Consider the following 111,504-nt stretch of genomic DNA (forward strand, 5'->3'; position numbering starts at 1 on the left):
CGCTGCGGCAGGCGCCCGACTCTCTCACGTCGACGGGGACACCCCCTGCCGACGCCGACGTCGCCATCGAACTCTCCGGCGCTCAGGCGGGAGTCCGCACGTGCCTGGACGCGCTCGGCATCGGCGGCACCGCGGTCCTCGTCGGCAGCGTCTCGCCCGGCCCGCACGTCACCGTCGATCCCGAACACCTCGTCCGCGGATGGCGCACGATCACCGGGGTCCACAACTACGAACCCCGGCACCTCACCGCCGCCGTCGACTTCCTCGCCACCGCCGGCTCAGCGCTGCCCTGGGACGACATCCTCGGCGGCCCCATCGGGCTGACCGATCTGCCGGCGGAGTTCGCCCACCCCACCCCGGGCCTGCGCACCGTCGTCGATCTCCGCCGCTGACGGCACCCTTCGGCCTGTGCCGGCAGACCCTCAGCTGCGGGCCGCCTCGAGATCCTCCCGCAGCGCCCGGCCGGCGGCCCCGATGTCACTCGCCGAGGTGATGAACCGGAATCCCTGCTCCTCCCGCAGCTTGGCCTCCGCCCCGGTCGAGCAGTGGATGCCCGGGACGATGCCGGCGGAGTCCGCGGCGGTGCGGATGCGCACGAGCGCCTCGGCGTGGGCGTCGTTGGGCCGGCCCGGGACCGTGCCGACGGCGAACGCGAGGTCCGCCGGGCCGACGTAGACCCCGTCGACGCCGGGCACCGCGCAGATGTCCTCGACGGCGGCGAGCGCTCGGCGGTCTCGATCATGACGAAGAGGAGCGGACGGGCGGTGCGGGAGTCCCGCACCTGGCCGGTGAGGATCTCCGCGGTCGGACCCCACGATCGGCGCCCGCCGCGGCTCGGGTAGTCGAGCGCGGCGACGGCCGCCTCGGCATCGGCGACCGAATCGATGAGGGGAACGATGATCGCCTCGATGCCGGCGTCGGCGAGCAGCCCGATCTCCGTGAACCGGTTCGCCGCGACTCGGGCCGTGACGAGCGCGGATCCGTGCGCGCGGACGGCATCGGACAGGCGCACGACGTCACCGGCCCGGGCGAGACCGTGCTGGAGGTCGAGGCACACGTAGTCGAACCCGGCCGCCGCCCCGATCGTCGCGAGCTCCGGGGCCGCCGACATCATCCACAGGCCGTTGTAGATCGCCCCGTCGCCGAGGCGGGCGCGATGGGTCTCGAGTGCAGCAGTCATGGGATCATCGAACCACACCCCGGCGCCGAGGCGGTGGCGACGACCGCGATCCGGGCGGGCCTATGATGAGAAGCGCCGACCATCGGCGACCGACCCGAAGGAGCACGCATGGCGCACCGCACGGATGACGAGATCATCGCCGCCCAACCCGATTCCGTCGCCCGCACCCTCACCGTCGACGTCGCCGACGGCCTCCGGCACACCGCGCAGTCGCTCACCCAGACCTTCCCCGCCTCGCTGGAGAACCTCTGGGAGGCATGCACCGATCCCGAGCGCCTCGGCAAGTGGTTCGCGCCCGTGGCCGGTCACTTCCGGCTCGGCGGCCGCTACGTCGTCGAGGACAACGCCGAGGGCACGATCACGGCCTGCGAACCCCGCGAGTCCTTCACCCTGACGTGGGAGAGCGCCGGTGATGAGAGCGAGGTCGCCGTGCGCATGGCCAAGGACGGCCACCACGCCCGGCTCACCCTCGAACACCGGTTCACCGCCGAGGCCGACGCCGACTTCTGGACGCAGTTCGGCCCCGGTGCCGGCGGGGTCGGCTGGGACCTCTCGTTCCTTGGTCTCGCCCTCTACCTCGAGTCCCGCAGCGATGAGCCCCGCGACGCGGCGACGTTCGACGCCGAACCCGCCCACGACTTCATCCGCATCGTCAGCGATCGCTGGGCCGAGGCGTCCCGGCTGGCCGGCACCCCTGAGGACGAGGCACGGGCCGCCGCGGAGCGCACGACGGCGTTCTACCTCGGCGAGGACGCCAGCTGACCCGTTAGTGGCTTCACTGACAGAGTCAGCGGGGCCCGCCGCGGGCCGCCCCGACCGAGAGGCGGGCGATGTCGCGGAGGACGTTGAGCTCCTCGCTGCCGTCGAGCAGCGACTTCAGCTCGGTCGCGGCACTCGTGAGCAGGCCGCGGTAGGCCCCGGCGACGTTGTCGGGTTCGCGGGAGAGCGGATAGGACACGCAGAGCGCGAAGACCGTGGGTCCGACCGTGAAGGCGACACTCGCCGAGGCGGTCCCCTTGACCCGGGCCTGCTTCGTCGCGTAGAACTCCTGCGGGCTGCCCGGCCCGCACAGGGCGAGCGCCGCGGACCCGCCGTCGACGAGCGGGAGGATCGTGCCGACGCTGTGCGTGACCCGCAGCTCGTGGTCGGCTTCGACATTGCGCACGCACACCCGGTCCTCGCCGACGCGGACCCACAGCTGCACGGACTCGCTCGCCCGCGTCCGCAGGTGCTCGAGCACGGAGTTCGTCGTCGCGATGCTCCGTCGCCCGGGGAACGGTCCCAGCCGCAGCAGACCCGAGGGGTCGCGGACGATGAACCGGTGGGTGCGCAGATCGGCGAGCAGCCGGTAGGTCGTCGACTTCGAGTACCCGAGTCGCCGGCACACCTCGGCGGCGGTCAGCGGCGAGTCCTGGAGGGCGGTGAGGATCGCCGCACTGCGGGCGATCACCCCGACCTCCTGAGCCTCACCGACCGGCGGGGCCTCCGCCGACCTGCGGTTGCCGCCGTCGGGCGGGTCCGGGTCCGGCCCGGCGCGCACCTCGGCGATGGGGTTCGCCTCTGCCGTGTCGATGGACCGTGCCATGGGAGCCTGCCTCTCGTGTCTGACGGTGTGCGGTCGGGTCAGCCGACGCTGACGTCGGCGAGGAGCTTCCGCCGGCGCACCCACCAGCGGAAGAGGAACGGACCGATGATGCCGGCGAGCATGAGGATGATGATCGCCAGGGACACGGCCGGGTGAACAGGGGCGCGATCGAACCGCCGGAGATCTGGAGCATCCGGCGGAAGTTGTCCTCGAGGAGCGGGACGAGCACGAGCGCGAGGATCGACGGCGCGAGCGGGATGCCGCCCTTCTCCATGAGGTAGCCGATGACCCCGAAGATGCCGAGCAGCAGAAGGCCGAAGAGGCTGAACTCGATCGCGTAGGCGCCGATGACGACGAGGACGAGGATCGCGGAGAAGAGGATCTCCTTGGGCATCTTGAGCAGTTTGACGAAGACGCCGACGAGCGGGAGGTTGAGGATGATGAGCGCGACGTTGCCGATGTACATGCTCGCGATGATCGTCCAGATCAGCGCCGAATCGTCGCGGAAGATCAGCGGTCCCGGCTGGAGCCCGTACATCGTGAAGACGAAGAGGAGCAGCGCCGTCGTCGCCGATCCCGGGATGCCGAGGCTGAAGAGCGGGATCATCGCCCCGCCGACGCCGGCGTTGTTCGCCGCCTCGGGGCCGGCCACGCCTTCGATCGCCCCGTGCCCGAACTCGTGCTTCCGCCGCGAGATCCGCTTCTCCATGATGTAGGACATGAAGGATGCGAGCGACGGCCCGACCCCGGGCAGGACGCCGATGATGAAGCCGAGGACCGACCCGCGCGCCCACGGTCCCGCCGAGCGCTGCCAGTCCTCCTTGGTCATCCACTTGTCGCTGCCGAAGCTCTGGATCTCCTCCTTCGCACCGCGCCCGAGGGCGAGGTTGCGGATCGCCTCGGGGATCGCGAAGAGCGCCATCGCGAAGATCGTGAAGTCGACGCCGTCGGAGAGGAGCCCGACACCGAAGGTCTGGCGCGGCAGTCCCGTCTGGAAGTCGAGGCCGATGAGACCGACGGCAAGACCGATGAAGATCGAGATGAGCGCCTTGGCCCGGGACCCCGCCGACATCGTCGAGGCGAGGAGCAGGGCGGTGGCCATGAGGAGGAAGTACTCGGTGGCGCCGAAGTAGTTCGCGAGCTGGACGAGCAGCGGGGAGAGGAACGTCAGCCCGACGATGGCGAGCGTGCCGGCGAGGAACGACCCGATCGCCGCGGTCGCGAGCGCGGCTTTGGCCCGACCGCGGCGGGCCATCTCGTAGCCTTCGATCGCCGTCACCGCACTGGCGACCTCACCCGGGGTCTTGATGAGGGTCGCGGTGATCGACCCGCCGTACATCGACCCGTAGTAGATGCCGCAGAGGAGGATGAGCCCGTGCACCGGCTCCATGCCGAAGGAGACGGGGATGAGGATCGCGATCGCCGAGATCGGTCCGATGCCGGGCAGAACGCCGACGACGGTGCCGAGGAGGACGCCGAGGAGGGCGAAGGCGAGGCTGGCCGGCTGCACCGCTGCGGCGAAACCGCCGGCGAGGTCGCTGAGAGTGTCCATGTCCGTGCCTCCCTCTACCCTAGGATTCCCACGGGCAGGTAGACCTGCAGCCCGTAGACGAAGGCGACGTAGATGATGACGGAGAACAGCACCGAGTAGAGGAGGTTGCGGATCCACTTCTCCGGGGCGTAGAGGCTCGTCACCGCCATGAGGAACGCCGCCGTCGAGAGGAGGAAGCCGACGGGAATGACGATCGCGAGGTAGACGAAGAAGAGCGCGAACTGGAGCACTACCCTGCGGGCCGGCGGGTCCTCGGGCGCGGGGAGGACGACACCCGAGGCGGGTTCGGGCGCCGTGTCGCCGGGTGCCGTGTCTGCCGGCGTCGCGTCTGCGGCTGTCGTGTCGCCGGGGGCTGCGTCTGCCGTGACCCCGTCTCGAGGCACAGCGTCAGCAGCCGCCGCGTCTGCGGCCGCCGTCCTCCCCTGCCACAGGGCCTGACCGGCGAGGAAGAGACCGAGGATGATCAGCCCTGCCCCGACGATCGCCGGGAACGTCCGCGGCGTGACGATGTCGGTCGTCTCCTGGATGGAGAACGTCGCGATGTAGTAGATGACGCCGATGACGGCGACGACGACCCCGGTGACGAGGTCGCGTCTCGTCGCGGTCATTTCTCCGAACCGATGCCGGTGGCTTTGACACCCTCGTCGACGGTGGTCGCGGCCTCCTTGACGTAGGCCTGCGCGTCCTCGCCGGTCTTGAACTCCGGTGCCCACTGGTTCTTCTTGACCGTGTCCTCCCAGGTCGGCGATGTGCTCATCTCCTCGAGCGTCGTCGCCCAGTAGTCGACGGCGGTCTGCGGCATGTCCGCGGGACCGTAGACCCCGCGCCAGTTGCCGAGGGTGACGTCGTACCCGGAGTCCATCGCCGTCGGCACCGTGTCGAAGGGAGCCGCCAGCGGCTGCTGCGCGAATGTGACGAGGGGGACGATGTCGCCGGCTTCGAGCACGGACCGGAACTCGCTGAGCCCGGCGATCGCGACCTTCGCATCGCCGTTGAGCATCGCCGTCGTCTGCTCGCCGCCGCCGTCGTAGTTGACGAAGTTGACGTCGGCGGGCTCGACCCCGGCGGCCTGGGCGAAGAGCGCGAACGGCAGCGTGTCGTCACCGGCTGCGGCGACGGTGACTTTCTGCGGGTCGTCCTTGAGTGCGGCGACGAGGTCCTCGAGGTTCTTGATGTCGCCGTCCTTCGGGCCGACGACCATGAAGTCCTCGACGTAGAGGGTGGCGATGAGGGTGGCATCCTCGGGGCCGTACTCGCACAGTCCCCGCGCCTTCATCGTCTGGCTCGCCAGCGACGTGATGGCGATCTGGTCGTCCTTGCCCTTGTCCTGCTGCATCATCGTCGTCAGCCACGAACAGCCCGTGCCGCCCGGCCGGTTCTGCACCGGCAGCGGCGAGGTGACGAGTTCGTCGCGCTGCAGCGCCTCGACGACGGCGCGCGCGGTCGTGTCCCATCCCGATCCGGGTTCGGCCGGAGCCGTCACCGTCACCGGGCCGCTCGGGTAGTCCCCGCTCTCACCGGGCGGCTGCGCTTTGCCCTGGCACCCCGAGAGGACGAGCGCCGTCGTCGCCACCGCGGCACCGATCCCAAGCCAGCGTCTCCTCCCCCGTCTCGGCGCCGAGGCGGTCGCCGCGCCGCCCGTCGTCCCTGTCCGACGTGTGATCTCCATTGATCGCATTGCCACTCCTTCACCGGCTGCAGTCGCCTGCAGTGTCCTTCCTGCTTCTGTCCGAGTCCGAGCCTGCTTCTGTCCGAGTCCATGACCGCATCACTCATGGCGACTGCACCCTCTCCTCGGTGCGGTCGGGTGCGTGTTCCTCGCGGTCGGGTACGTCGTCATCGCGGTCGTGTGCCGTCTCCGGCTCGCCGTCGCGGTAGATTCCGTTGTGCTCTCCCGGCGCGGGCACGTCGCTGCGCTTCGGCAGATGCGCACCGTCGAAGGTCAGCGGCAGCAGCGGCACGTCGACGCGCTCACCGGTCGGCAGCGCTGTCGCCGCGAGCGCCCCGGAGGCGACGAGGTGGGGGTCGGCGGTGAGATCGGCGGGCGTGTTGACGGGAGCGACCGGGAGGCCGCGCTGCGTGCACTTCTCGACGATCTCGTCGAGGCTGAGGTGGGACAGCGCGGCCTGGAGGACGCGGTGGATCCGGTCGCGGTTGTCAACCCGCCCCTGATTGTCGGCCAGGGCGCGGTCATCGGCGAGTTCGGTGAGTCCGAATTCGTCGCAGAGGTCGCGCCACTGTCCGTCGCTGACGGCGGCGACGAACACCTGGCTGTCGTCCCGGTCGCGGAAGATGTCATAGACCGCCCAGGTCGCCCGGCGGGTGGGCATCGGCCGCAGTGGTTCGTCGCTCAGCTGCGCCTGGGCCATGTGCGTGCCGACGAGGAACGCGTTGTTCTCGAAGAGCGCGGAGTTGACGACCTGCCCGTGGCCGGTCCGCTCCCGGACTCGCAGCGCCGAGAGGATCCCGATGACCCCGAACATGCCGCCCATGATGTCGTTGACGCTCGCTCCCGCGCGCAGGGGCTGGCCGGGCGGCCCGGTCATGTAGGCGAGCCCGCCGAGCATCTGGACGACCTCGTCGAGGGCGGTCCGCTCACCGTACGGACCGGTGAGGAAGCCTTTGAGCGAGCAGTAGATGAGGCGCGGATTGCGCGCGGAGAGCTCCTCGTAGCCGAAGCCCAGGGATTCCATCCGTCCGACGCGGAAGTTCTCGAGGACGACGTCGGCGGAGTCGATGAGGGTGAGGGCGATGTCGCGGTCGACGCCTCGGCGATGTCGAGTTGGACGCTGCGCTTGTTGCGGTTGAACGCGGGGAAAAGCCCCGAGCCCGAACCGGGCAGGTAGCGGGTCTTGTCGCCGCCTCCGCGGGGTTCGATCTTGATGACCTCGGCGCCGAGGTCGGCGAGGATCATCCCGCAGCTCGGCCCCATGACCATGTGGGAGAACTCGATGACGCGGATGCCCTCGAGCGGCAGCGGTTCGGTGCTCGTGGTCGTGTCCTCTGCGCTCATGGCCCGGCCCCGATCAGCTCGTCAGGCTCGCGGGAACCGCGGGGATCTGGGACAGGCTCGAGGTGAGGTCGTGGCCGACGGCCGCGGTCAGCGGCGCGCGGACCTGGGCGAGCGCGTCGACGTCGATGCCGGTGGCGACCCCTTCGCGGTGGAGCAGGTGGACGAGGTCGTCGGTGCCGATGTTGCCGGCGGCACCGGGGGCGAACGGGCATCCGCCGAGGCCGCCCATCGCGGCGTCGAAGTTCTCGATGCCGAGGTCGAGGGCGGTGATGACGTTGGCCATACCGAAGTTGTACGTGTCGTGGAGGTGGAGGCTGACCGGCTTGCCGGGGAAGGCCCCCATGACCGCCGAGGTGTTCGCGGCCACGAGCGAGGGGTTGGCGTTGCCGATGGTGTCGGCGACCCCGATGCTGTGCGCGCCGGCGTCGACGAAGGGACGGAGGACCTCTACGAGGCGGCCTGAGTCGGTGATGCCGTCGAAGGGGCAGATGAAGCTCACGGCCGTGGTGATGTCCCAGCGGAGTCCGTGCTCGGTGGCGTAGTCGGCGGCGGCGAGCAGGCGTTCGGTGGCCTGCGCGATCGGGGCGTCGGAGTTCGCCTGCGAATGGCCCTCCGAGGCGGAGACGACGAGTTTGATGTTCTTCGCCCCGGCGTCGACGGCCCGCTGGGCTCCCTTGAGGTTGAAGACGAGGGTGAATAGCTCGACGCCCTGGTCCTCATAGGGTTGGAGGCGGCGCAGCACGTCGTCGGTGTCGGCCATCTGCGGGACCTTCTTCGGGTTGACGAAGGAGCCGACTTCGAGCTGGGTGAGGCCTGCGGCGATGAGCCGTTCGGCGAGTTCGACCTTGACGTCGGTGGGCACGATGGTCGACTCGATCTGGAGGCCGTCGCGCAGCGTCGTATCGAGGATGTGGACCGCGGTCGGCCGAACCATGAGACTCCTTCGGGGTGGCTCCCGGTCAGCGGGACGGCCGGCCGGAATGCCTGGTACTGCACGCCTCGTCGCGTGCTGGTGTCAGGATTACCATAGCCCTGCGCACACGGGGAAGACGCAGCGGTCGGTATGTGAGAGCTAACGGGAAACTCATCGTCGCAGTTCCCGTTCTTCGGGAAAAGGCTGCGACGCTCGGCGTCTGGGCCGGTCGGCCTCGCTCAGCGTCTCGGGCGGTAGTCGAGGACGACAGCGCCGGATCCGAGCTCGGACCGTCCGATGAGGTCGAGGTCGAGTCGCGGCTCGAGGCCCGCGAAGAGGTAGGGTCCGTGGCCGGCGACGCGGGGGTGGATGACGAACTGGTACTCATCGATGAGTCCCAGCTGCGCCAGCGCTGCCGGCAGAGTCACGCCGCCGACGGCGATGCCGTCGGTCGAGTCGGCCTTGAGGCGTTCGATCTCCGTCCTCAGGTCACCGGTGATGAGCCGCGAGTTCCAGCCGACCTCGGTGCGGGTGCGGGAGACGACGAACTTCTGCGCGGCGTTGATCGCCTGGACGAAGGGGTCGTCGGCGATCTCGGGTGCGGGGTTCTGCCAGGCCGCTTCCATCATCTCGTAGGTGGTCCGGCCGAAGAGGAGACCGTCGGCGCGGAGGAGGTTCTCGGCGTGATGGCGGTGGAGCTCCTCGTCGACGACACCCTCGCGGTGGTCGACGCAGCCGTCGATGGTGACGTTGATGGCGTAGCGCAGCGCGGCCATGGGCTCAGTCCGCGTCCGTCTGTTCGGTGGTGCCGCCGCCGTCGTCGTCCGGGCGGTTCAGTCCGAGCCAGGCGAGGACTTCATCGGTGTGTTCGCCGAGGTCGGGGCCGAGGTGATCGATCGGCAGCGAGGCGGTGCCGATGACCGGGGTGATCCCGGGGAAGGCGACGTCGGTCAGCGTCTCCTCGCCGGTGGAGACGTCGAGGTGCTGGATCATTCCGCGGGCGCGCAGCTGGTCGTCGGCGACGAGGTCCTCGGCCGTGTAGATCGGCCCCGCGGGCACCCCGGCGGCGTCGAGGACGGCGACGACGTCGTCGACCTCGCGGGTCGCGCACCAGGCGCCGATCGCCTCGTCGAGTTCGTCGCGTCTGGCCCACCGTCCGGCGTTGGTCTGCAGGTCGGGGTCAGCACCGAGGTCGGGGCGGTCGATCGCGGCCATGAGGCGGGTGAAGATGCCGTCGCCGTTGCCGGCGATGACGACGGACTTCCCACCGGCGCAGAGGTAGCCGTTCGACGGTGCGATGCCCTCCATGCGACCGCCGGTGCGGGTCCTCACCTCGCCGAAGGCGGAGTAGTCGGGCACGAGGGACTCCATGACGGAGAACATCGCCTCGTTGAGCGCGACGTCGACCGTGCGGTCGGCCAGCGGGCCCTCTCCTTCGAAGCCGGTCTCGGATCCGACGACCGCCTCGGCGGCTCCGTGGATCCTCTGCTGCTGACGGTCGAAGAGCATCATCACGGCGCCGAAGGCCGCCTGCATGCCCGCGATCGAATCGCCGATCGAGACGCCCACGCGCACGGGCGGGCGATCGGGGTCGCCGACGAGTTCGCGGAAGCCGGAGTATCCCTCGGCGACGGCGGCGAAGCCGGGTCGGGCCGACAGCGGGCCGGTCTGACCGAATGCGGAGATGCGCACGAGGATGAGTTCGGGGTTGACCTCTTCGAGGACGTCGGGGCCGATCCCCCACTTCTCCAGGGTGCCGGGTCGGAAGTTCTCGAGGACGATGTCGCTGCGGCGCACGAGTTCGAGCACGGCCTCCCGCCCTGCCTCGGTGCGGAGATCGAGGGTGACGGACTTCTTGTTGCGGTTGATCGTGCGGTAGAGCATCGACGTCGTGCCGGCCGCCAGCCGCCAGTTGCGCAGTTCGTCACCGGTGCCGGGACGTTCGACCTTGATGACCTCGGCGCCGAAGTCGGCGAGCATGCGCCCGGCGGTCGGCGCGGCGATGTAGTTGCCGAGTTCGAGGACTCGCACACCGTCGAGCGGGAGGCGTCTGGTAGTCATGGGTGGCTCCTGTTCTCGGGCGGCCGCGACAGGCGCCGCCGGGCGAACGATGGTCGCTTGACCTCCCATGGTGCCAGGTCATGGTCGCGGGCGCGGAGTCCTGCGTGTCCGCAAACTCAGAGTTCGATGAGTATTGCACAAACCTCCTTGCCGAATTGGAGGAGACGGCCAAGACTGACGAACATGTCGCACAGTGCGACGGTTCGACACCAGAGAAGGAGTGGGACATGACATCGGAGAACTTCGGCAACGGCGGCTTCAACTCCGAGCAGGGACAGGATCCGCAGGAGTCACAGCAGGGCCATCCGGGTCCGGGCAGCCAGTCCGAGTTCGGCGAGCAGGACACCGGCGGGCAGCCGCAGGGCGACCGCGGCGGCGTCGGCGGCCTCGACGGACAGCAGGCGGGCCGACCCGAGGGCGACGGCCTCGGCGACGGGCAGGACCGTCGACGCCTCGAGGAGAGCGAGGACGAGGGATTCGGCGGGACGCAGCAGCCCGAGACCGACTGACGTCGCGCTTACGTGATCCGGGGCTGTGCCGACGATCGGCACGGCCCCGGATCACTGAGTGTGGAGATAGCCCGGTGATCTCGGAGGGCACCTTGATGCATGGCTTCGTGCTGATCGACGGCCTGGCATGGCTCATTCTTGGCGCCATCGTATTCTTCATCTATCGCAAGAAGGGTGCCGGGATCTCAGCACCCTTCCCAACATCGCTTTCACAAGGAGGCTGAGTGACCATGCCCGACTCACCAACCCATCTCCTGGACAGATCCTTCGGAAAACCGGCATTCGACGCCCAGGCCGAGCCTGCTCTGACCATCCGTCCGGGCACCTCGGAGACGATCGGATTCGAAACCGACGACGCGGCCTATGCGCAGATCCATGAGCGCGGCAGCCTGGAGGCGGTCACGGCACCGATCAACCCGGTGACCGGGCCGGTCTTCGTCGAGGATGCCGAACCCGGCGATACGCTCGCCGTGACCATCCACCGGATCGACCTCGGTGACTACGGGTGGTCGGTCTACCTGCCGGGGACGGGCGCCCTTGCGAACAGGATGGGAGGCGAGACCAGAGCGTACCGGATACCGATCAACGGCGCCGAGGTGGTGCTCACGGATTCGCTCACGGCGCCCGTCGAGCCGATGATCGGGTGCATTGGAACCGCACCGGCGGTCGGGACAGGCTCGACGATCATGCCCAGCTACGGATTCGGCGGGAACATGGACCTCACGGATGCCAAGCCGGGCTCGACGGTCTACCTGCCGGTCGAAGTTCCCGGCGCCCTGCTGAGCATCGGCGACATTCATGCGCTCATGGCCCGGGGAGAATCCTCATTCGTGGCGATCGAGGCGCAGGGCACGGCCATCGTCTCCATCGATCTCCTGCGCGCCAGAGACCACCAAGGGTCGACGATGACGAATCTGCGCGCGCCACGGATCGAGACCACCGATGAGTGGATCTTCGTGGGACTCGGCGACCCGGTGCAGGAATCGATCGCCCGCGGCTACGAGGACATGTTCGACTTCCTCGTCGGAGACCATGGCTGGTCGTCAGCCGATGCCTACGTGGTCATGAGCGCGTTGGCCGATTCCGAACTCGGCGGTCCGACCGGATCCACCGCGCCCGACCCTCTGCACCCGATGACTCCGAAAGGAGCCGTCACCGTGCATCGACTCCCCAGATCGGTGCTCGGCTGATTCCCTTGTCCCCTCACGCCGAACCGGAGCACCAATTCGCAGGTCACCCGGACGCGAGCCGGTCCCCCCGAAGTCTCGCATCTGCCCGCCCCGATCGCGTAGCGTGTGGGCATGGCCCGACCTCCTGGACCCCACGGCCCCGCGGACTTCGACCTCATCCGCATCGTTGCCGAGGCAACCGCCGATCCGACCGATCCGGTCCCGCTCCTGCAACTGGCGAGCACGTTGGTCGCAGCGATCGTCGGCAGCGATGGTGAGGACACCGGGACCGACCTCGACTTCCGAGAGGCCAACCGGATCAACAGGGCAATTCCCGATGTCGGCGACCTGAGCAGGCTCCAGGACATCGCCTTGTCGATGCTCGACCCTGCCGGTCAGGAAACCGAGTCGCTGGTGCGCATATGGGCGGAGATGATCGACGACGAACTGTTCCGCCGACGCATCAGACGGCAGCTGCCACCGGCCGATCGCCGGGAGCCCGAATGGGTCCGACGCATCGACGAGGTCACCCCGCGCAGGGCTGCGGCGATCGTCTCGCCCGTGCTCATCGAAGAGACGATCGTCGTCGAGATCAGCACGGCGGCCCGGTCGTGCACGCTCGCCATCGGCATCGAACGCAGCGGGGCCCCGTTCATCGAGGACGCCTACCTCACGCCCGAGTCCTTTGACACCGTGATGTCGGGAATCGCCGTCAACCCAGAGATCGACGTCGACCGGGTCGAGCTCAGCCCTGCCGATGCGCGGGCTCGAATCATCGAGGCCCTCGACATGAGCGACACCATCATTCCAGCACCGGCAACCGAAACCTGGCCTGGCACCCGCGCGATGTTGACCTGGATGCTCAGACTCATGCCCACCGGCGGAATCGGGTACGACCTCAAAGAGTGGACGCCCGAGGAGATCAAGGAGATCGCCGACGACTTCGCCGCCTCGCCGTGGGCCGCAGACCTCACTGGGGACGAGCTCAGGCACGCCGACTTGCTCCTAGAATTCCAGGCGAACTACGGCAACAACGATCCTCTGCGCTGGTCGGGCAGCTTCACCGACCGCATCCTCCATGATCTCTATCCCCGCAAGGTCGTCGCCGACGACGCATATATGCTGTCGATGCCGACGACCTTGACAGCGCTCGTCCAGTACGCCAACGAACGCTCCGGCGTCGATCCCGGCTTCACGCAGAATGCCTTGAACGCTATCGAGGCAGGACGTGCCGACTACGTCAGCCTCGTCACCGGACGGGCGGAGCCTGACACGATCGGCTTCCCCTTCGCCGAGCTGCCGGACGGTGTCGATCTGCCGCCGGAACTCATCGACGCACTGCAGGCGCGCTTCGTCGCCGACGAGCAGTTCGCGACACGGCAACTCGCCCTTCTCGAAGAGACCGTCGGGGGCAGAGCCAACCTCGATTCGCTCACCATCGACCCGCTGCCGACCGAGGATTTCGATGCCACGGGCATCCCGGACGATGTCGTCGATCGGCTCCGCCCTCTTCTGCCTCAGGTGACGACAACGGCACAGGAGTTCTTCGGCGACCCGGAGTTCGCCACCGTCGCCTTCCGCATCCTCGCCGAGGTGGCCCGCCGTGAACCGACCGTCTTCCGGCGCCGGTTCTCCGATCCGGCGCTGCTCGCGGCACTGTTCTGGATCGCAGGGGAAATCAATGAGACATTTTTCGCATCGACCGCGGGTCGCACCCCGTTGCGCATCAAGGACCTGCAGAGCCACCTCGGTGCGAAGTCGGCGCCGAGCCAGCGGGCTGACACCCTTCTTGCGGCACTCGGACACCCAAGAGGCCCCGGTTCCCGAGTGCACATCCCCGATCCCCGCCTGCTGACATCGACATTCCGCGCCGAGCTCCTCGAACGCCGCGCCTGGTACCAATCCGAATACTGACGCCGCGGACCGGACTACCCCTCCCCGCCGAGGTCCGTGCGGTCGCGCGCCTGGGACATGTAGCCGGCCTTGGCACGGCGGGGAACGACGACGACGGGGACCGGGGAGTTCTGCAGGATCCGCATCGCGTGGCTGCCGAGTGACACCCGCTTGAGGGTGCCGAGCCCCGAGGACCCGAGCATCATCACCTCGGGATGCTCCCAGCCGATGCTCTCGAGCGCGGCCGCCCAGTTCGGGCCGGTGCCGATCGCGACCTCCGTCTCCCCCGGGTTGATGTGGAGCTGGTCGATCGAGCAGAGGATCTCATCGGTGTCGCGGCGGACGACCTTCGTCCACTCGTCGACGATCCCCGCCTCGGCGTTGAGCCCGATGCTCGCCGCCGACAGCACGCGCGAACGCGGAGCGAACGACGCGATGCGGAAGGGCACCCCGGTTTCCTGGGACACGAACGCGGCACCGAGGATGAGCTCCGCCGAGGTGGTCGACCCACTGTAGGCCGCCGTGATCCGCTTGAGCTTGGCCCCCGCCTCGGCGCGGAATCCCATGGGGGCGAGGACGACGGGCAGCTCCGCACTGTGGAGGAGGCCGTTGGTCACCGAGCCGAGCGTGATCCGCCCGTCCCTGCCGTCGGCGGCCGAGCCGACGACGAGCCGGTACGCTCCCACGCGACGGCAGACCTCGAGCAGACCGCGCCGGGAGGAGCGGGCGGCGTGGACGACATAGTCGGTACTGATGTCGTCGGGAACGAGCGGGCGCACCTCCTCAAGAGACGCCTCGGCGACGGTGCGGATGTAGGACTGGAACTCCTGATCGATCTTGTCCCGGTTCGGCGGCCATGCCGTCGAACTCACCGACACCAGCGTCAGCGACCTGCTGTACGAACGGGCGAGGACGACTCCGAGTTCGACCGCCGAGGTATTGTCCTGACCTGGGGCGACACCGACGACGATGCTCATCGCTGACCTCCTGCGGCATCGCGGTCGGCCGCGGCCATCTGCTTGCCGAGGACCGAGCTCTTGCGGCCGAAGACGAGGTAGAGGCCGATGATGACGGCGGTCCACACGACGAACACGACGATCGTGATCGGGCGCAGGCTGCTGATGATCCACAGGCAGCCGAGGATCGAGAGGATCGGCAGGACCGGGTAGAAGGGCACCTTGAAGCCGCGTTCGAGGTTCGGTTCGCGCACGCGGAGGATGATGACGGCGAGCGCGACGACGACGAAGGCGACGAGGGTGCCGATGCTCGTCATCTCGGCGAGGAAGTTGATCGGGATGAAGCCGGCGAGGATGGCGATGACGACGGAGACGACGATCGTGCCCTTGACCGGGGTGAGCGTGCGGGGGTTGACGTCCTGGAAGAGCTTGGGCATCATCCCGTCGCGCGACATCGTGAAGAGGATGCGGCTCTGACCGTAGATCGAGACGAGGGTGACGCTGAAGATCGAGATGACAGCACCCGCGGCGACGACGGTGCCCGGCCACGTCGAGCCGACGATGTTCTCGAGGATCGCCGAGAGCCCCGCGTCCTGCCCCTCGAACTCCTCCCACGGCTGTGCGCCGAGGGCGGCGACGGCGACGAGGACGTAGACGGTGGTGATGATGAGCAGCGCGGAGATCAGCGCCTTGGGCATCGTCTTCTTCGGGTTCTTCGTCTCATCGCCGGCCGTGGCGACGGCGTCCATGCCGACGTAGCTGAAGAAGATGATGCCGGCACCGGAGACGACTCCGGAGAGGCCGAAGGGGGCGAAGTTCGCGAAGTTGTCGGAGTTCCAGCCGGTGAGGCCGACGACGATGAAGAAGACGAGAACGGCGACCTTGATGCACACCATGATCGTGTTGACGACGACCGATTCGCCGGTGCCGCGGACGAGGAGGAAGCAGCACATCGCGAGCAGGAGGATCGCGGGAAGGTTGACGATGCCGCCTTCCTCGGGGGCGTAGGCGAGCGCATCGGGGATCTGGAAGCCGAAGAGGTTGAAGAGCAGCTGATTGACGTACTGCGACCAGCCGACGGCGACGGCGGCACCGGCGACGCCGTATTCGAGGAGGAGACACGCAGCCACGCCCATCGCGGGGAGCTCACCGAGGGTGGCGTAGGCGTAGGAGTACGACGATCCGGAGACGGGCACGCTGCCGGCGAGTTCGGCGTAGCAGATCACCGCGAGACCGGCGACGACGCCGGCGATGACGAACGACCAGATGACGGCGGGACCGGCGACGGGCACCGATTCGGAGAGGATGAAGAAGATGCCCGTGCCGATCGTCGATCCGACGCCGATCATCGTCAGGGAGAAGAGTCCGATCGTGCGCTTGAGGTCGCTGCCGGCCTCCTCACTGTCGCGCGGCACCGGTTTCACTCGGAAGAGCTGTTGTCGCAGAGAGCTCATGACTGTCCTTCCCGACGTCGTCGTCGTTGTTGCAGGGCGCGACGCCGAACCGCCGATCGGTCACAGCAGGCCGCGCAAGTCACTTCTGTTCTGCAGACCTTAGCCGACCGCGGCCCGCTCGGCGGGCGCTGGAGGCGAATTGATGCGATGTCCCCGCGGGTCGGCTCAGTTGAGCGCCGGTTCACGATCCGTCAGCGGACGCCACCGCAGGTGCGGATCGTCGACCAGCGCGTCGTCCCGCAGCCGACTGCGCCGCCGCATGATGGCCGAGCTCAGCCCGATGTCTTCCGGTAGTGCCGCAGGGCTTTGTCGCGCCCCCCGCACGTGCGCATCGAACACCACCGTCGACTTCGGTTCCGCGAGGTGTCGACGAAGAGCCACTGGCAGTTCGGACACGATTTGACTCGGTCGAGCCGAGGACCGTTGAGCTCCTCGATGGCGGATTCAGCGAAAAGCGCGGTGAGAGATTCTGCATCCCAGACATCAGGCCAGGCTCGAGCGATTCCGGTGGATGTCGGCGCATAGCCGTACCGCGATAGCCCCGCCGCGTGAGCCTCGGTCACCGCGTTGAGTTCAGCCACAGGGATATCGACGTCGCTCACGACCGCCGTGAAGACGGCATGGATCTTCTCGCGCAACGACCGCAGGCTGGCCAGCTCGTCTCGGGTCAATCGCTGCACCGGCCCCAGTCCGAGCGTCTGCGCCCATGCCTCGGCGGTATCCACGTCGCACAGCCAGTCCCGGTCTCCACCGTCCTGGCGGTTCGGCACCGAGTTCACCAGCTCGAAGCAGTGGGCGTTTCCGACATGCTCGAAGTCCATGCGCCAACTTTACCACTCACAGACTCTTGACTGGTTAGGACGTTCGGAGAAGACTTGACCTTCAAACGAGATTTAGGTGGTTAGAATGCGCGCATCATTTCGATGGCTCTGGGCAGGCTCGGGTGCCGCCAACCTCGGTGACGGAATCACCGTTACCGCACTGCCGCTCATCGCCGTGGCCGCAGGTGCCCCGCCGGGGCAGGTCGCACTGGTCACCGTGTCAGCGACGATCGCCTGGCCCCTCTTCGGACTCCACGCTGGATGGCTGGTCGACAGAGCCTCTCCGGCAACGCTGCTCGTCACCGTCAACGTCGCACGAGTCCTTGCATTGGCCGCTCTTGCCGTCTCGCTCACCACCGACTTCGCGACCTTCGCCTTCACAGTCGGAGCCGCGTTCGTCTACGGCGTCGCAGAGACACTCGTCGACACAGCCCTGATCTCCACCGTCCCCCGAACAGTCGATAAGGGGCAGCTCACCGCGGCCAACAGCAGGCTCGAGGCGACGATCAATGTCGCCAACCAGCTCGCAGGACCCCCGCTCGCCGGGCTCCTCATCGGACTGTCGGGCCTTGCGGCCACCGCAGTCGGGTCGGGTCTCTACGCGCTGGCGGCGATAGCCGCGGTGGGATTGGCGATCACGCTCAGCAGCGACAATCGCCTGGCATCGAATCATCCCTCCCGACTTCCGGCCGCCTCCACCGCCGATGACGCAGGAAAGGATCACGGACAGCAATCAGCCGGCAGCACCACACCTCCGCGCGGAGTCCTCGGCGGAATGCGCTTCCTCTGGAACCATCGGCTTCAGCGCGAACTCACCGTGCTGACGGCCGCCATGAGTGTGGTGTGGGGCGCCTGGACATCGGTCTTCGTTCTCTTCGCCGTGTCACCCGGCCCCCTCGGCCTCTCGCCGGCAGCGTACGGCCTGCTCCTCGCGAGCATGGCCGGTGGCGGCATCGTCGCTTCGATGCTGACCTCGCGGCTTGAACGACTGCTGCCTCCTGCCGCCCTCCTCTTCGTTGACACCGTGGGCACTGCGGGCCTCGTCCTCCCGGCTGCGCTCGGCGCCCCCGTTCCGGTCATCGCCGCCGGAATCATCATCGCGGGCGCCGGGTCGACAGTCTGGCGGATCATCGTCTCCGTCGTTCGCCAGCGGACGACACCGCTGAACCTGCTCGGTCGCGTCTACTCGGCGTCGCGGGTCATCAGCTGGGGCGCTCTGCCGCTGGGAGCCGGATTGGCCGCGATCGGCGTCACGTCCCTGGGCGTGCAGCCAGTGCTCTGGATCGCCAGCGGTTTCGCCATAGTCGTGTCGCTGTGGTTCGCCGCGCGCCTGCCGAAGACAGCGACCCGGATCAACATCGCTGCCTCCGAACCTCAGCGCACGAAGGCTAACCCTTTATTCAACCAAATGGTTGACAACAGGCCGGCGCAGTCCTACCGTTGCAATCAACCGAATGGTTGAGAAACTGTTCACCGTCGACTGCAGCCGGAGGAGGTGCGGTGACCGACCAGCTGTCGAAGGTGTTCGCGGCACTGTCGGACCCCACTCGCAGGGACATCGTCGCCCGGCTCAGCGTGGCCGATGCCACGGTGAGCGAACTCGCCGAACCCTACGACGTGAGCGTCCAGGCGGTGTCGAAGCATCTCAAGGTGCTCGAGGACTCGGGACTCGTCACGCGCTCCCGCGATGCCCAGCGTCGACCGGTCCACCTCGAGGACAACGTCTTCGATCTCATGACGAAATGGATCGAGCGATACCAGCGCCAAGCCGAGGAGCGCTACCAGCGCCTCGACGCGGTGCTCGACGCGATGACCGCGGACGAGGACGGGGAGGACGCGAACCCGGGGACCGCCTCGGCGAGCTGATCTCCAGTACGACCACACCACAGGAAACGACCGACCGACACTGATGCAAAGGAGCATGACATGACCACCGACACCGATTTCAGCACGACGAGGATCGAGGCGCCCGAGGGCGTCCAGACCGTCTCGATCACCCGCGATTTCCAGGCACCGCCGGAGAAGGTGTTCCGGGCGCACGTCGACCCGGAGCTGTTCATGCAGTGGAACGGCCCCGCCGAGACCACGAACACGATCCGCGCATGGGATCCGACGACCGGCGGGAACTGGAGCTACGTCTCCACCGACGACAACGGCGAGTACGGATTCTTCGGATCGTTCCACGATGTGCGCGAGAACGAGCGCATCGTCCAGACCTTCACGTACGAGGGCTTCCCCGACGCCGTGAGCCTCGAGATCCTCACGCTCACCGACCTCGGCGACGGACGCACCCGGCTGAGCTCGACGGCGATCTTCGACTCCGTCGAGTCCCGCGACGGCATGGTCGCCTCCGGTATGGAGACCGGAATCGTCGAGGGTTATGACAAGCTCGACGCCCTGCTCGCCGAGGCGGGGTGAGCAGAGGAGGCATGCCCGGGACCGCTCCCGGGAGAGTCAGCTGCCGGCGGCAGGGCTCTCCCGGGAGCGGTCGGCGGCCTCGGCCACCATCGCGAAGTACGCATCACGGCTCCGGCAGACGTGGATGGACATGAGGTCAGCGGCGGTTGCCTCCTGACCGGCGTCGACGGCGGCGAGGATCCCCCGATGCTCCGACCACGCCTGCGACCCGCGGGTGGTGACGTTGAGCGAATACAGCCATTCGATCTTGCCCGAGATCTGTCGCAGCAGGCTGGTCAGTGACAGGCTTCCACTGAGTTCGGCGATGGCGAAATGGAAGCGCATGTTGAGTTCGGCGAGCGCGTCGAAACGCTGCTGCGCGATCACGGCATCACCGTCGTCGAGGATCACCGTGATCTCCTTGCGCACCCGAAGCCACTGCGCATCGGTCGCCCCGCCGCTGCTCTGCGCTGCCGCCCGCTTCGCCGCCTTCCGTGCTGTCGCGGATTCGAGGACGTTGCGGATCTCGAAGAGGTCCTCGGCGTCGTCGACCGGTGAAGGGGCGACCACGCTGCCGACGTACGGCCGGGATTCGACGAGCCCTTCGGATTCGAGCGCCCGCAGCGCCTCGCGGATGGGGATGCGAGACACCGCGTAGTGGGTGGCGAGCGCCGCCTCCCGCAGCTTCGTGCCGGGTGGGAGCACACCGGCGATGATGTCGTGACGCAGCAGCGCACCGACGGCGGCGGCACTCGAGCCGCTCATCATCGCCCCGCCGCGTAGCCTTGGGCACCGCGCGGATTCGCCGCCGCCGCGAGCGTGCCCGTCGTCGGTTCGCGGGTCACACATGACAGCCGGCCGAGCTCCCAGTCGCCGGCCCGTGTCACCGCGTGTCCGCGCTCGATGAGTCCTGCGATGACGTCCTCGCCGAGGCGGTCCTCGACGACGGCGCCCGCCGGCACCCAGGTGCGGGGCCAGAACGAGCCGGCCAGCGCCGTCGTGTGCAGAGCCGGAGCGTCGATCGCCTCTTGGGGCGCGTATCCGCCGACGAGCATGCGGAGGATCATCAGCAGCTGCCACTGCTCCTGCTGGTCGCCGCCCGGGGAGCCGAGCGCGATGATCGGCTGCCCGTTCTGCGAGATGAGCGTCGGCGTCAGGGTCGTCCGCGGGCGCTTGCCCGGCGTCAGCGCCGACGGCGAGTCCGCGTCGAGCCACGTCATCTGCAGGCGCGTGCCGAGGCAGAAGCCGAGTTCGGGCACGACCGGCGACGACTGCAGCCACCCTCCCGACGGCGTGGCGGAGATGATGTTGCCCCAGCGGTCGACGACGTCGATGTGGCAGGTGTCGCCGTTGTTGACTCCGTTCTTCTGGACGGTCGGCTCACCGATTCCCGCTCTGCTGAGCTCCTCCCGGTCCGCGCCTTCGGGGACGAGCGGCGGGGTGAACGTCGGAGCCTCGCCGGCCCGGTTCGGCCCTGGTCGGAACTCCGCCGAGGCGGTGTCGGCGATGAGGTCGCGGCGGCTCGCGGCATACTCGTCACTGAGCAGCCAGTCGAGGTCGACAGCGGCGTCTCCGTAGTAGGCGTCGCGGTCGGCCATTGCGAGTTCGAGGGCTTCGAGGATCGTGTGGGCGCCGATCTCCGTCGATGGGTCGAGGCGGTCGTCGTCGAATCCGTCGAGGATCGTCAGCGCCTGGAGCAGTGCCGGTCCCTGTCCCCACGGTCCGATCTTCGCGATCTCATATCCCCGGAAGTCGATCGTCACCGGCGTCTCGTATCCTGCGTCGAAACCGGCCATGTCAGCGACTGTGAGGACTCCGGCGTGGTCACCGCCGGTCGAATGGCGGTGCGGGGTCCGCACGAACTCGGCGATCGCCTCGGCGACGAATCCGGTCTTCCACTCCGTCCGGGCGGCACGGACCCGCGCGGCCCGGGCCTCCGCGCCTTCACCGGGGGCAGCACTGTCACCGGCGGCGATCAGCCGTCGGAGCACCTCGGCGTAGGCCGGGTTGACGATGATCTCTCCGGGTTCGGGAATCCGGCCCTCGGGCATCCACAGCTGCGCCGAGGTCGGCCAATGGTCGGTGAAGAGCTCCTGCACCCGTTCGATGGTTCCGGCGACCCGCGCGAGGACGGGGTGCCCGTTCTCGGCGTAGTCGATCGCGTAGGCGAGCACCTCGGCGAGCTCCCAGGTGCCGTGGTCCTCGAGGAGGGCGAGCCATGCGTCGACGGAGCCGGGCACGGCAGCGGCGAGGGCACCCGCTCCGGGGACCATGTCGAGCCCCTCACCGCGGTAGTGCTCGATGGTCGCAGCCACCGGAGCCGGGCCCTGGCCCATGAGGATCTGTGGGGAGGACGGGTCATCGGCCGTGGCGAACACCCCCGTCATGTCACCGCCGGGTCCGTTGAGGTGGGGTTCGACGACGTGGAGGACGAAGGCTCCGGCCACCGCAGCGTCGAAGGCGTTGCCGCCGCGTTCGAGGACGGCCTGCGCCGAGGCGGTCGCGAGCCAATGCGTCGATGCCGACATTCCGAAGTGGCCTTCGAGCGTCGGGCGGGTCGTGAACGCGGCGGGCGCGGTAAAGGTCATATCGGTGTTCCTCCGTGGAACCGGTGGCGCGTCGGGAATTCGGCCTTGAGGCCATCGTAGGCAATCGGGAGATCGTTTCCGGCCTTCCGTTTGCATACAATCTATCGACGGTTATGCTTTTTGTATACAAACCCAATGGGTCTCCCGCACCGTGGGAGACCCGTTTCGGGCCGGTTCCCAGCCGGCCCGCGTCTGTGCCCGGCACTGCGCAACTCGCAGGCACCGCGCCAGTCGAAAGAGCCGCGTGCTCGGCCGGCCATGACCTGGCCGAACAAGTGCCGGCTCAGCAATGAGACGACAACACGTACGACTCACCCTCACCCCCACGCGCGTGCGAGAGCACGCGCGTGGACCCCTCCCGGCAGGCGGACCCGCCCCTGCGCGTGGACCCCTCCCGACGAAAGGGGCGCAATGAATCGCCGCCTCGACCTCGCGATGCTCCTCGTCCTCACCTTCTCGACAGGGATGGTCGACGCGATCGGCTATCTCGGATTCGACAAGATCTTCACCGCGAACATGACCGGCAACGTCGTCATCCTCGGCATGGCGCTCACCGGCGCCGACGACCTGCCCGTCCTCCGCCCGGCGCTCGCGCTCGCCTTCTTCATGGTCGGCGCGGCACTCGGCGGACGGATCCTCGGCCGTCGCGGCGAGGCCTGGCACCACCGGACGACGCTGATCTTCACGCTCGTCGCGCACGGCTGCGCGGCGCTGTCCGTCTACGTCGCCGTTGTTCCCGATCCGGCTCTCGGGGCCGCCGGCACGATCTTCACCTCGGCGCTCTCCACGCTCATGGGCGCGCAGGCCGCCGCGGCACGGCGGATGAAGATCGCCGACGTCACGACCGTCGTCGTCACCTCGACGATCGTCGGTCTCGCCGCAGACTCTCGGCTCGCCGGCGGCGACAGCACGAACTGGATCCGCCGTGGCCTCGCCGTCGCGCTCATCCTCATCGGCGCCCTCGCCGGGGCCGCCTCCCTGCTCATCAACCAGTGGATCGGCATCGCCCTCGTCGCCGTCATCATCGCCGTCGCCGCGGTCATCGGCCACCGTGCGATGCATCGCCGCACCCTCGCCGAGGCGGTCGCCGCCTGATCCGCGCAGGCCGGGTTCGTCGGTCGCAATAGTGAAAGGCGGGCCGGGCCGCAGCCGTCACCGTGTCAGTCGCGTGAGCCGTCTCCCGTTCACTCCGCCGGGATCTCCGGCAGCAGCCGGGGGCCCGAGCCGCTCGTCCCGAGTTCGTCATCGGGGTTGAGCACGCGACAGCTCTTCAGCGACACGCATCCGCACCCGATGCACTCGACGAGTTCGCTCTCCATCCGCTCGATCTCCCTGCGCCTGGCCTCGAGCCTGCCGCGCCAGCGCTCGCTGATCCGTCGCCAGTCCGCCTTGCCGGGCATCCGGTCCGACGGCAGGTCGGAGAACACCTCGGCGACCTCGACGAGAGGGATGCCCATCCGCTTGGCCACTTGGATCACCGAGACCCTGCGGATGACGTGCCTCGCATAGCGCCGCTGACCGCCGGACGTCCGCGTCGCGGAGATGAGCCCCTGACGCTCGTAGAAGTGGAGTGCCGAGACGGCAACGCCCGCGCGCCTCGCGACCTCACCGACCGAGAGCAGATCGGTGGGCGAGGGCTTCACGTCGTGAGAATTCTTCACATCCATCATTGACCTCAACTTTGGTTGAGGTTTTAGCGTAGCCGATATGAGAGACGACGACAGGCCCTCAACCGCCTCCGACCCGACGATGACTCCCGATCCGGCGACTAGCGTGCCGAGCGAGACCGGCAGCTGGCGCGAACTCTTCGGCCCTGACCATCTCACCGCCTCCCTCGTACTCGCCGGCGGTGTCGCCGTCTACGCGATGAACACCTTCGTCACCGCCGCCCTCCTGCCCTCCGCGATCGCCGACATCGGCGGCGAACGCTACTTCGCCTGGGTGACGACGGCCTTCCTCGTCGCGTCCGTGCTCACCTCGATGCTCGTCGCCCGCACACTGGGAGCCTGGGGTGCCGCCCGCGCGTACCTCTTCGCGTTCATGCTCTTCTCCGTCGGTTCGCTCGGCGCGGCCCTCGCACCGACGATGGAGCTGCTCGTCGGGGCCCGCATCATCCAGGGCGCCGGCGGCGGTCTGCTCGCCGGTCTCGGCTACGCGGTCATCCGTGACGCCCTCCCCCGCAGGCTGTGGACCCGCGCGACCGGGCTCGTCTCGGCGATGTGGGGCTTCGGCACCCTCGTCGGCCCGGCCGTCGGCGGACTGTTCGCCCAGTTCGACTTCTGGCGAGGAGCGTTCTGGCTGCTGACGATCATGTCGCTCGTCCTCGGAGTCATGGCCCTGCGCAGCCTGCCCGGCCGCTCCGCAGATCACCCCGACTTCGGACCGCTGCCGTACGCCTCCCTCACCGTGCTCGTCCTCGCGGCCTCGGCTTTCAGCGCGGCGGCGGTCGTCCCCGTCGGCCTGCCGACCTCTGTCGCCCTCGTCCTCGGCGTCGGCCTCGTCGTCGGCTTCGTCCTCATCGACCGCCGCTCGCCGTCGTCGGTGCTCCCCCACCTCGCCTACCGCCGCGGGAACCCGCTCAAGTGGATCTATCTCGTCCTCGGCATCCTCTCCTCCGCGGCGATGATCGAGATCTTCCTGCCGAAGTTCGGCCAAGAGCTCATCGGGATGTCCCCGTTCGTCGCCGCCGTCTTCGGCGTGGCCATCTCCGTGGGCTGGAGCTTCGTCCAGATCGTCAGCGCGAGCGTCGACAGCCCCCGCCTCGCCCGCCGTTTCATGGTGCTCGGGCCGATCCTCGTGACCGCCGGTCTCACCGTCTTCGCGGTCACGCAGCACGTCACCGGCACCTGGATCGCGTGGGTCTGGGCGGCGGGTCTCGTCGTCGCCGGAGCCGGCATCGGCCTCGCCTTCCCCCACCTCAACGTCGCCGCGATGAGCAGCAGCGACGACCCCGTCGAGGGCTCGAAGGCGGCCGCGGGCCTCGGCACCGCGGAGCTCATCGCCAACGCGATCGCTTCGGCCCTCGTCGGCGTGCTGGTCGCTGTCGGCGGTCCCGGTGCGGGCGGGTCGACGACGATGGGCGCCGGTCTTGCCGCCCTCGGTGCCGTCGGCGCCGTCATCGCCGTGCTCACCTTCCGCACCCGCTCGTCGAGGTGACGGCCCGTCCCGCTCCACCACCTCGGCGCCGTCGTTCAGCACTTCGCGCGCAGAACACCGCCGCGCGGAGCCCCCGCACCCTGGTTCCACACTTCGCGTGAAAAACGGCCCTCCGAGGACGCGATTTTCACGCGAAGTGTGGAACGAGCGCTCACAGGCGGAGCGCGCCGGTTCGCGCACTACCCGCGCAGGCGCGTCATCTCCGGGTCGTAGAGGGGTTCGGCGGTGACGGTGGCCGGCACCCGGCGCCCGAAGTACTCGATCTCGACGGGATCACCGACGGACAGGGTGTTCGGCAGCCACGCGTAGGCGATCGCCTTCCCGATCGTGTACCCGTACGCCGCCGAGGTGACGTACCCGTCGGCCGCACTTGAGCCCGAGGCCGCACCCGACCCCGACGCAGCACCGCCACCCGCCGCACCACCGTCGCCGTCCGACCGCCCGACGTAGACGGGTTCCTTGCCGAGCACGATGTCGCTCGGCTCGTCGAGGGTGAGGCAGGTGAGCTTCTTCTCCGCCGCCGCGGCACGGGCCGCGAGCGCCGACTTCCCGACGAAGTCATCGGTCTTCGACGCTTTGACGGCGAAGCCGAGACCGGCCTGCTCGGGTTCGTGCTCGCTCGTCATGTCCGTGCCGAAGGAGCGGAAGCCCTTCTCCAGCCGCAGCGAGTTGAACGCCTCCCGACCGGCGGCGATGATCCCGAACTCCTGTCCGGCCTCCCACAGCACATCCCAGAGCCGGTGCCCGAGATCCGCCGAGGTGTAGAGCTCCCAGCCGAGCTCCCCGACATACGACAGCCGCATCGCCGTGACCGGGATCCCCGCGATCGTGATGGGCTTCGTCCGGAAGTACTTGAGCCCCTCATCGGAGAGGTCGTCGTCGCTGACCGCGGCGATGACGTCGCGGGCGAGCGGTCCCCACAGGCCGATGCAGCACGTGCCCGGCGTCGTCTCCCGCACCGTCACCCACTGGCTCGGGTCCTCCTCGGTCTGCCGCCGCGCGGCCCGGGAGATGTAGGCGAGATCGATGTTGCTGTTGGCCCCCACCTGGTAGGTCTCCTCGTCGAGGATCGCCACCGTGATGTCCGAGGTGATGCCGCCGGCCTCGTCGAGGAGCAGCGTGTAGCTCACCGCCCCGGGCTTGCGCAGCATCGACGAGGTCGTCAGCCCGTGGAGCAGCCGGCCGGCTCCGGGACCCTTGACCTCGAAGCGCTTGAGCTGGGTCATGTCGAACATCGCGACGTTCGTCCGCGTCTTCCACGCCTCGACGGCGGCGATCGGCGAATGGAACTGGTCGGCCCACGCCTCGCGCTCCGGGGCCCGCCACTCCTCGGGCAGTTCGTCGAGCAGCGCGGCGTTCGCCTCGTACCAGTGCGGGCGCTCCCACGCCGCGGCCTCGAGGAACACCGCCCCGAGCTTCTTCTGCTGCTCGTTGAACGGGCTGAGCCGCACGTCGCGCGGTGAGACCCGGGGCTGGAGCGGGTGGAGGACGTCGTAGATCTCGCGGAAGTTCTGCTGCGAGGTCTCGCTGACGTACTCCGGTGTCGTCTGGACGTCCTCGAAGCGGTTGAGGTCGAGTCCGCTGAGGTCCGTCGACGAGTACCCGCGGGCGATGAGCTCGGCGACGGCCTTCGCGACGCCGCACCCGTGGGTGACCCACACCGCCTCGGCGACGAAGAATCCGTTGACGTTCCGGGACTCCCCGACCAGCGACCCGCCGTCGGGGGTGAAGGAGAAGATGCCGTTGAACCCGCGCTGGATGTCGGTCTGCGCCAGCTCCGGGAGGATCTGCCGGCTGAGCTCCCACTCGCGCTCGAAGTCCTCGGGGGTGAAGGTCAGGGACGACGGCATCCGCTCGGACGTGATCTCGTCCGGGTCGTACGCCGGCAGCTCGTCGAGGTCGACGGGCATCGGACGGTGCGCGTACGAGCCGATGCCGATCCGCTCGCCCCACTCCCGGTAGTAGAGGTCCTCGTCCTGGTAGCGCAGGATCGGTGCCTGCGCACCGTTGGGCAGCTCGTTCTTCCCGACGAGGCTCGGGACCTCAGTCGACCATGCGAACTGGTGGGCCAGCGGCAGCAGCGGGATGGGAGTGTCGGCCATCGCCCCGATCTTCGGTCCCCAGAAGCCTGCACACGAGACGACGATGTCGGCGGGGATCCGCTCGTCGCCGGCGATGACCGCCGCGACCTTGCCCCCGGCATGCTCGATGTCGGTGACGACCGTGCGGTCGCGGAACTCGACCCCGGCGGCCTGGGCGCGCTCGATGACGAGCTGTGTGCCCCGCGCCGCCAGCGCCAGTCCGTCGCCGGGGGTGAAGAGACCGCCCAATACCATGTCCCGGTTGAGCATCGGGAAGAGCCGCAGCGCCTCGTCGGCGTCGACCACCTCGGCGTCGACGCCCCACGCGCGGTTCCAGCCGGCCCGGCGGTCGAGATCGGCGAGCCGTTCGGGGGTCGTCGCGATCTCCAGGCCGCCGACGGGCAGGAATGATCCCCGTCCGTCGGGCCCGGTCAGCGACGTCAGCTTCGCGATCGTGTACTGCGCGAACTCCGTCATCGACTTCGACGGATTCGACGAGAACACGAGTCCCGGGGCGTGCGAGGTCGATCCGCCGGGGATGGACAGCGGCCCCTGTTCGATGACGAGCGTGTTCGTCCAGCCCAACTGCGCGAGCTCATCGGCGAGGTTCGCCCCGACGATGCCCGCTCCGATGATGACGACCCGCGGTGAGGAATTCGACACTGGGTTCTCCTTGCTGTGGTGACGCTGCGATGGACAGGTGTGGTGATGTGTTCGCCGAGGTGGTCGCCCCGTCCCGTCCCCGCGCCGAGGCGGGTGCCGGGACCGTGGACACGGTGGCCTAGGCGTCGATGACGAGATCGGTCGTCGCCGTCGAGCAGCAGGGAAGGAACTTCCCCGCGTCGATCTCGCGGGCGCGGATGCCGCCCTGGTGGTTCATGTCGACCTCCCCGTCGAGCTTGACGACCTTGCACGAACCGCACATGCCCTCCTGGCAGTTCGCTCCGATCCGCACCCCGGCCCGCCGTGCGGCCTGAAGGATATTGGCCTCCGGGGCGATGCGGACGTTCACCCCGGTGCGGAGGAAGGCCATGGTGAGTTCGCCTTCTCCCACGGTAGCGAAGCTCGCAGGGTCCGCGGGTCTCGTTTCGCCATCATCTGCACCGTCGGGGGTGGTCTCGACGTCAGCGGGCACGGCCTCAAGCGGGACGCCGCCGGCCTCGACTGCGCCCTCGGTGTCGCACTCGGGTTCGTAGAGGTCGAACGCCGCCGGCTGCTGCTCCCAGTACTCCTCGGTCGCGAGGCGATCTCCCCGGCGATCTCTCCGGCCAGCGCCACCTCCTCGGCGTATTCGAGGCGGGTCGCCCGGTCACCGGAGAAGAACTCCATGAAGATCGAGGTGTCGTCGACGCCGACCCGGCTCAGGCACTCCGTGGCCGTGTTGAGGTAGCCCTCCGGTCCGCACGCGAAGACCTGGCGGCCGTTGGCGTCGGGGACGACCTCGTCGAGGAGCTCGGCCGAGAGCCGACCGGTCCGTCCCGTCCACGCCTCCGCCGCCGCCGACTGCGCCCGATCGCCGAGACAGTAGACGACCTGGATCCGGAAGTCGGCCTTCTCGAGGAAGTCGAGCTCATCGGTGAAGGCGAAGCGGTCGGGCTCCGACCCGTGGTAGAGGAGGATGACGTCGGCCTGCCCGGGCAGCGAGTGGATCGTGCGGATCATCGACATCAGCGGCGTGATGCCGGCCCCGGCCGCGAGCAGCAGGTAGCGGGCCCGCCGGTCCCAGTCGGCGAGGTGGAAGGCGCCGACGGGACCGAGCATCTCGAGCACCGTGCCCGGCCTGATCGACTCGTGCGCCCACGGTGAGACGAGTCCGTTGTCGTCGCGTTTGATCGTTACGGAGAACGTCCACGGTTCGGTGGGCGCCGAGGACAGGGAGTAGCTGCGGGACTCCGGCTCCGCCTCGGCGCCGTAGATGGGGAAGTCGATGTTGACGTACTGTCCCGACCGGAACGCCAGCGGTGCGCCGTCGGTGCGGCGGAAGACGAACGTCATCATGTCCCCGGCCTCGGGGATCGTCTCGACGCATTCGGCGGTGAACTCCTGCGGATGCCACGGTCCGAGCGCGGTGGCGGCACCGGCCGGGCCCGCGGTCGAGCCGAGGACCCGGTTCCACGGCATCTCGAGGCCGCGGATCCGCTGCGCGAGCGGGATGGTCGGGTCGGCGAGCGACCTCATTCCACGTGCTCCCGCATCCGGCCGACGTACCAGTTGATGAAGGCTTCGACCTGGTACTCGCTCTTCATATAGGGGCCCTGTTCGTACATCGGGCTGGCCGCGCCCTGCTGGCAGAGCTCGACGAACGCCTTGTCCTGGAGGTTCGTCTGCTTCCACGTGTGGGTGAGCGTCTCGAGGTCGTAGTCGACGCCCTCGACCGCGTCATCGGCGACGAGCCACGTCGTGCGCACGAGCGTCTGGTGGGCGTTGATGGGGAACGCGGCGAAGGTGATGACATGGTCGCCGAGGAGGTGGAACCAGCTGTTGGGCTGCAGGTGCATCGAGCACCGTCCGAGCCGGAAGTCCGGCAGATCGCCGAGGAGCTTCTTGACGAGCCGACGCCCGTCGGCGGAGAACGACTCGCCCTCCCCGTCGAGGGACTCCCGGGAGATCCGGATTCCGGCGACCCGGGTGTCGAGCTCCTCGATGACCTCGTACGGCAGGCCGTAGCGCCGGCAGCGGTACTCGAGCGAGGCCTGGGCCTGCTGGTTGCGCTCCCACACCTCGTTCAGGTGCGGGGGCACGGTCTCGTCGCTCAGCCCCCACGTCGGGAAGAGCGAGCAGGCGAGCTCGGGGTGGCCGTCGCAGTGGTAGCACTCGCGGTTGTTCTCCATGACGAGCTTCCAGTTGCCCTCCTCGACGATGTTCTGCTGGTAGGCGACCTTCGTCTTCGCGAGCTCGTGCGGACCGACGTAGGGCGCGAAGAGGTCGGCCACCTCGGCGAAGTCCTCCGGCGGCTCCTCGGCCAGGCAGAGGAAGACGAGGCCGGCGACGACCTTCGCGTGGGCGCGCTTGAGCGCGTAGCAGGCCTTGTCGAAGGACATCTCACCCGGCGCCGAGGCGTGGATGAGCTCGCCGTCGGGCGAGTACGTCCACGAGTGGTAGCCGCACACGAGGTTGCCCGTCGTGCCCGAGGATTCAGTGAGCACGCGGGCGCGCGGTGGCGGCAGACGTTGTGGAGGGCGTTGACGCCGCCGTCGTCGGTGCGCAGGACGATGAGCGAGTACGGCCCGAGGTCGACGGTGATGTAGTCACCGGGCTCGGGGATCTCGGCGACGCTGCACGCGAAGACCCAGTGCCGGCCGAAGATGCCCTGCATGTCGAGGTTGAAGAGGTGGTCGTCGGTGTAGAACGGGGCTTCGAGTGAGAAGCCCTGGCGCCTGGTGTCGAGGAGGAGGCGGATCTCGTCGAGCCTCTCCTCGCTGATCCCCGCGGGGAATCCCTTCTTCGTCGGTGCCAGGTTGGTAGCGGTCAATTCCGATCTCCCTTGATGAGCTCATGAAGGCGAGCGGCCCCTCGGGCGTGGCCGACCCATCGCCCAGGCCCGCCGCCTCGCTGATGTCACGATAGACCGGGCGAACACTGCGGGAAAAGCGCGAGATTCTGGAGATCAACGTGCGGAATCGGTGCATAATGTCAGCATGCTTGATCCGCGTCTCATCACGCTGCGGACGTTCGCCGAAGCGGGCACGATCGCGGCCACCGCAGAGCTCACCGGATACTCCCCTTCGGCGGTGTCCGCGCAGCTGCGCGACCTCCAGAATGCGCTGGGAATGACGCTTCTCACCAAGGACGGGCGCGGCCTGCGCCTGACGGCGACGGGCCGTTATCTCGTCCGCCGGTCCGACCGGCTGATCTCCGTGTGGGAGGAGATCCGCGCCTCCTCGTTCACCGCCGGCGACCAGGCGCCTTCCCATTTCGGGATCGGCGGGTTCTCGACCGCCTCGGCGAATCTCCTCGCCCCGCTCGCCGCCAACCTGCGCACCACCCATCCGGAGGTCAGGGTCCACGTCATCGAGGCGAGTCCGAGCCGCTGCTTCGACCTCCTCGTCGCCGAGCGCATCGACCTCGCCGTCGTCGTCTCCCCGCGCGGGGACACCCGGGCGGAGAACGACGCGCGGTTCGAGAAGGTCGACCTCCTCGACGATCCGCTCGATGTCATGGTGCCCTCCGACCACCCGGTCGCCGGACTCGACGCGGTCGATCTGTCGGATCTCGCCGGCGAGGACTGGATCACCGCGGTGCCCGGCTCGCCCTACCATGCGCTCTTCATCGCCGCGTTCACCGCGGCCGGGCTGACGCCGACGATCGCACACGAGTCCGTCGAATGGGAGACCTCGGCCGCGCTCGTCGGCGCCGGCATCGGGGTCAGCCTCGTCCCCCGGCTCGCGAACCTCTCCGGCGAGGACAACGTCAGACGCGTGCGGCTGACCGGCACGGCCCGGCTCTCGCGGAGGATCATCGCCGCCGTGCGCACCGGCAGCCGCGGCTCACCGCTCATCCGCGAATCCCTCCGCCACCTGCGCGCAACGTCCCAGCGGATCCTCGCCACCCGCCTCGGCGAGTCCGACTGAGCGGGCGGGAGTGCGGGGAGGCTGCGTGGGACGGTTGGCTGCGCGGAGGCCGGTCCAGCCCGCAACGATTGCGCGGGGTGTGGGCAGTTGCGTGCGGAGCGAGTCCGCCTGCGACGATTGAGTGCGGCGCCGCTCTCCGCCCGCGATACCGACGCGGTGAACCGACAATTACGCCGCCATCCTTCGCCCACTCACGCACCGACGCACTCAACCGACAAATACGCCGTTAGCGCAGGGCGTATCTGTCGGTTGAGTGCGTCGAAGGAATCCCCGGCCGCTGACGCACCAGCGGGGCCCACGCGCCGAGGCGGCCGACCGTCGCCGCGACCGCCAAGTGAGGTTGCCGGGCAGGGTGCGCCGCGCCGCGCGCCGCGGCGACTCGGCGAGGTCCTGGGAGGAGTCGCACAGTCCGAACTGGGGTATTGACACGGACGGAGACGCCCGGCAAGACTGACAGCACGTCTGATACAAGACTGATATTTCAGGAGGCCGATCGGTTCTCCCGCCGATCACGTCCTCACCATCAGCTCCGAACGGAGGCTCAAGGATGAGCAACAGGGCAATCAGCTACGCAGGTCCCGGCAAGGTCGAGGTCATCGACACCGAGTACCCGGAATTCGTCCTCAAGGACGGCCCCGGCGTCAATCCCGCCAACGTCGGCCGCAAGGTCGATCACGGTGTCATCCTCAAGACCGTCGCCACGAACATCTGCGGCTCCGACCAGCACATGGTCCGGGGCCGCACGACTGCTCCCGAGGGTCTCGTCCTCGGTCACGAGATCACCGGTGAGGTCGTCGAGGTCGGTCGGGACGTCGAGTTCGTCAAGGTCGGCGACCTCGTCTCGGTGCCGTTCAACATCTCGTGCGGCCGCTGTCGCAACTGCAAGGAGGGCAAGACGGGAATCTGTCTCAACGTCAATCCCGACCGTCCCGGTTCGGCGTACGGCTACGTCGACATGGGCGGCTGGGTCGGCGGACAGGCCGAATACGTCCTCGTCCCCTACGCGGACTGGAACGTCCTGAAGTTCCCGGACAAAGAGCAGGCGATGGAGAAGATCCTCGACCTCACGATGCTCTCGGACATCTTCCCCACCGGATTCCACGGCGCCGTCGGGGCGGGAGTGCAAGTGGGCTCGACCGTCTACGTCGCGGGCGCCGGTCCCGTCGGTCTCGCGGCGGCCACCTCGGCGCTGCTCCTCGGTGCCGCCGTCGCCATCGTCGGCGACCTCAACGAGGACCGTCTGGCGCAGGCGCGGAGCTTCGGCTGCGAGACGGTCGACGTCTCGAAGGGCGACCCGAAGGACCAGATCGAGCAGATCCTCGGCACCCCTGAGGTCGACTGCGGCATCGACGCCGTCGGCTTCGAGGCCCGCGGACACGGCAAGGACGCCGGGCACGAAGCACCCGCGACCGTGCTCAACTCGCTCATGGACATCACGCGGGCCGGCGGCAGCCTCGGCATCCCCGGGCTCTACGTCACCGGTGATCCGGGTGCCGTCGACGAAGCGGCCAAGGAGGGCTCGCTGTCGATGCGCTTCGGCCTCGGGTTCGCGAAGTCGCACGTCTTCGTCACCGGCCAGTGCCCGGTGATGAAGTACAACCGGGGCCTCATGCAGGCGATCCTCCACGACAAGGTCTCGATCGCGAAGAACGTCAACGCCACGGCGATCTCGCTCGAGGACGCCCCGCAGGGCTACGCCGATTTCGACTCGGGCGTCGCGAAGAAGTTCGTCCTCGACCCCCACGGCCTCATCAGCGCGTGACGGGCTGAAGCCGCGGTTGCGCGGCCCGCGACACGGTTGCGCGGCTCGCGCGGCGAGCGCACGGAGAAGCCCGGTGGGCGACGGAGAATCACTCCCTTCGCCCACCGGGCTTCACGCGACGACACCGGGCTTCACACTTTTCACCCCGCCTCGATCACCTGAAGTTCGGCACGACCTCGTCGATGAAGAGCTGCAGCGACGCCTTCTTCTCCTCGTGGCTGAGCGCATTGTCCGACCAGAAGCTGTACTCGTCGTAGCCGAGGTCCGCGTAGTGCCTGATCCGCTCGGTCACCTCGGCGGGGGTGCCGATCATCGCCGACCGGTGGAGGGACTCGAGTTCGAACTCGGGACGGTCGGCGAAGCGCTCCTCCGGGGTCGGGTCGAGGAAGCCGTCGACGGGGTCCTTCTTCCCGAACGCCCACGCCGAGAACGTCCGGTAGTACTTGTTGATGCCGGCGGCCCCGACCTTCCAGCCCTCGGGGTCCTCGGGCGAGTGGAGGTAGGTGTGACGCAGCACCATGATCTCCGGACGCTTCTCGACCTCGGGGTGGGCGGCGAGCGCCGTCTCGAACTTACTCATGAGGTCCTCGACCTCGCGGTCGTCCTTCATCAGCGGCGTGACCTGGACGTTGCAGCCGTTGGCGACGGCGAAGTCGTGGGTCTCGGGGCTGCGGGCGGCGAGCCAGATCGGCGGAGTCGGCTGCTGCACCGGCTTGGGCACCGCCGTCGAGACGGGGAACTGCCAGTGCTCGCCGTCGTGGGCGTAGTCGCCCTGGAGGAGGGCGCGCATCGCGGGCACGAGTTCGCGCAGGTACTCACCGCCGTCGGCCGCGGGCATGCCGCCGGCCATCCGATCGAACTCGAACTGGTAGGCGCCGCGGGCGATGCCGACCTCGGCGCGCCCACCGCTGATGACGTCGAGGAGCGCGACCTCGCCGGCGGCGCGCAGCGGGTGCCAGAACGGGGCGATGATCGTGCCCGACCCCAGCCGGATCGTCGAGGTCTGCGCGGCGAGCGCGGCGAGCTGCGGCATCGGGCTCGGCGAGGAGACGTACTCCATCGAGTGGTGTTCGCCGATCCACACCGTGCCGAAGCCTCCGGCCTCGGCGATCTTGACGAGTTCGACGAGGTTGGCCCAGTGCTGTTCGGGGCTGATCGCGTCGTCCCAGCGTTCCATGTGGAGGAAGAGCGAGAAGCGCATCGTTGGTCCTTTCCGTCCGCAGGCGGCGCCTGGCGGATCTCTGCTCGTGAGGTGAGCGGGGTGGTGTCGTTGTGGTCGGTTCGCCGAGGCGGCCGCCGGAGGCCTGCCGCGCGGCGGTCAGCGGGTCAGGCGGTCAGGCGGGTCAGGCGGAGGCTTCGCGTTCGGCGATCGTCGTGTTCGACCGCGACCAGAGCTCCTTGTCGACTTCGCGCACGATCACCGTGATGTTCTCGTCCGCAGCACCTGTGGTGCGTGCGGCGACGTCGTGGACGCCGGCGATGAGGGCGCGCAGCTGCTCGGGCGTGCGGCCCCGGCCGATCGAGATGTCGATGAGCGGCATGTCCTCACCTCCCCAGCACGAAGGGATCGGCGACCGGGCCTTCGTCCGTGTTGATCCAGATGCTCTTGAGCCGCGTGTACTCGTGCATCGACTCGATGCCGTGCTCGATGCCCACCCCGGAGTTCTTGAACCCCTGCCGCGGCGACATCGGCGACATCGCGCGGTACATGTTGATCCAGATCGTGCCGGCCTCGAGCTGCTGGGACATCCGCATGCTGCGGGCGAGGTTCTGGGTCCACACCCCGGCGGCGAGCCCGTAGTCGGTGTCGTTGGCGAGTGCGAGGACCTCCTCCTCGGTGTCGAAGGGCATGACCGCGGCGACGGGTCCGAAGATCTCCTCCTGGACGACGCGCATGTCGTTCGTCGTGTCCGTGAGCACGGTGGGCTGGAAGAAGTAGCCGGGGAGGTCGACGTCGGGACGGTCCCCGCCGTAGGCGATCCGTCCGCCCTCGGAGACGCCGAGGTCGACGTACTCCTTGACCTTGCCGAGCTGCGCTTCGAAGGCGAGCGGTCCGAGCTCGGTCTCCGGGGCCATCGGGTCGCCGATGACGATCGACGCGGCCCGGGCGGTGACCTTCTCGAGCAGCTCGTCGTAGATCCCACGCTGCGCGAACACCCGGGACCCGGCGATGCACGTCTGCCCGGCGGCCGCGAAGATGCCGGCGATGACGCCCATCGCGGCGTTCGAGACGTCGGCGTCGTCGAAGACGATGTTCGGGCTCTTCCCGCCCAGTTCGAGGGTCGAGCCGATGAACCGTCCCGCCGTCGCCGAGGCGATGGCCGACCCCGTGCGCGTCGATCCGGTGAAGGAGATCTTCGCGAGCTTCGGGTTGTCGACGAGCGCCTGCCCCGCCTCGGCGCCGAGGCCGGTGACGACGTTGACGACGCCGGCGGGGAACCCGGCTTCATCGGCGAGTTCGGCCAGGCGCAGGATCGTGCGCGAGGTGTACTCGCTCGGTTTGATCACCGCGGTGTTCCCGGCCGCCAGTGCCGGTGCGAGCTTCGACAGCGTCAGCGTCATCGGCGAGTTCCACGGGGTGATGAGCCCGACGACGCCGAGCGCCTCCCGCTGCGTGAAGTTGATGACCTCGGGCGAGTTCGTCGGGATCTGCGACCCCTGCACCTTGTCGGCGAGCCCGCCGAAGTAGTAGAGGTACTCGGGCAGCCCGGCGAGCTGGCCGACCATCTCCCGCAGGAGCTTGCCGTTGTCCTGGCTCTCGAGCCGCGCGAGCTCGTCCGCGTTCTCCGTGATGAGGTCGCCGAACCGCCGCAGCAGGTGCCCCCGCTGGGTCGGTGTCGTCCGGCGCCAGATCCGTGAGGAGAAGGCCTGCGAGGCGGCGTCGACGGCCCGGTCGACGTCGGCCGCCGTGCCGCGGGCGAATTCGTAGAGGGTCTCGAGCGTCGCCGGGTTCGTGCTCGTGAGGTAGCCGCCGTCGGCCGGGGCGCTGTGCTCCCCGCCGATGAAGTGGTCGAGTCGCAGCGTCATCGCTGACTCCTTTCGCTGTGGTCATGGGAAACGGCACTGCCGTCGTCGAGGACAGCACTGCGATCCGTGGGAACAGCACTGTCGTCGATGAGCGCGCTCACCCGGCGGGCGAGCGTCTCGGGATGGGTGACGGGAAGCATGTGGCGGGCCTCGGGAACGATGACCACCTCGGTGCCGGTGATGAGCGCGCCGAGGCGACGGCTCATGTCCGGGGTCGACCCGGGATCCTGCTCCCCGGTGATCGCCAGGGTCGGGGCGGTGATCGCCGGCAGCCGCGGGGCGATCGCGCGGTCGCCGGTGGCGAAGACCGCATAGGCGTGCCGGTAGGAGTCGGGGTCGTTGGCGAGCAGGACCGCTCGCGTCTCCGCCCGCCAGTCCGCGGTCTCCGGGCTCTCCCCGGCGGGGAACCAGCGGTCGAGCGCCCGTTCCATGCTGCCCGCGAAGTCCTCGTACGCGGTCTCAAGGCGGGCCCGGACCGCCGCGGCCTCCTCGGCGGTGCGCGCGGCCACGGAGCTCACGCACGTCAGGGTGCGCACGCGCCCGGGCAGCGTCGCCGCCAGCTGCTGCGCGATGAGCGAGCCGAGGGAGAACCCGACGAGGTGGACGGGACCGGCGGGCATGCGCGCAGCGATGTCGGCGGCCATGTCCTCCAGGGTCGTCGGCGCGGTCAGCGGCGGCTGCTCCCCGTGCCCGGGCAGGTCGAGGGCGACCGTCGGGCGGTCGAGGCGGTCCTCGACGCGCGCCCACACGGTCCGGTCGAGACCGACCCCGTGGAGGAGCACGACGGGGGTGCCCGCATCCTCAGCCGTCATCGCGCCGACTACTTGTCCGCCGAGAGCGGGGCGAGCCGCTCCTGCGGCCGTCCGCCCGTGGCACCGGCGAGCGCGACGAGGATCTCGTCGGCGTGCGGGGCATCGGAGACGCGCCATTCGAAGGTCTGGTGGTGCGAGCGGATCGTCGCATCCGTGAAGTGCTTGAGCGGGATGTCGAACGTCGCTCCCGCGTCCGCGCGCTTCTCGACGGCGGGCAGCAGGGTGCTCGCCGAGGCTGCCGTGCGGAAGTGGTCACCGAACTTCAGCGTGTGGATGAGGGCGGAGCCGTGCTCGATCTCTCCGCCGAGTCCGACGATCGCCGCCTTCCCGTACGCTTCGAGCTGCCCGCCGAGGGCCTCCATGACGCGGGGGGCGAGCAGGGCACCGAGGTCGCTGGCCGTGGCGTCGATGCCGGGCCCGAGGTCGTCGACGAAGCCCTGTCCCGCCCACGGGTTCTCGATGACCGCGGCGACGGCGGCGACGCGGGTGATCGGGTTGACGTCGCGTCCGCCCTCGGTGAGCACGTCTTCGACGATGGTGGTGATCTTGCGAACCTTCATGAGATGAGTCCTTTCAGGATGTCGGTGGTCACGGCGCCGTCGGTGCGACGGTCGCCGATGCGGGCGAAGGCCGGGGCCCGTTCGAGGCCGCGGCGATCACGCAGATCTCGTCGGCGTGAGGGGCGTCGGAGGGCGACCTCGATCGACTGGTAGTGGTCGCGCGAGGTCGCGTGGGTCTTGTGCCACAGCGGCACGCGGATCGTCGTCCCGGCCGGTCCGCGGCCGTCGGCGAAGCAGAGCACCGAGGTGCCGGCGAGGAGTTCGCGCATGATGTTGCCGAAGTACGGGGTGTGGATGAGGGCGCCGGCGTGTTCGAGCTCCCCGCCCGTGCCGACGACCGCACCCTTCCCGAAGGCCTCGACCGCCTCGGCGGATCCGATGGCCGCCAGCAGACGGTCGGTGAGCACCTTCGCGAGCACGGGTGCGAGCTCCTGCGTCGCGGCGGCGAGGTCGGCCGCAGGCCCCTCCCCGATCCACGGGTTGGGGACGACGGCGACAGCGGCCGCCTGGACGAGCGGGCGATCGAGGTCGGTGCCGGCCTCGGAGAGGATCTCCTCGCGGTGGACGGTGAGAGAGCGCACGCCGAGGCGGCGGGCGAGGTCGTCGAACGACGCGGGCAGATTCTCGGTCGGGGCTGCCGCGCTCACTGCGCCTCCTCGGTGCCGGCTCCGGCGGTCTGCCGGTCCTGTTCGGTCAGGGAGAGCAGGGCCGCACGGGAGGAGGCGCTGACGTGTTCGCGCATCGCGATCTCCGCGCCGATCGCGTCCTTGTTCTCGATCGCGTCGATGACGGCATGGTGTTCGCCGACCGATTCGCTCAGTCGGCCCGGCCGCTGCACGGCCTTGAGGACGATGCGGTGGTAGGCGAGCTGGTGCATGAGGCGCTCGTACGTCTCGGTGAGCTTGCGGTTGTCGGCCCCGCGGACGAGCGCCCAGTGGAATTCGTGGACGAGCCGGGCGTAGGTCTCGGCGTCCTCGGCCAGCGCCGCGGCGTCGGAGGCGTCGGAGTTGTCCTTGAGCATCGCGAGCTCGGGGATCGCCCCGCGCTTGGCGAAGAGGTTCGCGGCGAGGCCCTCGAGGGACTCCTTGAGCTGGAAGAGCTCGACGATCTCCCGGCGCTTGGGCTGGCGGAGGAAGGTTCCGACCCGGGGCCGGATCTCGACGAGACCCTCGCGCTCGAGCTGTTTGAAGGCCTCGCGGACCGGGGTGCGGCTGACGCCGAAGGACTCGGCGAGCGTCGATTCGGGGATCATGTCACCCGGTTCGTACCCGTCGCTGAGGATGAGCGTGCGGACCCGGTCGAGGAACGATTCGGTCTGTGCGTCGCTGGAGATCTGTTGCATACAAGAAATCTACTTGCATACATGCGAGCATGTCAACAGCATGATTGAAACCTTGATTTCACTGAGTTTTCTGAATCTGTTGACGGATGCATGTCGACCATTCTATGGTCTCTGGTATGCAAGAAACACAGAATGCCGCCCTCAGTGGTGTGAAGAAGACCATCAGCGACGCGTGGCACGCCGTCTGGGACACCGATGACCTCGACGCCTTCGACGCCCTCGTCACCGACGACTACGTCCGCGTCTCGACGAACTCCGGACAGGAGAAGGACGCCGCAGCGATCAAGGAGGAGATCGCGGAGATCCGCGCCGCGTTCCCCGATCTCACGACGACGATCGACCACATCCTCATCGAGGACGATGAGGGGGCGATCTACTGGCACTCCGTCGGCACGTTCACCGAGCCGATGGGCGACATCCCGCCGACCGGGCAGCAGGTGACGACCCACGGCTCGAACCTCATCACCCTCGACGGCGACCGGATCGCACGGGAGACGGTGACGTGGGACGCCCACGAGCTGCTGGCCGACCTCGGGCTGAAGTCACTGTCCTCGGCGTTCGAGGTCGCCCCCGACGACGTCGTCACCGCCGACCTCACGGGCAATCCGACGAAGGATTCGCTCAAGGCCTTCAACCGGCAGTTCATCACCGGCGTCACCGTGGTCACGACGACCGATGAGGAGGGCAGGCCCCGCGGTCTCGCCGTCAACTCCTACAACTCCGTCTCCCTCGACCCGCCGCTCGTCCTCGTCTGCGTGCAGAAGACCTCGTCGACGTATCCGGCGCTGTTCCGCTCGACGCACATGGGCATCAACATCATGAGCCGCAACCAGCGGGACACGATCGGCGTCTTCGCCTCGAAGGCCCCCGACAAGTTCGCCACCCTCGACTGGCATCCCGCCGCCGGCGGCTCGCCGCTCATCGACGGCTCGGCCGCCTCGATCGAGGTCGAGATCAAGGAGCGCTTCCAGGCGCTCACCCACACCGTCTTCATCGGCCGGGTCAAGAGCGCCGAGACCTCGGAGGACTCCCCGATGATCTACAAGGCGGGCAAGTTCTTCGACAGCAAGGACCTGAAGTCCCTCGACTGAGAGTCATGCCACCGGCCGTCCCCACCGGCCGAGCCCTCCATGCCGCATCCGGAGTCCCCGCCGGCACCCCCTCACCCACTCCCCTGAGCACCGCAGCTCCACCAGCACCACCCGCAGACCGATCACCGAAGTCCCGAAGAACTGACTCACAAGGAAGTGGAGTTCGCCATGGAACACGTCCCCGGCCCCGCCGATGACCCCTCATCAGGCCCCCCGCACCGCCACGCCCAGCTGCCCGGCGGCGGCATGGAATACGATGCCGGGATCTCCCCGGCGATGGCCGAGGCCAACGCCCTGCGCCACCGGCCGGGGTCGGTGTTCTGGATCTCGATCGCCGGCGTCGCCGCCTTCACCCTGTGGGGCGTGATCTCACCCGAGGGCATGTCGACGACGATGACGACGGCGATGAACGCGGTCGCCGCGAACGTCGGCTGGTCCTACCTCGTCGTCACCCTCGGCTGCATCGGCCTCCTCGTCTACCTCGGCTTCGGCCGCTTCGGTCGGGTCCGCCTCGGCGCCGAGGACGACCGTCCCGAGTTCAGCACGTGGGCGTGGCTGGCGATGATCCTCTCGGCGGTCATGGGCATCGGGCTCATCAGCTACGGCGTCGCCGAGGCGGGCACCACGCAGGCGGCGGTCGTCGCCCTCCAGTACTCGTACTTCGACTGGGGTCCGCACGCGTGGGCGGTGTTCGGGGTCTTCGGGCTCGCGATCGCCTATTCGACGCACAAGCGCGGGAACACCGGGCTCATCTCCCCGATGCTCAAGCCGCTCTTCGGCAGCGCGATGGACCGGTGGCCGGGCAAGGTCGTCGACATCATGGCCGTCATCGCCACGCTCTTCGGGACGACGACGTCGCTCGGCCTCGGCGCCTCCCAGATCTCCGAGGGCCTCAACCGGGTCTTCGGGATCCCCAACGAGCTCTTCGTCCAGATCATCATCATCCTCGGCATCACCGTCGTCTTCACGCTGTCGGCGCTGTCCGGGGTCAACAAGGGGATCAAGTTCCTCAGCCAGACGACGGCGGTGCTCTCGATCTTCCTCGGCCTCTTCGTCCTCATCGTCGGCCCGACCGGGTTCATCGGCAACCTCTTCTTCCGTTCGACCGGCCAGTACCTCGGCGAGTTCTTCACGGCGAGCCTCCTCACGCCGCTCGCCTCCGGGGATGTCGAGTGGTACCAGTTCTGGACGTACTTCATGATGGCGTGGTGGCTGAGCTGGGGCGCCTTCGTCGGGGTGTTCCTCGCGAAGATCTCGAAGGGCCGCACGGTCCGCGAGTTCGTCCTCGGCGTCATGGGAGTGCCGAGCCTCGTCTTCTTCGCATGGTTCACCGTCTTCGGCGGCACCGCGATCAAGCTCGACATGGACGGCAGCGGGGAGATCGGCCAGGCCGCGGCCGCCAACGTCAACTCCGCGTTCTTCGAGACCCTCGGGCAGCTGCCGTGGACCGGGCTGACCTCGGTCATCGCGATCATCCTCGTCGTCCTCTACTTCGTCTCCGGGGCGGACGCGAACACCTTCGTGCTCAGCATGCTCACCTCGCGCGGCACGCTCGAACCGAGCCGCTGGGTGCTCACCGTCTGGGGCGCGCTCACGGGCACGACGGCGATGGTCCTCTTCTTCGCCGGCGGTCTTGCCGCCCTCCAGCAGGCGGCGATGCTCTCGGCCCTGCCCTTCGCCGTCATCGTCGCGCTGCTCGGCATCTGCATCGTCAAGACCCTGCACGAGGACCACACGTTCGACGCCTACCGCACGGTGCGGCGCCGGGATCTCGAGCCGCCGCTGGCCGTCGCCGACGAGACCTGAGTTCCCCCGCTCCCCAGCTCTCCATCCACCGAGATCGCCACTTCGCTCCGAGACCGCCGGTTATAACCGTCCGTCTCGCCGTTAAGTGGCGATCTCGTCGCTCAGTCGCCCGCCTCGTCGCGCAGCCGCGCGAAGGCGAGGTGGGCGAGTGCGGCGGCCTGATCGCCGAGCAGTCCGTCGTCGAACTGGACCCTCGGCGAATGGTTCGTCTCCGCGTCGGGGTCGATCCCGTCCGGGGTCGCCCCGAGGAAGACGAAGGCACCGGGCACCCGCTCGAGCACGTAGGAGAAGTCCTCGGATCCCATCCGCGGGTGGTCGAGGACCGTGACGCTCTCCTGCCCGAACAGCTCCCGCAGGCGTCCGAGGACGACGCCGGTCTCACCCGGGTCGTTGACGGTGACGGGGAACCCGACTGCGAAGTCCACCGAGGCGGTGCACCGGTGCGCTCGGGCGATGCCCTCGGCCACCTCGGTGATCCGCTCCTCGAGCAGGGCGAGCGATGCGGCGGAGAGGAAGCGGATCGAGGCTCCCAGCGACGCGGTGTCGGGGATGACGTTGTTCGCCGCCGAGCCCTGCAGCTGGGTGACGGAGACGACGACGGGGTCGAAGATGTCGAAGGAACGCGTCGTCATCGTGTTGAGCGCCAGCGCGATCTCGGCGACCGCGGACACCGGGTCACGGGTCGCCTGCGGCTGGGAGCTGTGGCCCCCGGCGCCGTGGACGGTGATCTCGAGGTCGGCGAAACCGGCCATGAGCGGACCGCCGCGGGTGGCGAAGCGGCCGCGGACGTCGGCTTCGACGTGGATGCCGTACGCGGCGACGACGGGCACCCCGGCCGCCTCGAGGACGCCCTCGGCGATCATCGGCTCCGCCCCGCCCTCGCTCTCCTCGGCCGGTTGGAACATGAAGATCACGGAGCCGGGCAGCTCGTCGCGGTGGGCGGCGAGCAGCCGGGCCGCCCCGACGAGTCCGGCCGTGTGCATATCGTGGCCGCACGCGTGCATCGACCCGTTCGTCGAGGCGAAGTCGAGCCCGGTCTCCTCGGTCACCGGGAGGGCGTCCATGTCCCCGCGCAGCAGGACCGCCGGTCCCGGGCGCCGGCCGCGGAGGACGGCGACCACCGAGGTGAGCGACTCCCCCGTCGTGATCTCGAGTCCCAGCCCCGCAAGCGCCCGGAGCACCTCGGCCTGCGTGAAGGGCAGCTGCGTGCCGAGCTCGGGGTGGGCGTGGAGCGTGCGACGCAGGGTGACGAGATCGGGAAGGAGGGCGGTCGCCTCGGCGCGGAAGTCGGGGGTCGTCATGGACCCGATCCTAGTCGGGCCGAACGACACCGTCGCCCGGGTCTTTACGCCCGCTCACCGGGTGCGTAGCGTGATGGGCACACGCCCCGCCGGGCCACTGACGAAGGAGTCCACCGTGCGCATCATCATCACGCAGAACGTCACCCTCGACGGACGGGTCGAGATGCTCGACGACTGGTTCGACCCGCAGGCCCAGGACGACGAGCTCGTCGCCGAGCTGATGGCGCAGTCCGCGCGTGAGCAGATCCTCCTGCTCGGCCGGCAGACGTTCGAGGACTTCCGCGGCTACTGGCCGCAGCAGACCGACGACACGACCGGCATCGCCGCCCACCTCGACAAGGTCCGCAAGGTCGTCGTCTCCTCGACGCTCACCGAACCTGGGTGGACGAACTCAGAGGTCATCACCGAACCGCTCCTCGAGGTGGCGGCCCTGCGCAGCGAACCGGGCCTCGACGTCATCATCACCGGCAGCATCACGCTCGCCCACGAGCTCATCACCGCCGGCCTCGTCGACGAGTACCGGATGTTCGTCCACCCCGTGTGGCAGGGGCGCGGACGCGGCTTCTTCCCCGACGGCCACCCGCAGCCGCAGCTCTCCCTGCTCGACTCCCGGCCCTTCCACCGCAGCGGAGTCGTCTACTCCGCCTACGCCCCGACCGGAGAGGTCCCGACGAGCCTGTGATCCGGCCTCGTTCGTCGCTCCGTCCGTTCCGTGCCCAGGCGGACACGTCCCGCGCCGAGGCGGTCAGGCCGTCCCGAACATCACCTTCCGGCCGTCCGGGTCCGCAACGGTGACGACGACGTCGTCGACCGCGACCGGGATGATCCCGGCCGCGTCGAGGCGGTCGAGGAACGCCGTGCGGTCCGCGATGCGGAAGTAGAGGTGGGTGAGGTTGGAGGCCGGGTGCGGCGGCGAGGTGTAGTCGGCGAACGCCTCGGCGTCGTGGAGGGCGATCTGGATCCCGTCGACGTCGATGCGCTGGTAGCTGTACTCCTCATCACCGGCCGCGGTGAGAGCGAGTCCCGCGATGTCCCGGTAGAACGCCGCCGTGGTCTCCACATCCGCGCAGGTGAGGAACACTCCGCGGAACTGGGTTTCCGTGGGTTCGGTCATGCCTGCAGTCTAGCCGCGCACTCACCGCGCGCCCAGGCTGTGACCGCGTGCGCACAGGCCGCAGTGATCCCGGCCTGTTAGCGTGGTGGGCTGAATCGATTCGCAGGAGTGATTGTGGTCAAGTCCAAGTGGTGGGTGGGACTCGCCGTATCCGTCTCCGTCGTCGCGCTCGCCGGCTGCGGGACCAGCGGTGACGACCCGTCGGCCGCCCCGACGAGCCCGGCCGCCGAGCAGAGCGACGCCGGGGCGCCGAACACCGACGACATCCCCGACGTCGTCGCCGAGGTCAACGGCGAGCAGATCACGAAGGACGAGTTCGTCCCCCTCTACGAAACCCAGTACGGGCAGATGATGATGGCCGCCCAGCAGGGCGGACAGCCCGTCGACGAGGCCGCACTCAAGCAGCAGACCGCCGACAACCTCGTGAGCACCGAACTGCTGAAGCAGGAAGCCGACAGGCGCGGCATCGAGGTCACCGACGACGATGTCGCCACCGCCCTCGACGAGACCGCCCAGGCCTCGCAGATGAGCACCGAGAAGTTCCTCTCGGCGATGAACGACCAGGGCATGGACGAAGCGCGGGTGAATGAGGAGATGAAGACCCAGCTGAAGATCGAGGGCCTCATCGCCGACGAGTTCGGAGAGTTCGAGGTCACCGACGAGGAGGTCGGGGCGGCCTACCAGCAGGCGAAGGACCAGCAGGAGCAGATGGCCGCGCAGACCGGTCAGGAGGCGCAGGTGCCCTCGATCGACGAGATGCGCCCGCAGCTCGAGGAGCAGGTCAGGAGCGACAAGGCCAACGAGGCGACCCAGCAGTACGCCGGGGAGCTGCAGGATCAGGGCGACGTGACGATCAACCTCTGAGCCCGACCGGGACACCCCGCCCTGTCGCCCGCACGGAAACGTCTCTTGTCACCGTCGACTGAGGCGCTGCGGAATCGCGCGCACAAGGCCACCTGAGGACAACCTCGGCGGGGATCCCCGACATCCCGCGGATCCCCGCCATCATGGAGGTTTCAACTACCTGCCCGTAGGTCACGGATTCCAACGATTCTGGGGAATGTCTTTCAGGATCTCGCAAAATCAGTGAGAGGCCTCTAGTCTGTATGGGACGAACGCGGTTCTCGGGAACCGCTGGCAGCAATCCGCGTCCCCGGTCGGCCGACGTCGGCGACCGGGGACGCGGCGCAGACGAAAAGGGTCCTCATGGCTTCCGTACTCTCCCGCTCGGCGATCATCGCGCCGATGGACTTCAACCGCTGGCTGATGCCGCCGGCAGCACTGGCGATCCACCTGTGCATCGGCCAGGTCTACGCATTCAGCGTCTTCAAGATCCCGTTCATGTCGCGCTTCGACGCCGGTGAGATCTCGATCGGCTGGATCTTCTCGATCGCGATCCTCATGCTCGGCATCTCCTCGGCGATCTTCGGCACCTGGGTCGAGAAGGCCGGGCCCCGCGCCTCGATGGTCGCGGCCGGCTCCTGCTGGGTCGGCGGCTTCCTCATCGCCACCCTCGGCATCATGACCGGCCAGCTGTGGCTCGTCTACTTCGGCTACGGCTTCGTCGGCGGCATCGGACTGGGCATCGGCTACATCTCGCCGGTCTCGACGCTGATGAAGTGGTTCCCGGACCGCCCGGGCCTCGCCACGGGCCTGGCGATCATGGGCTTCGGCGGCGGTGCGCTCATCGCCAGCCCGATGTCGAACGCGCTCATGGCCTTCTACGGCGGCGGCTCCGAGCCGCAGAACCTCGTCGCCGGCCTCGCACCGACGTTCCTCACCCTCGCCGTCGTCTACGCCGTCGTCATCGCCGCCGGCGCCTACGTCATCCGCGTGCCGCACCCGGACTGGAAGCCCGAGGGATTCGACCCCTCGACGATCAAGGCGAAGCCCCTGCAGACGACGGGCAACGTCTCGGCGAAGAACGCGATCCGCACCCCGCAGTTCTGGCTGCTGTGGATCGTCCTCTTCCTCAACGTCACCGCCGGCATCGGCATCCTCGAGAACGCCGCCCCGATGATCCAGGCCTACTTCGGCATCACCGCGGCTGCGGCCGCCGGCTTCGTCGGCCTGCTCTCGATCGGCAACATGGCCGGTCGCTTCGTGTGGTCGACGACCTCGGACTACCTGGGCCGGAAGAACAACTACATGATCTACCTCGGCGGCGGTGCGCTCCTCTACCTCGTCGTCGCACTCTTCGGCGGCGGGTCGATCGTCCTCTTCGTCGTCGCCACCCTGCTCATCATCTCCTTCTACGGCGGCGGCTTCGCGACGATCCCCGCCTACCTCCGCGACCTCTTCGGCGTCTACCAGGTCGGTGCGATCCACGGTCGCCTGCTCACCGCCTGGTCGGCCGCCGGTGTGGCCGGACCGCTCATCGTCAACTCGGTCGTCGAGGCCGGTGACAAGGCCGGCAGGACCGGACCCGAGCTCTACACGCCGGGCATGTTCATCATGGTCGGGGCCCTGGCGATCGGCTTCGTCGCGAACCTCCTCGTCCGCCCGGTCAACGACAAGTACCTCGAACCGGAGTCGAGCGGCGCGAACCCGTCGACGGCAACCGCCCCGAAGAACGACTGACCGACTCAAGGAAGGAGACAGACTCATGAGCGCATCAGAATCGTGGTCATCGGTTCCCGCTGAGGGCTCCCCGCAGTCGCCCACCGGCGGCGCGTACAAGGTCATCGGCACCGGCCTCACCGTCGTCGTCGTCGGCGGCCTCGCCTGGGGGCTGACCCTCACCGTCATCAGGGCGGTCGCGATCTTCACCGGCTGACGCCGGGCCCGCACCGAACCGCACAGCACCGAACCACACAGCCCCACCTCACAGGCGGCCCCGCCCCGGCATCCGGCATCCGCGGCGGGGCCGCTGTCGCATTCCGTGAGCCCATCGAGTGGACCCCCTTGCGAGCCATTAACTTAAGTGCTTAACTTAGTGCCATGGACCTCGCCTTCGAACTCCACGATCTCGTCCGCACCCTCGACCGGTCGGCCGAGCGGATCCTCGCGCCCGAGGGCCTCACCTACAACCAGTACGTCGCCCTCGTCATCCTCGGTCAGCATCCCGGCATCACCGGACGGACCCTGGCGACGGCGCTCGGCGTCACCGAGGCGGCCGGATCGGGCATCGTCAAGGCCCTCCTTCGCGCCGGCTTCGTCGACAACCAGGCAGCCAAGGGCTCGGGCAATCGACGCGAACTCCACCTCACCGAGGCGGGAGCGGCCAAGGCCGACCATTGCGGTCGCCTGCTCGGGACCTCCCTCGACGACAACGCCCGCGCGATCGGCCTCGATCCGCAGGACCTCGCGCGCACGATCCGCGACCTCCATGACGAGGTCCGCACCATCCGCCACCCCGACGGCTGACCGGCCGCGCCTCCCGCCGGCTGACCAGCTGCGCCTCCCGCACCCCGCCCCCACACCGATCCTCAGGAGCACCCATGGCACTGACCCTTGCCCTTCTCGCGCTCGTCTTCGGCCTCGCCCGCCTCGGCGTCTTCATCGCCCTGCACCTCGTGCCGAGCGACTACACGATCGTCGGCCATGCCGTCAGCGACTACGCGGTCGGTCCGACCAGGCGGCTGAGCAGCGTGATGACGTGGCTGACCGCGATCTTCTGGGCACTGCTCGCCGCCGCGGTGGCCACCGGCGTCCCCGACTGGCCGGACGCCACGGGCATCGTCGTCGCCCTCATCGTCCTCGCCGTGATCTTCGCCGTCCTCCCGTTCGCCCCGACGACCCTCGAGGGTGAGGCGCCGACGCTCATCGGCCGCCTCCACTACGTACTGGCGATCGCATGGTTCGCCATCAGCTACGCGTGCATGGGCAACTTCTCGCGCTTCTTCACCGCCGCCGGACCCGCGTGGCTCGGCACCGCACTCACCGTCATCGGCTGGATCGCGGCGCTCTCCCTGGCTATCAGCGTCCTCGTCCTCATCGTCACGGTCCTGCGGCCGAAGGTCTTCGGCATCTCCGAGCGGATCTTCATCCTCTCCGTCAGCGTCTTCTACTCCCTCGTCGCCGTCGGCCTCGCACTCCTGGCCGTGTGAGCCGAGGCGGGACCGCCCGGGACCGAGGCGTACACTCGACCCGTGCCGCTGACGAATCCCGGACCCGCCAGGCGCGGTCGCCCGCGCCTTCCCTGGGGCTCGATCCTGCGCAATCTCGCTCTCGCGCTCGTCATCCTCGCCGGGCTGTGGCTCGTCCTCAACGTCCACCTTCCCGGACCCGGTGACCTCCGGGAGGACATCGCCGAGGCGGGGGTCTGGGGCGCCGGCTTCTTCGTCCTGCTCTACACCGTCGTCGCGGCGACCCCGATCCCGGTGACGATCGTCGCCGTCGCCGGCGGCCTCGCGTTCGGCCTGCCGCTGGGCACGCTGCTGTCGATGATCGGCGTCGTCCTCGGCGGGTGGGCCGGATACTGGATCGCCCGGGTGCTCGGGCGGCAGACGGCTGCCAAGATGCTCGGCTCCCACGCCGAGGCGGTCGAATCCCAGCTCCACGGCGGTGGCCTCTACGCCGTCGCCACACTCCGGCTCATGCCGGGCTTCCCGTACTGGCCGGTCAACTACGGCAGCGGGGCGTTCGGGATCGACAATCGCACGTTCGTCATCGCCACCGTCATCTCATCCCTGCCCGGCCAGCTCTCCCTCGTCGCGATCGGGGCGTTCATCGGCGACCCGACGATCCCCAACGGCATCGCCGTGGGCGTGGCGTGGCTCCTCGTCGGGGGCCTGACGATCGTGTCCTTCCGGCGCTGGCGCGGCACCCGGCACCCCGACCCCGCGCCACCGCCCGAGGGACCGGACCCGGGCAGCGCCTCGCCGCAGTGACGGCTCAGCCGAAGTTCGGGGTGCGACGCTCCTGGAAGGCGCGGAATCCCTCGACGTAGTCCGGTGTCTGCCGGGCCGCTTCCTGCAGCTTCGCCTCGGCCTCGAGCACCTCGGCGATGCGCGGGCGGTCGTCGACGAGCTTCTGCACGAAGCTCTTCTCCATCGCATACGCCTCGGCGGGTCCGGCGACGATGCGCTGAAGCTTCTCAGCGACGAAGTCACTGAGCTCGGCCGCGGGCACCGCACGGGAGACGATCCCCGTGGCGGCCGCCTCGGCGCCGGTCATGAAGTCACCGGTGACGATGAGATCCATGGTCCGGTGGTAGCCGACGCGGTCGAGGAACACGTGGTGGGCGCCGGAGTCGAGCATCGCGCCGATCGCGGCGAACGGCGAGCCGAACTTCGCATCATCGGCAGCGTAGATGATGTCGGCGGCCGCGGCGATGCCGAAGCCGAGCCCGAGCGCGGCCCCCTGGACCTGCGCCACGACGGGGATCGGCAGGCGGCGGATCGCGCGGAACACCGGGGTGAACGACTCCTCGAGGAACGCATACGCATCGTCGGTGGCGACGTCGACGGCGGAGATGTCGCGTCCGGAGGAGAAGACCTTCCCCTCCCCGCGCAGCAGCAGGGCGCGCATGCCCGGCGTCGCCTCGGCGACCTTGCCGACGGCTGCGGCCAGCTCACCGAGGTTGTCGGCGCTCAGCGCATTGCGGGAGTCGGGTCCGTCGAGGACGATCTCGGCGAGCGGTCCGCGGACATTGAGTCTGATCTCGGTCATCGGCTGTTCCTCCAGGTCACCATTCGTAGAAGCCCTTGCCGGTCTTGCGTCCGAGCTCCCCGGCCGCGACCTTGTCGCGCAGCAGCTGGGGCGGGGCGAAGCGGGGTCCGAGTTCGCGTTCGAGGTGCTCGGCGATGCCGAGGCGCACGTCGAGGCCGACGATGTCCGTCGTCTTCAGCGGGCCCGCCGGATGCCGGTAGCCCAGCGTCATCGCGGTGTCGATGTCGGCGGCGCTCGCGACACCCTCCTCGACCATGCGGATCGCCTCGAGGGCGAGTGCCACGCCGAGGCGGGAGGAGGCGAACCCGGGCGAGTCGGTCACCGTGATCGGGGTCTTCCCGAGGGCCGCGACCCAGTTCTCGCGCGCGCGACGAGTTCGGGTGAGGTCTGGGAGCCGACGACGATCTCGACGAGGTCGGACACGGGCACGGGATTGAAGAAGTGGAGGCCGATGAGCGCCTGCGGGCGCGGCAGGGCGGAGGCGAGCTCGTCGATCGACAGAGCGCTCGTGTTCGTGCCGATGCTCGCCGCCGGGGCGTACCTCGCGATCGCGGCGAGGATCGTGCGCTTGAGCTCGGCGTCCTCGGGCACGGCCTCGACGACGAGGAGCGCCTCGTCGAGGAGGGTCGGGTCGCGGACGACGTCGACCCGGCCGGGCACGGCGATGCCCTTGGCCTCGGACTTCGCGATCGAGGCGTCGACGCGCTCACGGGCCGCGGCCGCGGTGTCCTCGGTGCTCTCGATGACGATGACGCGGGCCCCGGCGGTGGCGAAGGCGTGAGCGATGCCCGCCCCCATCCGTCCTCCGCCGTAGACGCCGACAGTGTCGGGCACCTGGGCGCGGTCATTCGCCGAGGCGGTCGCCGGCACGGTCCCAGCGACTGCGGTTCCGGGTCCGGCGGGGGTCGTCGTCTCGTCGCTCACTCGTCTGCAGCCTCTCTCTTCGCCTGCTTCTTCGCGTCGCGGCGGGCGAGGAACGCATCCATCCGCGCGTACTTCTCGTCGGTTTCGAACAGCACCGCCTGGGCGATGTTGTCGATGAGGGGGTGGGCCTCACGGGGGGCGTGGAACGCCGACTTCGTCAGCCGCACGGCCAGGGGCGCGAAGCTCGCGATCCGCTCGGCGAGCGCCTCCCCGGCGACCTCGAGCTCATCGGGGTCGACGACGTCGTTGAGGAGACCGATGGCCCTGGCCTCATCGGCGTTGAGGGTGCGTCCGGCGAGGAGGATCTCCTTGGCCCGCGGCTCCCCGACGAGCTCCCGCAGGCGCCAGGCGGCACCGGCGGCGGCGAGGATGCCGAGGCCGGGTTCGGGGTTGCCGATCTTCGTGCTCGGGGTGCCGATGCGGAAGTCGGCGGCGAACGCGAGTTCGGCCCCGCCGCCGAGGGCGTAGCCGTCGACGAGCGCGATGACGGGCATCGGCAGGTCGAGGATGCGGCTGAAGATCTTCGAGTTGATCCCGGCCAGGGCGTCGTCGCGGCGGCGTTCGCGCAGCTGTCCGATGTCGGCCCCGGCGGCGAACGTCCCGCCGGTGCCGGTGAGGATCGCGACCTGCGGGTGTGCTTCGAGCTCGGCGCACACCTCGTGGAGGGCCTCGACCATCGTCAGGTCGATGGCGTTCTTCACCTCGGGGCGGTTGAGCCGGACGATCATCCGGTTCTCCCCGCGCTCGATGAGCAGCGGAGAGTCCCCGCCCGCGGCGGACTCTGCGCCCGTGTGCGCCGCGGACCCTTCGCCAGGGTGCGCCGTGGACCCTGCGCCCGCGCCGGTCGTCTCGCTCATGCGCGTTCCAGGAGGACGGCCGAGCCCTGCCCGACGCCCACGCACATCGTCGCGAGTCCGCGCTTCTCCTCGCCCTGCTCGAGGCGGTTGAGGAGGGTGAGGGTGATGCGGGTGCCCGAGGCGCCGAGCGGGTGGCCGAGCGCGATCGCCCCGCCGAACTCGTTGACGATCTCCGGGTTGAGGTGGAGGTCGCGGATGCAGGCGAGCGACTGGGAGGCGAAGGCCTCGTTGAGCTCGACGGCGTCGAGGTCGTCGACGCTCCAGCCGACGCGCGCAAGCGCCTTCTCCGAGGCGGGCACGGGACCGATGCCCATGATCTCCGGCGGCACTCCGGCGCTGGCGCCGGCGACGACGCGGGCGCGCGGGTCGAGGCCGTGCTTCTCCGCGTAGCGGTCGGAGACGAGGATCGTCACGGCCGCACCGTCGTTGAGCGACGACGAGTTGCCGGCGGTGATGACGCTGTCGGGGCCGTGCAGGGTGCGCAGCTTCGCGAGCTTCTCCGGGGTCGTGTCGGCGCGCGGGCCCTCATCGGCGGTGACGTCGCCTACGGGCATGATCTCCGGGTCGAACTTCCCCGCAGCCTGTGCCGCGAGCGCCTTCTGGTGGGAGGCGTAGGCGAAGGCGTCGAGCTCTTCGCGGGTGAGGTTCCAGCGCTGTGCGACGCGTTCGGCCGTCTCCGGCATCGACAGCGTCGTGTCCGCGTCGAACTGCGGGTTGGGGAAGCGCCAGCCGATCGACGTGTCGAAGGTCTTGCCGGGCTTCGCCCAGGCCCGCGAGGGCTTCTCGGTCACCCACGGGGCGCGGGTCATCGATTCGACACCGCCGGCCACGACGACGTCGGCATCGCCGGCGGCGATCATCGCCCGCCCCTGGATGATCGAGGTCAGGCCCGAGGCGCAGAGGCGGTTGACGGTGAAGCCGGGCACGGAGACGGGCAGTCCGGCGAGCAGCACGGCCATGCGGGCGACGTTGCGGTTGTCCTCACCGGCCTGGTTCGCGGCCCCCATGATCACCTCGTCGATGTCCGCCGGGTCGATCCCGGTGCGGTCGACGACGGCCTTGAGCGTCGTGGCGAGGAGATCGTCGGGCCGCTGATCAGCGAGCACTCCGCCGTAGCGGCCGATGGGGGTGCGCAGTCCGTCAAGGATGAAAGCCTCAGGCATGGTGCTCCTTATTCTCGGGTCAGACGTGATGATCGTAGCGCGGTGCCCGTCCGGACGTCCGGACGGGTCACTCTGCGGAATCGGGCTCAGGAGTCGAAGTCGATGGTGACGTCGTCGCTGACGGGGAACGTCTGGCAGGTGAGCACGAAGTTCGCGGCCACCTCGGCGTCCTCGAGGGCGTAGTTGCGGACCATGTCGACCTCACCGGCGCACACCTTGGCCCGGCAGGTTCCGCACACGCCGCCCTTGCATGCGAACGGCAGGTCCGACCGCGATTCCTGTGCGGAGTCGAGGATCGTCTTGCCCTGCGACATCGCCGAGGTGGTCCGTCGTCCGTCGAGGATGACCGTGACCTCGGAGGTCGCCCCCTCGAGGACCTTGTCGGCGTGGACGACCTCGGGTGGGGGCTCGTCGACGTAGAAGAGCTCGAAGTGGACCTTCTCCTTCGGCACCCCGAGTTCATCGAGGACAGCACGGGAGTCGCTGAGCATGCCGAAGGGCCCGCACAGCCACACGTGGTCGACGTCGTCGATGGGCACGAGCATGGTCAGCAGCTGCCGCAGCTTGTCGGCGTCGAGGCGGCCGGAGAAGAGGTCGACCTCGCGGGGTTCGCGGGAGAGGACGTGGACGAGGTCGAGCTGCTGGTTGCGCGCGTCCTTGAGGTCGGCGAGCTCCTCGGCGAACATCACGGTGTTCGTCGACCGGTTGCCGTAGAGCAGGGTCACCGACGCCTCGGGGTTCGCCAGCACGGTCGTGGCGATCGAGAGCATCGGGGTGATCCCGGAGCCGGCGGCGATGCACAGGTGCTTCCCGCCGAGGCTGGGATCGGCCTGGAAGCTGCCGCTGGGCGGTTGGACGTCGATCGTCTCACCGGGGCGGACGTCGCGCACGAGCCACCGGGAGAAGAGTCCGTCGGGGATCTCGCGCACGCCGATGCGCGGGGCGGTGCCCGCCGGGGCGCAGATCGAGTACGTGCGGCGGTGTTCGACGCCGTCGATGATCCGGCGCAGGGTGAGCGACTGGCCGGCGGCGAAGTCGAAGAGATCGGCGAGGTCGGCGGGCACGTCGAAGGTCACGGCCGCGGAGTCCTCGGTGAGGTGGTCGACGGAGGCGACCGTGAGCGGATGGAAGCCCGTGCGGTCACCGGACTGAGAGGCGGCGGAGGTCGGCGCGTTCGCACCGAGCGTGTCGGTCATCTCAGATCTCCTTGACGTGTTCGAAGGGTTCGAGGCAGGTGCGGCACTGGTACATCGCCTTGCACGCGGTGGGCCCGAACTCCGAGGTCAGTGCCACATCGTCGGATCCGCACAGGGTGCAGACGATGGCGCGGCGGGTCGGCATGAGGGTGAGGGCGACCGGACCCTGGCGACGGGGAGCCTGCCCGGGCGGGGAGATCCCGGCACCGGCGAGGGCGGCCCGTCCCTCCTCGGTGATCCAGTCGCTCGACCATGCAGGGGTGAGCGAGACGCGGATCTCCGCATCGGGGAAGCCGGCGTCCTGGAGTTCGCGCTGGAGGTCATCGCGCATCGTCGCCATCGCCGGGCAGCCCGAGTAGGTCGGGGTGATCGTCGCGACGACGTGATCGTCCTCGACGGTGACGTCCCGGAGCACGCCGAGGTCGACGAGCGTGAGCATCGGCATCTCCGGGTCGGTGACGCGAGCGGCGGCGGCACGGGCGCGGTCGACCGCCTCGGCGCCGTCGGTGAGCGGGGTCAGGGGCATCGCGGTCACCACTGCCCCTCCGGGTGGGCGCGAGCGACGACCTGCATCTCGGCGAGCATGCGCGAGAGCGCCTCGGTGTGGAGGCCGTCGCGGCCCTTCTTGCCGCGCACGCCGGCGAGCGCCCCGCGGTCGGGACGGTCGATGCCGGCGGCGGCGAAGACCTGGTCGAGGATGACCCCGGCCTCGTCCTCGACCGCGGCGGGGTCGACGCCGATGCCGGCCGCGGCGACGGCCGCTTCGGTCGGGTGCGTCTCGAAGAGCTCGGCCCACAGCGGCCAGAGGCCGGAGAGGGCGGCCAGCAGCCGGGTCCGGGACTCCTCGGTGCCGCGGGCCAGGGTGAGGACCCAGCGGGCGGAGAAGTCGCGGTGGTAGGACATCTCCTTGACGCCCTTGGCCGCGATCGCCGCGAGCACGGAGTCGCGGCTGTCCGTCAGGCGCTCGAAGATCGCCAGGCGCCAGGTCGAGTAGATGAGGATCTTCGCGACCGCCTCGGCGAAGTCACCGTTGGGCACCTCCGCGAGCCGGACGTTGCGGAAGGCCATGTCGTCGCGGAAGTAGGCGAGTCGGTCCTCGTCGGGCACCGGCGAGGAGGCCGGGAGCGCGGGCACGAGGCTCGGGTCGGCAGCGGCGGCGCGGGCGAGGAGGAGACGGGCCTGACCGAGGAGGTCGAGGGAGATGTTCGCGAGCGCGATGTCCTCCTCGAGGTCGGGGGCGTTCGAGCACCACTCGGAGATGCGCTGGGAGAAGACGAGGGCGTCGTCGCCGAGCATGAGGCAGTACGCGGCGAGCGCGGCCGGGTCGACGCCCTCGGGCACGGTCGTGTCGACGCCGGCCAGCGGGTCCTCGAAGTCGGTGCCGAAGGCCCAGTGGGCGTCGTTGACGAGCAGGCCGGAGTAAGCGCTCTCGTGCGAGTCGTGGTCGACGGTGGTGCCGGCCTCGTCGTGTTCGACGTGGACCTTGGGGGCGTTGGGTTCGTTCGTCATCTGCTCGTCACTCACATGTGCGGGACATCGTCGGGGATGTCGTAGAAGGTCGGGTGACGGTAGACCTTGTCGCCGCTGGGGGCGAACATCGGGTCCTTCTCGTCGGGGCTCGACGCGGTGATGTCGGCCGAGCGCACGACCCAGATGCTCACGCCTTCGTTGCGGCGGGTGTAGACGTCGCGGGCATGGCGGAGCGCGAGCTGGTCGTCGGGGGCGTGGAGGGAGCCGACGTGGACGTGGTTGAGGCCGCGCTTGCCGCGGACGAAGACCTCGTAGAGGGGCCATTCTCCGCGGGCGCTGGGGGTGTTCGCCGAGGTGGTGTCGGTCATTTCGCGGTCTCCTCGGTCATCGTGCCGGCGGCGGGGGTCTCAGTGCCGGACGGGGCTGAGGCGGCGGTCGCCTCGGCGGACTGCTCAGCGAAGGCGAGCGCGGCGTCGCGGACCCACTTGCCCTCGTCCCACGCGCGCTTGCGGTGGGCGATGCGCTGGTCGTTGCAGGGACCGTTGCCCTTGACGACGGACCAGAACTCGTCCCAGTCCGGCGTCGAGAAGTCGTAGTGGCCGCGCTCCTCGTTCCACTTGAGGTTCTCGTCGGGGAACGTCACGCCGAGGGCCTCGGCCTGCGGGATCGACATGTCGACGAACTTCTGGCGCAGCTCGTCGTTCGTGTGGGTCTTGATGCCCCACTCCATCGACTGCGCGGTGTTCGGGGAGTCGTCGTCGGGAGGTCCGAACATCATCAGCGCCGGCCACCAGAAGCGGTTGACAGATTCCTGGACCATCTCCCGCTGCTCGTCGGTGCCGCGCATCATCGTCATGAGCAGCTCGTAGCCCTGGCGCTGGTGGAAGGACTCCTCCTTGCACACGCGGATCATCGCGCGACCGTAGGGGCCGAAGGAGGTCCGGCACAGGGGCACCTGGTTGCAGATCGCGGCGCCGTCGACGAGCCAGCCGATCGTGCCGACATCGGTGTACGACAGGGTCGGGTAGTTGAAGATCGACGAGTACTTCTGCTTGCCGGCGATGAGCTTCTCGGTGAGCTCGTTGCGGCTGGCGCCGAGGGTCTCGGCGGCGGAGTAGAGGTAGAGGCCGTGGCCGGCTTCGTCCTGGACCTTGGCCAGCAGGATCGCCTTGCGGCGCAGCGAGGGGGCGCGGGTGATCCAGTTGCCCTCGGGCTGCATGCCGATGATCTCCGAGTGCGCGTGCTGCGCGACCTGCCGGATGAGCGTCTTGCGGTAGGCCTCGGGCATCCAGTCGCGCGGTTCGATGCGATCCTTGGCTTCGATCGTGTCGGCGAACTGCGCCTCGAGCTGTGCTTCAGTTGTCATGACCACTCCATCGGACCATTTACTGACCATTTGTTCTGTAAAGTTCTCCACCAGTGTGGCATACCCCACGCCCGCACGCAATAGGGCACCCTGCGCCCAGGATGCCCGCCGAGGTGGATCCCGCTCGATTCCGTGCCGAATATCGAGCGGGATCCACCTCGGGGAGCATGGGCAGCCGCCAGCAGTCGGCAAGTATTGCTGCTTTCCGGCCCTTCCTGTCGGACTACAGCTCTGACTCCGACTATTCCTGTGATCCACTACATCTGATTTGCCCGTGTCAATCCGCGGTGCAAAGATGACTTCGCATTAAATTGAAAGTGACGTGACAATGACCTGCGGAGGTACTGCCAGTGAACAGTCGTCGTAAAGCGATGAGAATCCTCGCTCGGCGGACTCGCAGGAAGGCGATCGATCTCCTCAGCAATGACCAGAAGCTGTGGTTGTCGGAGGTCCGTCACGGCGAGAAGGACTGGCAGCAGCGGATCCGCACCACGCTCCGGCCGAGTCTGGCGCATCAACCACAGGTCGTCGCCACCGAAGTCCACAACAGCGTCGCCGCTCAGCAGCGCAACCTCGATGCCGTGCGATCGGCCTTCAGAGCGGCCGGCGTCGACTTCGTCGAGCTTCCGCGGCGCGCGCGGGATCGCGCGCGGTTGGTCATTCCGCAGTCACAGACCCGGCACGCACTCGAGGCGCTCACCTCGCTGCGGGCATCGGAGGGCTGGACGCAGTACCGCCGATACTATTCGTGGGCGTCGGCGAGTCCGCGCAAACAGCGCCGCGACCCCTTCGCCGTGGCGACGATGATTCTCCACCGCCGCGTCGTCGCGCCGAACGGACGCGTGCTGAGCACCGGATTCGAAGGCGTCATCGTCGAAGCATGGACCGACCTCGGGCCCCGACGCCGACGCGTGGACGGGTCGACGCACATTCCGGGGACCCTGCACCGAGTGGCGAAGCAGCCGCGCACCCTCGTCGAATACTTCACTCCCGAGGTCTGGGCTGCGTCCCTGGCCAACGACAACCACACGATCCTGCCGGATGCCCCCGATCTCTACGGCGTTCCGGACCCCGTCGATCTCGTCTACACCTGGGTCGACGGCTCCGACCCCGAATGGCGAGCGAAGAAGCTGCGCGCCCAAGGCGACCTCAGCGAGGGACAGATCAACGAGACGGCGGTCTCGGAATCGCGCTTCGCCGATCGGCAGGAGCTTCTCTACTCACTGCGGTCGGTCGAGGCCTACGCGAGCTGGGTCAACCACATCTATCTCATCACCGACGCCCAGGTCCCTGACTGGCTCGACACCGATCACCCCAAGATCACGGTCATCGACCACAAGGACATCTTCTCCGACCAGGGCAACCTCCCGGTCTTCAATTCGCACGCGATCGAATCGCAGATGCACCACATTCCGGGGCTGAGCGAGAAGTACATCTACATGAATGACGACCTGTTCTTCATGCGCCCCACCAGCCCAGAGCTCTTCTTCACCGGCAACGGACTGTCCCGCTTCTTCCCGTCGACGGCCCCACTCGACCTCTCCGAGGCGAGCGCACGGGACATGCCGGTGCTGTCGGCGGCCAAACACGGGCGTGACTTCATGCTCAACGAGCACGGTCGGCGGGTCGGCAACAAGTTCAAGCACACACCCCACCCGCAGCTGAAGTCGGTGATGTCCGACTTCGAAGCCGAGTATCAACAGCTGTTCGACCATGTCGCCCAGTCGAAGTTCCGGCATCCCGATGACTACTCGATCTCCTCGGCGCTCTATCACTTCCACGCCTACGCACGGGGCAAGGCGATCGATTCGCCCATTCGCTACGCTTACATGGACATCTCGCGGCCCGACGCCGAGCTCTACATGCGTCGACTGCTGCGGCGGAGAAACCTCGATGTCCTCTGCCTCAATGACACGGATTCCACCCCTGAGGCCCAGGAGCACCTCGATGAGATCATGCACTGGTTCCTCTCGGAGAAGTTCCCGCTGCCGAGCTCATTCGAGAAGCAGAGTTCTCAGGCATCGGGGTCTCAGCAGCAGAGCTCCGTCGCGAACCAGTGACAGCGTCGTCCGTCAGCGATACTCGGGGTGCAGCCACCTCCTCGCTGACTTGACAGAGACGCCGATCACAACGATATTTATTGACCAGATGGTCGTTTATTCTCATGCCGCCGTGCGGCACCTCTGAGACGGCGACCCTGCCCGCGCCTCGCAGCGCAGCGACTCGAGGAGGAGCCCGACATGGCACATGCCGACATCGACGCGACGAACACCGCCCGCACCAACACGGCCGCTCCCCCGGCTCCGGCTGCCTCGGCGAGCACAGCCGGCTCACCCGAGCGCACCGCGCCCGGCATCGGCAATGAAGCGCACACGGGAGCGGCGGCGATGTACGCCAACGATCGCGCCTCCCAGCACCTCGGGATCACTCTCGACGATCACGGACCCGGATGGGCGCAGTGCTCGATGACGGTCACCGACATCATGGCCAACGGGCACGAGATCACCCATGGCGGCTACATCTTCCTCTTCGCCGACACGACGTTCGCGATGGCCTGCAACTACCCCGGATCGGTCACCGTCGCCTCGGGCGGAGACATCACCTTCCTCAAGCCCACCCGCGTCGGCGACGAACTCGTCGCCCACGGCCGCGAGGTCGTCCGGCAGGGCCGCTCCGGCATCTACGACGTCGAGGTCAAGCGCGGCGACGAGACGATCGCCGTCTACCGCGGCCGCTCCCGCACCCTTCCTGCCCCGAAGCCCGACGCCGCCCCCTGACCCTCACCCCGCGGACCGCGCTCACCCGGTGCCGCCCGCGACGCGCCGCCACCTCGGCGCTCCAGGACATCCACACGCCATTCGACACACCCGCCAGGAGACCACGATGACCGCCACCGCCAGCGACGCCGGTGAGACGATGAGCCTCGATGAGCTGCGCGCTCATCAGCTGGCCACCCTCACGACCACGGTGTCCACCGTCTACGAGAAGGTCCCCTTCTACCGGAAGGCCTTCGACGAGCTCGGCATCACTCCCGCGGACATCACCAGTCTCGACGACATCGCGAAGCTGCCGTTCACGAGCAAGCAGGACCTGCGGGAGAACTACCCGTTCGGGCTCTTCGCCGTCCCCCGCGACAACGTCGCCCGCATCCACGCCTCCTCGGGCACCACCGGACTGCCGACCGTCGTCGGATACACGCAGAACGACCTCGACGTGTGGAGCGACCTCATCCGCCGCTCGATCATCGGCGCCGGCGGACGCCCCGGCCAGATGCTCCACAACGCGTACGGATACGGACTCTTCACCGGCGGACTCGGCGTCCACGGGGCCGAACGCCACGGCTTCACCGTCGTCCCCATCTCCGGCGGACAGACCGAGCGCCAGGTCCAGCTCATCCAGGACTTCCAGCCCGACATCATCACCGCCACCCCGACCTACCTGCTCACGATCCTCGACGAATTCCACCGGCAGGGCATCGACCCGACCTCGACGAGCCTCAAGGTCGCGATCTGCGGCGCCGAACCGTGGACGGACGAGATGCGCCGCGAGATCGAGAAGTCCTTCGACATCGACGCCGTCGACATCTACGGCCTCTCCGAGGTCATGGGCCCCGGCGTCGCCTGCGAATCCGCGGTGACCAAGGACGGCCCGACGATCTGGGAGGACCACTTCTACCCCGAGATCGTCGACCCCTTCACCGGCGAGGTGCTGCCCGACGGCGAGGAGGGCGAACTCGTCTTCACCTCCCTGACGAAGGAGGCGCTGCCGATCATCCGCTACCGCACGCACGATCTCGCGAGCCTGCTGCCGGGCACCGCCCACCCGAACTTCCGCCGCATCTCCCGCATCACCGGCCGCTCCGACGACCTCATCATCATCCGCGGCGTCAACGTCTACCCCGCCAACGTCGAGTCCGTGCTCTTCGAGTTCGAGCACCTCAGCCCGCACTTCCAGCTCGTCCTCACCCGCCCGGGCCGGATGGACGAGGTGACCGTCGAGGTCGAGTGCCGCGAGGGCGTCGACGCGACCCAACGTGAGGGGCTCGGCAGCCGCGTGGCGCGGCGGATCAAGGAGCGCCTCGGCGTCTCCTCGACCGTCGACGTCAAGGATCCCGGGTCACTGCCGCGCTCGGTCGGCAAGCTCAAGCGCATCATCGACCGCCGCGAGAACATCCGCTGAGGCGGATGTGACCCGTGTCGCGGCAGCGGCCTCGCCTCGCTGATTAGACTGGTGCGCATGTCCAAGAGCCCGTCACCTGCACAGACTCAGCCGACCTCGGCTGAGGAGGCCGTCGTGCCTCCGGCTGCCCGCAGGGGTCCTGTCGATGAGGCCGCCGGCGGGGCTGGTGCCGGTGGGAGTGCCGCTGGCGGGGCTGGTGCCGGTGGCATCGTCGCCGAGGCGGCCACACAGTCGCGTCCGCGCCGTGGCCGTCCCGGCTACGACCGGGAGACGCTCATCAACAAGGCCACCGAGGTGTTCGTCCTCCGCGGCTACGACGGGACGTCGATGGACACCGTGGCCCGCGAGCTCGGGATCACGAAGTCGGCGATCTACCACCATGTGAAGTCGAAGGAGGAGCTGCTGCGGCTGGCGATCAACCGCGGCATCAGCGCCCTCGACTCGGCGGTCGAGACCGAGAGCCGGCGCACCGACACCGACGCCCTCGAGCGCTTGCGGCTCGCCGTCCACGCCAGCGTCCTCATTCTCATCGAATACCACCACTCCGTCACCCTCCTCCTGCGGGTGCGCGGCAACTCCGAGGTCGAACGCGAAGCCCTCGAACAGCGGCGCGGCATCGACGACAAGATCCGGGCGCTGGTCGCCGAGGCGATCGCCGAGGGCGGCATCCGCGCGGACTTCCCGCCCGGCCTCGTCACCCGCCTGCTCTTCGGCATGGTCAACTCGATCACCGAGTGGTACCGCCCCGGCTACCCCGTGGACCCCGAGACCATCGCCGAGGCAGTGACGGCGATGGCGTTCACCGGCCTGGAGGCCCCGCCCCCGAAGTGAGGCAGCCGCGAATCCGCCGTCTTCAGGTCGCAGAGTGTCGATGGCGGGCAGAAAAATCGACACTCTGCGACCTGAAGTCCGGGGTGCGAGTCGCACCACGTCACGCGCCACGACAGAACTCAAACAGCCTTGCCTCAGGGCGTACTCTGACAGGGTGACTTCTCGCATCCTGTGGATCGCCGTGCTCGCCTCGTTCGTGGCGTTCCTCGACGGCACGATCGTCAACGTCGCCCTGCCCGCGATCGACCGTGAACTCGGCGGCGGGCTCGTCACCCAGCAGTGGGTCGTCGACGGCTACTTCATCACGCTCGGGGCCATCATGCTCGTCGCCGGCTCCATCAGCGACGCCTACGGGCGCAGCCGGGTGATGGTCATCGGCCTCATCGGGTTCGGCATCGCCTCGGTGATCATCACGCTCGCCCCCGACCCGCTCATCCTCATCATCGCACGGATGCTCCAGGGTGCCGCCGGGGCCTTCCTCGTGCCGAGCTCGCTCGCACTCATCAGCGCCCACTTCTCCGGTGCTGCCCGCGCGAAGGCCATCGGCACGTGGACCGCGCTGACCACCGGCGCGATGATCGTCGGCCCGCTCATCGGCGGTGTCCTCGTCGACTTCGCGAGCTGGCGGTTCGCGTTCCTCATCAACGTCGTCCCGATCGCCATCACGCTGTGGCTGCTGCGCAAGGTGCCCGATCCGCCCCACCGCCCGGACGCCCGCATCGACATCCTCGGGGCGATCCTCTCCATCCTCGGACTCGGCGGCCTCGTCTTCGGCCTCATCGAACAGCCCCGGCTGGGGTGGGGCAATCCGCTCATTCCGATCACCCTCCTCGGCGGGGCCGCCCTCTTCCTTTTGTTCCTGCTGCGCCAACGGCGGGTGACCGATCCGATCCTGCCGCTCGATCTCTTCCGAGCCAGGAACTTCTGGGTCGGCAACATCACGACGACGCTCATGTACGGAGCCCTGTCGCTCAACGGCTTCGTCGTCGCCATCTACCTCCAGGAGGAGGCCGGGCTGACGGCCACGGCCGCCGGTCTCGCGAGCCTGCCGACGACGATCATGATGATCCTCTTCAGCTCCACGAGCGGCCGCCTGGCCGGACGCTTCGGTCCGCGCCTGTTCATGGCGCTCGGTCCGATCCTCATGGGCGTCGGGTCGCTCATGCTGCTCCTCGTCCGCGAGGACTTCAACTACTGGTGGCAGGTGCTGCCGGCGATGATCGTCTTCGGCCTCGGACTCGCCGCCACCGTCTCCCCGCTGACCTCGACAGTCCTCGGGGCGATCCCGGAGGAGCGCAGCGGCATCGCCAGTGCCGTGAACAATGCGATCTCGCGCGTGGCCGGCCTCATCACCATCGCCATCGTCGGCGTCATCGTCGGCGGGGCCATCGATCTCACCGGCTTCCACCGCGCGGCCGTCTTCGTGGCGGTCCTCCTCATCGCCGGCGGGCTCGTGTCCCTGGCCGGCATCCGCAATCCCGAGGTCCCCGCCGAGGACGAAGCGCGGGCCTGAGCACCCGCGCCTGCCCTCACTCCTTCGCGACGAGGGTGAGGACGTCGTAGTTCGCGACGGGCTCGTTGTCCTGGTTGACGACCTCGGCGTCCCAGCGGACCTCACCGTATTCGTCGGTCTCGCGCGGGGTGATGCGCTTGGCCGTGAGCGTCACCTTGAGCTTGTCACCTGGGGAGACGGGGGTGACGAAGCGCAGGCCCTCGAGTCCGTAGTTCGCGAGCACCGGGCCGGGATCCGGCTGGACGAAGAGGCCGGCGGCGAAGGAGACGATGAGGTAGCCGTGGGCGACGCGACCCGGGAAGAACGGGTTGGCCGCTGCGGCCTCCTCGTCGGTGTGCGCGTAGAAGGTGTCCCCGGTGAACTCCGCGAAGTGCGCGATGTCCTCGAGCGTGACCTCCCGCCACTCCGATTCGAGGGCGTCGCCGATGCGCAGGTCCGCCAGCGACTTCGTGAACGGATGGTCGCCGAGGCGGCGCTCCGCTCCCGTCACCCACTCCCCGCCGATCGCGGTGAGCATGTCCGGGGAGGCCTGGACGGCGGTGCGCTGCATGAAGTGCGTGACGCCGCGCAGACCGCCCATCTCCTCGCCGCCGCCGGCGCGGCCGGGCCCGCCGTGGACGAGGGTGGGCAGCGGGGACCCGTGTCCCGTCGACTCCTCGGCGTCATCGCGGTCGAGGACGAGGATGCGACCATGCCACGGCGCGACGGCGCGCACGAACTCCGCGGCGAACGCGGGATCGTGGGTGACGACCGAACCGACGAGGGACCCGCGCCCGCGCGCGGCGAGGTCGACCGCCTCGGCGAGGGTCGAGTACGTGATGAGCGTCGTCACCGGACCGAAGGCCTCGATGTCGTGGACGGCGTCGACCCAGGAGTCGTCGGCCTGGAGGACGGTCGGGGCGATGAACGATCCGCCGAGCTCGGCGGCGAGGGCATCGGAGGCCTCGCGGCCGCCGGTGAGGAGGTGGGCGCCGCCGGCGACGATCTCATCGACGGCGTCGAGGACGTCACCGCGCTGCTTGTCGGAGATGACGGGGCCGAGCTTCGTCGACCTCTCCCGCGGATCGCCCGCGGTGACGGTGGCGAGCTTCGCCGTCAGGGCCTCCCCGACCGCCTCGGCGTGCTCGGCGGGAACGAAGGTGCGGCGGATCGCGGTGCACTTCTGCCCGGCCTTGACGGTCATCTCGGCGACGACGCCGTCGACGAAGAGATCGAACTCCGGGGTGCCGGGAGCGGCATCGGGACCGAGCAGGGAGAAGTTGAGCGAGTCCGCCTCGGCGAAGAAGCGGGTGCCGCGCTCGGTGACGCAGTTCAGCGACGCGAGGCGACGGGCGGTGCCGGCCGAGCCGGTGAACGCGATCGTGTCCTGTTCGGCGAGCTCGTCGAAGAGCGGGGAGATGTCGCCGGTGACGAGCTGAACCGCCCCTTCGGGCAGGAGTCCGGAGGCGATGATGTCGGCGACGACGGCGCGGGTGAGGTGCGCGGAATCGGTCGCGGGTTTGACGACGACGGGGACACCTGCGACGAACATCGGGGCGAACTTCTCGAGCATGCCCCACACGGGGAAGTTGAACGCGTTGATCTGCAGCGCCAGGCCCTGACGGGAGGTGAGGATGTGGCGGCCGACGAAGGTGCCGTTCTTCGACAGGCGCTCGACATCGCCGTCGAGGAGGACCGTCGTGTTCGGCATCTGACGGCGTGCGACGCCCGAGTAGGTGAAGAGCGTGCCGATGCCGCCCTCGATGTCGACGAACGCGTCGCGCTTCGTCGTGCCCGTGGTGAACGAGATCTCGTGGTAGTCCTTCGCGCGCTCCATGAGGTATGCGCCGAGCTGCTTGAGGATGACGCCGCGCTGGTGGAACGTCAGCTTCTGCAGGGCGGGGAGGCCGACGAGGCGCGCATGGTCGGCGACGGCGGTGAAGTCGATGCCGTCGGAGGACACGCGGTGGAGCAGCTGCCCGTTCGTCGCATCGCGGACATCGCGCGCCCCGGCGTCGTCGGCCGGGGTGTGCCAGGTGCCGGCGGCAAAGGAGCTCAGGGTCTCGGTCATGGGGTCTCCCGCATTCTCGACGCTCGGGGCCGCTCGTGCCCCGTCGCCGCTGTCGACTGTTCAGCGCCCGGATCCGCACCCGAACGCGGCCCGGACGTGATGGTTTCCGAACCTGGCCCGGAATGTGTGTCCGAGCTCACCGATCAGTCCATATACTAACCAATCGGTCGGTAATTGTCATCGGGGTTAACGCGGGTGGTGCGGGTCACCTCGGTGGACTATGATCATCCGTATTAACTGACCAAACAGTCACCAAAGGTCGCCTCCTCGCCGCTCACCGGAGACCGGCAGGGACCCTGCGACCTGCGGGCCCCGGATTTCAACGGAGAGATCACCCATGTCCACCACGACACCATCGGCGACGCCGATCACCCGCGAGGAGCGCAAAGTCCTCGCCGGCACCCTCGTCGGCACCACCATCGAGTGGTACGACTTCTTCATCTACGCGCAGGCCGCGGGCCTCATCCTCTCGGTGCAGTACTTCGGTCCGCTCGCCGCCGACAATCCGGCGCTCGGCCAGATCATGGCGTGGGCGTCCCTGGGGATCTCGTTCCTCTTCCGCCCGCTCGGCGCGATCATCGCCGGCCACCTCGGTGACCGGATCGGACGCAAGCGGATGCTCGTCCTCACACTCATCCTCATGGGCGCGGCGACCTCGCTCATCGGTCTGCTGCCGACGTACGCGGCGATCGGCGTCGCCGCCCCCATCCTGCTCACCCTCCTGCGGATCCTCCAGGGATTCTCCGCCGGCGGCGAATGGGGCGGGGCGGCGCTGCTCTCCGTCGAGCACGCCCCCGATGCCAAGCGCGGCATCTTCGGGGCCTACCCGCAGATCGGCGTGCCCGTGGGCATGATCCTCGCGACCGGCGTCATCTGGATCCTCACCACGGTCCTCACGCCCGAGCAGTTCGCGAGCTTCGGCTGGCGGATCCCGTTCCTCTTCTCCGTCGTCCTCGTCCTCGTCGGCTACTACATCCGCAAACAGGTCGAGGAGAGCCCCGTCTTCGCCGAACTCGCCGAGCGCCGCGCCGAATCCTCGGCCCCGCTGGGCACCCTGTTCAGGAAGAACACGAAGGAGGTCGTGCTCTCGGCGATCATCTTCATCGGCAACAACGCCGTGGGCTACATGATCATCGCGTTCTTCGCCGCCTACGCCTCACGCCCCATCGCCGAGGGCGGCACCGTCGGCCTCGACCGCGCGCCGGTGCTGCTGGCGACGACGCTCGCGAGCTTCGGCTGGCTGATCTTCACGATGTGGGGCGGGGCGCTGTCGGACCGGCTCGGGCGCGTGCGCACCTTCCAGATCGGCTACATCCTCCTCATCCTCTGGCTCATCCCGACGTTCCTCATGATCGACGCTGCGAACATCTGGATGTACGGCATCGGCATCTTCGTCCTCACCGTCGGCATGGGTCTGAGCTACGGCCCGATGTCGGCGATGTACGCGGAGATGTTCCCGCCCCAGGTGAGGTACTCGGGCGTGTCGATCGGCTACGCGCTCGGCGCGATCCTCGGCGGCGCGTTCGCCCCGACCATCGCAGAGACCCTGCTCGCGCGGACCGGCAACTCCCTGTCGATCGCGATCTACCTCACCATCGTCTGCGTCATCTCGCTCATCGGCGTCAGCCTCGTCAAGGAGACGAAGGGCACCCCGCTGCGCGTGCCCAAGCACCACTGACGCGGGATCGTCCACAGCGGGATCCTCGCCCACAGCGTGATCTGCGCCGAGGCGGCCGACCGTAGCCGTGCCACCTCAGCACCCGGCCCGATCCGCGATTCGATCCCGTGCGTCTAGGGTGGAGAGACACGTCAGTGACGATCACCGAGGAGGCGCCCATGACCGAGCCCACCCGCACCCGGCTCGACTATCCCGACATCGAAGCGGCCGCCGAGCGGATCACCGGTCGCGTGCGCGCGGTGTCCGTGGCCGCCGCGCAGCACGGCCGTCGCCCCGAGGCCGAGACCGACACCGGGGGCGACGTGGGTGGCGCTGCCGACCGCCGACCCCGCGGCCGCCGGGCTCTACTTCGCGCTCGAGTTCATGCAGTACACGGGGACCTTCAAGGCCCGCGGTGCGCAGAACTTCATCCGTGCCCACCTCGACGATGGCTCGTTCCCCGCCGCCGGGGTGACGATCGCCTCCGGTGGGAACGCCGGCCTCGCGTGCGCGTGGGCCGCCCGGGAGGCCGGGGTGCGGGCGACCGTCTTCGTGCCCGAGACCGCCCCGGCCGTCAAGGTCGACCGGCTGCGGTCCTACGGCGCCGATGTCCGGCTCGTCGGATCGGAGTACGCCGAGGCGGCCGCGGCCTGCGCGGAGTTCGCTGAGTCGTCGGGAGCGCTGGCGTCCCATGCGTACGACGATCCGCTCATCGCCGCGGGCGCCGGCACGGTGTTCACGGAGATCCTCGCCCAGGTGCCCGATCTCGACACCGTCGTCGTCTCGGTCGGCGGGGGCGGACTCTTCGCCGGGGTCGCGACGGCGGCGACGTTCCACGGGGTGCGCACGGTTGCGGTCGAACCGCAGGGGTCGCGCGCCTTCAATGCCGCGCTCGAGGCCGGTGCTCCCGTCGACGTCACCGTCGATTCCGTCGCCGCCGATTCCCTCGGCGCACGGTGCGCGACGCCGCTCGCACTCGCGGCGGCGCAGACCGACCTCGTCACCTCGGTGCTCGTCAGCGATCCGGACATCATCGCGGCCCGCCGTCATCTGTGGGCCGAGCACCGACTCGTCGTCGAGCACGCGGCGGCGACCGCGCTCGCCGGGGTCCACAGCTCGGGCGGGTACACGCCGGAACCCGGCGAGAAGGTCGCGGTCGTCCTCTGCGGAGCGAACACCGGCCTCGGCGATCTCACCTAGGGTCGAAGACCCGCGCCCGACGCAGATAACCGGCGAGGTCATCGGTGAGGTCGAGGGCGTCGAGTTCGGCGTTGGTGAACCAGCGGGCGTCGGCGGCGTCGTCACCGGCCTGAAGAACGCCGCCGATGACGGTGGCCGCGAAGTCGTGGACGTCGTATTCGCGGCCGTCTGCCGCGGGGATCGTCAGCGACCAGAGCTCGCGGTCGACGCGCACGTCGAGACCGGTCTCTTCGCGCGCTTCCCGGGCGGCCGCCTCGGCGAAGGTCTCCCCGGCCTCGCACTTGCCGCCGGGCACCGACCATTTTCCGCGGCCGGGATCCCGGCCGCGCTGGACGAGCAGCACACGAGCATGCTCGTCGACGATGACGACGCTGGCCGCGCGAATGGTCTCCACGGGTGCCGGGGTGCGGCTACTGCCGGTCCTTCGCGCGGAATGCGCCCTTGAGGAAGGCGTAGACGACGGTCGCGACCGCGACGACGATGAGGGCTTTGACGAGGAACCAGGCGATCGAGAACACGGCATTGACGAGCCACCAGGCAATGATGATCGCGAGAACCGCGCCGACGACGCTCCAGACTGTGCTCATCTTCATGAGTCCAGCCTAGGTCGCCGCGGCAGCCGGCCGCAATGCGCTGCGGGGTGACCCGCCCCGAGGTGACCCACCCCGGGGCGGACGTCAGTCACTCCTCTGCCGGCAGCCCCTCCTTGCGGCGCTCATCCTGCGAACCCGAGTCGTCGACGTCGCCGTCCGTCTCGGCGAAGACCTCGTCGCGCAGATCCTGGCGGTGCTGCTCCTGCTCGAAGCGCTCTTCGCGGAGTTCGTCGTTGTTCTTGTGGTGTCCCATGGCGTCCTCACTTCCCTTGCGTGTCGGGCTGAGCATGCCCGTGCCCACAGTCTGCCCGTCCGCGGCCGGCTTGGCCAGACCCCTTGTCGGATCGCCGCGGGTCGTGCCGAGAGGTGAGCCGCGTCGTCAGGCAGGGAGCGTCGTCACACTCGCGCCCGCACCGTTCGCGCCGACCAGCGTCCGTCGGCGTGCCCGACCGCGATCGGGTGCTCGAACGCCGTCGAGACCGCCTCGGTGGTGAGCACCGCGTCGATCGGTCCAGCGGCCGTGAGCCTGCCGCGGGAGATGAGCACGGCGTGCGAGGTCGTCTCGGGGATCTCCTCAAGATGATGGGTGACGAGCAGCGTGGTGAGCTCCGGCGAGGTCACCGACAGGGCATCGATCGTCTCGAGCAGCTGCTCGCGGGCGGCGACATCGAGTCCGGTGGTCGGCTCGTCGAAGAGGAGGAGCTCGGGGTCGGCGATGAGCGCCCGGGCGACGAGAGCGCGACCCCGCTCCCCCTGGGACAGCACCTGCCACCCGGCGTCGGCACGGGAGGTCAGCCCCACCTCGGCGAGCATCGCAGCGGCGCGCGCGAGGTCGGAGGCGGTCGGCTCCCAGCGCAGAGGTCGCTCGATCGTCCCGGTCAGACCGGTGAGGACGACGTCGCGGACGGGCAGGTTCGACCGCAGCGGATGGCGCGGATTGACGTGGCCGATGTGCCGGCGCAGGGCCGCGAGCTCGACCCGGCCCATCCGCTGCCCGAGGACGTCGACGGTCCCCGAGGTCGGGAACACCTGGGCGCCGGCGAACGAGAGGATCGTCGACTTCCCTGCCCCGTTCGGCCCGAGCAGCACCCAGTGCTCGCCGCGCTCGATCCGCAGGTCGATGCCGTGGAGGATCTTCGTCGCCCCGCGCCGGAACGTCACTGCGCGCAGATCGAGGACTGCTTCGGCCACGGCGCCGCCTTTCATCGTCCGGTCACGGTCGGTTCGAGTCTAGGACCGACGATCGCCGAGGCGTCGACCGTTTCCGCGATCGTGTTCCGCATCGTGGATGGAAGGCTCGGCGGGCGGCACCGACCCCTGCACGACTTCACGGTCCGGGGAGATACCCGGCCCGCATCGCCTCGAGCACCGCGCGCGTCCGATCCTGCGTGCCGAGCTTCGCGAACGCGCGCACGAGATGGGTCTTCACCGTCGCCTCGGTGATGTGGAGGCGCCTGCCGATCTCGGCATTGCTCAATCCCTCGCCGACCCCGCCGAGGACCTCGATCTCCCGCGGTGACAGCGCCGGCCGGACGGCGCGCGCAGATGGTTCATCAGGGTCGTCGCCATCCGCGGCGCGAGCACCGTCTCCCCGCGCGCGGCAGCCCGCACCGCACGCACGATCTGGTCGGCACCGCTGTCCTTGAGGAGATAGCCGACCGCACCGGCCTCGACCGCGCGGACGATGTCGGCGTCCTCGTCGTACGTGGTGAGGACGACGACCTTCGTCGCCGGATGCGCCGAGGTGATCGCCGCGGTCGCCGCGGCCCCGTCGAGGCGGGGCATCCGCAGATCCATGAGCACGACGTCGGGGCTCAGGCGCGCCACCGCGGCGAGGCATTCCTGCCCGTCACCCGCCTCGGCGACGACGTCGATGCCGTCCTTCGCGGCCAGCAGCGCGACGAGGCCGCTGCGCACGACCGGATGATCGTCGGCGAGGATCACTCGCACATCAGGCATGTCCGTCCTCACTTCCGGTGCGCGCGACCGTGATGTCGAGGCGGGTGCCCTGCCCGGGCCGGGAGGCGATGGCGAGGTCCGCGCCGATCTCGGCGGCGCGCTGCCGCATCGAGGGCAGTCCGAAGTGGCCGTGTCCGTCGGTCGCGCCCCGGTCGGCGGCGGGATCGAAGCCGATGCCGTCGTCGCTGACGCTCAGGCGCGCTGTGTCCTCATCAGCGGTGAAGGTCACCGTCACCGAGGCGGCCTCGGCGTGCTTGAGGACGTTCGCCAGTGCCTCCTGGAGGCCGCGGAGGACCATGATCTTCTCATTGACGTCGAGTCCGGTCGCGGACTGGTCGATGACGGCCCGCACCTCCATCCGGCCGGGGCTCACCGTCTGCGCTCGGGCACATGTGCGCTCGAGCGCCCCGAGGAACGCGGAGTCGTCCCACCGCTGCTGGCCGGACTGGACGAGCGCTCGGGCCTCGCCGAGGTTGTCGTGGGCGACCCGACGGATCGCGCGCAGGGTTGCCTCCGCCTCGGCGGGCCGGCGCACCTGGTCGAGTCCGGCTTCGGAGAGGAGGACGATCGAGGTGAAGCCCTGCGCGAGGGTGTCGTGGATGTCGCGGGCGACCCTCTCCCGCTCCGCCGCCGCCCCGGCGAGGTGATGGGCGCGGGCGAGCTCGTCCTGGGTGCGCCGCAGCGTCCGCAGCAGCTCGGCACGGTCCTCGCTCTGCCTGATGATCCGATCGATCCACAGCCCCATGGCGAAGCTCGCCGCGCACGGGACCACCACTTGGAGGAAGACATCGACGGGATCGAGACCTCCGGTGCGGATGCCGATCCCCGCGGTGAGTCCCGCGGCGAGGACGATGAAGGCGATGACCACTTCGCGCAGTCCGCCGGAGAACATCCAGATGTGGCCGAGGGCGAAGAAGTACATGAAGGCGCCGTAGGGAGTCAGCATCGTGGCGACGACGAAGCAGACGATGACGATGAGGACATAGGCGCGCCCGCGGTTCGGCGGCGGCCAGTCGGGAATGACGAGCACCGAGTAGGCGACGACGATGACGGCCAAGGGGGCGAGCGCCAGCAGCGCCTCAGGCCAGGGGATGACGACGGCGTAGAAGACCGCGGTGCCCGCGAAGCAGAGATAGAACGCCAGGTGCCACCAGCGCGCAGAGGTCTCGACGACCGAGGCACCGCCCACGGCGTGCAGGTCGGCCCGCGCCGGGAGATCCTCTGCGCTGTCCATACCACTGAGCTTATGAGCCATTCTGCTTCCATTTGAAGGTTTTCATCGCGAGGATCAGTCCGAGCACGAACCACGCGGCGATGATGCCGACGCCCAGCCACGGGTCGGCGGTCTTCATCTCCGGGGCGTCGAACGCCCACTCGGGCAGGAACGCGTATTGGAGTCCCACGGCCGTCCATCGCAGCGGGAAGACCGCGGAGATGCCGAGCAGCCAGTCCGGCAGGAGGCTCGGCAGCATGTAGACGCCGGAGATGAATGAGAGCACCATCGTCGGGACGACGGCGAGGGTGGCACCGGCCTGCTCGGTTCTTGCGACCGAGGCGAGAGCGATCCCGAGCACGGCCCCGGCCGCCGTCGACAGCAGCATGACGCCGACGATGACGGCCCAGCGCAGCGGGTCCGTCGGCAGTGACGCATCGAAGACGAGCGTGGCGACGAGCAGGAGGAGGATGCTCTGGATGATGACGAGGATGAGGGTCATGCCGATCTTGCCGAGGAAGTAGCTGACCTCCGGCAGCGGGGTGGCCGAGAGCCGGCGGATGGTGCCGTTGAAGCGGTCGACGGCGACGTAGCCCGTGAGGTTCTGGAAGCCGCTGAGCGCGGCGCCGACGGCGAGGAGTCCGGGCAGGTAGGTCTGGGCCACGGACAGAGTCTGTCCGTCGGGGCCGGGCAGCGGCGGCATATCGTCGAAGATCGCGCCGAAGAGGAGCATGAGCAGGGCGGGGAAGAAGAGGACGAGGAAGAGGGAGAGATAGTCCTGAGCGAGGACGGCGATCTCGATCTTCGTCCGCTGCCAGCCGAGCGCGAACACCGGCGGACGCCACTGGGGACTGATCGTGGTCGCGGACGGTCGGTCGACCTCGGCGGTGTGCTGTCCGTTCATCGTCGGCTCCTTGCCTCGGTGGTCTCGGGTGATCGTTTGGGAAATGCCGCCGAGGCGGTGCCGGCAGTGCCGCTCGCAGGGCTGTCGACAGCGTCAGCAGCACCGTCGTCGGCGCCGCCGATGAGCTCGACGTAGACGTCTTCGAGGCTCGGCCGCACCACCCGCAGACCGGGGATCTCCGCCGTGTTCGGCGAGGTCAGCGACGCGACGAGAGCCGTCGGGGTCGCTGTGCGCTCGACGCGGTCGACGCCGGTCTCGTCGACCCAGTGCACGCGGGGCACTCGGGCGAGCGGTCCGCCGATGTCGTCAGGGGCACCCTCATCGATGAGCACTCCGTGGTTGATGATGCCGATGCGGTCGGCGAGCGCCTCCGCCTCGTCGAGGTAGTGCGTCGTGAGCACGATCGTCGTGCCGTCGCCGTGGAGTCTGCGGATGAGGTCCCAGAACTGCCGTCTCGAGACCGGATCGAATCCGGTCGTCGGCTCGTCGAGGAAGAGGATCTCCGGGCGACCGACGAGCCCCAGAGCGACGTCGAGGCGGCGGCGCTGCCCACCGGAGAGGCGGGTGACCTTGTCGTTCGCCTTCTCGGTCAGGCCGACGGCGGCGATGAGCTCGTCGACATCGGCCGGGTGCGGGTAGATGTGCGCGAGCTGGCCCATGGTCTGGGCCACGGTGAAGTGGGAGCCGTCGGTGGCCTCCTGGAGGACGACGCCGATGCGGGATCGGAACGCGGCGGGCGCGTCGTAGGGGACGAATCCGAGGACGGAGATCTCCCCGGAGGTCGGCTTCAGGGCCCCGTCGAGCATGTCGACCGTCGTCGACTTCCCTGCCCCATTGGGTCCGAGGAGGCAGTAGCACTCGCCGACGCCGATCGTGAGGTCGATCCCGTCGACGGCGTTGAACGGGTCCTGCTTGGGTCTCCGGTAGGTCCGGACGAGGTCTCGGGCGGTGATTGCGTGAGCCATGGTTCCATCCTCGGCGCACCGGGATCCGTCCGAAACGCCCGAGCAGTGGACGACCGCTGTCCCCCGATCGGTGGACACAAGCGTTCAGGACCGCGCCGAGGCGGCTCGCCCTCCCGCTGTCAGTGCAGGTGAACCAGCCAGTGCAGGTGAGACGCTCAGTGCAGGTGGGGCCGGTAGATGAGCTCCTGGGTGCGTCCGTCGAGGGTGCGGCAGTAGAGGAGTTCGAGGTCGAAGTCCTCGGCGCCGTCGAAGATCGGTTCGGTTCCGGTGCGGCCGGTCAGGGCGGGGAAGATCGTCACCTGCAGGCGGTCGACGAGGCCGGCGTCCATGAGTGCGCGGTTCATCGCGAGACTGCCGTGGGAGCGCAGCGGCACATCGGAGCTCTCCTTGAGCCGGGTGACGACCTCGACGGCATCGCCGCGCACCAATGTCGCGTCGGGCCAGTCGAGCGGTTCGCTCAGCGTGTTCGAGATGACCGTGGTCGGGAGGTTGCGCATCTCGGTCACCCACGGGTCGAAGACCTCGGAGTCCTCGCCGGCCGCGGCGATCATCGCGGCGAACGCCCGGTACGTGTTCGCCCCGAGGACGAGCCGCTGGTCACCGGAGTACTCGCCGAGGCGCTCCTCGAGGAGTTCGGGACCCTGCTTGCCCCAGTAGCCGCCCCAGTCGGATTCCTCGGAGACGGTGGCGCGCGAGTTGAGGCTGCTGAACACGTCGAACGTGTAGGTGGCGGTCATGGCGGTCCTCCCAATGCAGCGGTGCATGTGGTTGTCGAGTGGTTCGAGACTAGCCCCCGATCCGCCTCGGCGATAGGGGTGCGGGGCAGGACGGCGAGCAGTGTCCGCTCTGCCGTCGCCGAGGTTCCACATCATGGATCTTCCGTGGTGGGGCCGCCTCGGCGCGCGATAATCGGATCATGGTCACTGGCGTGGATCCCGAGGACATCGGTCGGATGAAGATGCGGGGGAAGATCCTGCGCCGGTCCGCCTCGTTCAACGTCGCCCACGCCGTCGACGACCTCGAGCCGGGCACCGGGGCGCAGAGCATCCAGCGGGCGCTGTCGCTCCTGGGGCTCGTCGGTCTGCTGGCCAGCGACGGGAAGAACGGGGCGAGCCTGTCGGAGATCGCCTCGATCAGCGGCCGGCCGAAGGCGAGCGTCCACCGGATGCTCCAGGCGCTCATCGCGATGGGCTATGTCGAGCGCCTCGATGAGGGCGGGTACCGCCTCGGCGTGCAGTCGCAGATCCTCGGGCAGCTCGCGCAGAAGTCCGTCGACCCCCTCGTCATCGAGTCCGAATCGAGTCTGCTCCGGCTCGCCGAGATCACCCAGGACACCGCGTTCCTCACCCTGCGCACCGGCAGCTATTCGATCTGCGCGCGGCGCGAGGAGGGCTTCGGGGAGATCTTCAACAACGCCCTCGCCGTCGGCGACCGGCATCCGCTGGGCATCGGAGCCGGCAGTCTCGCGATCATGGCGGAGCTTCCCGGCGCCGAGGTGGACGCCCTGTTCGCGGCGAACGAGCAGATCCTCGCGCAGCGGTATCCGAAGGTCCGCATCGACCAGCTCCGCGACATCATCGACCAGGCCCGCATCGACGGCTTCGTCCACAACCCCGGACTGTTCGCGCAGGGGTCGTGGGCCGTGGGAGTCGCGCTCAAGGTCCGCGGGGAGCGCCCGCGCGCTGCTCTGTCGATCGCCTCGATCGCCGATCGCGTCACCGGTCAGCGGGTCGAGCACCTCGTCGCCCTGCTCCGTCGGGAGGCGAAGATCATCGCCGAGGCGCTCGCCGCCGACGCGGAGCCGGGGAGCTCGTCCTCGTCTGCCGAGACGGACAGTTAGCGCCGAGACGGACAGTCAGAAGTGTCGGTCTCGGCGCTGAGTGGCGGTCTCAGTGCGGACTTCAGAGCAGGGCGAGGTCCTTGAGCTTGGTCTCGACCTCGGGGTTGGTCGGCTCGACCTGGTGGGAACCGTCCGGGTAGACGACGACCGGGATGTTCGTCCGGCCCGAGATCGCCTTCGCATCGTCGGCCCGCTCCGGTTCGGCGACGAGATCGATGTAGTCGAAGTCGATGCCGAGTTCGGTCAGCTGCTTCTTCGTGCGCCGGCAGTCGCCGCACCATTCCGCTCCGTACATCGTGATGGTGTTCTCAGCCATGCTCAACCTTTCGTGTGAGGCGCTCCCGCCGGAGTCGACCGGCGCATTCATGCGAACCGCAGCCGCGGCCAGACTATTCCGCCCGCCGGGCTTGAGCGCCGCAGTCGCCTGCGACCCCGCCCCTACCGGAGGACGACGGTGCGCTTCCCGTTGAGGAACACCCGGCCCTCGCAGTGCCAGCGCACCGCGTTCGACAGTGCCTTGCATTCGGTGTCGCGGCCGGCGGCGACGAGATCCTGCGGACCGAAGGCGTGGTCGACCTCGGTGACGGCCTGGGCGATGATCGGCCCCTCATCCAGCTCGCTGTTGACGAAGTGGGCGGTCGCGCCCACGGTCTTCACTCCCCGCTCGTACGCCTGGTGGTAGGGCTTCGCCCCCTTGAACGAGGGGAGGAACGAGTGGTGGATGTTGATCGCCCGCCCCGTGAGCTCACGGGCCAGATCGTCGGAGAGGACCTGCATGTACCGGGCGAGGACGACGAGGTCGATCTCGAACCGGTCGACGAGGTCGAGCAGCTTGGCCTCGGCCTCCGGTTTCGTCTCCGCGGTCACCGGGATCCGGAAGAACGGCACGTGATGCCATTCGACGAGCTCCCGATGGTCAGGATGGTTCGACACGACCGCGGCGATCTCGACGGGCAGCTCCCCGATCCGGGCGCGGAAGAGGAGATCGTTGAGGCAGTGCTCGAACTTCGAGACCATGATGAGGACTCGGCGCTTCTCCCCCTTCGGCCAGAGGTTCCACGAGGCATCGAGGTCCCCGGCGACCGCCTCGATCTCACTGCGCAGGTCCTCGAGCGCCTCAGTCTCGAGCTCGAACTCGACGCGGAGGAAGAACCGCCTGCTCAGCGCGTCGTCGAACTGCTTGAGCTCCCTGATGTCACCGCCGTGTTCGAGCAGCGCCCCGGTGAGTGAGTGGACGATTCCCCGACGCTCATCGCATTCGAGGGAGAGGACGTATTCCGGCATGCTCAGCCCTTCCGATCGTGGTTCGCGGCCCCGGTGACCCCAGCGGCCCCAGACGCTCCGGAAGCCCCGGAGCCCCCGGTGAACTCGGCCATCCCGTCGAGCAGCCACCGCACCATGAAGTCGGCGAAGCTCGAGCGCGGCAGCACGCGGAACTCCTCCTCCCCCGACCGGTGGAGGAGGACGGGCACCGGCCCGAGCTGCGTGACGATCGCCGTCCCGACAGGAAACGCCCGCGGGTGGAGGTCGGCGCGGCAGCTCTTCTCGAGCACGGTCCGGGCCCGTGGCCCCGTGAGCTCGAGGATCGTCCGGTTCGCCGAGAGCTCGACGACCTGCCCGGGCAGTCCCTCGAGCGCGGCCTCGGCGGCGTCGGTCTCCCCCGGGCGCTGCGTGGCCGCGACGTCGACGGTGAGGAATTCGTCGGGGCTCAGCCACAGCGTGTGCCGCCCGGCCGCCTCCCCGGTCACCTCCCCGACGGCCTCAGGCAGAGTGATCCCCAGCGCGGATCCGATCGCCCGCGCCGAGGCGGTCCCCGGCACTGCGCGCACGCCGATCTGGACGGCGAAAGGACGTTCCCGCAGCCCCACCTCGGCGGTGCTCGCCTCAGCCATCGCCTCGGCGAGGTGGGCGGCCGGGGACACCCGCAGGTCATCGAGGACGGTGTCGGTGGTCTCAGCCATCGCGCCGGTCTCCTTCCGGATCGTAGAACACAGGTGAGGTGATCTCGACGTCGATGACCGTGTCACCGAGCGGTGACCGGACGATCTCGCCGAGGCGGTTGCGACCGTTCTCCACGAGCGCGAGCCCGAACGGCCTGTCCAGGGTCGGGGACAGATATGACGAGGTGACGTGCCCGATCATCGGCACCGGGCCGTCCTCAGGGGTGATCGGGGTGTCCGCGGCGACGAGCTGCGCGCCCTCGATCAGCCGGGTCTCTCCGTCGACGGGGAGCACCCCGACGAGGTGCTTGCGGTCCTCCCGCGCGGTGTCGACGCGGGTGTACGAGCGTTTGCCGATGAAGTCCTTGACCTTCGAGACGATCCACTCCATCCCCGCATCGGCCGGGGTGACGGTCCCGTCGGTGTCCTGCCCGACGATGATGAACCCCTTCTCCGCGCGCAGCACGTGCATCGTCTCCGTGCCGTACGGGGTGATGTCGAACTCGGCTCCCGCCTCGGCGACCATCTCCCACACGGCCAGCCCGTAGAAGGCTTCGACGTTGATCTCGAACGCGAGCTCACCGGAGAACGAGATCCGGCAGATCCGCGCCGGGATCCCGTTCGCCAGCGTCGTGTGCCGGAACTCCATGAAGCCGAACGCCTCATTGGACACGTCGAGGTCGGGGGCGACCTGGGCGATGACCTCCCGCGACTTCGGTCCGGCGACGGCGACGGTCGCCCATTCCTCCGTCACCGAGGTGAAGACGACGTCGAGCTCGGGCCATTCCGTCTGGTGCCATTCCTCAAGCCAGTCGAGGACCTTCGCCGCCCCGCCGGTCGTCGTCGTCATGTAGTACCGGTCCTCGGCCACGCGCAGGGTCACCCCGTCGTCGAAGATCATCCCGTCCGGGGTGCACATGAGCCCATAGCGGGCCTTGCCGACCCCGAGCTTGGCGAACCCGTTCGTGTAGATCCGCCCGAGGAACCTCCCGGCATCGGTGCCGCGGATCTCGATCTTGCCGAGCGTCGACGCGTCCTGGAACCCGACGGACTCCCGCACCGCCCGGCATTCGCGCAGCACCGCGGCGTCCATGTCCTCCCCCGGCTGCGGGTAATACCACGGCCGCTTCCACTGCCCGACGTCCTCGAACTCCGCCCCGTGGGCGACATGCCACGGATGGATCGACGTGACCCGAGCGGGATCGAAGAGCTCCCCCTTGCGCCGCCCGGCCAGCGCCGCGAACGCGACCGGGGTGAAGGGGGCGCGGAACGTCGTGTGGCCGACCTCGCCGAGGTTGTCCTCCCCGAGCACCGAGGCGATCGTTCCGATCGTGTTGACCGCCGAGGTCTTGCCCTGGTCGTTGGCCGTCGAGATCGACGTGTACCGCTTGATGTGCTCGACCGAGCGCATGCCGGCGTTCATCGCCCGGAGGATGTCGGCGACGCTCTGGTCGCGCTGGAAATCGACGAAGTGCGTGGTCAGCGCGCCGGGATCGTCCTCGGCCGAGGTGACCGCCCACAGGGGTCGATGAGGTGCGGGGGCCGTGTCGGGCGTGTCGGGGCGCGGGATGGTCAGCTCGGCGTCGAAGCCGGCGGCCGCCGCGGCGGCGTGGCCTGCCTCCGCGCCCTGCCGCAGCGCCGAGGCGAGCGCATAGTCCCCGGTCATCGCCCCGACCGTGGCCTGGTCGCGGACGGGGGCGGTGGGCACGAAGGCGGCGATGTCGGCGTCCCAGGCGATAGGGCCGCGCCGCTGACCGTGGAGGTGGATGACCGGCGAGTGGCCGCCGGAGACGGCGAGGAGGTCGACGGCGATGTCCTCGCCGCCGGGTGCGGCGACCGCGTCGTCATCGAGCGCGGAGACGGTGATCCCCGAGATCCGTCCGGCCGGGCCCTCTCCTGCCGTGCCGGTGACCGCGGCGCCGAGGATGAGGCGCACACCGGTGTCGGCGGCGACCTGGGAGGCCCGCGCCGAGGCGGTGGCGCGGGAGTCGATGACGGCGACGACCTCGACTCCGACGGCGGTGAGGTCACCGACGAGGTCGTAGGCGGAGTCGTTCGTCGTCGCGATCGCCACCCGCTGCCCGGCGACGACGCCGTAGCGACCCAGGTAGGTCCGCACGGCGGAGGCGAGCATGATGCCGGGACGGTCGTTGTCGGCGAAGACGATGGGACGTTCGTGCGCTCCGGTGGCGAGGACGACCTGACCGGCACGGATGTGCCACACGCGCTGCCGGGGCCCCGCCTCGGCGCCGGTGCGGTCCTCGAGGGCGACGAAGTAGTTCGAGTCGTAGCTGCCGAAGACGGTCGTGCGGGGAACGTAGGTGAACTCCTCGGCGGCGGTCGCCTCGGCGAGGGTCGAGGTGATCCACTCCGGGGCCGGCACCCCGTCGATGGCCTCGGCGGGAGCGACGAGGAGCGCCCCGCCGGGGACGGGTTCGTCGTCGAGGAGGAGGACGCGGGCCCCTGACTTCGCGGCCTCCCGGGCGGCGGCGAGCCCGGCGGGACCGGCACCGACGACGAGGACGTCGGTGTGGGTGTGCGTGTGCTCGTAGACGGCGTCGTCGCGGCCGGGGTCGAGGATGCCGAGCCCGGAGAGGTAGTCGGCCTCCATGCCCTCGCGGATGAGGACGCGGGTTGCCGGGAGCATCGATTCGGCCACCTCGGCGCTGTCGGGGGCGTGGACGCGGACGAGGGCGTTGGGCTCCTCGACCCCGGCGCCCAGGATTCCCCGCGGCCGGTCGAGATACGTCGAGTTCCCGCAGTCGAGGCGGCCGGCGGCGATGAGGGCACTGGCGATCGTGTCCCCGGCGAACCCGGTGAAGGTCCGGCCGTCGACGCGGAAGGTCAGCGGCCGGGTGCGGTCGATGCCGGTCGCGTGCGGGAGACGCTCGCGCTGCCCGGTCGCTGACGCGCTGGTCGCGGCGTCCGAGCCGGTGCCGGTCGCAGCGTCCGAGCCTGCGGGCGACCCAGCGTGAGAGTCGGTGTGCGTCGAGGTCATCGCTTGAGGCCTCCTTCGAATTCGGCGGGCCGCGGCTGTCCCATCGGGTAGACGGCGGCGAAGTCATAGGTCACGGTGTCGCGGATCGCGTTGAACCACTTCCGGCAGCCGAGGCTGTGGCACCAGCGTTCGGCGAAGAGCCCGCGGTCGTTGTCGCGGTAGAAGAGGTATTCGGCCCATTCGCGGTCGGTGAGCGCGTACGGATCCTCCGGGTAGGGCACGTGCGCCTGACCTCCGTAGGCGAATTCGGATTCGTCGCGGGCCCCGCAGTTCGGGCAGGTGATGAGCAGCATGGCAGTCCCTCTCCCTCAGTGGGCCACGGCGGCGGCGCCGTGTTCGTCGATGAGATGGCCGGTCTCGAACCGGTCGAGTGCGAACGGGGCGTTGAGCGCGTGCGGCTCGTCATTGGCGATGGTGTGGGCGAACGTGAAGCCGCCCCCGGGGTGCCCTTGAACCCGCCGGTCCCCCATCCGCAGTTGACGTAGAGGCCGTCGACTTCCGTCTTCGACACGATCGGGGACGCGTCGAGGGTGACGTCGACGATTCCGCCCCACGTCCGCAGGACATGCGCGCGGGCGAAGATCGGGAAGAGCTCGACGGCGGCGGCGAGCTGCTCCTCGATGATGTGGAAGCCGCCGCGCTGCCCGTAGCCGTTGTACGAGTCGACGCCGGCGCCCATGACGAGTTCGCCCTTGTGGGCCTGGGAGACGTAGACGTGGACGTGGTTGGACATGACGACCGTCGGGTGGACGGGCTCGAAGAGCTCGGAGACGAGCGCCTGCAGCGGGTGGGATTGGATGGGCACGCGGATGCCGGCCATGGCGGCGACCACCGAGGTGTGGCCGGCGACGGCGATCGCGACCTTCTCCGTGGCGATCCGCCCGAGGTTCGTCTCGACGCCGATGACCTGGTCGCCGTCGCGGTAGACGTCGGTGACCTCGCAGTTCTGGATGATGTCGACGCCCATCGCGTCGGCCTTGCGGGCGAACGCCCAGGCGACGTGGTCGTGCTTGGCGATGCCCGCCCGCGGCTGGTACGTCGCCCCCATGACGGGGTAGCGCAGGTCGTCGCCGATGTTGATGATCGGGCAGACCTCCTTGACCTGGCTCGGGTCGAGCCATTCGGCATCGATGCCGTTGAGGACGTTGGCACCGACGCGGCGCTGCGACTCCCGGACGTCGCCGAGCGTGTGGGCGAGGTTGAGCACGCCGCGCTGGGAGAAGAGGAAGTCGTAGTCGAGCTCCTCGGGCAGCTGCTCCCAGAGACGGAGCGAGTGCTCGTAGATCGCCGCGGACTCGTCCCACAGGTAGTTCGAACGGATGATCGTCGTGTTCCGGGCCATGTTGCCCCCGGCCAGCCACCCGCGCTCGAGGATCGCGATGTTCGTCATCCCGTGGTTCTTCGCGAGGTAGTACGCGGTCGCGAGTCCGTGTCCCCCGCCGCCGACGATGACGGCGTCGTAGGAGGCCTTCGGCTCGGGATTGCGCCACAGGAAGTCGGGGTGTTCGGGCAGGTGGTCGGCCATCAGCGTGCTCCGATCGGGGTGAGGTGCGGGTAGAGCGGGTGGTCGGCGGCGAGGCGGGAGACCCGGGCGCCGAGGTCGTCGATCGTCTCCTGGCTCGGTCCGTCTTCGTCGGTGCCGGCGGTGAGGACCTCGGCGATGATGTCGGCCACCTCGGCGAAGGCGGCGGACCCGAAACCGCGGCTGGCGAGCGCAGGCGTGCCGATGCGCAGCCCCGAGGTGACCATGGGCGGACGCGGATCGTTCGGCACGGCGTTGCGGTTGACGGTGATCCCGATCCGCGCGAGGAGATCCTCGGCCTGCGCCCCGTCGAGGACGGAGTCGCGGAGGTCGACGAGGACGAGGTGGACGTCGGTGCCGCCGGTGACGATCGTGATGCCGCGCTCCGCCACGTCATCCTCGCCGAGGCGGCGGGCGAGTTCGGCGGCGCCGGCGAGGGTCCGGCGCTGTTTGTCGGCGAACTCCTCGGTCGCGGCCAGCCCGAAGGCCACGGCCTTGCCGGCGATGACATGTTCGAGCGGTCCGCCCTGCTGACCGGGGAAGACGGCCGAATTCACCTTCTTCGCCACCTCGGCGTCATTGGTCAGGATGATACCGCCGCGGGGACCGCCGAGGGTCTTGTGCGTCGTCGAGGTGACGACGTGGGCGTGCGGCACCGGGGAGGGGTGGAGGCCCGCGGCGACGAGGCCGGCGAAGTGGGCCATGTCGACCATGAGGTAGGCGCCGACCTCGTCGGCGATGCGCCGGAACTCGGCGAAGTCGAGCTGCCGCGAGTACGCCGACCACCCGGCGACGATGAGCTTCGGCTGGTGCTCGCGGGCCAGACGGGCGACCTCGGCCATGTCGACGCGGTGGGTGTCGTCGTCGACGCCGTAGGCGACGATGTCGTAGAGGCGACCGGAGAAGTTGAGCTTCATCCCGTGGGTGAGGTGGCCGCCGTGGGCGAGGTCGAGGCCGAGGACGGTGTCGCCGGGACGGATGAGGGCGTGCATCACCGAGGCGTTGGCCTGGGCACCGGAGTGCGGCTGGACGTTCGCGAAGGCCGCCCCGAAGAGGTCCTTGACCCGGGCGATCGCGAGACGCTCGACCTCGTCGACGAATTCGCAGCCGCCGTAGTAGCGCCGGCCCGGGTAACCCTCGGCGTACTTGTTCGTCAGCACCGAGCCCTGCGCCTCCATGACGGCGGTGGCAGTGTGGTTCTCCGAGGCGATCATCTCCAGGCCCTCGCGCTGACGGCCGAGTTCGGCGTCGATGAAGCCGGCGATCTCCGGGTCGAGCTGCGCGAGCGGAGTGCTCAGCTCCTCGGGGGCGCGACTGGGGAAGTCGGTGGGCAGGGCCGCTGTCGTTCCGGCACCCGGGGGCTGCGGCGTCCCGGACTCGGTCCCAGGCGTTCCAGGCGTCCCGGACTGCGCGTCCGCGGTTCCTGCGAGCTGCTCGGTCATGCGATCTCCCTCGATCGTTAATCGTCAACTAATATATCAGCTGTGTTCCTGTAGTCTAGGCGCAGAATTTCAGCCGTGGCAATGGGTGTGGGAGAACTTTTCCCCGACCTGGCCACCCGGCCTGTCCACCCGCCCGGGCCGCACCGCCCGGGCCGGCTCGACGACGCATGGAGGAGTGGGATGACAACGACGGCGGACACCTCGGCGAGCAGCTCGTCTCTGGCCGACCGCGCGTACGAGGCGCTGCGTCATCGGCTCGTCATGCTCGACATCGCTCCCGGTGACGTCATCAACGAGGCGGCGCTGAGCGCCGAACTCGAGGTCGGGCGCACCCCGATCCGCGAGGCCCTCAAACGCCTCGAGGGGGCCCACCTCGTCGTGTCCTACCCGCGACGCGGGACGTTCGCGGCCAATGTCGACATCACGGACCTCGCGGCGATCACGGAGATGCGCCAGGCGCTCGAGCCCATTGCCGCCACGCGTGCCGCCCGGAACATCACGCCGGAGCTGCGCGAGGAGTTCGCGGCGACGATCGCCGAACTCGGCGAGCTCAGGGCCGGCCTCGACGCACGCACCCTCATCGAACGCGACCTCGAGGTCCACCGCCTCATCTACCGCGCCGTCGACAACATCCACCTCCAGGAGACGCTCGTGCGCCTCGACGACCTCGCCACCCGGATCTGGTGCCTCGTCCTGCCGAAGATCCCCGACCTGCTCGGCCACATCCGCGAGCACATCTCCCTGCTCGAGGGCATCCTCGCCGGCGACGAACTCGCCGTCAGCGCGCTGGCCGGCGAACACGTCCGCGAATTCGAGGCCACCGTCCGCAAGGCCCTCGCATAGAGGCGCTCACATCCCCGGGGTGAGCACTCCCATCGCCCGATCGAGGTCGTCGGCGATGCCCTCGGCGCCGGTGGCGCGCGCCTGCCGCATCGCGACCGTCAGCGCTGCCCCGCATGCTCGGGCGAGCATCTGCGCCCTCACCTCGGCGACTCCGCGGGAGACGAGAACGGCGGAGAGCGCCTCGGCGAGGATGTCGACCTTCGCGACGAATGCCGCGCGCAGGGACGGCGTGGAATCGACGACCTCGTCGAGGGCATAGCTGTCGGTGCGCCGCGCAGGATCGGCGTAGTGGTCGACGACGCCAGTCAGCGACGCGCGCAGCGAGGTCCACGGCTCCTCGTCGGCGGGACGCTCCATGAGCGCGACGACGATCCCCTCGCCCATCGCCGTCCACTTCCCCGCGAGGACGTCCTCCTTCGACGGGAAGTAGCGGAAGAACGTGCGCCGCGACATCCCCGAGGCGGCGGCGAGGTCGTCGACGGTCGTCGCCTCGTAGCCGCGCTCGCGGAACAGTCGGAGGGCGACCGCCATGATGTCCTCCTGGATGAGGAGGCGCTTGCGATCGCGCAGGGAGGGCAGGTCCATTCCAGCATTGTACGCACGGGCCAGTATTGACACTCAGTGTCATTTCTGTCGTAAGGTGTTGTCATCGTCGACGTGAGGACACGCATGGCAAGCGCAGCGCTCTATCAGAATCAGCAGGCGTGGCAGGACCTCCAGGAGTTCCTGCCCGAGCGATTGCGACTCGACGAGACCTCCGCTCCCGACGAGGAGTTCTGGGGGTGGCGGGGGCACTGGATCCATCTTGATCGCTATCGCCGACCCGATGCGAAGGCCCGTGTCATCCTCCACCACGGCGTCGGGACGAACGGTCGCCAGATGTCGCTCATCCTCGGTGCTCCGCTGGCCCGGCAGGGCTATGACGTCGTCGCGCTCGACAATCTCGGCTACGGGATGACGCGGGTCGAGTCCGGGTACACGCCGTCGTATGCCGACTGGGTCGACATGGTCATCGACTTCCTCGCCGCCGAGCAGGCGCGGGACCCGAAGCCCACGGTGCTCTACGGCCTGTCGGCCGGCGGCATGCTCGCCTACCATGTCGCCGCGAAGGCCGCACCGGGTGCTCTGAGGGGCATCGTCGGCATGACATTCCTCGATCAGCGCCATCAGGAGGTCGTCGATTGGACGGCGCGCAGCCTCATCACCGCCCGTCTCGGCATGCCCTGGGTGCGCCTCATGGCGAGGACTCCGCTGAAGAGCATCCGCTACCCGATGCGTCTGGCGTCGAAGATGTCGGCGTTAGCCAACGACCCGGGCGCGATGAAGGTCTTCCTCGCCGATGCGACCTCGGCGGGCAATGCGATGTGGCTGCGCTTCCTCGCCGACTACGCCACGTACGTCCCGGCCGTCGAGCCGGCGGACTTCGATGCGTGCCCCGTCCTCCTCACCCAGCCCGGCGAGGACCGGTGGACCCCGCGGGATCTGTCGACGCCGGTCGTGTCCCGACTCGATCCGGAGCTGTTCTCCGAGGTCATCCTCGACCGCGCAGGTCACTTCCCTCTCGAGGAGCCCGGACTGCAGCAGCTCGAGGAGGCCGTCGTCGAGTTCGTCGAGCGCGTGCGCATCCCCGCCTGACTGCCAGCGCCCTGGAATTCTGCGCCAGGTTCATGGCGCCCCTGGGATTCCGCGCCAGGTTCATGGCGAAATTCGCGTCGAGATCGCCATGGACCTGGCGCACAATCGCAGTGGAGGCGGCGCAGACCGAATTTTCCCGCAGAAACACGAGTGCCCCGAGTGACGTGATCTCACTCGGGGCCCTCTGACATGTGTCCTACCTGCTCGACACCCTGCCGAAGAGGTTCGCGATCGGTGCGAGCACAAGCGGTCTGGCGGCGAACCATGCGCCGACGACGACGGCCACCGCCACGAGGAACCAGATGACGCCCGCCCAGCCCAGGACGTTCGTCCCGGCGAACATGTAGCCGAGGTTCTGCCGCAGTCCGGTCGTGAAGACCAGGAACACGTGGACGGCGATGAAGAACACGAAGAAGATCATCGTCGGGAAGTGGATCGCCCGCGCCAGCGGGGCCGGGTAGATCTTATTCAGCGTCGTCGCGTTCTTCGGCCACCACTCGCTCATGCGCACACCTGTGATCGCGGCCAGGGGGGCGGCGATGAAGACGACGATGAAGTACATGAGCTGCTGGAGCGAGTTGTAGTTGACCCACGCGTCCTCCATCGGCCATTCCAGGGTCATGTACTGCAGCATTGCCGAGAGGGCATTCGGGAAGACCTCCCAGCTGTCGGCACGATGCGCGCCCAGTGGCCGGACACGAAGAGGAGGACGACGAAGACGACGCCGTTGAGCAGCCAGAGAACGTCGAGGCTCGTGTGCAGCCACAGGTTGATGCTGATCTTCTTCCCGCCGTTCTTCGGCGTGTAGAACGCCGGAGGCTTCTGCTGGTGACGCACCTGCAGACCCGTGCGGATGATGAGCACCATGAAGAAGAAGTTGAGGAAGTGCGTCCACCGCGCCCACGCCGGGAAGCCCGGTTCGACGAAGTCGGGCAGGTGGTATTCGCCCGGGTAGCGCTCGAGGAATCCCGGCACACCGGGCAGAGTCGTGACTCCGCGTGCGGCGAGGATGAGGATGCCTGCGGCGACGATGAGCCCACCGAGTCCGAGCGACCCGAGACCGATCCACTGTCCCAGCGACTTCGACCCGATCATGATCGGATCGCGCTTGGCGGGTGCGGCGGAGGCGGGCTTGTCGGAGGCGGGTTTCGCCGAGGTGGTCGACTTCGCGGCCGTGGACCCCCCGGTCGACTTCGCGGCCGTCGAGTCCGCGGTGGACTTCGCCGCTGTTCCCGCCGAGGCGGTCGCTGCGGCCGCCGTCGACCCTGCGGCTGCCGGTTTCGCACCGGTTGCCGCGGCGGGGGTCTTCGCCGCCGGCTTCTCGGCCGGTTTCGTCGCCGGTCCGCCGGTCTTCGGCAGTCCGGTCCGTCCCGCGGGCTTGTCGCCGGGCTTGCCGGTGTCGGGGCCGGTGGACTTCGGCAGGCCCGTCCTGGTCTTCGGCAGACCTGTGCGGCCCGCAGGCTTGGCGGGTTCGTCCGCCGCCGCCTCCGTGTCGGCGCTGCCCTTCTCCGCGGTGTCTCCACTCGCCGAGGCGGCAGCACCGGCGGCCACGGCGCCGGCAACCCCAGCACCGGCAGCTGCGGCAGGGACTCCCGCGGTGCTTGCTGCGTCGGTGGTGTCCGCTGCACCGGTGGCATCGGCCGCTGGTGCAGTCTTCGGCTGCGCATCGGTGGGCGCGGTGGCCGTTGCCGGGGCGAAGCCTTCGGGCGGCCAGGGGTCGCCGCCGGCGGTGCGCGGCAGACCGCGGCGCAGCGGAACATCGCTGAGCTCGGCGGCCGACGCAGTTGTCGCCCCACCGGCGGCAGGTGCCGCGGCAGCGGGAGCAGCTCCACCAGCACCTGCCGAGGCAGCGGAAGTGGTCTCTGTCGCGGTCACAGTGTCCGCAGGCACACCGTCCGCGGCGGCAGAGTCAGCAGCCTGGTCACCGGCAACGGGTGTTCCGGACTCAACGGTCGCGGCAGGAGGCGTTGCACTCGCCGAGGGTCCCTTGACCCCCGCAGGGGCGAGGCCCTCCGGCGGCCATGCGTCCCCACCTGACCGGCGAGGCAGCCCACGGCGCAACGGCACCGATGCGGCGTCTTCTCCGGCAGAGGCAGCGGCGACGCCGGCTCCGGCAACGCCTGCCCCGGCGGCAGCGCCCGCGCCTGCCACAACAGCAGCGGCGTCGGTCTCCTCTGCGCCGGAGGTGGTCTCGGTCGGCTCTGCACCCGCAGCAACGCCCTGGCCTGACGCTTCCTCGGCGGACGTTTCATCGGTGCTGGAGGTCTGCTCGACGACGGCTTCTCCGCCACCGGTTTCCGACGCACCAGGTTCGATCGGCGCACCGGGCTCGGCCGGCGCGGCACCAGCGGCAGCAGCACCACCGGCCTGCCTCGGCGCCTTGACTCCGGCGGGGGCAAACCCTTCCGGCGGCCATGCCTCTCCACCGCTCACGCGGGGAAGTCCACGGCGCAGGGGCACCTCGGCCGCGGGGGCCGAATCCGCCGCGCCTGCTCCAACAGCTGCACCGGCACCCGCGCCGGCAGCGACATCCTGTGCGCCGGCATCGCTCGAGGCACCTGCGTCGCTCAAGGCACCAGCGTCGGTCGACGCACCGGCAGGCACCTCGACGTCGGCCCCACCGTCGGCCTCAACGGCGACGGTCTCGTCGACTCCGGAGTCAAGACCAGGTTCGACACCGGTCGCATCCGGTTCGACGGAGCCCACGGTCGAGGTCTCGGCAGCAGTCACCTCGGTGACGGCACCCGAATCGACGGCAACCCCAGATTCGACGGCGCCCGCAGAATCGACGGGAGCGCCAGCATCAACGCCACCCGCAGAATCAACCGCACCCGCAGGCTCAGCAGCGCCCGCCTCGGCGCTCACCCATTCCCGGGATTCCCACTCGACAGCCTGACCCACCGTGCCCTCCGGCGGCCACGGATCGCCGCCGGAGACCCGGGGCAGACCCGAGCGCAGCGTGTTGGAGAAGGTGGCCATATCAGCCCTGTTTCGCTTTCAGGGTCTCGACGGCCTGGGGGACGACCTTGAAGAGGTCGCCGACGACGCCGAAGTCGGCGATGTCGAAGATCGGCGCTTCGCCGTCCTTGTTGACCGCGACGATCGTCTTCGAGGTCTGCATGCCCGCCTTGTGCTGGATCGCCCCGGAGATGCCGAGCGCGACGTAGAGCTGGGGGGAGACGGACACACCGGTCTGGCCGACCTGGTGCGACTGCGCGATGTAGCCGGCATCGACCGCGGCGCGCGAGGCGCCGACAGCGGCACCGAGGACGTCGGCGAATTCGCCGACGAGCTCGAACGACTCCTCCGAACCGACACCGCGACCACCGGAGACGACCTTCTGCGCCCCGCGCAGCTCGGGTCGCGAGGAGGTCTCGACGACGGCTTCGTACGCGGTGACGTCGGCACTGCGCTTGCCGGAGTCGGTTACCTCGAGGGCCTGCGCGTTCGCGGGCTGGGCCTCAGCGCGGTTCTCGATCGCACCGAGGCGGACGGTGATGACGGGCGCGCCGAAGGTCGGGGCCGACTGCGCGGTGTAGCCGCCGCCGTAGACGGAGTGGTCGGCGACGATGCCCTCGGAATCGCGTTCGACGCCGATCGCGTCGACCGAGAGCGCCGAACCCGTGCGCACGGCGAAGCGGCCGGCGAGGTCGCGGCCGTCGATCGAGTTCGGGACGAGGATGGCATCGGGTGCGGTGAGCTCCGCGGCGCCGACGAGGGCGTCGACGGCGAAGGTGCCGAGCGCGGAGCTGCCCGCGGGCACCTCGGCGATGAGGGTCTGGACGGCACCGAGCGAGGCCGCCGTCTCCGCCGCGGCGTCACCGGTGCCGGCAGGGGCGACGATGAGTGCGACGGGGCTGCCGATCGCGGCGGCACCGCCGAGGAGTTCGGCAGCGGGCTTCTCGAGAGCGCCTTCGGGATCGACCGTGAGCGCGACGAGGATGGTGTCCTGGGGGAATTCAGCCATGTCTTCTCTCCTTAGGCCAGGCGGTTCTTGATGAGGAATTCGGCGAGCTCGGCTCCGCCGTTGCCGTCGTCGACGACCTTCTCGCCGGCTTCGCGCGGGGGCTTCTCGGCGACGGAGACCATGATCGACCGGGCGGTCGACTGGTCGGCGGCGTCGATGTCGAGGTCGGCGAGGCCGATGACCTCGAACGGCTTCTTCTTCGCCGCCATGATGCCCTTGAAGTTGGGGAAGCGCGCCTCGGGCAGCGCCTCGGTGATCGAGATGACGGCGGGCAGCTCCGCGGTCACCTGTTGCTGACCGCCGTCGACGGCGCGCGTGCCGGAGACGGCGGTGTCGGTGAGTTCGACGGTGCTCAGGCCGGTGACGTGCGGGAGGTCGAGGTGCTCGGCGAGCATCGCCGGGAGCAGGCCGGCGTTGCCGTCGGTCGAGATGTTGCCGGTGACGACGAGGTCGTAGTCGCCGCGGCGGATGGCGGCGGCGAGCACCTCGGCGGTGAGTCCGAGGTCGGCGCCGAGGAGTTCCTCATCGGAGATGTGGACGGCTTTGCCGGCGCCCATGGCCAGGCCCTTGCGGATCGTCGCGGTCGCACCCGACGGGGCCATCGAGATGACGGTGATCTCGGTGCCGTCGTGGCTGTCCGCGTAGTTGAGGGCGACTTCGAGGGCGCGTTCGCCGATCTCGTCGAGCACGGCTTCCGAGGCGGCACGGTCCGCCAGGCCGGTTTCGAGATCGAGCTTGCGATCCCCGTACGTGTCCGGGACCTCTTTGACCAACACAGCGATCTTCAACGTGGCTCCTATTCGAATGACGCAGGTCCGCCGCCGAGCAGTCAGTCCTGCTGAGTGTCGTCTCCCCCATAATCTACAGGCGGGAAACATGCCGTTCGCCCGCCGCATCCGCGTGCGCATGCGGCGGCGTGCTCCGCCCTCCATGGTACGTGGTGGAGGCCACACTTCGGACACCAGGGTGCCTGTCGCTGCGGGACGAGCCCATCGCTACTGAACGAACGATCGATTTCAAGCCTACCAGCCCGCCGAGGTGACCCGCACCTGCCGTCGACACCGCCGTGACCGGTGGGAACCGCCGGGACCCCGGCCGCCGTCGTCCCGGCCGCCGGGATCCCGGCCGTTGGGATCTGGCCCGGCCCCCACGACCGGCCGTGCCCACTTAGAATGGTGGAACCTCGACCGGGTGCTGGTTCACGACGAGCGCAACCCCGGTGAGGAGCACGACGCACCGAGGCTGCCGGGCGGCAGCCAGCAGCGACGCCGAAGGAGCACGCCCTTGTCATTCGACCTCGACGACATCGACCGCAGCATCATCGCTGCCCTCGTCGAGGACTCCCGGCTGAGCGTGCGCCAGCTCGCCGAGCGCGTGCACATCTCCCGGTCCGCCGCGCACAAGCGCTTCACCGCCCTCCTCGAGTCGGGGGCGATCAAGGGCTTCACCGCCGAGGTGGATCGCGCCGCCCTCGGCATGTCCGTGACCGCGGTGGTCGTCGTCAAGATCGGCGAGCGGCCGTGGCCGGAGGTCCGCGACGAGCTCGCCGCGCTCCCCTTCGTCGAGAAGGTTCAGGCCGTCAGCGGCGACATCGACGCCCTCGTCACCGTCAATGCCCCCGACAACACGGCGCTGTCCCAGGTCATCCTCCGTCGCATCCACGAGGTTCCCGGCGTCACCTCGTCACGGTCGCTGCTCATCCTCGATGAGGCCGAAGGTCACCGTCCCGGCGCACAGAGCCCGCTGAGCTGAGCCGCCCGCTGAGCTGAGCCGCGCGCCGGGCCGAGCCGGACTCACCGCTGGCGGTACGCCTGCAGCGCCTGTTCGACCATCTCGAGACTGTAGTTCGCGTCGGAGTATCCGGCGATCGTCGACTTGCCGTTGGGATAGACGTTGCCGGCCTGCGCGGCGGGCAGCTGAGCGAAGACCGGTGAGTCCATGAGCGCGGTGCTCAGCTCGTCGTACTCGCCGCGCAGGTTCGAGGTGACGAAGACGATGTCGGCGTCCCCGGCGGCCTTGTCGACGAGTTCGAGCGAGACCTCGGCTTCGGGCTCCGCCGCCTCGGCGTTCTCCGCGATGACCCTGTCCTCGTCGGCCGACCAGGTGAGACCGAGCGGGTCGTAGATCGTTCCGAGCATGTTCCCGCTCCCCCACAGGTACGCGGTGTTCTCGGTGAATGAGGAGAGCGTCGCGATCGTCGTCCCATCGGTGACGTCGCTGTACTCCTCGCTGATGCGCGTCTGCTCGGCGATGAAGGCGTCGTCGAGGGCCGTGAGCTCCGCGCTCCGGTTGACCGCGTCGGCGACCTCCCCGACCCGCTGCTTCCAGTTCGCGCGGTCTCCGCCGCGCAGGGTGAACTGGTAGACGGGGGCGATGTCCTCGAGCTGGTCGACGACTCCGGAGTCGAGGGTGTTCGGGGCGAGGATGAGGTCGGGGTCCGTCGTCGCGAGCCGTTCGATGTCCGGCTCGTCGGTCGCCACGACGGGCACCTCGCCGAGGCGGTCGACCCATCCCTGGGGCACCGAGGCCTCCTGATACTCCCCCTGCCCGACGGGGGTGAGCCCGAGATCCATGAGGGTCTCCGTCGCGGCATAGTGCAGGGTGGCCACGGACTGCGGCTGAGCGGGAATGACGACGTCGGCTCCAGTGGCGTCGGTGACGGTGCGCGTCTCGCCGCCGCCGGCCGCCTCGGCGTCGCCTGAACCGCCGCCCCCCGCAGCCGGCGAGGAGGGCGAGCGCGGCGCAGCCGGCGGTCAGCGCGGTCATCGTCTTCAGTGTCATAGCGTCCTTTCGCGGAGCGAACGACGGAAACCCTCGACGCGGTTGTCGCGCAGTCGTGCGCGCACGATGATCGGCAGCATCTGCGCGGACGACCGAATCGCCGCTGTCGAGGGTTCCGTGTCGGATGAAACAGTGAGATCCCGCAGGTCGCGACTCCAAGCAGGTGTGTCAACTGCCGTGACGCGCGATCCGTTCGTGATCTCGTAGGTTAGCCTAACCTGAGTTCTCGTCGCTCCGCAATCCGCCGAGGCGGTCGATCGTCAATCGACCCCCCCTCCTCGACGCCGACACGCCGGCGATGTCGGCGAGAAGTCGATGCGCCGGCGACGAGTTGCCCGCCTGACGACTTCTCGCCGACATGGCGTGCGTGTCCCAGTTCGGCGGCCACCAGGCATTCAAAGGCGGCGTCGAGGGCAGGCGGGAGAAGGTCGCCGAGGCGTTCACCGCCCGCGGCTACCGCTGGGGTGAGATCTGAGCGGCCCGCGCGCTCAGCAGCCCCGTTCGACCCCGGCCATTCGTCCGCTCCACCCCGCCTCGTTCGCGCAGTTCGTCCACCGTTCGCGACACGATCGGCACCCCCGTCCGTGACCGCCTGAAGAGCCTGGATCGGTGATCGCGGTCACGTCATCATGAAGTCATGACCATCGACGTTCCCACCACAGGCCGCGCTCTTCCCCAGCTGCAGCCCATCAGCTTCATCGGCCCCGACGGCCGACCGACCGACACCCCGACCGAGGGACTGACGATCCCGAGCGATCGGACGCTGACCGGCCTCTACCGGCAGATGGTCCTCGTCCGCCGGTTCGAGGCGCAGGTGACCCACCTGACCAGGCAGGGGCGCCTCGCCACGTACCCCTCGGCGGCGGGACAGGAGGCGTGTGAGGTCGGTGCGACGACTGCGCTGTCGCCGAACGACTGGCTGTTCCCCACGTACCGGGACTCCGCGGCTCTGCTCACCCGCGGCGTGCCCGTCGGTGAGATCCTCTCGGCCTTCCGCGGTGACTGGCACTGCGGGTTCGACCCACAGGAGTACCACACCTCACCGGCGGCGACACCGCTGGCCACGCAGACCCTCCATGCCGCCGGCTTCGCGATGGCCTCCAAGCTCAAGGGCCTGGACGCGGCGACGCTGACCTTCCTCGGCGACGGTGCGAGCAGTGAGGGCGACACCCACGAGGCCTTCAACTTCGCCTCGGTGTGGCAGACCCCGACGGTCTTCGTCCTCCAGAACAACCAGTACGCGATCTCCACCCCGCTGCGCGAGCAGTCGAACGCGACGATGCTCGCCGACCGCGCCGCCGGCTACGGGATGCCCGGCATCCGCGTCGACGGCAATGACGTCGCCGCGGTGTTCGCCGCCGTCTCCGCGGCCCTCGAACGCGGCCGCGAAGGCGACGGCCCGACCCTCATCGAATGCCTCACGTACCGGATGGAGTCGCACACGAACTCCGACGATCCGACGAAGTACCGCGACGCCGAGGAGGTCGAGCACTGGAAGCAGTTCGACCCGATCGACCGTCTCGAGACGTTCCTCCGCGACCGCGGCGTGCTCGATGACGCCCGTGTCGAGGAGATCGCGGCGGAGGCCGAGACGCTGGCCGCCTCGGTGCGCGATGCGATGAACACCGAGGCCGAGGTCGACCCGACCGAGCTCTTCGCCTTCGTCTACGGGACCGAGCGCGCGAGCCTCACCGAGCAGCGCGCCCAGCTCGAGGCCGAACTCGCAGGGGCTGAGGCATGAGCGTCGACTCCCCGACCGACACGGCACCCGCCGACACTCCCGAGCCGGCGACCGCCACGACCGCGGACACAGCCACAGACACAGCCACGGACACCGCAACGAGCACGTCCGCGACCACCCCCGCCCCCGCCTCGGTGACGATGACGAAGGCACTCAACCAGGCCCTGCGCGATGCCCTGGCCGAGGACGAGAACGTCGTCGTCTACGGCGAGGACGTCGGCCGCCTCGGCGGGGTCTTCCGGGTCACGGAGGGCCTGCGGAAGGAATTCGGACCCGAACGCGTGTGGGACTCCCCGCTCGCGGAGTCGGGCATCGCCGGCACCGCGGTCGGCATGGCGATGGCGGGGATGCGCCCCGTCATCGAGATGCAGTTCGACGCGTACGCCTACCCCGCGTTCGAGCAGATCGTCTCCCACATCGCGAAGATGCGGAACCGGACGAAGGGCCGCGTCACCCTGCCGATCACGATCCGCATCCCGTACGCCGGTGACATCGGCGGCGTCGAGCACCACTCGGACTCCTCCGAGGCGTACTGGACCTCGACGCCGGGACTCACCGTCGTCACCCCGTCGAATCCGGCCGACGCGTACTCGCTCCTGCGCGAGTCGATCGCCTCCGACGATCCCGTCATCTTCATGGAGCCGAAGTCCCGGTACTGGATGAAGGACACGCTCAGCCTGCCGGTGACCACGGCTCCCATGAACCGCGCCGAGGTGGTCCGTGAGGGCACCGACGTCACCCTGCTCGCGTACGGGCCGACCGTCCGCACGGCACTGTCGGCCGCCGAGGCCGGAGCCGAGCACGGACTGTCCATCGAGGTCATCGACCTGCGCTCGCTCTCGCCGTTCGACGACGAGACCGTGTCCGCCTCGGTCCGCCGGACCGGCCGGGCCGCCGTCATCCATGAGGCCGCCCAGTTCGGCGGTTACGGCGCCGAGGTGGCCGCTCGGGTCACCGAACGCAACTTCACGTACCTCGCCGCCCCGATCCTCCGGATCACCGGCTTCGACGTGCCCTACCCGTCCCCGAAGCTCGAGGAGTACTACTTGCCGACCGCCGAACGCGTCCTCGACGCCCTCGAATCCTGGGACTGGGAGCTGTGATGAGTGCTGTGTCGACCACCGGAGCACGCGACTTCATCCTCCCCGACCTCGGCGAGGGCCTCACCGAGGCGGAGCTCATCGGCTGGAAGGTCGCCGTCGGCGACACCGTCCACGTCGACCAGATGGTCGTCGAGGTCGAGTCCGCGAAGAGCGTCGTCGAACTCCCCTGCCCGTTCGCCGGCACGATCGTCGCGCTCCACGCGAACGCCGGTGACACCGTCGAGGCCGGGCAGGCTCTGCTCTCCGTCGCCGAGGCGGGGGCCGCCGACGCTGCGCCCGCGGGTGACGCCGGTTCGGATGCAGCCGGTCCGAGCGCCTCCGACAGTGCCGCGGACGAACTGCCGACCGACGATGCCGACCCCGTCGGCATCGAAGGCGGAGGGGCGAACCTCATCGGCTACGGCACGACCGCACCGAAGGCGCGCTCGGGGAAGAAGCGCTCATTCGGCGCGAAGTCGACCGACTCACCTGCGGAGACACCGAGCGCACCGGCGCCGGCAGCTCCTCCGGCCGTCCCGTCGACCACGCCTCCCGCGCAGCCGGCAGACACTGCCACCACCTCTCCCGTGTCCTCGCCGATCGTGCGCAAGCTCGCGAAGGACCACGGCATCAGCGCGAAGCACCTGCCGGGGACCGGCCCCGGTGGGGTCGTGACCCGGGCAGACGTCCTCGCCGCCGTCGATCGTCAGGGCACGACCGGCCTCCACGGCACGCCTGAACGTCAGGGCACGACCGCCTCGGCGCCGGGACAGCCGCACACCGCGGTCACGACAGGAACCCCGATCCCGAGCACCGACCGCGACACCCGCACCCCGATCACGGGACTGCGGAAGGTCGTGTCCGAGCGGCTCTCCCAATCGCGGAGGGAGATCCCCGAGGCGACGATCTGGCTCGACGTCGACGCGACCGAACTGCTGGCGACGAAGAAGGCGCTCGAGGCCCGCACGGGAGAGAAGTACTCTCTGCTCGCGCTCGTCGCGCGCTTCGTCATCGCCGGGCTGAAGAAGTATCCGATCCTCAACTCCTCGATCGACACGGCCGCGAACGAGATCGTCACCCACGGCGACATCAACCTCGGGCTCGCCGCACAGACGCCGCGCGGGCTCATGGTCCCCGTCGTCCACGGGGCCGGGGAGATGAGTCTGCGGCAGCTGCGCGATGAGATCGGCGAGACCGTGGGCAAGGCCTCGACCGGCAAGTTCGCGTCTGCGGAACTGACCGGAGGGACGTTCACGCTCAACAACTACGGCGTCTTCGGCGTCGACGGGTCCGCCCCGATCATCAACCTGCCCGAGGTCGCGATGCTCGGGCTCGGTCGGATCAAGGACCGGCCGTGGGTCTCACACGGCGAGCTCACGGTGCGCAAGGTGATGTACCTCAGCTTCGTCTTCGACCATCGCGCGTGCGACGGTGCCGAACCGAGCGAGTTCCTCACCTTCGTCGCCGACTGCATCGAGAACCCGATCTCCCTCCTCCCGGAGGTCTGAGGCCCCGGCAGTCTCACGCGCCGCGGCGTGACCCCCGCGTGACGGAAGTTCCGGACGCGGAGTGTCGATCTCACCGACCCGAATCGACACTCCGCGTCCGAACTTCGTCGTTCACGCCCGGGCGGGCTCGGGACGGTTCTCGTGGGCGATGCCCGAGTGCTCGGCGCCGTTGCCGAACCGCAGCAGCCGCAGGGCGTTGAGAACGACGAGGAACGTCGATCCCTCGTGGATGAACACGACCGGGCCCATCTGCAGCCCGAGCAGGCTCGCGGGGACGAGGAAGGCGACGATGACGAGGGAGGCGATGAGGTTCTGCCGGATGATCGCCGAGGAGGCCCGGCTCAGCCGGATGAGGAACGGGACCTTGCCGATGTCGTCGCTCATCAGCGCGACATCCGCGGTCTCGAGCGCGACGGCGGAGCTCGCGGCCCCCATCGCCACCCCCACTGAGGCGTTCGCCATCGCCGGGGCGTCGTTGACGCCGTCGCCGACCATCGCGGTGTCGCCCTGCGAGGCGAGTCGACGGATCGTCGACACCTTGTCCTCGGGCATGAGGTCGCCGGCGGCGGTGTCGACGCCGACCTCGGAGCCGATCGCGTCGGCGACGCGCTGATTGTCCCCGGAGATCATCACGAGCTCATCGACGCCGGAGGTGCGCAGGGAGCTGATGACGGCCTTCGCCTCGGCGCGCGGGGCGTCCATGACGCCGAGGGCACCGAGGAACCGGCCGCCCCAGCGGACGACCATGATCGTCCGGCCCGCGTTCTGCAGCTCCGCGACGAGGTCCTCGATCTCCGGGGTGAGGTCGCCGGCGAACATCCGCAGGCTGCCGAGTTCGGCGCGCTGCCCGGCGATCGTCGCGGTCACGCCCTGACCGGTGACCGATTCGACGTCGACGGCCTCGAGGCGGTCGGCGGCCGGCACCTGCGGGTCGAGGCCGGTGACGATCGCCGTGGCGAGGGGATGGTCGACGGAGGACTCGAGGGCGAGGGCGACGCGGGAGAGCTCGCCGGCCTCGACGCCCGCGGCGGGCCGGATGTCGGTGAGCCGCGGCAGCCCCCACGTCAGTGTGCCGGTCTTGTCGAAGGCGATCGAACGCACCTTCCCGAGCGTCTCGAGGGGTCCGCCGCCCTTGATGAGCAGCCCGGCCCGGGCCGCGCGGGCGACACCGGAGAGGACCGCGGCGGGGGTGGCGATGGCGAGCGCGCACGGGCTCGCGGCGACGAGGACGAGCATCGCCCGGTAGAAGCTGTCGGCGAACGTCTCGTCGAGGACGAACCAGCCGACTAAGAGGACGATGAGGACCATCGCGATGACGGCGGGAACGTACCAGCGCTGGAACCGGTCGATGAAGCGCTGGGTCGCGCTCTTCGTGTCGTCGGCTTCGCGGACCATCGTCACGACCCGGGAGAGCGTCGAGTCCGCGGAGACGGCGAGGACGACGACGTCGAGGGAGCCGGAGCCGTTGACGGTGCCGGCGAAGACCCGGGAGGACGGGTCGATGCGCCCCGGGTTGTCGCCGGCCTCGGTGCGGTCGGCCACCGGGGACTTCTCCGCGGGGATGCTCTCACCGGTGATCGCCGACTGGTCGACGGCCGAGTTGCCGACGGCGACGAAGCCGTCGGCGGGGATGCGGGCATGGGGGCGCACGACGACGACATCGCCGATCTCGAGGTCCTCGGTGGGCCGCTCCACGACGTCATCGCCGACGCGCACGAGCGCGGTGGCCGGAGCGAGCTCCGCGAGCGCTTCGATCGAGCGCTTGGCCCGACCCATCGCGTACTCCTCGAGCGCGTGACCGAGGGAGAAGAGGAAGAGGAGCACAGCGCCTTCGGCGAACCGCCCGACGCTGGCCGCGCCGATCGCGGCGACGAGCATGAGGAAGTCGACCTCGAACCGGCCGTGCCGCACGGAGTTGATCGCCGTGGCGAAGGTGAAGAACCCGCCGAAGAAGTACGTGGCGAGGAAGAGGGGGATGGCGATCTGGGTCAGAGGTGCGCCCGGGACGAAGTACTCGAAGATCGCTCCGGCGAGGTAGGTGACACCGGAGGTGATCGCGAACCCGAGCTCCCACGCAGGCCCGCCGAGGCGACCGTGACCGTGCCCATCATCGCCGGGTTTCGCACGCGACCGGTCGTTCGTCGCCGTGACAGCTGCCGACTCGTTCCGCTTCTCGTCCATACCCCAATCGTATGCACGTATATTTATATGTCAATATGTTTGCGGGAACTCTCAGTCGTCGAGAAGCGCTGCGGCGTACATCGGGCGGGCGGCGTCGGGGCTCGGCGGGTGGAAGAGCCCAGCCGTCGCGTCGCGGTAGAGCCGGGAGGCCTCGTGGCTGTTGTCGAAGCCGCTGCCGCCCGTGCTCAGCAGGGCGGCCTCCGCGGTGCGACGGGCCGCCTCGGCGGACTTGATCCGCGCACCGACGAGGCGCAGGGGCCAGCCGGCGCCGTGATCGACGAGGTCGTCGAAGTCGCGGGAGTACGCGTCGATCATCGCGGGCACCGTGAGGTAGTCGAGGTGGGCGTCGGCGAGGCGGGTGCGGGCCTCGGGGACCTCGGCGAATGTCGTCCCGGACTTCGCCGATCTCCGCGTCTTCAGCGCTGCCGTCCCGACCTCGAGGGCGCGTGCGGCGATGCCGGCGTAGACGGCGGCGATGAGGAGCTGGAAGTTGCTCGTGATCGCGAACGTGAGCAGATCGGGGTGACGACCGGCGGGGATGACGCGCGAGACCCGGTCGGGGCGCATCGGCACGCGGTCGAGGATCGTCGCCCGCGACTGGGAGCCCCGCATGCCGAGGACGTCCCAGCGATCGGAGACGCTGATGCCCGGGGCGTCGCGGTCGATGAACCCGTAGACGAGTTCGCCCTCCGCCGGTTCGTCGCCGTCGGGACCGGCGATGCCGTCGTCGACCGGGGTGATCGCGCCGTGGACGATGAGCCGGGTCCACACGGGTGAGAGCGAGGTGAAGATCTTCACCCCGGTGAGTGCGTAGCCGCCGTCGGGTGTCGGGACCGCCTCGGTGTTCGAGCCCTGGAGCACCCAGTCGTTGCCCGGTTCGGAGATCCCGAACGCGAAGATCTCACCGGCCATGGCCTCGTCGAACACCCAGTTCAGCGAATCGTCGCCGCGATCGGCCAGGGCCTTGACGACGCCGGTGGTCATGAGGTGCATGTTGACGGCGAGCGCGGTCGCCGGTGCCGCCGCGGCGAGGCGCTGCTGGAGTCGGGCGACCTCGAAGAGGCTCAGCCCCGGTCCCCCGTGCGCGGTGGGGACGAAGAGGGTGAGGTAGCCGCTGGCCCTGAGCTCCTCGAGGTCCGCGTCGAAGAAGCCGTTCTCCCGGTCGGTGACGGCTACGCGCTCCCGGAAGCGCTCGAGCATCTCCGCAGGCAGGAAGCGCTCGCCGAGTTCGGTGATGTGGGCTTCGCGATCGGTCATCGTCTCTCCTCGTTCTCTGGTCTCATGGTTGCGCTGATCTCATGGTTGCGGCCGGCGCAGGATGATCGCGCCGTTGTGGCCGCCGAAGCCGAAGGACGTCGACAGCACGGTGTCGATCGGCGCCTCGGCGCCCACTGATCGTGCCTGACCTGCGACGATGTCCCAGCCCTCGGCGTCGGGGTCGCCGAGGTTGAGCGTCGGGGGCAGCACCTGATCCCGCAGCGTGGCGATCGCGATGATCGCTTCGACGACCCCGGCGGCACCGAGGAGGTGGCCGGTGCTCGACTTCGTCGCGCTGATCGGGATCGTGCGGGCGGTCGCGCCGAGGGCGGCGTCGAAGGCGGCGAGTTCGGCCCGGTCGCCGGCCGGGGTGCCGGTGGCGTGGGCGTTGATGTGGTCGATGTCGGTCGGTGCGAGCCCGGCATCGGTAAGGGCCTCGCGCATCGCCGCTGCCGCACCGCGGCCATCGGGGTGCGGGTTCGTCGGATGGTGGGCGTCGCTCGCGGCACCGAACCCGGCGAGCTCGGCGAGCACCGCGGCGCCGCGGGCGGCCGCGCTGTCGGCGGATTCGAGGAGGATCGCCGCAGCCCCCTGGCTCATGACGAAGCCCTTCCGGGCGGCGTCGAAGGGCCGACTCGCCGCGCGCGGATCGTCCTCGCACCCGGCGGCGAGCGCCCGGAGGTTGGCGTTCGAGGCGAGGTTGACCGGTCCGAGGCAGTCCTCCATCCCGACGACGAGGACCGCGTCGGCGTACCCGTGGCGGATGCGCCGCATCGCCTCGCCGAGGCCGATCGCCCCGGACGCGCAGGTGGCCGACACGCCCTGTGCGGGTCCGCGGAGGTCGAAGCGCTGACTGAGCAGGGCGGCCGCGGAATCGGGGGCGCCGTGGATGGCGAGGGTCAGGGGGACGCCGCGCGGGCCCGCCGCGTCGAGAGCGCGGGTGGCTGACTGCATGGCATCGACGGGTCCGGATCCGGTGGCGGCGATGACGCCGACGCGCTCGCGGTCCCACGGCAGCGCGGCAGCGGGGTCGGGGATGCCGGCCTGGGCCAGCGCCTGGTCGCCGGCGGCGATCGCCCAGTGCTGGACCGGGCTGAGACGACGAGCGAGCGCTCGCGGGAGGACCGCCTCGGCGTCGAAGTCCGTGATCTGCCCGCCGATGCGCACGGCAAGGTCGGCGAACTCCTCTCCGACGAGGACGTCGATCGCGCTGCGTCCCGCGCGGACCGCATCCCAGAGGCTCTCAGGGTCGAGTCCGCTCGGGGTGATCGCGCCCATGCCGGTGATGACGGCGCGGCGGTCACCGCTCACTGTCGCCGCCTCACAGTCTGCGTCCCTGGTCGTTCACGATGAGGTCAACGGTTTCCGCGCGCCGAATCTTCCCGCCGACCGTGCGCGGCAGACGATCGAGGACGTAGAACCGCCGCGGCACGAACTGCGGAGCGAGCTGGGTCCGCCCGTGAGCGAGGAGGGCCGCCTTGTCCGGGAGGCTAGACATCGACTCCGATGTCGACTCCGGCTCCTGCATCGGATCCTGCATCGACTCCGGCGTCGACTGGTCGCCGCCGTCCTCGATGACGAGGGCGACGACGGTCCCGAGGTTCGCGTCGGGGAGGGCGATGGCGACGACCTCGCCGAGGTGGGGCACAGTGCCGTACGCCCGTTCGACCTCGGGGAGGGAGACCTTGTGACCCCCGGTGACCGCGATGTCCCCGGCCCGCCCGGCGAGCTGGAGGAGACCGCCGTCCATCCGCCCCTGATCGTCGACGGTGGCCCAGCCGTCGGGGCCGCGGAGGACCTCGGTGCTCGTGCCGGTGACGTAGCCCTCGGAGCATGCGGCGGCGAGGATCCACAGCGTCCCGAGCTCGCCGTCGGGCACGGGGGAACCGGAGTCGTCGCGGATCTGTGCGCCGATCGTCGGATAGATCGTGATCCACGTGCCGTCGCCGGCGCGGGAGTCTCCGATGAATCCGATCTCCGCGGCCCCGTAATAGCTGATGAGACGGGTGTCGGGAAGGACCTCGCCGAGGCGGTCGCGGATGACCGCGGGCAGGTTCGCTCCCCCGGAGACGACGAGGTCGAGACCGGCGAAGCGTGCGGGGTCTCGGCCCGCCGCCTCGGCGAGCGCCCGGACGATCGCGGGCACCGCGACGATCCGGGTGATCTTCTCCTCGGCGATGCGCCGGCCCATGGCTGCGGGGTCGAACTCGTCGGCGACGTGGATGGTGCCGCCGGTCGCGAGGCTCTCGATGACGGCGTAGAGGGTGAGGCTGTAGGACACGGGTCCGGGTGCGAGCGTCGCGACGCCCGGCAGCGGTTCGAGGTGGGCGGCGGAGACGGCGACGTTCGCCCGGTACTGCTCCCGGGTCTTGATGAACGCCTTCGGGTTGCTCGTCGTGCCCGAGGAGAAGAGCATGAGGAACGGCTCCGCGGGCGCGCGGACGCTCGGGGCGGGAAGGTCGGGGCCGGATCGGCGGGCGGTGACGGCGGACTCGAAGGCGGCCGCGGAGATGACGGTGCCGGTCCACGCGGAGGCGGCGAGCGCCTCGGCGAGGGCGGGTGAGTCGCTGATGACGACGCCGATGCCGGTGGCTCGGATGATCCCGACCTGGTGGCTCAGCGGGCAGCGGGGGTCGATCGTCGCGGAGACCGCGCGGAAGCCGGCGAGCCCGGCGACGATGCGGGCGGTGAGGAACGCCGAGGTGTGGCTGACTGCCGTGATCGGCACGCCCGCGGTCTCCGGGGCCGGTGTCGGCGGGGCGGGTTGGGCGCGGTGGAGGGCGTCGACGGCGGCGAAGACGGCACGGGAGTCGGCGACGAGCTCGGCATAGGTGAGCCGGTCGTCACCGCCGACGATCGCGAGCCTGTCGGGATGGGACGCAGCGGTGGCGAGGATGCTCGCGGTGATGGGCACGGGGACGCTCAGGCCGCGTGGCTGCGGGCGCTGATGTCCGGGGCCTTGGCGGGGGTCGGGTCCGTGGAGACGGTCTTCGGGGCGCCGACCATGATCTCGGCGTCGGGGGTCGGAACGATCATCCCGAGCGGATCGGTCAGTCCCGCCTCGGCGTAGAGCCGGGTGACGCGGGAGCGCAGGGCGCGCATGATGAAGATCGCGGCGATGGGGATGAGGACGATGATGATCACCGAGGTGACGCCGACGGTCAGGGAGATCGAGTCGGCGACGCCGTACATCGGAAGGCCGAAGAGCCCGAAGATCACGCCGAGGATCGCGAGTGCGCCGAGCCAGACGAAGACCATGGTCACGCGACTCCACACGGTGTCGAAGCGGCTGAGCTCCTCGTCGAGGGCGACGATCTCGGAGAGTTCGGGGCGGCGGTCGGCGGGGATCCGCCGGAACACCTGTTCGCCTGCGTCCGTGCCGTTCGACCACTGTCGGATGACCTGGCCGTTGCCGGTGATGTGCCACCGTGATGTCCACTGCTCCGTCATAGTGCGCAGTCTAAAGGGTGGAGATGAGCGGGAAACTCAGGGCGCCGGGAGCGTTCGCGGGAGGCTCGTGCCCCCATGCCCCCGTGCCCCGCGCTCCAGAGGTGGATCCCGCTTGATTTCAGCGCCGATCTCGAGCGGGATCCACCTCGGAGGCGATGCATCCGCCTCAAAGGCGATACTGGAAGGCATGGATGACCGACGATGGCACCGCGGGGATGCGATCCTGTGGACCTATATCAACCCGGATTTCCCTGATCTCGTCGATCAGCGTCCCGTCACGGTCGTCGCCGACGACGAACGACATCTGGCGGTGTGGCTGGCACCCGAGACGCGCCTGCTTCATCAGGTCCTCGCGGACGGCTCGGAGCTGCGCAGCGCCGAAGGATCCGCACGATTCACGGCACCTCGGGCGCAGGCTGTGCGGACCTGGGCGGGCAAGGGAATCCTCGCGGTGTTCCAGCCCGACACGATGCACTCGGTGTGGTTCTTCGAGAGTGCGTCGGGACGACGAGATTCCTACTACGTCAACATCGAGGTTCCGTTCGCCCGCGACAGCTCAGGCATCACGACCTCGGATCTCGTCCTCGATCTCGTGGTCGCCGCAGACGGCACGCATCGGTTCAAGGACGAGGACGAACTCGAATTCGCCGAGGCGGCGGGCCTGTTCTCGTCCTCCGACATCACGTCGATCCGCGAGGCCGCCCAGCGTGCGGTGGCCGATGTGGAGGAGTGGCGATTCCCCTTCGGCTCGGGCTACGAATCGTTCCAGCCCGATCCGAGCTGGCCCGTGCCGTCTCTGCCTCACGATGCCACCTGGGATTTCGAGACCTGACCACGCTGCCCGATGATGAAGCAGACGACCGTGGTGATGAGGAAGGCAACTCCTGCGCCGAGGATGACGAGGGCCGAACGGCCCGCGAACGCCGGAGCGCTCGCGCTTCCTGCCGCCACGGCGAAGACGGCGACGCCGATCGCTCCTCCGGCCTGACGGGCCGTGTTCGACCCGCCGGAGGCGAGACCGGGAGACGAGGGTGCCGCGTGCACTGCAGCTACGACGATGGGCGGGGTGAGCAGTCCGATCCCACTCCCCCAGAGCGCCAGCGCGGGATAGAGCAGCCACGGCAGGGCCGCCTCGGCGAGGAAGCTCAGCGCAATCGCTGCGAACCCTGCCGCGCCGATGGCGAGGCCGACGGCGCTGGCACGCCACACACCGAGGCGAGCACTCATCCGTCCGGCGACCATCCCGAGGAGCGGAAGCGGAAGGAGCGCCGGCAGCGTCGCCACGCCTGCAGCGAGTGGGCTCAGACCCCTGACCTCCTGGAGGTCCTGGGTGAGGAGGAGAAGCGTGCCGAGCACGGAGAGATTCATCAGTCCCGCGACCCCACACGCCAGCAGGAGAAGGGGAAGCGAAGCTCCCGGTTCGCCGGTTGGGGCTGCAGGGGCTCGACTGTCTGCTGGAGCGCAGTCTCAGTCTGGTCAGGTGACGGTGATTGCGCGGTGAGACTTCGGCGGGACGAGCCGACTGATGAGCGCACGAGCGGGACGAGTGCCGCGAGGACGATCGGGATATTGAGCCAGAACACGGACCGCCAGCCGACGACGCCGACGATGAGTCCGCCGATGAGCGGGCCGGAGGACAGCGCGATCCCGCCGAGCGCCGCCCACGCACCGATGAGACGGGCCCGGTCGGCGGCGTCGCGGGCAAGGTCGGTGAGCAGGGCCAGTGTCCCGGGCAGGACGAGAGCCGCCGCGATCCCCTGCAGGGCGCGGCCCGCCACGAGGACGGCGATGGTCGGGGCGAGGGCACAGACCACCGAAGCGACACCGAACCCTGCAAAACCCGCGAGGACGATCCCGCGATGTCCGCGGCGGTCCCCGACCACTCCGGCGACGAGCATGAGTCCGGCAAGCGGCACGGCGTACCCGTCGACGATCCATGCGAGCCCGAGGTGCCCGGCGCCCAGGTCCGCGCCGATGCTCGGCAGCGCGACGTTGACGACCGTGACGTCGAGGAGGACGAGGAAGTAGCCCGCGCAGAGGGCGACGATGAGGAGAGTCCGAGACATGACTGAACCGTAGGTCGCAGACGTTTCGCTGGGCGTCGAAATGTTCGGGGCCTAGTCTGAGCTCATGAGCACACGCCCCGCGGAGCGCCCCGACGTCACAGGCTCACCGAACATCGCGAGCATGGCTGCGGTGTTCGCCGACCCCAGACGGGTCCGCGTGATCACCGCGCTTGCCGATGGGCGAGCTCTGCCGGCCGGTCGCCTCGCAGAGGAGGCCGGGGTCTCCGCATCGACGGCGAGCAGTCACCTCGGCGTGCTTCTCGATGCCGGGCTGGTCACGGTCATCCCTCAGGGCCGGTACAGGTACTACCGGCTCGCCGATGACGGCATCGAAGACGTCATCGTCTCCCTCTCGCGGTTGGCCCCGACGACGCCGATCACCTCTCTGCGCGAGCACACCCGTTCAGGGGCCCTGCGTCGTGGGCGGACCTGCTATCACCATCTGGCCGGCGGCCTCGGAGTGGCGATGTTCGCCCGCTTCATCGGCTGCGACTGGGTCAGCGGCGGCGACGGCCTGCACCACCCTGAGGCGGGCATCGACTCACTGTCGGCACCCGGGCGCGGCGCGCAGTATCGCCTGAGTCCCGCGGGGGCGGCGGCGCTGGGTGAATTCGGCGTCGACGACGGTGTGCTGTTGACAGATCGGCCGCTGCGCTACTGCGTCGATTGGACGGAGCAGGCGCATCATCTGGCCGGTCCCCTCGGCACGGCGGTCACGCGCACCCTCGTCGACCGCGGCTGGATCGCGCCGGGCCGGGTCCCCCGCAGCGTCGTCCTCACCGAGACGGGCGCGCGGGAATGGGAGCGGTTCGCCTGCTGAGCACGCGGCGACCAGCGATCTGCGCACAGCGACGCGGGCGCCGCACCGAGCCTCGGGAGGACTCCCGGACCCGGCGCGACGCCCGCGCGGTGATCGGTGCGCGACCGATCAGGCTGAGTTCACCAGGTGATCACTCGGCGACGTAGTACATGCGCTTGTTGACGAACTCGTCCATGCCGTAGGGACCGAGCTCACGGCCGAAGCCCGAGCGCTTGGTGCCGCCGAACGGGATCTCCGCACCCTCGCCGGCCGGGGTGTTGACGTTCGACATGCCGACGTCGAGGCGCTGTGCGATCTTCGCTGCGCGCTCCTCGTCCTTCGAGAACACGGCGCCGCCGAGGCCGAAGTCCGTGTCGTTGGCGAGGTTGAGGGCGTCGTCGTCGCTCGAGACCTTGTAGACGGTCGCGACGGGGCCGAAGAGCTCCTCGCGGTACGCGTCCATCTGCTCGGTGACGTTGGTGAGCACGGCGGGGGTGATGTAGGCCGAACCGTCGTCGGCGAGTTCACCGCCGACGAGCGTCGCACCCTGCTCGACGGCGCGGTCGAGCTGCTTGCGCAGGTTCTCCGCGGCGGCGCGCGAGGACAGCGGCGAGTATCCGCCTTCGATCGGATCGGAGGGGTTCGACTTCTGCGAGCTCTGCGCGCGCTCGGTGAGGCCGGCGACGAAGTCGTCGTAGATGTCGTCCATGACGATCATGCGCTTGTTCGCGTTGCAGACCTGACCGGTGTTGTAGAGGCGGGTGCCCCACGCGGTGTCGACGGCCTCGTCGAGGTTGTCGGTGTCGAGGATGATGTAGGGATCCGAACCGCCGAGCTCGAGGACGGCCTTCTTGAGGTACTTGCCGGCGAGCGCACCGACGATCGAACCGGCCCGCTCCGAACCGGTCAGGGACACACCCTGGACACGGCGGTCGGCGATGATCGTCTCGATCTGGTCGTGCGAGGCGTAGACGGTGTTGTAGACGCCCTTGGGCACACCGGCGTCGTCCATGATCTGCTGGATCGCGGCGGCCGACCGGGGGCAGATCTCAGCGTGCTTGAGGATGATCGTGTTGCCGAGCACGAGGTTCGGGGCCGCGAAGCGCGCCACCTGGTAGTACGGGAAGTTCCACGGCATGATGCCGAGGAGCACGCCGACGGGGCGGCGCTGGATGAACGCCTTGCCGCCGGAGAACGACTTGATCTCCTCGTCCTTGGCGAATTCGGGTCCGTTGTCGGCGTAGTAGTTGAAGATCGCCTCGGAGAACTCGGCCTCCTCGACGCCCTCGGGGATGGGCTTGCCCATCTCCTCGGCGATGATCTTCGCGAGCTCCTCCTTGCGCTCACCGAAGAGGTCGGCGACCTTGTTGACGATCGCGGCGCGCTCCTCGATGGTCTTCTCACGCCAGGAGAGGTAGGCCTCGGCAGCGTCGTCGATGACCTGGCCGATCTGCTCGTCCGTCGCGGTGTCGAACCGCTCGATGATCTCACCGGTCGCGGGGTTCTCGACCCGGTAGCCGGTGGCGGCACTGACTGAATTGCTCATATCGGACTCCTTTGACTCGCGGTGCCCTGGGTGGGCTCCGGTGACGCGAATGCATGCCACTGCACCGTCTGTGGCGACGGATCGCGCATGCCTGCGTCTCACGCTATCAACACGTGACCTGAGCAACAAGTGGCGAAACCTGGGCGAATCATCACTGCTCGGACGGTCACGATGCCCTCGCCGAGGTTGTGCGGATTTCGCGGTGCATCCGACGGATTCCGCACTGCCGCACTACGGATGTCACGGTATCGGCAGAGACGCCCGTCTTCAGCGACGTCCCCGACCGCCTCGGGGGACAAGGGGCCTTCCACGGCGCACGTATTCCGGACGGTCCGGGAGCAGGGTGTTGATTTGCCGCCGACGATCGTTATACCGTGCAGTAACACCCCGTAGTAACTTACGTCACATTCGAGGCGCCGACGCTGCAGTCGGCGTCGGGAAGAGGATCAATGAAGTTCCCCATGCTCCGTCATCTGCGCGCACTCGGCTCGACTCATGCAGGGCGCATCGCCCTCGTCGCGATTCCCGCGGGCATCGTCTCCGCCGGCCTCATGGGCGGGGTCGCCCAGGGTGCCGTCCCGGTCTCGTTCTCCGTCTCCGGCAGCCAGTTCCAGATCAGCGCCTCCCAGCTCGAGGGCACCGGATTCTCCCAGTACGGCGGTGTCGCGAAGGACACCGAGGGCGGCGACCACACCGTCGCGATCGCGAACATCAAGAGCGCTGAGCTGGGCGATCTCTGCCAGTCCGCGGTCACCGACACGCCGCTCGGCAAGGTCGGCGTCCTCATCACGGCCGGAGGCGACGGCGAACCGGCGACGGCCAGCGATCTGCAGATCGGCATGACCGGGCTCAAGGGCGACGCCGAGTTCGAGAACATCCGCATCGGCGTCGACGCCTCGGACGTCGAGACCAAGGCCAAGGGCTCGCCCGGCGACTTCGCCCAGGACGCCGATACGATCTCGATCTCGGGCCTCGAGCAGACGGCCTGGAGCACCCAGGCGTCCGTCTTCACCCTCAAGGGGATGAAGCTTGAGCTCACCGACGGCTCGAAGACGTGCTTCTGATGGCTGAGGCATCGACCGATACCCAGGACGCGGCAGTCTCCCCGGACGCGCAGGCACCGCCGTCGCGGCGACGCCGCCGCAGCACCGAGAACGGCCGGGGCTTTCGGCACTGGCGTCGCCAGCGGCCGTTCATCGGCGGGGTGTTCGTCGTCCTCGGCGGGATCGAGCTCTTCTTCTCCGGCCAGCTCGACACCGGGAACATCCAGATCCAGTTCGGCATCGAGGGCCTGCAGGCCACGGTCATCCCGCTCGCGCTCGTGCTCCTCGGCGTCCTCGCGATCACGATGCCGACGCACCATGTGTTCTACGGGATCCTCGCGCTCATCGTCGCGATCTATTCGCTCGTCGGGGTCAACCTCGGCGGGTTCGTCCTCGGCATGCTGCTGGCGAGCATCGGCGCCGTGCTCGTCGTCGCCTGGATGGGACCGCGCGCCACGGCATCGGGAACTGAGGCGTCAGGAACTGGCGATGAGGGGACTGGATGAGGGCGCGGGGGCCGCGGACGGCGCTGCTTCTGGCTGCTCTCGCATTCACGGTCCCGGCGTCCGTGGGGGCCACGGCCCCCGAGGCCTCCGGGGCCGCGACGGTGGATCGGATGGGTGGCCTCTGCTCTGAGCTGACGCCCTGCGAGCGTCCGGTTCTGCCCGGCCCTGCTGCGGGACCGACGCCGCAGGTGCCCCGAGCACCGGTGGCCCCCGGACCGGCTGAACCTACCCCAGGTGACCTCGGCCCCGGAGACCCTGCACCGTCCGATTCGCCTGCACCCACCGGGCCAGCGCCGATCGGTCCTGCCCCGACAGAGTCGCCCTCGCCGACCGAGTCGCCGAGTCCGTCGGCATCACCGACGGCACCCGTCGACGCGGAGGAGGACGACACGGCCCCGGTCTTCGCGAAGACACCCGCGTCGATGGGATCGGAGAAGCTGTCGTTCACGGGGCTGAGCGGGATCTCGATCGTCACCGTGCCGACGGCCGACGGCGGGAGCATCCGCGCCCTGAAGATCACCGCGGAGTCGATCACGATCGACGGGTTCTCGCTCACGGTGCGGCCGCCCGACGAACCGGGGCTCGTGACGAAGGCCGATCAGATGACGCTCAAGGGCCACGTCAGCGTCTACCTCGGATCGATCACCGCGACGACGGCGAACGGCGATTCGGTGACCATCGGCACCGACACGCCACCGCCCCTCGACGATGTCGAACCCGGGCTGCTGCGCGTGACGATGGGCCTCGTCGGCTCGATGGCCGATTCGATCAGCTACAGCAACACCGACCAGAAGATCGTCTACCCCTGAGGTGGGAGCAGCCTCGTCGCATCCACGGCGAGGCTGCTCCGAACTCACGGTGCGACGATTTCGACCTTGAATCCGTCGGTATTCTCCAACCAGCCCGCGTAATGGTCGTCTCCCCCAGCGTGCGGATAGCGCTCGTGGTACAGCGGTTGCCACCCCTGGGCGGCGGCTGCCGTCATGATGG

General features: G+C 69.2%; 105 protein-coding genes and 6 pseudogenes (1 of these 111 only partly in view). 41 read left to right on the top strand and 70 right to left on the bottom strand.

Features of this window, described 5'->3' with window-relative positions:
- A partial coding sequence (locus tag AC2W7K_RS06670; RefSeq protein ID WP_486005912.1) for a zinc-binding dehydrogenase occupies positions 1-392 on the top strand: 392 nt, incomplete at its 5' end.
- A 30-nt stretch (positions 393-422) separates the two neighbouring features.
- On the opposite strand, the pseudogene AC2W7K_RS06675 reads toward AC2W7K_RS06670, so the two are convergent.
- Positions 423-1,180 (bottom strand): annotated as a pseudogene (locus tag AC2W7K_RS06675) (HpcH/HpaI aldolase family protein).
- Positions 1,181-1,288: 108 nt separating this feature from the next.
- Here AC2W7K_RS06675 and AC2W7K_RS06680 point away from each other — a divergent pair.
- Positions 1,289-1,942, top strand: a complete 654-nt coding sequence (locus tag AC2W7K_RS06680; RefSeq protein ID WP_198500247.1) for an SRPBCC domain-containing protein — start codon at positions 1,289-1,291, stop codon at positions 1,940-1,942.
- Positions 1,943-1,967: 25 nt separating this feature from the next.
- Here AC2W7K_RS06680 and AC2W7K_RS06685 read toward each other — a convergent pair whose 3' ends face one another.
- The 9 genes and pseudogenes from AC2W7K_RS06685 to AC2W7K_RS06725 form a co-directional block, all read right to left on the bottom strand.
- Positions 1,968-2,765 carry a helix-turn-helix domain-containing protein gene (locus AC2W7K_RS06685; protein ID WP_486005913.1) on the bottom strand — a complete coding sequence of 266 codons (798 nt, stop codon included), beginning with the start codon at positions 2,763-2,765 and terminating at the stop codon, positions 1,968-1,970.
- Positions 2,647-4,317: a tripartite tricarboxylate transporter permease gene (locus AC2W7K_RS06690; RefSeq protein ID WP_486005914.1), complete on the bottom strand. Its 1,671-nt coding sequence runs from the start codon at positions 4,315-4,317 to the stop codon at positions 2,647-2,649. The genes AC2W7K_RS06685 and AC2W7K_RS06690 overlap by 119 nt, the downstream gene beginning before the upstream one ends.
- Positions 4,318-4,331: 14 nt before the next feature.
- Entirely contained in the window at positions 4,332-4,925 is a 594-nt protein-coding gene (locus tag AC2W7K_RS06695; RefSeq protein WP_198500245.1) for a tripartite tricarboxylate transporter TctB family protein, read from the bottom strand.
- A complete protein-coding gene (locus AC2W7K_RS06700; protein ID WP_232623801.1) occupies positions 4,922-5,986 on the bottom strand; it encodes a Bug family tripartite tricarboxylate transporter substrate binding protein in 1,065 nt (354 codons plus the stop codon). The genes AC2W7K_RS06695 and AC2W7K_RS06700 overlap by 4 nt, the downstream gene beginning before the upstream one ends.
- 103 nt (positions 5,987-6,089) lie before the next feature.
- Positions 6,090-7,070, bottom strand: coding sequence for a CaiB/BaiF CoA transferase family protein (locus AC2W7K_RS06705; protein WP_486005934.1), 981 nt, complete (start codon positions 7,068-7,070; stop codon positions 6,090-6,092).
- Positions 7,071-7,141: 71 nt separating this feature from the next.
- Positions 7,142-7,330, bottom strand: a pseudogene (locus AC2W7K_RS06710) (CoA transferase); the annotation flags it as partial.
- Positions 7,331-7,343: 13 nt separating this feature from the next.
- Positions 7,344-8,264 (bottom strand): hydroxymethylglutaryl-CoA lyase, encoded by a 921-nt coding sequence (locus AC2W7K_RS06715; RefSeq protein ID WP_198500243.1) that lies wholly within the window; start codon positions 8,262-8,264, stop codon positions 7,344-7,346.
- Between the two features lie 218 nt (positions 8,265-8,482).
- Positions 8,483-9,019 (bottom strand): dihydrofolate reductase family protein, encoded by a 537-nt coding sequence (locus AC2W7K_RS06720; protein ID WP_198500242.1) that lies wholly within the window; start codon positions 9,017-9,019, stop codon positions 8,483-8,485.
- Positions 9,020-9,023: 4 nt separating this feature from the next.
- Complete coding sequence (locus AC2W7K_RS06725; RefSeq protein WP_198500241.1) at positions 9,024-10,304, bottom strand: CaiB/BaiF CoA transferase family protein; 1,281 nt, start codon at positions 10,302-10,304, stop codon at positions 9,024-9,026.
- A 227-nt stretch (positions 10,305-10,531) separates the two neighbouring features.
- Here AC2W7K_RS06725 and AC2W7K_RS06730 point away from each other — a divergent pair, with 227 nt between their 5' ends.
- From AC2W7K_RS06730 to AC2W7K_RS06745, 4 genes are all read left to right on the top strand, one after another.
- Positions 10,532-10,813: a hypothetical protein gene (locus AC2W7K_RS06730; RefSeq protein WP_137826198.1), complete on the top strand. Its 282-nt coding sequence runs from the start codon at positions 10,532-10,534 to the stop codon at positions 10,811-10,813.
- A 74-nt stretch (positions 10,814-10,887) separates the two neighbouring features.
- A complete protein-coding gene (locus AC2W7K_RS06735; protein ID WP_198500240.1) occupies positions 10,888-11,037 on the top strand; it encodes a hypothetical protein in 150 nt (49 codons plus the stop codon).
- A 6-nt stretch (positions 11,038-11,043) separates the two neighbouring features.
- On the top strand, positions 11,044-12,003 hold the full coding sequence (locus tag AC2W7K_RS06740) for an acetamidase/formamidase family protein (protein WP_198500239.1): 960 nt from the start codon (positions 11,044-11,046) through the stop codon (positions 12,001-12,003).
- Positions 12,004-12,114: 111 nt separating this feature from the next.
- The gene (locus AC2W7K_RS06745) at positions 12,115-13,896 is read left to right on the top strand and encodes a hypothetical protein (RefSeq protein ID WP_198500238.1); all 1,782 of its coding nucleotides are present in this window, start codon (positions 12,115-12,117) and stop codon (positions 13,894-13,896) included.
- A 14-nt stretch (positions 13,897-13,910) separates the two neighbouring features.
- Here the strand turns inward: AC2W7K_RS06745 and AC2W7K_RS06750 are convergent, their stop codons facing one another.
- The 3 genes from AC2W7K_RS06750 to AC2W7K_RS06760 all read right to left on the bottom strand — a co-directional run bounded on the left by AC2W7K_RS06750 (position 13,911) and on the right by AC2W7K_RS06760 (position 17,106).
- Positions 13,911-14,852 carry a universal stress protein gene (locus tag AC2W7K_RS06750; protein WP_198500237.1) on the bottom strand — a complete coding sequence of 314 codons (942 nt, stop codon included), beginning with the start codon at positions 14,850-14,852 and terminating at the stop codon, positions 13,911-13,913.
- Entirely contained in the window at positions 14,849-16,285 is a 1,437-nt protein-coding gene (locus AC2W7K_RS06755) for an APC family permease (RefSeq protein ID WP_198500236.1), read from the bottom strand. The genes AC2W7K_RS06750 and AC2W7K_RS06755 overlap by 4 nt, the downstream gene beginning before the upstream one ends.
- Positions 16,286-16,557: 272 nt before the next feature.
- Positions 16,558-17,106: a CGNR zinc finger domain-containing protein gene (locus tag AC2W7K_RS06760; RefSeq protein WP_198500235.1), complete on the bottom strand. Its 549-nt coding sequence runs from the start codon at positions 17,104-17,106 to the stop codon at positions 16,558-16,560.
- 85 nt (positions 17,107-17,191) lie between these two features.
- On the opposite strand from AC2W7K_RS06760, the gene AC2W7K_RS06765 reads away from it, so the two are divergent.
- The 3 genes from AC2W7K_RS06765 to AC2W7K_RS06775 are packed head-to-tail and all read left to right on the top strand — an operon-like array spanning position 17,192 to position 19,524.
- On the top strand, positions 17,192-18,568 hold the full coding sequence (locus AC2W7K_RS06765) for an MFS transporter (RefSeq protein WP_211978396.1): 1,377 nt from the start codon (positions 17,192-17,194) through the stop codon (positions 18,566-18,568).
- Between the two features lie 38 nt (positions 18,569-18,606).
- A complete protein-coding gene (locus AC2W7K_RS06770; RefSeq protein ID WP_211978397.1) occupies positions 18,607-18,972 on the top strand; it encodes an ArsR/SmtB family transcription factor in 366 nt (121 codons plus the stop codon).
- 60 nt (positions 18,973-19,032) lie between these two features.
- Entirely contained in the window at positions 19,033-19,524 is a 492-nt protein-coding gene (locus AC2W7K_RS06775; protein WP_211978398.1) for an SRPBCC family protein, read from the top strand.
- 36 nt (positions 19,525-19,560) lie between these two features.
- On the opposite strand, the gene AC2W7K_RS06780 is transcribed toward AC2W7K_RS06775, so the two are convergent.
- Both AC2W7K_RS06780 and AC2W7K_RS06785 read right to left on the bottom strand, forming a co-directional pair.
- A complete protein-coding gene (locus AC2W7K_RS06780) occupies positions 19,561-20,268 on the bottom strand; it encodes a GntR family transcriptional regulator (RefSeq protein WP_211978399.1) in 708 nt (235 codons plus the stop codon).
- Complete coding sequence (locus AC2W7K_RS06785; RefSeq protein WP_486005915.1) at positions 20,268-22,091, bottom strand: gamma-glutamyltransferase family protein; 1,824 nt, start codon at positions 22,089-22,091, stop codon at positions 20,268-20,270. Before AC2W7K_RS06785 ends, AC2W7K_RS06780 begins: the two co-directional genes overlap by 1 nt.
- Positions 22,092-22,502: 411 nt before the next feature.
- On the opposite strand from AC2W7K_RS06785, the gene AC2W7K_RS06790 reads away from it, so the two are divergent.
- Positions 22,503-23,186: a YoaK family protein gene (locus AC2W7K_RS06790; RefSeq protein ID WP_486005916.1), complete on the top strand. Its 684-nt coding sequence runs from the start codon at positions 22,503-22,505 to the stop codon at positions 23,184-23,186.
- A gap of 89 nt (positions 23,187-23,275) precedes the next feature.
- Here AC2W7K_RS06790 and soxR read toward each other — a convergent pair whose 3' ends face one another.
- Positions 23,276-23,752 (bottom strand): redox-sensitive transcriptional activator SoxR, encoded by a 477-nt coding sequence (soxR, locus tag AC2W7K_RS06795; RefSeq protein WP_376872613.1) that lies wholly within the window; start codon positions 23,750-23,752, stop codon positions 23,276-23,278.
- A 46-nt stretch (positions 23,753-23,798) separates the two neighbouring features.
- Between soxR and AC2W7K_RS06800 the strand changes: the two genes are divergently transcribed.
- Complete coding sequence (locus tag AC2W7K_RS06800; protein ID WP_211978403.1) at positions 23,799-25,247, top strand: MFS transporter; 1,449 nt, start codon at positions 23,799-23,801, stop codon at positions 25,245-25,247.
- 179 nt (positions 25,248-25,426) lie between these two features.
- On the opposite strand, the gene AC2W7K_RS06805 is transcribed toward AC2W7K_RS06800, so the two are convergent.
- From AC2W7K_RS06805 to AC2W7K_RS06815, 3 genes and pseudogenes are all read right to left on the bottom strand, one after another.
- Complete coding sequence (locus tag AC2W7K_RS06805; RefSeq protein ID WP_344250151.1) at positions 25,427-27,991, bottom strand: GcvT family protein; 2,565 nt, start codon at positions 27,989-27,991, stop codon at positions 25,427-25,429.
- Between the two features lie 118 nt (positions 27,992-28,109).
- Positions 28,110-29,506, bottom strand: a pseudogene (locus tag AC2W7K_RS06810) (flavin reductase family protein).
- A pseudogene (locus AC2W7K_RS06815) lies at positions 29,503-30,752 on the bottom strand (aromatic ring-hydroxylating oxygenase subunit alpha). The pseudogenes AC2W7K_RS06810 and AC2W7K_RS06815 overlap by 4 nt, the downstream one beginning before the upstream one ends.
- A 214-nt stretch (positions 30,753-30,966) precedes the next feature.
- Between AC2W7K_RS06815 and AC2W7K_RS06820 the strand changes: the two are divergent.
- Together AC2W7K_RS06820 and fdhA are read left to right on the top strand one after the other, a co-directional pair.
- Positions 30,967-31,899 carry a LysR family transcriptional regulator gene (locus AC2W7K_RS06820; protein WP_198500224.1) on the top strand — a complete coding sequence of 311 codons (933 nt, stop codon included), beginning with the start codon at positions 30,967-30,969 and terminating at the stop codon, positions 31,897-31,899.
- Between the two features lie 547 nt (positions 31,900-32,446).
- Positions 32,447-33,661, top strand: coding sequence for a formaldehyde dehydrogenase, glutathione-independent (fdhA, locus tag AC2W7K_RS06825; protein WP_344250146.1), 1,215 nt, complete (start codon positions 32,447-32,449; stop codon positions 33,659-33,661).
- Between the two features lie 154 nt (positions 33,662-33,815).
- Here fdhA and AC2W7K_RS06830 read toward each other — a convergent pair whose 3' ends face one another.
- The 7 genes from AC2W7K_RS06830 to AC2W7K_RS06860 all read right to left on the bottom strand — a co-directional run bounded on the left by AC2W7K_RS06830 (position 33,816) and on the right by AC2W7K_RS06860 (position 39,402).
- The gene (locus AC2W7K_RS06830; RefSeq protein ID WP_344250144.1) at positions 33,816-34,862 is read right to left on the bottom strand and encodes an LLM class flavin-dependent oxidoreductase; all 1,047 of its coding nucleotides are present in this window, start codon (positions 34,860-34,862) and stop codon (positions 33,816-33,818) included.
- Between the two features lie 142 nt (positions 34,863-35,004).
- Positions 35,005-35,202: a tautomerase family protein gene (locus tag AC2W7K_RS06835; protein ID WP_198500222.1), complete on the bottom strand. Its 198-nt coding sequence runs from the start codon at positions 35,200-35,202 to the stop codon at positions 35,005-35,007.
- 4 nt (positions 35,203-35,206) lie between these two features.
- Entirely contained in the window at positions 35,207-36,688 is a 1,482-nt protein-coding gene (locus AC2W7K_RS06840; protein ID WP_198500221.1) for an aldehyde dehydrogenase, read from the bottom strand.
- Positions 36,685-37,500 carry an alpha/beta fold hydrolase gene (locus AC2W7K_RS06845; protein ID WP_249120950.1) on the bottom strand — a complete coding sequence of 272 codons (816 nt, stop codon included), beginning with the start codon at positions 37,498-37,500 and terminating at the stop codon, positions 36,685-36,687. Before AC2W7K_RS06845 ends, AC2W7K_RS06840 begins: the two co-directional genes overlap by 4 nt.
- An 8-nt stretch (positions 37,501-37,508) precedes the next feature.
- Positions 37,509-38,060, bottom strand: a complete 552-nt coding sequence (locus tag AC2W7K_RS06850; protein WP_211978408.1) for an amino acid synthesis family protein — start codon at positions 38,058-38,060, stop codon at positions 37,509-37,511.
- Positions 38,057-38,707, bottom strand: a complete 651-nt coding sequence (locus AC2W7K_RS06855; protein WP_486005917.1) for an amino acid synthesis family protein — start codon at positions 38,705-38,707, stop codon at positions 38,057-38,059. Before AC2W7K_RS06855 ends, AC2W7K_RS06850 begins: the two co-directional genes overlap by 4 nt.
- Positions 38,704-39,402, bottom strand: a complete 699-nt coding sequence (locus tag AC2W7K_RS06860; protein WP_211978410.1) for a GntR family transcriptional regulator — start codon at positions 39,400-39,402, stop codon at positions 38,704-38,706. Before AC2W7K_RS06860 ends, AC2W7K_RS06855 begins: the two co-directional genes overlap by 4 nt.
- A 116-nt stretch (positions 39,403-39,518) precedes the next feature.
- On the opposite strand from AC2W7K_RS06860, the gene AC2W7K_RS06865 reads away from it, so the two are divergent.
- Positions 39,519-40,493, top strand: coding sequence for a flavin reductase (locus tag AC2W7K_RS06865; RefSeq protein ID WP_249120951.1), 975 nt, complete (start codon positions 39,519-39,521; stop codon positions 40,491-40,493).
- Between the two features lie 168 nt (positions 40,494-40,661).
- A complete protein-coding gene (locus AC2W7K_RS06870) occupies positions 40,662-42,299 on the top strand; it encodes a BCCT family transporter (protein ID WP_486005918.1) in 1,638 nt (545 codons plus the stop codon).
- Between the two features lie 101 nt (positions 42,300-42,400).
- Here AC2W7K_RS06870 and AC2W7K_RS06875 read toward each other — a convergent pair whose 3' ends face one another.
- Complete coding sequence (locus tag AC2W7K_RS06875; protein WP_211978412.1) at positions 42,401-43,600, bottom strand: M20 metallopeptidase family protein; 1,200 nt, start codon at positions 43,598-43,600, stop codon at positions 42,401-42,403.
- A gap of 115 nt (positions 43,601-43,715) precedes the next feature.
- Here AC2W7K_RS06875 and AC2W7K_RS06880 point away from each other — a divergent pair, with 115 nt between their 5' ends.
- Entirely contained in the window at positions 43,716-44,282 is a 567-nt protein-coding gene (locus AC2W7K_RS06880; RefSeq protein ID WP_211978413.1) for a dihydrofolate reductase family protein, read from the top strand.
- 63 nt (positions 44,283-44,345) lie between these two features.
- On the opposite strand, the gene AC2W7K_RS06885 is transcribed toward AC2W7K_RS06880, so the two are convergent.
- Entirely contained in the window at positions 44,346-44,714 is a 369-nt protein-coding gene (locus AC2W7K_RS06885; protein ID WP_211978414.1) for a VOC family protein, read from the bottom strand.
- Between the two features lie 114 nt (positions 44,715-44,828).
- On the opposite strand from AC2W7K_RS06885, the gene AC2W7K_RS06890 reads away from it, so the two are divergent.
- From AC2W7K_RS06890 to AC2W7K_RS06915, 6 genes are all read left to right on the top strand, one after another.
- Positions 44,829-45,578 carry a SurA N-terminal domain-containing protein gene (locus tag AC2W7K_RS06890; RefSeq protein ID WP_211978415.1) on the top strand — a complete coding sequence of 250 codons (750 nt, stop codon included), beginning with the start codon at positions 44,829-44,831 and terminating at the stop codon, positions 45,576-45,578.
- A gap of 342 nt (positions 45,579-45,920) precedes the next feature.
- A complete protein-coding gene (locus AC2W7K_RS06895) occupies positions 45,921-47,294 on the top strand; it encodes an OFA family MFS transporter (protein WP_211978416.1) in 1,374 nt (457 codons plus the stop codon).
- Between the two features lie 25 nt (positions 47,295-47,319).
- Positions 47,320-47,490 (top strand): hypothetical protein, encoded by a 171-nt coding sequence (locus tag AC2W7K_RS06900; RefSeq protein ID WP_198500212.1) that lies wholly within the window; start codon positions 47,320-47,322, stop codon positions 47,488-47,490.
- Positions 47,491-47,654: 164 nt separating this feature from the next.
- Positions 47,655-48,080 (top strand): MarR family winged helix-turn-helix transcriptional regulator, encoded by a 426-nt coding sequence (locus AC2W7K_RS06905; protein WP_211978417.1) that lies wholly within the window; start codon positions 47,655-47,657, stop codon positions 48,078-48,080.
- Between the two features lie 74 nt (positions 48,081-48,154).
- Positions 48,155-48,763, top strand: a complete 609-nt coding sequence (locus AC2W7K_RS06910; protein ID WP_211978418.1) for a DUF998 domain-containing protein — start codon at positions 48,155-48,157, stop codon at positions 48,761-48,763.
- A 42-nt stretch (positions 48,764-48,805) separates the two neighbouring features.
- Complete coding sequence (locus AC2W7K_RS06915) at positions 48,806-49,546, top strand: TVP38/TMEM64 family protein (RefSeq protein WP_249120953.1); 741 nt, start codon at positions 48,806-48,808, stop codon at positions 49,544-49,546.
- Positions 49,547-49,550: 4 nt separating this feature from the next.
- Here AC2W7K_RS06915 and AC2W7K_RS06920 read toward each other — a convergent pair whose 3' ends face one another.
- From AC2W7K_RS06920 to paaA, 9 genes and pseudogenes are all read right to left on the bottom strand, one after another.
- Positions 49,551-50,327, bottom strand: coding sequence for an enoyl-CoA hydratase/isomerase family protein (locus AC2W7K_RS06920; protein WP_211978419.1), 777 nt, complete (start codon positions 50,325-50,327; stop codon positions 49,551-49,553).
- A 16-nt stretch (positions 50,328-50,343) separates the two neighbouring features.
- Positions 50,344-51,125, bottom strand: a pseudogene (locus AC2W7K_RS06925) (3-hydroxyacyl-CoA dehydrogenase family protein).
- Positions 51,126-51,247: 122 nt separating this feature from the next.
- Positions 51,248-51,979, bottom strand: coding sequence for an enoyl-CoA hydratase/isomerase family protein (locus AC2W7K_RS06930; protein WP_249121093.1), 732 nt, complete (start codon positions 51,977-51,979; stop codon positions 51,248-51,250).
- Between the two features lie 125 nt (positions 51,980-52,104).
- Positions 52,105-53,271, bottom strand: coding sequence for a thiolase family protein (locus AC2W7K_RS06935; protein ID WP_211978422.1), 1,167 nt, complete (start codon positions 53,269-53,271; stop codon positions 52,105-52,107).
- An 86-nt stretch (positions 53,272-53,357) separates the two neighbouring features.
- Positions 53,358-54,467, bottom strand: a complete 1,110-nt coding sequence (gene paaE / locus AC2W7K_RS06940) for a 1,2-phenylacetyl-CoA epoxidase subunit PaaE (protein WP_211978423.1) — start codon at positions 54,465-54,467, stop codon at positions 53,358-53,360.
- A 1-nt stretch (position 54,468) separates the two neighbouring features.
- Positions 54,469-54,993 carry a 1,2-phenylacetyl-CoA epoxidase subunit PaaD gene (paaD, locus tag AC2W7K_RS06945; RefSeq protein ID WP_198500204.1) on the bottom strand — a complete coding sequence of 175 codons (525 nt, stop codon included), beginning with the start codon at positions 54,991-54,993 and terminating at the stop codon, positions 54,469-54,471.
- Positions 54,994-54,998: 5 nt separating this feature from the next.
- Positions 54,999-55,976, bottom strand: coding sequence for a 1,2-phenylacetyl-CoA epoxidase subunit PaaC (gene paaC, locus AC2W7K_RS06950; protein ID WP_198500203.1), 978 nt, complete (start codon positions 55,974-55,976; stop codon positions 54,999-55,001).
- An 11-nt stretch (positions 55,977-55,987) separates the two neighbouring features.
- Complete coding sequence (paaB, locus tag AC2W7K_RS06955; protein WP_211978424.1) at positions 55,988-56,305, bottom strand: 1,2-phenylacetyl-CoA epoxidase subunit PaaB; 318 nt, start codon at positions 56,303-56,305, stop codon at positions 55,988-55,990.
- Positions 56,302-57,303: a 1,2-phenylacetyl-CoA epoxidase subunit PaaA gene (gene paaA, locus AC2W7K_RS06960; RefSeq protein ID WP_344250127.1), complete on the bottom strand. Its 1,002-nt coding sequence runs from the start codon at positions 57,301-57,303 to the stop codon at positions 56,302-56,304. Before paaA ends, paaB begins: the two co-directional genes overlap by 4 nt.
- A 371-nt stretch (positions 57,304-57,674) precedes the next feature.
- On the opposite strand from paaA, the gene AC2W7K_RS06965 reads away from it, so the two are divergent.
- The 5 genes from AC2W7K_RS06965 (at position 57,675) to AC2W7K_RS06985 (ending at position 63,826) form a co-directional block, all read left to right on the top strand.
- On the top strand, positions 57,675-59,363 hold the full coding sequence (locus AC2W7K_RS06965) for a stealth family protein (protein WP_211978426.1): 1,689 nt from the start codon (positions 57,675-57,677) through the stop codon (positions 59,361-59,363).
- Positions 59,364-59,543: 180 nt separating this feature from the next.
- A complete protein-coding gene (paaI, locus tag AC2W7K_RS06970) occupies positions 59,544-60,080 on the top strand; it encodes a hydroxyphenylacetyl-CoA thioesterase PaaI (protein ID WP_249120954.1) in 537 nt (178 codons plus the stop codon).
- 106 nt (positions 60,081-60,186) lie between these two features.
- A complete protein-coding gene (paaK, locus tag AC2W7K_RS06975) occupies positions 60,187-61,482 on the top strand; it encodes a phenylacetate--CoA ligase PaaK (RefSeq protein WP_211978427.1) in 1,296 nt (431 codons plus the stop codon).
- 57 nt (positions 61,483-61,539) lie between these two features.
- Positions 61,540-62,313: a TetR/AcrR family transcriptional regulator gene (locus AC2W7K_RS06980; RefSeq protein WP_211978428.1), complete on the top strand. Its 774-nt coding sequence runs from the start codon at positions 61,540-61,542 to the stop codon at positions 62,311-62,313.
- Between the two features lie 154 nt (positions 62,314-62,467).
- Positions 62,468-63,826 carry an MFS transporter gene (locus AC2W7K_RS06985; RefSeq protein WP_249120955.1) on the top strand — a complete coding sequence of 453 codons (1,359 nt, stop codon included), beginning with the start codon at positions 62,468-62,470 and terminating at the stop codon, positions 63,824-63,826.
- Positions 63,827-63,842: 16 nt separating this feature from the next.
- Here the strand turns inward: AC2W7K_RS06985 and paaZ are convergent, their stop codons facing one another.
- On the bottom strand, positions 63,843-65,876 hold the full coding sequence (paaZ, locus tag AC2W7K_RS06990; protein WP_211978430.1) for a phenylacetic acid degradation bifunctional protein PaaZ: 2,034 nt from the start codon (positions 65,874-65,876) through the stop codon (positions 63,843-63,845).
- A gap of 337 nt (positions 65,877-66,213) precedes the next feature.
- Between paaZ and AC2W7K_RS06995 the strand changes: the two genes are divergently transcribed.
- Both AC2W7K_RS06995 and AC2W7K_RS07000 read left to right on the top strand, forming a co-directional pair.
- Positions 66,214-67,554: an MFS transporter gene (locus AC2W7K_RS06995; RefSeq protein WP_211978431.1), complete on the top strand. Its 1,341-nt coding sequence runs from the start codon at positions 66,214-66,216 to the stop codon at positions 67,552-67,554.
- Between the two features lie 306 nt (positions 67,555-67,860).
- Positions 67,861-68,733: a serine/threonine dehydratase gene (locus AC2W7K_RS07000; RefSeq protein ID WP_486005919.1), complete on the top strand. Its 873-nt coding sequence runs from the start codon at positions 67,861-67,863 to the stop codon at positions 68,731-68,733.
- On the opposite strand, the gene AC2W7K_RS07005 is transcribed toward AC2W7K_RS07000, so the two are convergent.
- The 10 genes from AC2W7K_RS07005 to AC2W7K_RS07050 form a co-directional block, all read right to left on the bottom strand.
- Complete coding sequence (locus AC2W7K_RS07005) at positions 68,726-69,127, bottom strand: NUDIX domain-containing protein (RefSeq protein ID WP_211978433.1); 402 nt, start codon at positions 69,125-69,127, stop codon at positions 68,726-68,728. The genes AC2W7K_RS07000 and AC2W7K_RS07005 overlap by 8 nt on opposite strands.
- Before the next feature lie 16 nt (positions 69,128-69,143).
- A complete protein-coding gene (locus AC2W7K_RS07010; RefSeq protein WP_486005920.1) occupies positions 69,144-69,320 on the bottom strand; it encodes a hypothetical protein in 177 nt (58 codons plus the stop codon).
- A gap of 94 nt (positions 69,321-69,414) precedes the next feature.
- Positions 69,415-69,579: a hypothetical protein gene (locus tag AC2W7K_RS07015; RefSeq protein WP_171006963.1), complete on the bottom strand. Its 165-nt coding sequence runs from the start codon at positions 69,577-69,579 to the stop codon at positions 69,415-69,417.
- Between the two features lie 143 nt (positions 69,580-69,722).
- The gene (locus tag AC2W7K_RS07020; protein ID WP_249120956.1) at positions 69,723-70,517 is read right to left on the bottom strand and encodes an ABC transporter ATP-binding protein; all 795 of its coding nucleotides are present in this window, start codon (positions 70,515-70,517) and stop codon (positions 69,723-69,725) included.
- 136 nt (positions 70,518-70,653) lie between these two features.
- Entirely contained in the window at positions 70,654-70,803 is a 150-nt protein-coding gene (locus tag AC2W7K_RS07025) for a response regulator transcription factor (RefSeq protein ID WP_486005921.1), read from the bottom strand.
- Complete coding sequence (locus tag AC2W7K_RS07030) at positions 70,800-71,285, bottom strand: response regulator (RefSeq protein WP_486005922.1); 486 nt, start codon at positions 71,283-71,285, stop codon at positions 70,800-70,802. Before AC2W7K_RS07030 ends, AC2W7K_RS07025 begins: the two co-directional genes overlap by 4 nt.
- A complete protein-coding gene (locus AC2W7K_RS07035) occupies positions 71,278-72,519 on the bottom strand; it encodes a sensor histidine kinase (RefSeq protein ID WP_198500186.1) in 1,242 nt (413 codons plus the stop codon). The genes AC2W7K_RS07030 and AC2W7K_RS07035 overlap by 8 nt, the downstream gene beginning before the upstream one ends.
- A gap of 10 nt (positions 72,520-72,529) precedes the next feature.
- Positions 72,530-73,402: an ABC transporter permease gene (locus AC2W7K_RS07040; protein WP_198500185.1), complete on the bottom strand. Its 873-nt coding sequence runs from the start codon at positions 73,400-73,402 to the stop codon at positions 72,530-72,532.
- Entirely contained in the window at positions 73,399-74,367 is a 969-nt protein-coding gene (locus tag AC2W7K_RS07045; protein ID WP_344250113.1) for an ABC transporter ATP-binding protein, read from the bottom strand. The genes AC2W7K_RS07040 and AC2W7K_RS07045 overlap by 4 nt, the downstream gene beginning before the upstream one ends.
- 155 nt (positions 74,368-74,522) lie before the next feature.
- Positions 74,523-75,104 carry a dihydrofolate reductase family protein gene (locus AC2W7K_RS07050; protein ID WP_198500183.1) on the bottom strand — a complete coding sequence of 194 codons (582 nt, stop codon included), beginning with the start codon at positions 75,102-75,104 and terminating at the stop codon, positions 74,523-74,525.
- A gap of 179 nt (positions 75,105-75,283) precedes the next feature.
- Between AC2W7K_RS07050 and AC2W7K_RS07055 the strand changes: the two genes are divergently transcribed.
- Complete coding sequence (locus AC2W7K_RS07055) at positions 75,284-76,207, top strand: IclR family transcriptional regulator (protein ID WP_198500182.1); 924 nt, start codon at positions 75,284-75,286, stop codon at positions 76,205-76,207.
- A 61-nt stretch (positions 76,208-76,268) separates the two neighbouring features.
- Here AC2W7K_RS07055 and AC2W7K_RS07060 read toward each other — a convergent pair whose 3' ends face one another.
- From AC2W7K_RS07060 to glyA, 7 genes and pseudogenes are all read right to left on the bottom strand, one after another.
- The gene (locus tag AC2W7K_RS07060; protein WP_198500181.1) at positions 76,269-76,523 is read right to left on the bottom strand and encodes a glutaredoxin family protein; all 255 of its coding nucleotides are present in this window, start codon (positions 76,521-76,523) and stop codon (positions 76,269-76,271) included.
- Between the two features lie 122 nt (positions 76,524-76,645).
- On the bottom strand, positions 76,646-77,491 hold the full coding sequence (gene purU, locus AC2W7K_RS07065) for a formyltetrahydrofolate deformylase (protein ID WP_198500180.1): 846 nt from the start codon (positions 77,489-77,491) through the stop codon (positions 76,646-76,648).
- 2 nt (positions 77,492-77,493) lie between these two features.
- Positions 77,494-78,168 carry a sarcosine oxidase subunit gamma gene (locus tag AC2W7K_RS07070; RefSeq protein WP_198500179.1) on the bottom strand — a complete coding sequence of 225 codons (675 nt, stop codon included), beginning with the start codon at positions 78,166-78,168 and terminating at the stop codon, positions 77,494-77,496.
- Positions 78,161-81,145, bottom strand: coding sequence for a 2Fe-2S iron-sulfur cluster-binding protein (locus AC2W7K_RS07075; protein WP_486005923.1), 2,985 nt, complete (start codon positions 81,143-81,145; stop codon positions 78,161-78,163). The genes AC2W7K_RS07070 and AC2W7K_RS07075 overlap by 8 nt, the downstream gene beginning before the upstream one ends.
- Complete coding sequence (locus tag AC2W7K_RS07080) at positions 81,142-81,438, bottom strand: sarcosine oxidase subunit delta (protein ID WP_198500177.1); 297 nt, start codon at positions 81,436-81,438, stop codon at positions 81,142-81,144. The genes AC2W7K_RS07075 and AC2W7K_RS07080 overlap by 4 nt, the downstream gene beginning before the upstream one ends.
- 15 nt (positions 81,439-81,453) lie before the next feature.
- Positions 81,454-82,670, bottom strand: a pseudogene (locus AC2W7K_RS07085) (sarcosine oxidase subunit beta family protein).
- On the bottom strand, positions 82,670-84,109 hold the full coding sequence (gene glyA / locus AC2W7K_RS07090; protein WP_269780031.1) for a serine hydroxymethyltransferase: 1,440 nt from the start codon (positions 84,107-84,109) through the stop codon (positions 82,670-82,672). Before glyA ends, AC2W7K_RS07085 begins: the two are co-directional and overlap by 1 nt.
- A 180-nt stretch (positions 84,110-84,289) precedes the next feature.
- On the opposite strand from glyA, the gene AC2W7K_RS07095 reads away from it, so the two are divergent.
- Complete coding sequence (locus AC2W7K_RS07095) at positions 84,290-84,952, top strand: GntR family transcriptional regulator (protein WP_198500175.1); 663 nt, start codon at positions 84,290-84,292, stop codon at positions 84,950-84,952.
- A gap of 6 nt (positions 84,953-84,958) precedes the next feature.
- Here the strand turns inward: AC2W7K_RS07095 and AC2W7K_RS07100 are convergent, their stop codons facing one another.
- A complete protein-coding gene (locus AC2W7K_RS07100; protein ID WP_198500174.1) occupies positions 84,959-85,537 on the bottom strand; it encodes a TetR family transcriptional regulator in 579 nt (192 codons plus the stop codon).
- A gap of 84 nt (positions 85,538-85,621) precedes the next feature.
- On the opposite strand from AC2W7K_RS07100, the gene AC2W7K_RS07105 reads away from it, so the two are divergent.
- A complete protein-coding gene (locus tag AC2W7K_RS07105) occupies positions 85,622-86,587 on the top strand; it encodes an alpha/beta hydrolase (RefSeq protein ID WP_198500173.1) in 966 nt (321 codons plus the stop codon).
- A gap of 196 nt (positions 86,588-86,783) precedes the next feature.
- Here the strand turns inward: AC2W7K_RS07105 and AC2W7K_RS07110 are convergent, their stop codons facing one another.
- The 4 genes from AC2W7K_RS07110 to AC2W7K_RS07125 are packed head-to-tail and all read right to left on the bottom strand — an operon-like array spanning position 86,784 to position 91,342.
- Positions 86,784-87,221 (bottom strand): cytochrome b/b6 domain-containing protein, encoded by a 438-nt coding sequence (locus tag AC2W7K_RS07110; protein WP_486005924.1) that lies wholly within the window; start codon positions 87,219-87,221, stop codon positions 86,784-86,786.
- Positions 87,206-89,566, bottom strand: coding sequence for a cytochrome b/b6 domain-containing protein (locus AC2W7K_RS07115; RefSeq protein ID WP_486005925.1), 2,361 nt, complete (start codon positions 89,564-89,566; stop codon positions 87,206-87,208). The genes AC2W7K_RS07110 and AC2W7K_RS07115 overlap by 16 nt, the downstream gene beginning before the upstream one ends.
- A gap of 1 nt (position 89,567) precedes the next feature.
- The gene (locus AC2W7K_RS07120) at positions 89,568-90,554 is read right to left on the bottom strand and encodes an electron transfer flavoprotein subunit alpha/FixB family protein (protein ID WP_344259048.1); all 987 of its coding nucleotides are present in this window, start codon (positions 90,552-90,554) and stop codon (positions 89,568-89,570) included.
- An 11-nt stretch (positions 90,555-90,565) separates the two neighbouring features.
- A complete protein-coding gene (locus AC2W7K_RS07125; RefSeq protein WP_198500170.1) occupies positions 90,566-91,342 on the bottom strand; it encodes an electron transfer flavoprotein subunit beta/FixA family protein in 777 nt (258 codons plus the stop codon).
- Between the two features lie 403 nt (positions 91,343-91,745).
- On the opposite strand from AC2W7K_RS07125, the gene AC2W7K_RS07130 reads away from it, so the two are divergent.
- Positions 91,746-92,306 carry an Lrp/AsnC family transcriptional regulator gene (locus tag AC2W7K_RS07130; RefSeq protein WP_486005926.1) on the top strand — a complete coding sequence of 187 codons (561 nt, stop codon included), beginning with the start codon at positions 91,746-91,748 and terminating at the stop codon, positions 92,304-92,306.
- A 41-nt stretch (positions 92,307-92,347) separates the two neighbouring features.
- On the opposite strand, the gene AC2W7K_RS07135 is transcribed toward AC2W7K_RS07130, so the two are convergent.
- Entirely contained in the window at positions 92,348-93,163 is an 816-nt protein-coding gene (locus AC2W7K_RS07135) for an ABC transporter substrate-binding protein (protein WP_486005927.1), read from the bottom strand.
- Between the two features lie 809 nt (positions 93,164-93,972).
- Between AC2W7K_RS07135 and pdhA the strand changes: the two genes are divergently transcribed.
- From pdhA to AC2W7K_RS07150, 3 genes are read left to right on the top strand one after another with little or no spacing between them, the layout of a single operon-like run.
- Positions 93,973-95,076 carry a pyruvate dehydrogenase (acetyl-transferring) E1 component subunit alpha gene (gene pdhA, locus AC2W7K_RS07140; protein WP_198500167.1) on the top strand — a complete coding sequence of 368 codons (1,104 nt, stop codon included), beginning with the start codon at positions 93,973-93,975 and terminating at the stop codon, positions 95,074-95,076.
- The gene (locus AC2W7K_RS07145; protein ID WP_198500166.1) at positions 95,073-96,179 is read left to right on the top strand and encodes an alpha-ketoacid dehydrogenase subunit beta; all 1,107 of its coding nucleotides are present in this window, start codon (positions 95,073-95,075) and stop codon (positions 96,177-96,179) included. Before pdhA ends, AC2W7K_RS07145 begins: the two co-directional genes overlap by 4 nt.
- Positions 96,179-97,666 (top strand): dihydrolipoamide acetyltransferase family protein, encoded by a 1,488-nt coding sequence (locus tag AC2W7K_RS07150; RefSeq protein ID WP_198500165.1) that lies wholly within the window; start codon positions 96,179-96,181, stop codon positions 97,664-97,666. Before AC2W7K_RS07145 ends, AC2W7K_RS07150 begins: the two co-directional genes overlap by 1 nt.
- A 111-nt stretch (positions 97,667-97,777) precedes the next feature.
- Here AC2W7K_RS07150 and AC2W7K_RS07155 read toward each other — a convergent pair whose 3' ends face one another.
- From AC2W7K_RS07155 to AC2W7K_RS07175, 5 genes are read right to left on the bottom strand one after another with little or no spacing between them, the layout of a single operon-like run.
- Complete coding sequence (locus AC2W7K_RS07155; protein ID WP_198500164.1) at positions 97,778-99,847, bottom strand: heavy metal translocating P-type ATPase; 2,070 nt, start codon at positions 99,845-99,847, stop codon at positions 97,778-97,780.
- Positions 99,848-99,898: 51 nt separating this feature from the next.
- Complete coding sequence (locus AC2W7K_RS07160) at positions 99,899-101,104, bottom strand: acyl-CoA dehydrogenase family protein (RefSeq protein ID WP_198500163.1); 1,206 nt, start codon at positions 101,102-101,104, stop codon at positions 99,899-99,901.
- 39 nt (positions 101,105-101,143) lie between these two features.
- A complete protein-coding gene (locus AC2W7K_RS07165) occupies positions 101,144-102,415 on the bottom strand; it encodes a beta-ketoacyl-[acyl-carrier-protein] synthase family protein (protein WP_198500162.1) in 1,272 nt (423 codons plus the stop codon).
- A gap of 10 nt (positions 102,416-102,425) precedes the next feature.
- Positions 102,426-104,018, bottom strand: a complete 1,593-nt coding sequence (locus AC2W7K_RS07170; protein WP_198500161.1) for a class I adenylate-forming enzyme family protein — start codon at positions 104,016-104,018, stop codon at positions 102,426-102,428.
- A gap of 8 nt (positions 104,019-104,026) precedes the next feature.
- Positions 104,027-104,554 (bottom strand): hypothetical protein, encoded by a 528-nt coding sequence (locus tag AC2W7K_RS07175; RefSeq protein ID WP_198500160.1) that lies wholly within the window; start codon positions 104,552-104,554, stop codon positions 104,027-104,029.
- Positions 104,555-104,741: 187 nt separating this feature from the next.
- Here AC2W7K_RS07175 and AC2W7K_RS07180 point away from each other — a divergent pair, with 187 nt between their 5' ends.
- Positions 104,742-105,386: a ribonuclease FAU-1 family protein gene (locus AC2W7K_RS07180; RefSeq protein ID WP_198500159.1), complete on the top strand. Its 645-nt coding sequence runs from the start codon at positions 104,742-104,744 to the stop codon at positions 105,384-105,386.
- On the opposite strand, the gene AC2W7K_RS07185 is transcribed toward AC2W7K_RS07180, so the two are convergent.
- On the bottom strand, positions 105,356-105,922 hold the full coding sequence (locus AC2W7K_RS07185) for an MFS transporter (protein WP_486005928.1): 567 nt from the start codon (positions 105,920-105,922) through the stop codon (positions 105,356-105,358). The genes AC2W7K_RS07180 and AC2W7K_RS07185 overlap by 31 nt on opposite strands.
- A complete protein-coding gene (locus AC2W7K_RS07190) occupies positions 105,922-106,620 on the bottom strand; it encodes an MFS transporter (protein WP_486005929.1) in 699 nt (232 codons plus the stop codon). Before AC2W7K_RS07190 ends, AC2W7K_RS07185 begins: the two co-directional genes overlap by 1 nt.
- Positions 106,621-106,684: 64 nt before the next feature.
- Between AC2W7K_RS07190 and AC2W7K_RS07195 the strand changes: the two genes are divergently transcribed.
- Positions 106,685-107,440, top strand: a complete 756-nt coding sequence (locus AC2W7K_RS07195; protein ID WP_198500157.1) for an ArsR/SmtB family transcription factor — start codon at positions 106,685-106,687, stop codon at positions 107,438-107,440.
- 130 nt (positions 107,441-107,570) lie between these two features.
- Here AC2W7K_RS07195 and AC2W7K_RS07200 read toward each other — a convergent pair whose 3' ends face one another.
- A complete protein-coding gene (locus AC2W7K_RS07200; protein ID WP_198500156.1) occupies positions 107,571-108,965 on the bottom strand; it encodes an NAD-dependent succinate-semialdehyde dehydrogenase in 1,395 nt (464 codons plus the stop codon).
- 449 nt (positions 108,966-109,414) lie between these two features.
- Here AC2W7K_RS07200 and AC2W7K_RS07205 point away from each other — a divergent pair, with 449 nt between their 5' ends.
- The 3 genes from AC2W7K_RS07205 to AC2W7K_RS07215 all read left to right on the top strand — a co-directional run bounded on the left by AC2W7K_RS07205 (position 109,415) and on the right by AC2W7K_RS07215 (position 111,323).
- Positions 109,415-110,029 carry a DUF6230 family protein gene (locus tag AC2W7K_RS07205; RefSeq protein WP_198500155.1) on the top strand — a complete coding sequence of 205 codons (615 nt, stop codon included), beginning with the start codon at positions 109,415-109,417 and terminating at the stop codon, positions 110,027-110,029.
- Positions 110,029-110,514 carry a DUF6114 domain-containing protein gene (locus tag AC2W7K_RS07210; protein ID WP_198500154.1) on the top strand — a complete coding sequence of 162 codons (486 nt, stop codon included), beginning with the start codon at positions 110,029-110,031 and terminating at the stop codon, positions 110,512-110,514. The genes AC2W7K_RS07205 and AC2W7K_RS07210 overlap by 1 nt, the downstream gene beginning before the upstream one ends.
- Positions 110,515-110,936: 422 nt before the next feature.
- On the top strand, positions 110,937-111,323 hold the full coding sequence (locus AC2W7K_RS07215; protein WP_198500153.1) for a hypothetical protein: 387 nt from the start codon (positions 110,937-110,939) through the stop codon (positions 111,321-111,323).
- A gap of 44 nt (positions 111,324-111,367) precedes the next feature.
- On the opposite strand, the gene AC2W7K_RS07220 is transcribed toward AC2W7K_RS07215, so the two are convergent.
- A protein-coding gene (locus tag AC2W7K_RS07220; protein WP_198500152.1) for a VOC family protein crosses the window boundary here: on the bottom strand, positions 111,368-111,504 show its 3' end. 253 nt of this gene lie beyond the right edge of the window; the window shows 137 of its 390 coding nt (coding positions 254-390); its start codon lies off the right edge, out of view; it ends in the stop codon at positions 111,368-111,370.

Source organism: Brevibacterium sp. LAARM2_SD2 (assembly GCF_057364785.1).

What these genes read in the sequence shown, in the direction of transcription:
- AC2W7K_RS06680 (WP_198500247.1), top strand. Translation starts at nt 1,289, where the DNA reads ATGGCGCACCGCACGGATGACGAGATCATCGCCGCCCAACCCGATTCC.
- AC2W7K_RS06685 (WP_486005913.1), bottom strand. Translation starts at nt 2,765, where the DNA reads ATGGCACGGTCCATCGACACGGCAGAGGCGAACCCCATCGCCGAGGTG.
- AC2W7K_RS06690 (WP_486005914.1), bottom strand. Translation starts at nt 4,317, where the DNA reads ATGGACACTCTCAGCGACCTCGCCGGCGGTTTCGCCGCAGCGGTGCAG.
- AC2W7K_RS06695 (WP_198500245.1), bottom strand. Translation starts at nt 4,925, where the DNA reads ATGACCGCGACGAGACGCGACCTCGTCACCGGGGTCGTCGTCGCCGTC.
- AC2W7K_RS06700 (WP_232623801.1), bottom strand. Translation starts at nt 5,986, where the DNA reads ATGGAGATCACACGTCGGACAGGGACGACGGGCGGCGCGGCGACCGCC.
- AC2W7K_RS06715 (WP_198500243.1), bottom strand. Translation starts at nt 8,264, where the DNA reads ATGGTTCGGCCGACCGCGGTCCACATCCTCGATACGACGCTGCGCGAC.
- AC2W7K_RS06720 (WP_198500242.1), bottom strand. Translation starts at nt 9,019, where the DNA reads ATGGCCGCGCTGCGCTACGCCATCAACGTCACCATCGACGGCTGCGTC.
- AC2W7K_RS06725 (WP_198500241.1), bottom strand. Translation starts at nt 10,304, where the DNA reads ATGACTACCAGACGCCTCCCGCTCGACGGTGTGCGAGTCCTCGAACTC.
- AC2W7K_RS06730 (WP_137826198.1), top strand. Translation starts at nt 10,532, where the DNA reads ATGACATCGGAGAACTTCGGCAACGGCGGCTTCAACTCCGAGCAGGGA.
- AC2W7K_RS06740 (WP_198500239.1), top strand. Translation starts at nt 11,044, where the DNA reads ATGCCCGACTCACCAACCCATCTCCTGGACAGATCCTTCGGAAAACCG.
- AC2W7K_RS06745 (WP_198500238.1), top strand. Translation starts at nt 12,115, where the DNA reads ATGGCCCGACCTCCTGGACCCCACGGCCCCGCGGACTTCGACCTCATC.
- AC2W7K_RS06750 (WP_198500237.1), bottom strand. Translation starts at nt 14,852, where the DNA reads ATGAGCATCGTCGTCGGTGTCGCCCCAGGTCAGGACAATACCTCGGCG.
- AC2W7K_RS06755 (WP_198500236.1), bottom strand. Translation starts at nt 16,285, where the DNA reads ATGAGCTCTCTGCGACAACAGCTCTTCCGAGTGAAACCGGTGCCGCGC.
- AC2W7K_RS06760 (WP_198500235.1), bottom strand. Translation starts at nt 17,106, where the DNA reads ATGGACTTCGAGCATGTCGGAAACGCCCACTGCTTCGAGCTGGTGAAC.
- AC2W7K_RS06765 (WP_211978396.1), top strand. Translation starts at nt 17,192, where the DNA reads ATGCGCGCATCATTTCGATGGCTCTGGGCAGGCTCGGGTGCCGCCAAC.
- AC2W7K_RS06775 (WP_211978398.1), top strand. Translation starts at nt 19,033, where the DNA reads ATGACCACCGACACCGATTTCAGCACGACGAGGATCGAGGCGCCCGAG.
- AC2W7K_RS06780 (WP_211978399.1), bottom strand. Translation starts at nt 20,268, where the DNA reads ATGAGCGGCTCGAGTGCCGCCGCCGTCGGTGCGCTGCTGCGTCACGAC.
- AC2W7K_RS06785 (WP_486005915.1), bottom strand. Translation starts at nt 22,091, where the DNA reads ATGACCTTTACCGCGCCCGCCGCGTTCACGACCCGCCCGACGCTCGAA.
- AC2W7K_RS06790 (WP_486005916.1), top strand. Translation starts at nt 22,503, where the DNA reads ATGAATCGCCGCCTCGACCTCGCGATGCTCCTCGTCCTCACCTTCTCG.
- AC2W7K_RS06800 (WP_211978403.1), top strand. Translation starts at nt 23,799, where the DNA reads ATGAGAGACGACGACAGGCCCTCAACCGCCTCCGACCCGACGATGACT.
- AC2W7K_RS06820 (WP_198500224.1), top strand. Translation starts at nt 30,967, where the DNA reads ATGCTTGATCCGCGTCTCATCACGCTGCGGACGTTCGCCGAAGCGGGC.
- fdhA (WP_344250146.1), top strand. Translation starts at nt 32,447, where the DNA reads ATGAGCAACAGGGCAATCAGCTACGCAGGTCCCGGCAAGGTCGAGGTC.
- AC2W7K_RS06830 (WP_344250144.1), bottom strand. Translation starts at nt 34,862, where the DNA reads ATGCGCTTCTCGCTCTTCCTCCACATGGAACGCTGGGACGACGCGATC.
- AC2W7K_RS06835 (WP_198500222.1), bottom strand. Translation starts at nt 35,202, where the DNA reads ATGCCGCTCATCGACATCTCGATCGGCCGGGGCCGCACGCCCGAGCAG.
- AC2W7K_RS06840 (WP_198500221.1), bottom strand. Translation starts at nt 36,688, where the DNA reads ATGACGCTGCGACTCGACCACTTCATCGGCGGGGAGCACAGCGCCCCG.
- AC2W7K_RS06845 (WP_249120950.1), bottom strand. Translation starts at nt 37,500, where the DNA reads ATGACGGCTGAGGATGCGGGCACCCCCGTCGTGCTCCTCCACGGGGTC.
- AC2W7K_RS06850 (WP_211978408.1), bottom strand. Translation starts at nt 38,060, where the DNA reads ATGAAGGTTCGCAAGATCACCACCATCGTCGAAGACGTGCTCACCGAG.
- AC2W7K_RS06860 (WP_211978410.1), bottom strand. Translation starts at nt 39,402, where the DNA reads ATGCAACAGATCTCCAGCGACGCACAGACCGAATCGTTCCTCGACCGG.
- AC2W7K_RS06865 (WP_249120951.1), top strand. Translation starts at nt 39,519, where the DNA reads ATGCAAGAAACACAGAATGCCGCCCTCAGTGGTGTGAAGAAGACCATC.
- AC2W7K_RS06870 (WP_486005918.1), top strand. Translation starts at nt 40,662, where the DNA reads ATGGAACACGTCCCCGGCCCCGCCGATGACCCCTCATCAGGCCCCCCG.
- AC2W7K_RS06875 (WP_211978412.1), bottom strand. Translation starts at nt 43,600, where the DNA reads ATGACGACCCCCGACTTCCGCGCCGAGGCGACCGCCCTCCTTCCCGAT.
- AC2W7K_RS06885 (WP_211978414.1), bottom strand. Translation starts at nt 44,714, where the DNA reads ATGACCGAACCCACGGAAACCCAGTTCCGCGGAGTGTTCCTCACCTGC.
- AC2W7K_RS06895 (WP_211978416.1), top strand. Translation starts at nt 45,921, where the DNA reads ATGGCTTCCGTACTCTCCCGCTCGGCGATCATCGCGCCGATGGACTTC.
- AC2W7K_RS06900 (WP_198500212.1), top strand. Translation starts at nt 47,320, where the DNA reads ATGAGCGCATCAGAATCGTGGTCATCGGTTCCCGCTGAGGGCTCCCCG.
- AC2W7K_RS06905 (WP_211978417.1), top strand. Translation starts at nt 47,655, where the DNA reads ATGGACCTCGCCTTCGAACTCCACGATCTCGTCCGCACCCTCGACCGG.
- AC2W7K_RS06910 (WP_211978418.1), top strand. Translation starts at nt 48,155, where the DNA reads ATGGCACTGACCCTTGCCCTTCTCGCGCTCGTCTTCGGCCTCGCCCGC.
- AC2W7K_RS06920 (WP_211978419.1), bottom strand. Translation starts at nt 50,327, where the DNA reads ATGACCGAGATCAGACTCAATGTCCGCGGACCGCTCGCCGAGATCGTC.
- AC2W7K_RS06930 (WP_249121093.1), bottom strand. Translation starts at nt 51,979, where the DNA reads ATGATCGTCCGGCTCAACCGCCCCGAGGTGAAGAACGCCATCGACCTG.
- AC2W7K_RS06935 (WP_211978422.1), bottom strand. Translation starts at nt 53,271, where the DNA reads ATGCCTGAGGCTTTCATCCTTGACGGACTGCGCACCCCCATCGGCCGC.
- paaE (WP_211978423.1), bottom strand. Translation starts at nt 54,467, where the DNA reads ATGACCGACACGCTCGGTGCGAACGCGCCGACCTCCGCCGCCTCTCAG.
- paaD (WP_198500204.1), bottom strand. Translation starts at nt 54,993, where the DNA reads ATGCCCCTGACCCCGCTCACCGACGGCGCCGAGGCGGTCGACCGCGCC.
- paaC (WP_198500203.1), bottom strand. Translation starts at nt 55,976, where the DNA reads ATGACGAACGAACCCAACGCCCCCAAGGTCCACGTCGAACACGACGAG.
- paaB (WP_211978424.1), bottom strand. Translation starts at nt 56,305, where the DNA reads ATGACCGACACCACCTCGGCGAACACCCCCAGCGCCCGCGGAGAATGG.
- paaA (WP_344250127.1), bottom strand. Translation starts at nt 57,303, where the DNA reads ATGACAACTGAAGCACAGCTCGAGGCGCAGTTCGCCGACACGATCGAA.
- AC2W7K_RS06965 (WP_211978426.1), top strand. Translation starts at nt 57,675, where the DNA reads ATGAGAATCCTCGCTCGGCGGACTCGCAGGAAGGCGATCGATCTCCTC.
- paaI (WP_249120954.1), top strand. Translation starts at nt 59,544, where the DNA reads ATGGCACATGCCGACATCGACGCGACGAACACCGCCCGCACCAACACG.
- paaK (WP_211978427.1), top strand. Translation starts at nt 60,187, where the DNA reads ATGACCGCCACCGCCAGCGACGCCGGTGAGACGATGAGCCTCGATGAG.
- AC2W7K_RS06980 (WP_211978428.1), top strand. Translation starts at nt 61,540, where the DNA reads ATGTCCAAGAGCCCGTCACCTGCACAGACTCAGCCGACCTCGGCTGAG.
- paaZ (WP_211978430.1), bottom strand. Translation starts at nt 65,876, where the DNA reads ATGACCGAGACCCTGAGCTCCTTTGCCGCCGGCACCTGGCACACCCCG.
- AC2W7K_RS06995 (WP_211978431.1), top strand. Translation starts at nt 66,214, where the DNA reads ATGTCCACCACGACACCATCGGCGACGCCGATCACCCGCGAGGAGCGC.
- AC2W7K_RS07010 (WP_486005920.1), bottom strand. Translation starts at nt 69,320, where the DNA reads ATGAGCACAGTCTGGAGCGTCGTCGGCGCGGTTCTCGCGATCATCATT.
- AC2W7K_RS07015 (WP_171006963.1), bottom strand. Translation starts at nt 69,579, where the DNA reads ATGGGACACCACAAGAACAACGACGAACTCCGCGAAGAGCGCTTCGAG.
- AC2W7K_RS07030 (WP_486005922.1), bottom strand. Translation starts at nt 71,285, where the DNA reads ATGCCTGATGTGCGAGTGATCCTCGCCGACGATCATCCGGTCGTGCGC.
- AC2W7K_RS07035 (WP_198500186.1), bottom strand. Translation starts at nt 72,519, where the DNA reads ATGGACAGCGCAGAGGATCTCCCGGCGCGGGCCGACCTGCACGCCGTG.
- AC2W7K_RS07040 (WP_198500185.1), bottom strand. Translation starts at nt 73,402, where the DNA reads ATGAACGGACAGCACACCGCCGAGGTCGACCGACCGTCCGCGACCACG.
- AC2W7K_RS07045 (WP_344250113.1), bottom strand. Translation starts at nt 74,367, where the DNA reads ATGGCTCACGCAATCACCGCCCGAGACCTCGTCCGGACCTACCGGAGA.
- AC2W7K_RS07050 (WP_198500183.1), bottom strand. Translation starts at nt 75,104, where the DNA reads ATGACCGCCACCTACACGTTCGACGTGTTCAGCAGCCTCAACTCGCGC.
- AC2W7K_RS07055 (WP_198500182.1), top strand. Translation starts at nt 75,284, where the DNA reads ATGGTCACTGGCGTGGATCCCGAGGACATCGGTCGGATGAAGATGCGG.
- AC2W7K_RS07060 (WP_198500181.1), bottom strand. Translation starts at nt 76,523, where the DNA reads ATGGCTGAGAACACCATCACGATGTACGGAGCGGAATGGTGCGGCGAC.
- purU (WP_198500180.1), bottom strand. Translation starts at nt 77,491, where the DNA reads ATGCCGGAATACGTCCTCTCCCTCGAATGCGATGAGCGTCGGGGAATC.
- AC2W7K_RS07070 (WP_198500179.1), bottom strand. Translation starts at nt 78,168, where the DNA reads ATGGCTGAGACCACCGACACCGTCCTCGATGACCTGCGGGTGTCCCCG.
- AC2W7K_RS07075 (WP_486005923.1), bottom strand. Translation starts at nt 81,145, where the DNA reads ATGACCTCGACGCACACCGACTCTCACGCTGGGTCGCCCGCAGGCTCG.
- AC2W7K_RS07080 (WP_198500177.1), bottom strand. Translation starts at nt 81,438, where the DNA reads ATGCTGCTCATCACCTGCCCGAACTGCGGGGCCCGCGACGAATCCGAA.
- glyA (WP_269780031.1), bottom strand. Translation starts at nt 84,109, where the DNA reads ATGACCGAGCAGCTCGCAGGAACCGCGGACGCGCAGTCCGGGACGCCT.
- AC2W7K_RS07095 (WP_198500175.1), top strand. Translation starts at nt 84,290, where the DNA reads ATGACAACGACGGCGGACACCTCGGCGAGCAGCTCGTCTCTGGCCGAC.
- AC2W7K_RS07100 (WP_198500174.1), bottom strand. Translation starts at nt 85,537, where the DNA reads ATGGACCTGCCCTCCCTGCGCGATCGCAAGCGCCTCCTCATCCAGGAG.
- AC2W7K_RS07105 (WP_198500173.1), top strand. Translation starts at nt 85,622, where the DNA reads ATGGCAAGCGCAGCGCTCTATCAGAATCAGCAGGCGTGGCAGGACCTC.
- AC2W7K_RS07110 (WP_486005924.1), bottom strand. Translation starts at nt 87,221, where the DNA reads ATGCTGCAGTACATGACCCTGGAATGGCCGATGGAGGACGCGTGGGTC.
- AC2W7K_RS07115 (WP_486005925.1), bottom strand. Translation starts at nt 89,566, where the DNA reads ATGGCCACCTTCTCCAACACGCTGCGCTCGGGTCTGCCCCGGGTCTCC.
- AC2W7K_RS07120 (WP_344259048.1), bottom strand. Translation starts at nt 90,554, where the DNA reads ATGGCTGAATTCCCCCAGGACACCATCCTCGTCGCGCTCACGGTCGAT.
- pdhA (WP_198500167.1), top strand. Translation starts at nt 93,973, where the DNA reads ATGACCATCGACGTTCCCACCACAGGCCGCGCTCTTCCCCAGCTGCAG.
- AC2W7K_RS07145 (WP_198500166.1), top strand. Translation starts at nt 95,073, where the DNA reads ATGAGCGTCGACTCCCCGACCGACACGGCACCCGCCGACACTCCCGAG.
- AC2W7K_RS07150 (WP_198500165.1), top strand. Translation starts at nt 96,179, where the DNA reads ATGAGTGCTGTGTCGACCACCGGAGCACGCGACTTCATCCTCCCCGAC.
- AC2W7K_RS07155 (WP_198500164.1), bottom strand. Translation starts at nt 99,847, where the DNA reads ATGGACGAGAAGCGGAACGAGTCGGCAGCTGTCACGGCGACGAACGAC.
- AC2W7K_RS07160 (WP_198500163.1), bottom strand. Translation starts at nt 101,104, where the DNA reads ATGACCGATCGCGAAGCCCACATCACCGAACTCGGCGAGCGCTTCCTG.
- AC2W7K_RS07175 (WP_198500160.1), bottom strand. Translation starts at nt 104,554, where the DNA reads ATGACGGAGCAGTGGACATCACGGTGGCACATCACCGGCAACGGCCAG.
- AC2W7K_RS07180 (WP_198500159.1), top strand. Translation starts at nt 104,742, where the DNA reads ATGGATGACCGACGATGGCACCGCGGGGATGCGATCCTGTGGACCTAT.
- AC2W7K_RS07185 (WP_486005928.1), bottom strand. Translation starts at nt 105,922, where the DNA reads ATGAATCTCTCCGTGCTCGGCACGCTTCTCCTCCTCACCCAGGACCTC.
- AC2W7K_RS07190 (WP_486005929.1), bottom strand. Translation starts at nt 106,620, where the DNA reads ATGTCTCGGACTCTCCTCATCGTCGCCCTCTGCGCGGGCTACTTCCTC.
- AC2W7K_RS07195 (WP_198500157.1), top strand. Translation starts at nt 106,685, where the DNA reads ATGAGCACACGCCCCGCGGAGCGCCCCGACGTCACAGGCTCACCGAAC.
- AC2W7K_RS07200 (WP_198500156.1), bottom strand. Translation starts at nt 108,965, where the DNA reads ATGAGCAATTCAGTCAGTGCCGCCACCGGCTACCGGGTCGAGAACCCC.
- AC2W7K_RS07205 (WP_198500155.1), top strand. Translation starts at nt 109,415, where the DNA reads ATGAAGTTCCCCATGCTCCGTCATCTGCGCGCACTCGGCTCGACTCAT.
- AC2W7K_RS07210 (WP_198500154.1), top strand. Translation starts at nt 110,029, where the DNA reads ATGGCTGAGGCATCGACCGATACCCAGGACGCGGCAGTCTCCCCGGAC.
- AC2W7K_RS07215 (WP_198500153.1), top strand. Translation starts at nt 110,937, where the DNA reads ATGGGATCGGAGAAGCTGTCGTTCACGGGGCTGAGCGGGATCTCGATC.